The sequence below is a fragment of the Corynebacterium canis genome, from assembly GCF_030408595.1.
Taxonomy (GTDB): domain Bacteria; phylum Actinomycetota; class Actinomycetes; order Mycobacteriales; family Mycobacteriaceae; genus Corynebacterium; species Corynebacterium canis.
In genome coordinates this window covers 1,785,884-1,900,392 of sequence record NZ_CP047080.1, presented here as the reverse complement: position 1 = coordinate 1,900,392, position 114,509 = coordinate 1,785,884, and the positions used below count along the sequence as shown (strand labels likewise).

General features: G+C 60.9%; 106 protein-coding genes and 7 tRNA genes (2 of these 113 running past the window's edge). 66 read left to right on the top strand and 47 right to left on the bottom strand.

The genetic code is table 11. The features are described 5' to 3' along the window. A protein-coding gene (locus tag CCANI_RS08395) for an FtsK/SpoIIIE family DNA translocase (protein WP_146323736.1) crosses the window boundary here: on the top strand, positions 1-652 show its end. The gene continues 2,150 nt to the left of window position 1, outside the view; only the last 652 of its 2,802 coding nucleotides appear in the window; its start codon lies beyond the left edge, outside the window; it ends in the stop codon at positions 650-652. Between the two features lie 173 nt (positions 653-825). Further along, entirely contained in the window at positions 826-1,848 is a 1,023-nt protein-coding gene (locus CCANI_RS08390; RefSeq protein WP_146323735.1) for a TerC family protein, read from the top strand. A 59-nt stretch (positions 1,849-1,907) separates the two neighbouring features. Here CCANI_RS08390 and CCANI_RS08385 read toward each other — a convergent pair whose 3' ends face one another. Next, positions 1,908-2,198, bottom strand: coding sequence for a YciI family protein (locus CCANI_RS08385; RefSeq protein ID WP_146323734.1), 291 nt, complete (start codon positions 2,196-2,198; stop codon positions 1,908-1,910). Between the two features lie 43 nt (positions 2,199-2,241). Here CCANI_RS08385 and pgsA (CCANI_RS08380) point away from each other — a divergent pair, with 43 nt between their 5' ends. The 5 genes from pgsA (CCANI_RS08380) to CCANI_RS08360 all read left to right on the top strand — a co-directional run bounded on the left by pgsA (CCANI_RS08380) (position 2,242) and on the right by CCANI_RS08360 (position 5,445). Further along, positions 2,242-2,796, top strand: a complete 555-nt coding sequence (gene pgsA / locus CCANI_RS08380; protein WP_146323733.1) for a CDP-diacylglycerol--glycerol-3-phosphate 3-phosphatidyltransferase — start codon at positions 2,242-2,244, stop codon at positions 2,794-2,796. Position 2,797: 1 nt separating this feature from the next. After that, positions 2,798-3,358, top strand: coding sequence for a CinA family protein (locus CCANI_RS08375; RefSeq protein WP_146323732.1), 561 nt, complete (start codon positions 2,798-2,800; stop codon positions 3,356-3,358). Positions 3,359-3,366: 8 nt separating this feature from the next. Next, a complete protein-coding gene (locus tag CCANI_RS08370) occupies positions 3,367-3,690 on the top strand; it encodes a helix-turn-helix domain-containing protein (protein ID WP_146323731.1) in 324 nt (107 codons plus the stop codon). An 80-nt stretch (positions 3,691-3,770) separates the two neighbouring features. Further along, positions 3,771-4,604 carry a PspA/IM30 family protein gene (locus tag CCANI_RS08365; RefSeq protein WP_146323730.1) on the top strand — a complete coding sequence of 278 codons (834 nt, stop codon included), beginning with the start codon at positions 3,771-3,773 and terminating at the stop codon, positions 4,602-4,604. A gap of 589 nt (positions 4,605-5,193) precedes the next feature. After that, positions 5,194-5,445: a hypothetical protein gene (locus CCANI_RS08360; RefSeq protein WP_146323729.1), complete on the top strand. Its 252-nt coding sequence runs from the start codon at positions 5,194-5,196 to the stop codon at positions 5,443-5,445. On the opposite strand, the gene CCANI_RS08355 is transcribed toward CCANI_RS08360, so the two are convergent. The 3 genes from CCANI_RS08355 to CCANI_RS08345 are packed head-to-tail and all read right to left on the bottom strand — an operon-like array spanning position 5,442 to position 7,310. Continuing rightward, the gene (locus CCANI_RS08355; RefSeq protein ID WP_146323728.1) at positions 5,442-6,059 is read right to left on the bottom strand and encodes an energy-coupling factor transporter transmembrane component T family protein; all 618 of its coding nucleotides are present in this window, start codon (positions 6,057-6,059) and stop codon (positions 5,442-5,444) included. The genes CCANI_RS08360 and CCANI_RS08355 overlap by 4 nt on opposite strands. Next, positions 6,056-6,736, bottom strand: coding sequence for an energy-coupling factor ABC transporter ATP-binding protein (locus CCANI_RS08350; protein WP_146323727.1), 681 nt, complete (start codon positions 6,734-6,736; stop codon positions 6,056-6,058). Before CCANI_RS08350 ends, CCANI_RS08355 begins: the two co-directional genes overlap by 4 nt. Next, positions 6,729-7,310, bottom strand: coding sequence for a biotin transporter BioY (locus CCANI_RS08345; protein ID WP_146323726.1), 582 nt, complete (start codon positions 7,308-7,310; stop codon positions 6,729-6,731). The genes CCANI_RS08350 and CCANI_RS08345 overlap by 8 nt, the downstream gene beginning before the upstream one ends. 56 nt (positions 7,311-7,366) lie before the next feature. Here CCANI_RS08345 and CCANI_RS08340 point away from each other — a divergent pair, with 56 nt between their 5' ends. The 3 genes from CCANI_RS08340 to recX all read left to right on the top strand — a co-directional run bounded on the left by CCANI_RS08340 (position 7,367) and on the right by recX (position 9,463). Further along, positions 7,367-7,573 carry a DUF3046 domain-containing protein gene (locus CCANI_RS08340; RefSeq protein WP_186750128.1) on the top strand — a complete coding sequence of 69 codons (207 nt, stop codon included), beginning with the start codon at positions 7,367-7,369 and terminating at the stop codon, positions 7,571-7,573. A gap of 175 nt (positions 7,574-7,748) precedes the next feature. Next, entirely contained in the window at positions 7,749-8,867 is a 1,119-nt protein-coding gene (gene recA / locus CCANI_RS08335; protein WP_146323725.1) for a recombinase RecA, read from the top strand. A gap of 8 nt (positions 8,868-8,875) precedes the next feature. Beyond that, positions 8,876-9,463 (top strand): recombination regulator RecX, encoded by a 588-nt coding sequence (gene recX, locus CCANI_RS08330; protein ID WP_146323724.1) that lies wholly within the window; start codon positions 8,876-8,878, stop codon positions 9,461-9,463. On the opposite strand, the gene CCANI_RS08325 is transcribed toward recX, so the two are convergent. From CCANI_RS08325 to gluA, 4 genes are read right to left on the bottom strand one after another with little or no spacing between them, the layout of a single operon-like run. Then, on the bottom strand, positions 9,460-10,395 hold the full coding sequence (locus CCANI_RS08325; RefSeq protein WP_146323723.1) for an amino acid ABC transporter permease: 936 nt from the start codon (positions 10,393-10,395) through the stop codon (positions 9,460-9,462). The genes recX and CCANI_RS08325 overlap by 4 nt on opposite strands. Further along, a complete protein-coding gene (locus CCANI_RS08320) occupies positions 10,392-11,075 on the bottom strand; it encodes an amino acid ABC transporter permease (RefSeq protein WP_146323722.1) in 684 nt (227 codons plus the stop codon). Before CCANI_RS08320 ends, CCANI_RS08325 begins: the two co-directional genes overlap by 4 nt. A gap of 5 nt (positions 11,076-11,080) precedes the next feature. Further along, positions 11,081-11,947, bottom strand: coding sequence for a glutamate ABC transporter substrate-binding protein (locus tag CCANI_RS08315; protein WP_146323721.1), 867 nt, complete (start codon positions 11,945-11,947; stop codon positions 11,081-11,083). Between the two features lie 21 nt (positions 11,948-11,968). Continuing rightward, positions 11,969-12,697 (bottom strand): glutamate ABC transporter ATP-binding protein GluA, encoded by a 729-nt coding sequence (gene gluA, locus CCANI_RS08310; RefSeq protein WP_146323804.1) that lies wholly within the window; start codon positions 12,695-12,697, stop codon positions 11,969-11,971. A gap of 120 nt (positions 12,698-12,817) precedes the next feature. Between gluA and miaB the strand changes: the two genes are divergently transcribed. Beyond that, entirely contained in the window at positions 12,818-14,317 is a 1,500-nt protein-coding gene (gene miaB, locus CCANI_RS08305; protein WP_425457316.1) for a tRNA (N6-isopentenyl adenosine(37)-C2)-methylthiotransferase MiaB, read from the top strand. Positions 14,318-14,424: 107 nt separating this feature from the next. Beyond that, positions 14,425-15,093, top strand: coding sequence for an Rv2732c family membrane protein (locus CCANI_RS08300; protein WP_146323720.1), 669 nt, complete (start codon positions 14,425-14,427; stop codon positions 15,091-15,093). 805 nt (positions 15,094-15,898) lie between these two features. On the opposite strand, the gene CCANI_RS08295 is transcribed toward CCANI_RS08300, so the two are convergent. Further along, entirely contained in the window at positions 15,899-17,209 is a 1,311-nt protein-coding gene (locus tag CCANI_RS08295) for a DUF349 domain-containing protein (protein ID WP_146323719.1), read from the bottom strand. 144 nt (positions 17,210-17,353) lie between these two features. Between CCANI_RS08295 and miaA the strand changes: the two genes are divergently transcribed. Both miaA and dapF read left to right on the top strand, forming a co-directional pair. After that, positions 17,354-18,262 (top strand): tRNA (adenosine(37)-N6)-dimethylallyltransferase MiaA, encoded by a 909-nt coding sequence (miaA, locus tag CCANI_RS08290; RefSeq protein ID WP_146323802.1) that lies wholly within the window; start codon positions 17,354-17,356, stop codon positions 18,260-18,262. Further along, positions 18,259-19,107: a diaminopimelate epimerase gene (gene dapF / locus CCANI_RS08285; protein WP_146323718.1), complete on the top strand. Its 849-nt coding sequence runs from the start codon at positions 18,259-18,261 to the stop codon at positions 19,105-19,107. Before miaA ends, dapF begins: the two co-directional genes overlap by 4 nt. Here dapF and CCANI_RS08280 read toward each other — a convergent pair. After that, positions 19,104-19,601, bottom strand: a complete 498-nt coding sequence (locus CCANI_RS08280; protein ID WP_146323717.1) for a hypothetical protein — start codon at positions 19,599-19,601, stop codon at positions 19,104-19,106. The two genes, dapF and CCANI_RS08280, sit on opposite strands and share 4 nt — an antisense overlap. A gap of 15 nt (positions 19,602-19,616) precedes the next feature. Then, positions 19,617-20,366, bottom strand: a complete 750-nt coding sequence (locus tag CCANI_RS08275) for a hypothetical protein (RefSeq protein ID WP_146323716.1) — start codon at positions 20,364-20,366, stop codon at positions 19,617-19,619. 194 nt (positions 20,367-20,560) lie between these two features. On the opposite strand from CCANI_RS08275, the gene CCANI_RS08270 reads away from it, so the two are divergent. The 5 genes from CCANI_RS08270 to CCANI_RS08250 are packed head-to-tail and all read left to right on the top strand — an operon-like array spanning position 20,561 to position 25,738. Next, positions 20,561-20,791 (top strand): FeoA family protein, encoded by a 231-nt coding sequence (locus CCANI_RS08270; RefSeq protein ID WP_146323715.1) that lies wholly within the window; start codon positions 20,561-20,563, stop codon positions 20,789-20,791. Next, positions 20,792-22,723, top strand: coding sequence for a ferrous iron transport protein B (feoB, locus tag CCANI_RS08265; protein WP_146323714.1), 1,932 nt, complete (start codon positions 20,792-20,794; stop codon positions 22,721-22,723). A 7-nt stretch (positions 22,724-22,730) separates the two neighbouring features. Then, a complete protein-coding gene (locus CCANI_RS08260; protein ID WP_146323713.1) occupies positions 22,731-23,012 on the top strand; it encodes a helix-turn-helix transcriptional regulator in 282 nt (93 codons plus the stop codon). Beyond that, positions 23,005-24,426: a GTPase HflX gene (gene hflX, locus CCANI_RS08255; protein WP_146323712.1), complete on the top strand. Its 1,422-nt coding sequence runs from the start codon at positions 23,005-23,007 to the stop codon at positions 24,424-24,426. The genes CCANI_RS08260 and hflX overlap by 8 nt, the downstream gene beginning before the upstream one ends. Positions 24,427-24,457: 31 nt before the next feature. Beyond that, a complete protein-coding gene (locus tag CCANI_RS08250; protein WP_146323711.1) occupies positions 24,458-25,738 on the top strand; it encodes a uracil-xanthine permease family protein in 1,281 nt (426 codons plus the stop codon). Positions 25,739-26,500: 762 nt separating this feature from the next. Here CCANI_RS08250 and CCANI_RS08245 read toward each other — a convergent pair. The 4 genes from CCANI_RS08245 to CCANI_RS08230 all read right to left on the bottom strand — a co-directional run bounded on the left by CCANI_RS08245 (position 26,501) and on the right by CCANI_RS08230 (position 30,642). Continuing rightward, positions 26,501-26,770 (bottom strand): HPr family phosphocarrier protein, encoded by a 270-nt coding sequence (locus CCANI_RS08245; RefSeq protein ID WP_146323710.1) that lies wholly within the window; start codon positions 26,768-26,770, stop codon positions 26,501-26,503. 90 nt (positions 26,771-26,860) lie between these two features. Continuing rightward, entirely contained in the window at positions 26,861-28,879 is a 2,019-nt protein-coding gene (locus CCANI_RS08240; protein WP_146323709.1) for a PTS fructose transporter subunit IIABC, read from the bottom strand. 12 nt (positions 28,880-28,891) lie between these two features. Continuing rightward, positions 28,892-29,857 carry a 1-phosphofructokinase family hexose kinase gene (locus tag CCANI_RS08235; protein ID WP_146323708.1) on the bottom strand — a complete coding sequence of 322 codons (966 nt, stop codon included), beginning with the start codon at positions 29,855-29,857 and terminating at the stop codon, positions 28,892-28,894. Next, a complete protein-coding gene (locus CCANI_RS08230; protein WP_146323707.1) occupies positions 29,854-30,642 on the bottom strand; it encodes a DeoR/GlpR family DNA-binding transcription regulator in 789 nt (262 codons plus the stop codon). The genes CCANI_RS08235 and CCANI_RS08230 overlap by 4 nt, the downstream gene beginning before the upstream one ends. A gap of 233 nt (positions 30,643-30,875) precedes the next feature. Here CCANI_RS08230 and ptsP point away from each other — a divergent pair, with 233 nt between their 5' ends. Next, positions 30,876-32,567 (top strand): phosphoenolpyruvate--protein phosphotransferase, encoded by a 1,692-nt coding sequence (ptsP, locus tag CCANI_RS08225; protein WP_146323706.1) that lies wholly within the window; start codon positions 30,876-30,878, stop codon positions 32,565-32,567. Between the two features lie 93 nt (positions 32,568-32,660). Here ptsP and CCANI_RS08220 read toward each other — a convergent pair whose 3' ends face one another. The 3 genes from CCANI_RS08220 to lexA form a co-directional block, all read right to left on the bottom strand. After that, entirely contained in the window at positions 32,661-33,605 is a 945-nt protein-coding gene (locus tag CCANI_RS08220) for a PfkB family carbohydrate kinase (protein WP_146323705.1), read from the bottom strand. Further along, positions 33,602-34,381, bottom strand: a complete 780-nt coding sequence (gene sugR / locus CCANI_RS08215; protein ID WP_146323704.1) for a transcriptional regulator SugR — start codon at positions 34,379-34,381, stop codon at positions 33,602-33,604. The genes CCANI_RS08220 and sugR overlap by 4 nt, the downstream gene beginning before the upstream one ends. 153 nt (positions 34,382-34,534) lie before the next feature. Then, on the bottom strand, positions 34,535-35,227 hold the full coding sequence (gene lexA / locus CCANI_RS08210; protein ID WP_146323703.1) for a transcriptional repressor LexA: 693 nt from the start codon (positions 35,225-35,227) through the stop codon (positions 34,535-34,537). A 766-nt stretch (positions 35,228-35,993) separates the two neighbouring features. Here lexA and nrdR point away from each other — a divergent pair. Beyond that, entirely contained in the window at positions 35,994-36,449 is a 456-nt protein-coding gene (nrdR, locus tag CCANI_RS08205) for a transcriptional regulator NrdR (protein ID WP_146323702.1), read from the top strand. A 35-nt stretch (positions 36,450-36,484) separates the two neighbouring features. Here the strand turns inward: nrdR and hrpA are convergent, their stop codons facing one another. After that, positions 36,485-40,429 (bottom strand): ATP-dependent RNA helicase HrpA, encoded by a 3,945-nt coding sequence (gene hrpA, locus CCANI_RS08200; RefSeq protein WP_146323701.1) that lies wholly within the window; start codon positions 40,427-40,429, stop codon positions 36,485-36,487. A 155-nt stretch (positions 40,430-40,584) separates the two neighbouring features. Between hrpA and CCANI_RS08195 the strand changes: the two genes are divergently transcribed. Genes CCANI_RS08195 through CCANI_RS08185 form a run of 3 tightly spaced genes read left to right on the top strand, consistent with a single transcriptional unit; the run spans position 40,585 to position 43,193 of the window. Continuing rightward, positions 40,585-41,262 carry an SIMPL domain-containing protein gene (locus CCANI_RS08195; protein ID WP_146323700.1) on the top strand — a complete coding sequence of 226 codons (678 nt, stop codon included), beginning with the start codon at positions 40,585-40,587 and terminating at the stop codon, positions 41,260-41,262. Between the two features lie 24 nt (positions 41,263-41,286). Further along, the gene (locus CCANI_RS08190) at positions 41,287-42,156 is read left to right on the top strand and encodes a hypothetical protein (RefSeq protein ID WP_146323699.1); all 870 of its coding nucleotides are present in this window, start codon (positions 41,287-41,289) and stop codon (positions 42,154-42,156) included. A 38-nt stretch (positions 42,157-42,194) separates the two neighbouring features. Further along, complete coding sequence (locus CCANI_RS08185) at positions 42,195-43,193, top strand: hypothetical protein (RefSeq protein ID WP_146323698.1); 999 nt, start codon at positions 42,195-42,197, stop codon at positions 43,191-43,193. 772 nt (positions 43,194-43,965) lie between these two features. Here CCANI_RS08185 and CCANI_RS08180 read toward each other — a convergent pair. Next, on the bottom strand, positions 43,966-44,898 hold the full coding sequence (locus CCANI_RS08180) for a hydrogen peroxide-inducible genes activator (protein ID WP_146323697.1): 933 nt from the start codon (positions 44,896-44,898) through the stop codon (positions 43,966-43,968). A 713-nt stretch (positions 44,899-45,611) separates the two neighbouring features. Between CCANI_RS08180 and CCANI_RS08175 the strand changes: the two genes are divergently transcribed. Continuing rightward, the gene (locus tag CCANI_RS08175) at positions 45,612-46,208 is read left to right on the top strand and encodes a peroxiredoxin (RefSeq protein ID WP_146323696.1); all 597 of its coding nucleotides are present in this window, start codon (positions 45,612-45,614) and stop codon (positions 46,206-46,208) included. Further along, positions 46,208-46,732 carry an alkylhydroperoxidase, AhpD family gene (ahpD, locus tag CCANI_RS08170; RefSeq protein ID WP_146323695.1) on the top strand — a complete coding sequence of 175 codons (525 nt, stop codon included), beginning with the start codon at positions 46,208-46,210 and terminating at the stop codon, positions 46,730-46,732. The genes CCANI_RS08175 and ahpD overlap by 1 nt, the downstream gene beginning before the upstream one ends. A 78-nt stretch (positions 46,733-46,810) precedes the next feature. Here the strand turns inward: ahpD and CCANI_RS08165 are convergent, their stop codons facing one another. The 8 genes from CCANI_RS08165 to CCANI_RS08130 form a co-directional block, all read right to left on the bottom strand. After that, a complete protein-coding gene (locus CCANI_RS08165) occupies positions 46,811-47,323 on the bottom strand; it encodes a phosphatase domain-containing protein (RefSeq protein WP_146323694.1) in 513 nt (170 codons plus the stop codon). Beyond that, the gene (locus tag CCANI_RS08160) at positions 47,323-49,863 is read right to left on the bottom strand and encodes a DEAD/DEAH box helicase (protein ID WP_186750123.1); all 2,541 of its coding nucleotides are present in this window, start codon (positions 49,861-49,863) and stop codon (positions 47,323-47,325) included. Before CCANI_RS08160 ends, CCANI_RS08165 begins: the two co-directional genes overlap by 1 nt. Further along, a complete protein-coding gene (locus CCANI_RS08155; RefSeq protein ID WP_146323693.1) occupies positions 49,860-51,617 on the bottom strand; it encodes an ABC transporter permease subunit in 1,758 nt (585 codons plus the stop codon). Before CCANI_RS08155 ends, CCANI_RS08160 begins: the two co-directional genes overlap by 4 nt. An 18-nt stretch (positions 51,618-51,635) precedes the next feature. Beyond that, the gene (locus tag CCANI_RS08150) at positions 51,636-53,141 is read right to left on the bottom strand and encodes an ABC transporter substrate-binding protein (protein WP_146323692.1); all 1,506 of its coding nucleotides are present in this window, start codon (positions 53,139-53,141) and stop codon (positions 51,636-51,638) included. A 31-nt stretch (positions 53,142-53,172) separates the two neighbouring features. Further along, the gene (locus CCANI_RS08145; protein ID WP_146323691.1) at positions 53,173-54,426 is read right to left on the bottom strand and encodes an MFS transporter; all 1,254 of its coding nucleotides are present in this window, start codon (positions 54,424-54,426) and stop codon (positions 53,173-53,175) included. Further along, positions 54,426-55,154 carry an ATP-binding cassette domain-containing protein gene (locus tag CCANI_RS08140; RefSeq protein ID WP_146323690.1) on the bottom strand — a complete coding sequence of 243 codons (729 nt, stop codon included), beginning with the start codon at positions 55,152-55,154 and terminating at the stop codon, positions 54,426-54,428. The genes CCANI_RS08145 and CCANI_RS08140 overlap by 1 nt, the downstream gene beginning before the upstream one ends. Next, positions 55,151-55,816, bottom strand: coding sequence for an ATP-binding cassette domain-containing protein (locus tag CCANI_RS08135; RefSeq protein WP_186750121.1), 666 nt, complete (start codon positions 55,814-55,816; stop codon positions 55,151-55,153). The genes CCANI_RS08140 and CCANI_RS08135 overlap by 4 nt, the downstream gene beginning before the upstream one ends. A gap of 165 nt (positions 55,817-55,981) precedes the next feature. After that, the gene (locus tag CCANI_RS08130) at positions 55,982-56,968 is read right to left on the bottom strand and encodes a PAC2 family protein (protein WP_246118171.1); all 987 of its coding nucleotides are present in this window, start codon (positions 56,966-56,968) and stop codon (positions 55,982-55,984) included. A 328-nt stretch (positions 56,969-57,296) separates the two neighbouring features. On the opposite strand from CCANI_RS08130, the gene CCANI_RS08125 reads away from it, so the two are divergent. Then, positions 57,297-58,406, top strand: a complete 1,110-nt coding sequence (locus CCANI_RS08125) for a DUF4192 domain-containing protein (RefSeq protein WP_146323688.1) — start codon at positions 57,297-57,299, stop codon at positions 58,404-58,406. Positions 58,407-58,439: 33 nt separating this feature from the next. On the opposite strand, the gene CCANI_RS08120 is transcribed toward CCANI_RS08125, so the two are convergent. From CCANI_RS08120 to CCANI_RS08100, 5 genes are all read right to left on the bottom strand, one after another. After that, positions 58,440-59,120: a metal-dependent transcriptional regulator gene (locus CCANI_RS08120; protein WP_146323687.1), complete on the bottom strand. Its 681-nt coding sequence runs from the start codon at positions 59,118-59,120 to the stop codon at positions 58,440-58,442. A 131-nt stretch (positions 59,121-59,251) separates the two neighbouring features. Beyond that, entirely contained in the window at positions 59,252-60,241 is a 990-nt protein-coding gene (locus CCANI_RS08115) for a sigma-70 family RNA polymerase sigma factor (protein ID WP_146323686.1), read from the bottom strand. Positions 60,242-60,350: 109 nt separating this feature from the next. Beyond that, a complete protein-coding gene (gene dtd / locus CCANI_RS08110; RefSeq protein ID WP_146323685.1) occupies positions 60,351-60,785 on the bottom strand; it encodes a D-aminoacyl-tRNA deacylase in 435 nt (144 codons plus the stop codon). After that, positions 60,782-62,308, bottom strand: coding sequence for a DUF7782 domain-containing protein (locus tag CCANI_RS08105; protein ID WP_146323684.1), 1,527 nt, complete (start codon positions 62,306-62,308; stop codon positions 60,782-60,784). Before CCANI_RS08105 ends, dtd begins: the two co-directional genes overlap by 4 nt. A 38-nt stretch (positions 62,309-62,346) precedes the next feature. Beyond that, complete coding sequence (locus CCANI_RS08100; protein ID WP_246118170.1) at positions 62,347-62,826, bottom strand: DUF3099 domain-containing protein; 480 nt, start codon at positions 62,824-62,826, stop codon at positions 62,347-62,349. A 57-nt stretch (positions 62,827-62,883) separates the two neighbouring features. Between CCANI_RS08100 and CCANI_RS08095 the strand changes: the two genes are divergently transcribed. The 8 genes from CCANI_RS08095 (at position 62,884) to CCANI_RS08060 (ending at position 74,446) form a co-directional block, all read left to right on the top strand. Further along, positions 62,884-63,123 carry a DUF3039 domain-containing protein gene (locus CCANI_RS08095; protein WP_146323682.1) on the top strand — a complete coding sequence of 80 codons (240 nt, stop codon included), beginning with the start codon at positions 62,884-62,886 and terminating at the stop codon, positions 63,121-63,123. Beyond that, positions 63,120-64,829 (top strand): DEAD/DEAH box helicase, encoded by a 1,710-nt coding sequence (locus CCANI_RS08090; RefSeq protein ID WP_146323681.1) that lies wholly within the window; start codon positions 63,120-63,122, stop codon positions 64,827-64,829. Before CCANI_RS08095 ends, CCANI_RS08090 begins: the two co-directional genes overlap by 4 nt. 81 nt (positions 64,830-64,910) lie before the next feature. After that, entirely contained in the window at positions 64,911-66,434 is a 1,524-nt protein-coding gene (locus CCANI_RS08085; RefSeq protein ID WP_146323680.1) for a DUF418 domain-containing protein, read from the top strand. Between the two features lie 753 nt (positions 66,435-67,187). After that, on the top strand, positions 67,188-68,783 hold the full coding sequence (gene istA / locus CCANI_RS08080) for an IS21 family transposase (protein ID WP_290210856.1): 1,596 nt from the start codon (positions 67,188-67,190) through the stop codon (positions 68,781-68,783). 356 nt (positions 68,784-69,139) lie between these two features. Continuing rightward, positions 69,140-70,690 carry an IS21 family transposase gene (gene istA / locus CCANI_RS08075; RefSeq protein WP_290210854.1) on the top strand — a complete coding sequence of 517 codons (1,551 nt, stop codon included), beginning with the start codon at positions 69,140-69,142 and terminating at the stop codon, positions 70,688-70,690. Then, entirely contained in the window at positions 70,687-71,433 is a 747-nt protein-coding gene (locus CCANI_RS08070; RefSeq protein WP_290210852.1) for an ATP-binding protein, read from the top strand. Before istA (CCANI_RS08075) ends, CCANI_RS08070 begins: the two co-directional genes overlap by 4 nt. 124 nt (positions 71,434-71,557) lie before the next feature. Further along, positions 71,558-72,226 carry an ATP-binding protein gene (locus tag CCANI_RS08065; protein WP_186750272.1) on the top strand — a complete coding sequence of 223 codons (669 nt, stop codon included), beginning with the start codon at positions 71,558-71,560 and terminating at the stop codon, positions 72,224-72,226. 1,365 nt (positions 72,227-73,591) lie between these two features. Continuing rightward, on the top strand, positions 73,592-74,446 hold the full coding sequence (locus CCANI_RS08060; protein WP_146324580.1) for a phage holin family protein: 855 nt from the start codon (positions 73,592-73,594) through the stop codon (positions 74,444-74,446). A 100-nt stretch (positions 74,447-74,546) separates the two neighbouring features. Here CCANI_RS08060 and CCANI_RS08055 read toward each other — a convergent pair whose 3' ends face one another. After that, positions 74,547-76,310 (bottom strand): RNA polymerase sigma factor, encoded by a 1,764-nt coding sequence (locus CCANI_RS08055; RefSeq protein ID WP_435382759.1) that lies wholly within the window; start codon positions 76,308-76,310, stop codon positions 74,547-74,549. A gap of 197 nt (positions 76,311-76,507) precedes the next feature. Continuing rightward, the gene (gene ppgK / locus CCANI_RS08050) at positions 76,508-77,260 is read right to left on the bottom strand and encodes a polyphosphate--glucose phosphotransferase (RefSeq protein ID WP_146324579.1); all 753 of its coding nucleotides are present in this window, start codon (positions 77,258-77,260) and stop codon (positions 76,508-76,510) included. A gap of 79 nt (positions 77,261-77,339) precedes the next feature. Here ppgK and CCANI_RS08045 point away from each other — a divergent pair, with 79 nt between their 5' ends. After that, positions 77,340-78,164, top strand: a complete 825-nt coding sequence (locus tag CCANI_RS08045) for an inositol monophosphatase family protein (protein ID WP_146324589.1) — start codon at positions 77,340-77,342, stop codon at positions 78,162-78,164. Positions 78,165-78,316: 152 nt separating this feature from the next. Continuing rightward, positions 78,317-78,610: a DUF4193 domain-containing protein gene (locus CCANI_RS08040; protein ID WP_146324578.1), complete on the top strand. Its 294-nt coding sequence runs from the start codon at positions 78,317-78,319 to the stop codon at positions 78,608-78,610. Between the two features lie 176 nt (positions 78,611-78,786). Here the strand turns inward: CCANI_RS08040 and CCANI_RS08035 are convergent, their stop codons facing one another. After that, positions 78,787-79,293, bottom strand: coding sequence for a DUF3093 domain-containing protein (locus CCANI_RS08035; protein WP_146324577.1), 507 nt, complete (start codon positions 79,291-79,293; stop codon positions 78,787-78,789). Between the two features lie 124 nt (positions 79,294-79,417). Here CCANI_RS08035 and dut point away from each other — a divergent pair, with 124 nt between their 5' ends. From dut to dxs, 5 genes are all read left to right on the top strand, one after another. After that, positions 79,418-79,903 carry a dUTP diphosphatase gene (dut, locus tag CCANI_RS08030; protein WP_281284998.1) on the top strand — a complete coding sequence of 162 codons (486 nt, stop codon included), beginning with the start codon at positions 79,418-79,420 and terminating at the stop codon, positions 79,901-79,903. Between the two features lie 83 nt (positions 79,904-79,986). Beyond that, a complete protein-coding gene (locus tag CCANI_RS08025) occupies positions 79,987-80,922 on the top strand; it encodes a DUF3710 domain-containing protein (protein WP_425457341.1) in 936 nt (311 codons plus the stop codon). Between the two features lie 65 nt (positions 80,923-80,987). Then, positions 80,988-81,590: a DUF3159 domain-containing protein gene (locus tag CCANI_RS08020; protein ID WP_146324586.1), complete on the top strand. Its 603-nt coding sequence runs from the start codon at positions 80,988-80,990 to the stop codon at positions 81,588-81,590. Then, a complete protein-coding gene (locus tag CCANI_RS08015; RefSeq protein ID WP_146324576.1) occupies positions 81,587-82,879 on the top strand; it encodes a class I SAM-dependent RNA methyltransferase in 1,293 nt (430 codons plus the stop codon). The genes CCANI_RS08020 and CCANI_RS08015 overlap by 4 nt, the downstream gene beginning before the upstream one ends. Positions 82,880-82,937: 58 nt before the next feature. Then, on the top strand, positions 82,938-84,860 hold the full coding sequence (gene dxs / locus CCANI_RS08010) for a 1-deoxy-D-xylulose-5-phosphate synthase (protein ID WP_146324575.1): 1,923 nt from the start codon (positions 82,938-82,940) through the stop codon (positions 84,858-84,860). Between the two features lie 923 nt (positions 84,861-85,783). On the opposite strand, the gene CCANI_RS08005 is transcribed toward dxs, so the two are convergent. After that, a complete protein-coding gene (locus CCANI_RS08005; protein WP_146324574.1) occupies positions 85,784-87,043 on the bottom strand; it encodes an HRDC domain-containing protein in 1,260 nt (419 codons plus the stop codon). A gap of 198 nt (positions 87,044-87,241) precedes the next feature. Here CCANI_RS08005 and CCANI_RS08000 point away from each other — a divergent pair, with 198 nt between their 5' ends. Genes CCANI_RS08000 through CCANI_RS07985 form a run of 4 tightly spaced genes read left to right on the top strand, consistent with a single transcriptional unit; the run spans position 87,242 to position 90,895 of the window. Next, on the top strand, positions 87,242-88,228 hold the full coding sequence (locus CCANI_RS08000; protein ID WP_146324573.1) for a siderophore ABC transporter substrate-binding protein: 987 nt from the start codon (positions 87,242-87,244) through the stop codon (positions 88,226-88,228). A gap of 6 nt (positions 88,229-88,234) precedes the next feature. Beyond that, the gene (locus CCANI_RS07995; protein ID WP_146324572.1) at positions 88,235-89,170 is read left to right on the top strand and encodes an ABC transporter permease; all 936 of its coding nucleotides are present in this window, start codon (positions 88,235-88,237) and stop codon (positions 89,168-89,170) included. After that, positions 89,163-90,143, top strand: coding sequence for an iron chelate uptake ABC transporter family permease subunit (locus CCANI_RS07990; RefSeq protein ID WP_146324571.1), 981 nt, complete (start codon positions 89,163-89,165; stop codon positions 90,141-90,143). The genes CCANI_RS07995 and CCANI_RS07990 overlap by 8 nt, the downstream gene beginning before the upstream one ends. Next, positions 90,140-90,895 carry an iron ABC transporter ATP-binding protein gene (locus CCANI_RS07985; RefSeq protein WP_146324570.1) on the top strand — a complete coding sequence of 252 codons (756 nt, stop codon included), beginning with the start codon at positions 90,140-90,142 and terminating at the stop codon, positions 90,893-90,895. The genes CCANI_RS07990 and CCANI_RS07985 overlap by 4 nt, the downstream gene beginning before the upstream one ends. A 75-nt stretch (positions 90,896-90,970) precedes the next feature. Here the strand turns inward: CCANI_RS07985 and CCANI_RS07980 are convergent, their stop codons facing one another. Beyond that, entirely contained in the window at positions 90,971-91,567 is a 597-nt protein-coding gene (locus CCANI_RS07980) for a DUF3000 domain-containing protein (RefSeq protein ID WP_146324569.1), read from the bottom strand. A 157-nt stretch (positions 91,568-91,724) separates the two neighbouring features. On the opposite strand from CCANI_RS07980, the gene hemQ reads away from it, so the two are divergent. Beyond that, positions 91,725-92,429 carry a hydrogen peroxide-dependent heme synthase gene (hemQ, locus tag CCANI_RS07975; RefSeq protein WP_146324568.1) on the top strand — a complete coding sequence of 235 codons (705 nt, stop codon included), beginning with the start codon at positions 91,725-91,727 and terminating at the stop codon, positions 92,427-92,429. 1,045 nt (positions 92,430-93,474) lie between these two features. Here the strand turns inward: hemQ and msrB are convergent. The 9 genes from msrB to CCANI_RS07930 all read right to left on the bottom strand — a co-directional run bounded on the left by msrB (position 93,475) and on the right by CCANI_RS07930 (position 96,217). Next, the gene (gene msrB, locus CCANI_RS07970; RefSeq protein WP_146324567.1) at positions 93,475-93,888 is read right to left on the bottom strand and encodes a peptide-methionine (R)-S-oxide reductase MsrB; all 414 of its coding nucleotides are present in this window, start codon (positions 93,886-93,888) and stop codon (positions 93,475-93,477) included. A gap of 130 nt (positions 93,889-94,018) precedes the next feature. Continuing rightward, on the bottom strand, positions 94,019-95,260 hold the full coding sequence (locus tag CCANI_RS07965; protein WP_186750270.1) for a glycosyltransferase family 87 protein: 1,242 nt from the start codon (positions 95,258-95,260) through the stop codon (positions 94,019-94,021). A 92-nt stretch (positions 95,261-95,352) separates the two neighbouring features. Further along, positions 95,353-95,425 (bottom strand) — tRNA-Gly (locus CCANI_RS07960). A gap of 39 nt (positions 95,426-95,464) precedes the next feature. Next, positions 95,465-95,536, bottom strand: a tRNA-Val gene (locus tag CCANI_RS07955). A gap of 46 nt (positions 95,537-95,582) precedes the next feature. Further along, positions 95,583-95,655: transfer RNA gene (locus CCANI_RS07950), tRNA-Gly, on the bottom strand. Positions 95,656-95,694: 39 nt separating this feature from the next. Next, positions 95,695-95,766 (bottom strand) — tRNA-Val (locus tag CCANI_RS07945). Between the two features lie 9 nt (positions 95,767-95,775). Beyond that, positions 95,776-95,846 (bottom strand) — tRNA-Cys (locus CCANI_RS07940). Between the two features lie 36 nt (positions 95,847-95,882). Then, positions 95,883-95,955: transfer RNA gene (locus CCANI_RS07935), tRNA-Gly, on the bottom strand. Between the two features lie 52 nt (positions 95,956-96,007). Further along, positions 96,008-96,217: a hypothetical protein gene (locus CCANI_RS07930; protein WP_146324566.1), complete on the bottom strand. Its 210-nt coding sequence runs from the start codon at positions 96,215-96,217 to the stop codon at positions 96,008-96,010. Here CCANI_RS07930 and CCANI_RS07925 point away from each other — a divergent pair. From CCANI_RS07925 to ruvC, 19 genes are all read left to right on the top strand, one after another. Next, a tRNA-Val gene (locus tag CCANI_RS07925) sits at positions 96,210-96,281 on the top strand. The genes CCANI_RS07930 and CCANI_RS07925 overlap by 8 nt on opposite strands. Before the next feature lie 146 nt (positions 96,282-96,427). Continuing rightward, positions 96,428-97,051 carry a copper resistance CopC family protein gene (locus CCANI_RS07920; protein WP_186750268.1) on the top strand — a complete coding sequence of 208 codons (624 nt, stop codon included), beginning with the start codon at positions 96,428-96,430 and terminating at the stop codon, positions 97,049-97,051. A gap of 8 nt (positions 97,052-97,059) precedes the next feature. Next, positions 97,060-97,698: a copper chaperone PCu(A)C gene (locus tag CCANI_RS07915; protein WP_146324565.1), complete on the top strand. Its 639-nt coding sequence runs from the start codon at positions 97,060-97,062 to the stop codon at positions 97,696-97,698. Between the two features lie 31 nt (positions 97,699-97,729). Continuing rightward, the gene (locus CCANI_RS07910; protein WP_146324564.1) at positions 97,730-98,974 is read left to right on the top strand and encodes a Dyp-type peroxidase; all 1,245 of its coding nucleotides are present in this window, start codon (positions 97,730-97,732) and stop codon (positions 98,972-98,974) included. Between the two features lie 259 nt (positions 98,975-99,233). Further along, positions 99,234-99,680 (top strand): hypothetical protein, encoded by a 447-nt coding sequence (locus tag CCANI_RS07905; RefSeq protein WP_146324563.1) that lies wholly within the window; start codon positions 99,234-99,236, stop codon positions 99,678-99,680. Between the two features lie 1,287 nt (positions 99,681-100,967). Beyond that, entirely contained in the window at positions 100,968-102,953 is a 1,986-nt protein-coding gene (gene thrS / locus CCANI_RS07900; protein WP_246118229.1) for a threonine--tRNA ligase, read from the top strand. Further along, positions 102,925-103,509, top strand: coding sequence for an ATP adenylyltransferase (locus tag CCANI_RS07895; protein WP_425457339.1), 585 nt, complete (start codon positions 102,925-102,927; stop codon positions 103,507-103,509). Before thrS ends, CCANI_RS07895 begins: the two co-directional genes overlap by 29 nt. Before the next feature lie 51 nt (positions 103,510-103,560). Beyond that, positions 103,561-104,211, top strand: coding sequence for a phosphatidylinositol phosphate synthase (gene pgsA, locus CCANI_RS07890; RefSeq protein WP_146324560.1), 651 nt, complete (start codon positions 103,561-103,563; stop codon positions 104,209-104,211). Then, positions 104,208-105,062: a phosphatidylinositol mannoside acyltransferase gene (locus CCANI_RS07885; protein WP_146324559.1), complete on the top strand. Its 855-nt coding sequence runs from the start codon at positions 104,208-104,210 to the stop codon at positions 105,060-105,062. The genes pgsA (CCANI_RS07890) and CCANI_RS07885 overlap by 4 nt, the downstream gene beginning before the upstream one ends. Further along, a complete protein-coding gene (locus tag CCANI_RS07880) occupies positions 105,059-106,144 on the top strand; it encodes a glycosyltransferase family 4 protein (RefSeq protein WP_146324558.1) in 1,086 nt (361 codons plus the stop codon). The genes CCANI_RS07885 and CCANI_RS07880 overlap by 4 nt, the downstream gene beginning before the upstream one ends. Continuing rightward, the gene (locus CCANI_RS07875; RefSeq protein ID WP_146324557.1) at positions 106,120-106,572 is read left to right on the top strand and encodes a hypothetical protein; all 453 of its coding nucleotides are present in this window, start codon (positions 106,120-106,122) and stop codon (positions 106,570-106,572) included. The genes CCANI_RS07880 and CCANI_RS07875 overlap by 25 nt, the downstream gene beginning before the upstream one ends. A gap of 130 nt (positions 106,573-106,702) precedes the next feature. After that, complete coding sequence (gene pdxS, locus CCANI_RS07870) at positions 106,703-107,599, top strand: pyridoxal 5'-phosphate synthase lyase subunit PdxS (protein ID WP_146324556.1); 897 nt, start codon at positions 106,703-106,705, stop codon at positions 107,597-107,599. A 178-nt stretch (positions 107,600-107,777) separates the two neighbouring features. Continuing rightward, positions 107,778-109,289 (top strand): TIGR01777 family oxidoreductase, encoded by a 1,512-nt coding sequence (locus CCANI_RS07865; protein WP_146324555.1) that lies wholly within the window; start codon positions 107,778-107,780, stop codon positions 109,287-109,289. 144 nt (positions 109,290-109,433) lie between these two features. Continuing rightward, positions 109,434-110,285: an acyl-CoA thioesterase gene (locus tag CCANI_RS07860; RefSeq protein ID WP_146324554.1), complete on the top strand. Its 852-nt coding sequence runs from the start codon at positions 109,434-109,436 to the stop codon at positions 110,283-110,285. Between the two features lie 73 nt (positions 110,286-110,358). Next, the gene (pdxT, locus tag CCANI_RS07855; protein ID WP_246118227.1) at positions 110,359-111,009 is read left to right on the top strand and encodes a pyridoxal 5'-phosphate synthase glutaminase subunit PdxT; all 651 of its coding nucleotides are present in this window, start codon (positions 110,359-110,361) and stop codon (positions 111,007-111,009) included. 57 nt (positions 111,010-111,066) lie between these two features. Beyond that, positions 111,067-111,819, top strand: a complete 753-nt coding sequence (locus CCANI_RS07850) for a YebC/PmpR family DNA-binding transcriptional regulator (RefSeq protein ID WP_146324553.1) — start codon at positions 111,067-111,069, stop codon at positions 111,817-111,819. A gap of 330 nt (positions 111,820-112,149) precedes the next feature. Then, the gene (locus CCANI_RS07845; RefSeq protein WP_146324552.1) at positions 112,150-113,127 is read left to right on the top strand and encodes a putative endonuclease domain-containing protein; all 978 of its coding nucleotides are present in this window, start codon (positions 112,150-112,152) and stop codon (positions 113,125-113,127) included. A gap of 673 nt (positions 113,128-113,800) precedes the next feature. Continuing rightward, complete coding sequence (locus tag CCANI_RS07840; protein WP_146324551.1) at positions 113,801-114,094, top strand: pentapeptide repeat-containing protein; 294 nt, start codon at positions 113,801-113,803, stop codon at positions 114,092-114,094. Between the two features lie 115 nt (positions 114,095-114,209). Further along, a protein-coding gene (gene ruvC / locus CCANI_RS07835) for a crossover junction endodeoxyribonuclease RuvC (RefSeq protein ID WP_246118226.1) crosses the window boundary here: on the top strand, positions 114,210-114,509 show its start. Its footprint extends 366 nt past the window's final position; 300 of the gene's 666 nt are visible here — the first part of the coding sequence; it begins with the start codon at positions 114,210-114,212; the stop codon falls past the right edge of the window.

Genomic DNA, 114,509 nt, shown 5'->3' with positions numbered 1-114,509 from the left:
CGCGGCAGGCATCCACCTGGTGCTGGCCACGCAACGTCCCTCGGTGGACGTCGTCACTGGTCTTATTAAGACGAACGTGCCTTCGCGCCTGGCCTTTGCCACGTCCTCGCTCACGGACTCGCGCGTGATCCTCGATCAGGCCGGTGCGGAAAAGCTGATCGGCATGGGCGACGGCCTGTTTATCCCCCAGGGCGCGGGCAAACCCGTGCGCATCCAAGGTGCCTTTGTAACCGATGAGGAGATCCAGGCGGTGGTGGAGGCCGCCAAGGATCAGGCCGAGCCGAGCTACACCGAGGGCGTGACCGAGGACAAGGGCGGGTCAGCCAAAAAAGAGATCGATGATGACATCGGCAATGATATGGAAGACCTCCTGCAGGCGGTCGAACTGGTGGTCACATCGCAATTGGGTTCCACGTCGATGCTGCAACGCAAATTGCGCATCGGCTTCGCTAAGGCGGGGCGGCTCATGGACATCATGGAATCCCGCGGGGTGGTCGGGCCTTCCGAGGGCAGCAAGGCACGACAAGTGCTGGTCAAGCCCGAAGAATTGGATACGATCCTGTGGATGATTCAGGGTGGCAGCCCGGCGGACGCCCCGCAGGACGCGGACGTCAACGTGGTGGAGGCCAATCCCACCGGTGGGGTGTTTTAGCAGATTCCCCTGGATGTGGGTACAGTAGAGCAACGTCTTGGAGGGGAGTACCCCAATAACGACAGAGATCGTCAACACGGCACTGCTACAGTCCCGGTCCTGTCGGCCGCCCCAGCGGCGGGGGAGACCTCCGGTCAATAGCAACACTATAAAGACCGGAGGTCTTGCTACATATGGAAGTAAATGCACTGACTTGGGGCATCACCATCGTCGTGCTCATGGGATTCATTATTTTTGACTTTGTCTCCCATGTCCGCAGCCCCCACGAGCCGACCATTAAAGAAGCCGCCGGCTGGATGCTCTTCTACGTGGCGCTCGCATGCGCATTCGGGGTGTTCCTGTGGTTCACCTGGGGCGGCCCGGTAGGGAAACACGATCATGCGATCGAATTCTTCGCGGGCTATATCACCGAACTGAGCTTGAGCGTAGACAACCTGTTTATCTTCGCCCTGATTATCGGCTCCTTTCAAATTCCGCGCGCCTACCAGCAGAAAGTGCTGTTGATCGGCATCGCGTTGGCGCTGATTTTCCGCGGCATCTTTATCGGCATCGGTGCGGTAGCCATTGCCAAGGCATCCTGGGTGTTTTACATCTTCGGCCTGTTTTTGCTCTACACCGCGATCAAGCTCATCGTCGATGAAATCCGCGGGGCGGAGCACACCGAGGTGGACGATATGCTGGTGGTCCGCATGGCGCGGCGGCTGATCCCCGTCTCCAGCAACTTCGACGGGGATAAATTGCTTACCCGCGAAAACGGGGTCCGTATGGTCACCCCGCTGATGATCGCCCTGGTGTCCATCGGGTTTATCGACCTCATGTTTGCCTTCGACTCCATCCCCGCCATCTTCGGCCTGACCCACGAACCGTACATCGTCTTCACCGCAAACGCGTTCGCCTTGATGGGGTTGCGGCAAATGTACTTCCTGCTCGACGGCCTGCTGGATCGCTTGGTGTACCTGTCCTATGGCCTCGGCGTGATCCTGGCCTTTATCGGCGTGAAGCTGCTGCTGCACGCCCTGCACGAAAACTACCTTGGGTTCATCAATGGCGGCCAACCGGTGCACGTCCCCGAGGTGCCCACCGTGGTATCGCTGCTGGTGATCGTCGGGGTGCTCGCCATTACGTCCATCGCATCTGTGATCAAGAGCATCCGCGACGAGACCTTTGGTGGTGTTGCCCCCCGCAACAAGTACTAGGTTCTGTTTTCAGGGTTTCGGCGGAGGGGTTGTACGCTACCGCCGAAACCTAGTCAGAATCACTGAAACACATTGAGCACGGGGTTCCACGGCCGGAACACGCGTTCGGCCAGCGCGTCGTGGGCGAGGTAGGGGTCCGCCGCCATCAGCGCCTCGGCATCGGCGACGGTCGCGGGCTCGGGCAGGCGAATAATAATCAACGCGCCGCCCTGGTCATCCGTGTACGGTCCGGAGCCTACGAGTTTGCCTTCTTCCTTCAGTTTGCCCAGGAATTCGCGGTGTTTCGGGCGGACCTGTTCCACCAAACTCGGGTCGCTGCAATACGTGTATTCAATGACGAAAACGTTCATGAAAAACATTGTAGGGCGCGGCAGTTCGGTAGTGTGGTGAGGTGTGAGCGCCGAACACAACACTCAGGCTGGAGCGCGCCAGTCAAATTTGAACCTACCGAATGTTTTAACAAGCCTGCGCATTTTGCTTGTCCCAGTTTTTGTGTGGTTGGTATTGACGCACGCCCAGTGGTGGTCCTTCGGCCTTTTCATCGCCCTGATGATCACCGACAAATTAGACGGCGATATTGCGCGCTCACGGGGAATAGTCACCGACTTTGGCAAGATCGCCGACCCAATTGCGGACAAAGCATTGATGATTTCCGCATTGGTCAGCCTGAACTTGGTTGGTGCGCTGGCGTGGTGGGTTACGGTAGTGATTGTGGTGCGCGAGTTAGGCATCACGTTCTGGCGCATGTACCAATTGCGGCGCGGTTTGGTGGTACCGGCAAGCAAGGGCGGCAAGATTAAAACCACGTTGCAGGCCGTTGCGGTGGCGTTGTATTTGATGCCGCTTCCGGATTGGCTGCATGTGCCGCGAATGTTGGTGATGTTCGCAGCCGTTGCTGTGACGGTGGTCACCGGCATACAGTATTTGTTGGATTCCCGAAAGAAGTGACATGGGCGTTTGCGAGGATTTGGTTGCTGCATTGCGCCGCCGTGGGGAGACTGTTGCGGTGTGCGAATCGCTCACGGGCGGCTTAGCTTCCGCCATGCTTGTCGACGTCCCGGGGGCAAGCGCCGTGCTCCGCGGCGGGCTGATCACCTACGCGACGGATTTGAAACATACACTTGCGGGGGTAGACGAAGAGATCTTGGCCACTCACGGTCCGGTCTCGCCCGAATGTGCCACGGCGATGGCCGAGGGCGTCCGGCAGGTGTGCGGATCCGATTGGGCGGTGGCGCTGACTGGTGTTGCCGGCCCGGAACCGCAAGACGGTCACCCGGTTGGCGAGGTGTGGATTGGCTTCGCCGATCCTACCGGTTGGAGCGGCGCGATCCGGGCGTGTCCGCAGCATCATCACCAGTGGGTTTTGCAGCGGGGCTATTCGAAACCAGTTCCGGTTATCGCTGGTAATCGGGCGGAAATCCGCAGCATTGCGGCGCGGTTCGCGTGGCACACCTTGCTTGGGGTGCTCGAGGAACTCTCGCGGGAACAAATTGATGGATTCAACCGTTAAAGGAAGTGATGGTTACCTATACTGCTCTTTTGGATAAGCCGGTAGTTCAGGCTTCTCACACCGAACCTCTGTTGCGTGAGGCGTTGGGGGCTGCGCTGCGTTCTTTTCGCGCGGAACAAGGAATCACACTGCGCGAACTCGCTGAAGCTTCCCGGGTTTCCCCGGGGTATCTTTCCGAACTGGAACGCGGACGCAAAGAAGTCTCCTCCGAGCTCTTGGCCGCCGTGTGCCGCGCGCTCGGATCACCTGTGGCAGACGTACTCATCGAAGCAGCAAGCTCGATGGCCGTGCGCGGTGCTCGACCTGAATTAGCTGCGGTGCCCGCAGTTTAGCGGTACATTTGATTTCTAGCGTGCGCTGATTACTTCCGCGCAACCCATAACACATCACTCTAGGAAGGTTTCTCTCCACAATGGCTAATCCCTTCGTTAAGGCTTGGAAGTACCTGATGGCACTGTTCGATTCTAAGATCGAAGAGAATGCTGATCCGAAGGTCCAAATTCAGCAGGCCATTGAAGATGCTCAGCGCCAGCACCAAGAATTGTCGCAGCAGGCCGCGGCCGTTATTGGTAATCAGCGCCAGCTGGAAATGCAGCTGAATCGCCGCTTGGCGGAGATTGAGAAACTTCAAGGTAATACCCGCCAAGCTCTCCAGCTTGCCGATAAAGCACGTGCCTCCGGTGATGTGGCAAAGGCGACCGAATACGAGAACGCCGCCGAGGCCTTCGCCGCCCAATTGGTTACCGCGGAACAATCCGTGGAAGACACCAAGCAGCTGCACGATCAGGCGCTGCAACAGGCCGCGCAGGCCAAGAAGGCCGTGGAACGCAACTCCATGGCCTTGCAGCAAAAGGTTGCGGAGCGCACCAAGCTGCTGTCCCAATTGGAGCAGGCGAAGATGCAGGAGAAGGTCTCCGAATCGCTGAAGTCCATGAACTCCATTACCGCCAATGGGTCCTCGCCGAACCTGGACCAGGTGCGCGAAAAGATCGAGCGCCGGTACGCCAACGCCCTCGGCCAGGCGGAGCTTGCCCAAAGCTCCGTGCAGGGCCGCATGGCGGAGATCGAGCAGGCCGGTGTGCAGCTGGCAGGCCACTCCCGCCTCGAGCAGATTCGTGCCCAGATGGCTAACGAATTGACCGCTGGCAATGACCGTCAGGCCTTGACCGAAGGTTCGAGCACCAACTCCACAGTCACCGATCCGGCCGTGGCGCAACGCATGCGCGAATTGCGCGGCGAAGCCTAGTTGGTTTCCTGAATTTCCACACCGCTCCCACCATGCACATGGTCGGGGGCGGTTTTTGGTTTCTAGGGCTCGGTGCGTCCCAAGCGCCAACTACTACCGGCCAAGTTCAGGTTGCGAGCCTACAGCAACAAGACTTCGATTATTCAATTGCTTGCCGTTGCCGCACCGGATCTCGGACTGCACAGTTTTCGTACGACAGGGCATTGAGCATGTGTTGGGCCTCATTGTTGTGGTTATTGTGCTGCGGTTGCGGGCCCGCGTAAACCTCGTTCAGGCAGATTCGACACGCCGACCGCCGCGCGGTGATGTTTCCGCAAGACACCGAACCTGCCCCGGGGATACTCTCCCGCCAGCTTCCGCCGATAGGTTGCGCACGAGCGTTGACCTGCGATCGTCCTGAATTTCTTCTTTGGAGCGCTCAACGAAGAATGGAAAGACGAGCTGCGGCGTTTTTGGCCAAGATTCGTCCGGAATTTCTTCGTAAGACCCCCGAAAGAAGAATAGAAAGACCAGCCCAGGTCAGCGGTTGCACACAACCCATCGGCAGCCTAGGCGGTGACACACAACCCACCGCCGCTGAGGTGACTTGGTGGCCGAAATTGGCCAATGGTTTTCCGCGCCCAGGCAGATTCGACATGCCGACCGCCGCGCGGTGGTGTTTCCGCAGGAACGCGAAACGGCCGTGTTAGATGTGCCTGAGGCAGATCCGACCAGGGGTAATGGTGCGATCAGCCTCGAGCTGTGCGCGGGTGATTCGGGGGAGACGATGGCGGGGCCAGCGAATCGCCCGAGGGGTGTGGTATCCGGCGCGGCTGGATTAGCCGCTGGCACGGAGGACTAGTCGCCGACGCCGCGGGCGATGAGCGCGTCTCCGATGGCGCGGGCGCGCCGGATGGAGCGGATCATCACTGGAGTGCCAAATGCGGTGAGGGAAAAATCGGCTCCGCGGGCCTTGCGGGCGTCGAGAACCTCGTAGACCGTGGCGAGTTGCACGGGGATAAGCCGAATCGTCAGGGAGATGGCCAGCGAGATGTTGTCCGCGGGGACGCCGAATCGCTGCAAAGGGCGCAGGGCGCGTTCCAGGGAGTCCATCATTTCCGCCACGGTGGTGGTTAGGGTCATAAGCACGGCGACCATAATGGCGGCGAGGATTACCATTACGATTGTCGCGGCTTTTTGCCAGTGGAATTGCCACCATTGAAAGGCACCTAGGAAAAGCAGGAAGGGGATTGGCGGCCAGATTTGTCCCCAAGCGACCCGCAGCGGGATCCGCGCGATGGCAAACAATACTGCGGCCCCCACCACACAGAGCCCGGCCTGTAATGGGGTGCGCGCCAAGAGCGTGCTCAAGACGGAGAAGGCAAGAACACTGGCGAGCTTGATGGACGAGGGGAGGCGGTGCAGCGGCGAGGTGCCGGGGATATACACCCCTAAGGGGACGGTCTGAATTCTCATGCCATGAGTTCCTGGTAGTAGGAAATAACCTCTTTGGGGGTACCGTCGGCGACCACGCGCTGGTTGTCCAAACACAGCACGCGGTCGAAGTCGGTAAGGAAATCAAGGTCGTGGCTGACCACGATCAGTTGCTGCTCCAAGGCATCGAAGTGGCGCTTTAAGTCCTTGCGGTTCCGCAGGTCCAGCAGGGTGGTCGGCTCGTCGGCGATGATCACGTCGGGTTCCATGACCAATACCGCCGCCAGGGCCAAAAGTTGCTTTTGTCCACCGGAGAGTACGTGGGGGGATTTGTCCGCGTGTTCGGTGAGATGGAAGCGTTCCAGCGCGGCGTTGACACGCCGTTCGCGCTCGGCGCGGGGGAGTTTTAGGCGACGGAGGGAAAACGCGACGTCGTCACGCACGTTGGGCATGACAATCTGCGTTTCCGCGTCTGCAAACACAAAGCCGACGCGGCGGCGGACCTCGCGAGCCTTGGCGGCCACATCAATGCCGTCGACGGTGACGCTGCCGGAAGTGGCTTCGCCGAGGCCATTGATCAGGCGGATAAGGGTGGACTTCCCGCCGCCGTTCGCCCCGATAATGCCGATTCTTTGTTCGGTCAGTTCGAGGTTGATTTGGGTGAGGATGTCGTGGCCGTCGATAGACACGGACACGTCAGACAAACGGATTTTAGGCATTGGCTGGCTGGGGGGTGCGGCGTTGCGGCCGCAGGTCGGGGAAGGCGCTGTGCACGCCGACGGCGATAAAGATACCGGCGATCACTTCGGGCAGGTCCGGCAGGATGAAACCGAGCTGCATCGCGAACGCCGCGGGGAAGCCCATATCAGTGCGGAACCCAAGGCCGATAGCGCCCAAGATGTATTGGATGGCCAGGCCGACTACACTGGCGATGGCAAAGGCAGTAAACATGCCAGCTTTGGTGCGTGGGGCTTTGTAGGCGATTAGGCCGGCGACGAAAGCGGCGATGGGGTACGCGATAAGGTAGCCAACAGTGGCGCCTTGGAGGGAGGGGATCAGGGTGCGGCCACCCGCGAGTACTGGCAGCCCGGCGGAGAGCACAAGGAACAGCAGGGCGGCGAGCAGGCCGCGACGTGGGCCGAGGATGATGGCGCCGATGATCACGGCACCGTTCTGCAGGACGAGGGGTACGGAGGCGAGCGGCGTGGGGATGTTCACCACACCCAATACGCAGTACAGAGCTGCGAAAACGGCGATATAGGCGAGATCGCGGATCGTAGAATTCTGGTTCATGGTTATAGAGGATACATGGTTCGTTGAACATTGTTTTACTCGGTACGATGGCGGGCATGCGGATTGCAAAATTCTTTGACTTGGTGCACTACGAGTTCGGTGAGAGCAATGGAGATTGGTTGGTACGCACGCACGTGATCGGAGGGTTGGGCGCAACCGCGAAGGAATTGATGGAGCAGGGCGTTGACCTGCGGGAAATCTGGTGGGGCCTGTGTCGGGACTTCGATGTTCCGCAAGAGCGCTGGCTCGGCGAAGACCTGTAGCGAACCTACTTTCGAACGTGCTTGCGCGTGCGGTTCCGGTTGTGTTCGGGGTATCCGCTAGTGTCTAGTTTGAAGGTTTAGGGCGCGCACAACTTATTCGCCCACTGTTTTTGATTGCCGTGGCACGCTGGCAGGCGGACCACACTTGACCACACAGATAGAGGATAAAACCAAGATGGCTCCCAAGAAGACCAAGGCGGGCGTGGCGGCGGCGGGTTCGGCGGCGGACCGGCAGAAGGCGCTCGATGCGGCGATGGCCAAGATCGAAAAGGACTTCGGCAAAGGCGCGATCATGCGCTTGGGTGATGATTCCCGCCCACCGATCCAGGTGATTTCCTCCGGCAATACCGCCATCGATATCGCACTGGGCATCGGCGGCTTCCCGCGCGGCCGCATTGTGGAGGTCTTCGGCCCCGAATCCTCCGGTAAAACTACCGTTGCGCTGCACGCCGTCGCTCAAGCCCAGCGCGCCGGCGGTATCGCCGCGTTTATCGACGCCGAGCACGCGCTCGACCCGGACTACGCGCGCAAGCTGGGGGTAGACACCGACGCACTTTTGGTGGCGCAGCCCGACACGGGCGAACAAGCGTTGGAAATCGCGGACATGTTAGTGCGTTCCGGCGCTATCGACGTGATCGTGATTGACTCGGTGGCGGCGCTCACCCCGAAGGCGGAGATTGAGGGCGATATGGGCGATAGTCACGTGGGGCTTCAGGCGCGCCTGATGAGCCAGGCGCTCCGTAAGATGACTGGCGCGCTGCATAATTCCGGTACTACCGCGATCTTTATTAACCAGCTCCGGGAAAAGATCGGCGTCATGTTCGGTTCCCCGGAGACCACCACGGGCGGCAAGGCGCTGAAGTTCTACGCGTCCGTGCGCTGCGATGTGCGCCGCGTGCAAACGCTAAAGGACGGCGCGGATGCGATTGGTAACCGCACCCGCCTAAAGGTGGTAAAAAACAAGGTTTCCCCGCCGTTTAAGGTCGCCGAATTTGACATTATTTATGGTGAGGGAATTTCGCGGGAATCCTCCATTATCGATTTGGGCGTGGAAAACGGATTGGTGAAAAAGTCCGGCTCTTGGTTTACCTATAACGGTGATCAATTGGGCCAGGGCAAGGAAAAAGTGCGGCTGTACCTAAAGGAAAACCCCGCGATCGCCGATGAAATCGAACAAAAAATCTTTGCCAAATTGGGTGTGGGCGGGCATGCGGAGGCGGAGGCCACACCTGCGGAGACGAGCAAGGAGCCCGTGGATGTGGTGCCCAACGTTGACTTTGATGACGAAAGTTAGTTCGCATTATGGCGGATGCTGCGAAGATTGAACGCCTCCAACAGGCGCTGGCGGCCTATGCCGCCGGGGAAACCGAGCCTTTGTTTGATACGCAGGCCGAGCGCGCGCAGGCGAAGGTGCGCAAGCGCGCATTGCGGCTGCTCGATCAGCGGGCGCGTTCCAAATACGAGCTCCAGCAACGCTTATTAGCACTGGAATTCGACGCTCAGGTAGTGGCCGACGTGATCGCCGACCTTGAGCGCGTAGGGCTTATCGACGACGTGACCTTCGCCACCGAATGGGTGCGGCAACGCTCGCAACGACGCGGAAAATCCCGTATGGCGCTGAATCTGGAGCTCAAGGAAAAGGGGATCTCCGGCGACCTGCGGGCCGCCGCCCTGGAACAGATCACCGGCACCGATGAGCGCGCGCTCGCGCAGCGCTTCGCCGCTAAGAAGGCCCGCGGCATCAAGTTCGCGCCGCGGGGCCGTGCGGAATATGATCGCCACCTGCGCCGTATCCTCGGGGTGCTCGCGCGACGCGGCTTTCCGCAAGGAGTTTCGATGCAAGTGGCGCGCGAAGCCCTCGATCAAAGGATCGAGGAGCTCGCGGATTAATCCGTAATATTGCGCAGGTCCCGGTGATGTTCGTCGTGCCAGTCCACGTTCACGCGGTCCTTGGTTTCCAGGCCCTGATCGGGATGTTCGGGGACCTTGGCCAAGATATTGCGCCGCGCCCTGCCGGCCCGCAACTGACGTTCGATTCGCTCCGCGATCGAGGTGAGCGCCATATTGAATAGCACCATGATGATAGCCACCACGGCCAGCGATGCCAGGAAGTTGCGGTTCGCGGAGGCGGATTGAATACCAGAGCGAACCACCTCGACGTAGCCGATCTGGTAGCCCAGCGCCGAGTCCTTCAAGGCGATAACCATCTGCGAGATGATCGCCGGCAGCATCGCGGCCACCGCCTGCGGCAGCAGGATGCGCCACATGGTGTGCCGATGCGACAACCCCAGCGCCTTGGCCGCCTCCACCTGGCCGCGCGGCAGCGAATTGATCCCGGAGCGCAGGATTTCCGCGATCACGGAGCCGTTATACATGGTCAGGCCGAACACCACCGCCGAGAACGCCAGCTGGCGCGACGGCACGATGTTGTATTCGGCGAACATTTGGTACGCAAAGATCATCAGGATCAGCACGGGGATCGCCCGGAAAAACTCCACGATCACCGCGCAGATGCCGTTTAACCAGCGGGCGGGGGACAGCCGCCCCAAACCCAATGCGGTGCCCACCAGCAACGCCAGGAAAATCGAGGCCAGCGCCGCCTTAAGGGTGCCCCACAGGCCGGGCAGGATATAGGTTTTCCAGGTGGCCGCCTGCACGAAGGGTGTCCACTTTTCCGCCTGGAATTGCCCGGTGGAGTACAGCACGCTTGCCGCCCAGCCGAGGATCGCCAGACTCAGCATTACGGCGACCACTGCGACGATTGCGTTTGTGCGTCGGCCGGCGGGGCCCGGGGCGTCGTAAAGCACGGTTGCGGAGGTCATTTCTTCACCGCCAATCGTTGCGAAAGCCGGCCGACGTAGAGGCCCATCGGCAGGGTGAGCACGACGAAGCCCAGCGCGAACACGCCGAACACCACAAAGAGCAGGTCAGCGTGGTTTTCAATCGTCGTTTTCATGAGTAACGACGCCTCGGCCACGCCAATCGCCGAAGCAATCGTCGTATTCTTGGTCAACGCGATCAAGGTGTTGCCCAGCGGCACCGTGGCCGCCCGCACCGCCTGCGGAAAAATCACCGAAGCGAAAATCTGTCCGAAGGAAAGCCCGAGCGAACGGGCCGCCTCCGCCTGCCCGAAGTGCACCGTATTAATGCCGGAGCGTAACGACTCCGCGACAAACGCCGAGGTATACAACACGAACCCGAGCACCGCCAGATTGAAGTTATTCTGCTGGAGGAAATGCGGGCCCTGCGGCGCCAACGTCAAACCTAAGTTCTGGTACAGGCCAACCGAACAAAAGATCACAACGAGGGTGAGCGGGGTGTTCCGCAGCGTGTTGATATACCCCGTGGCAATCATGCGCAGCACGGCCACCGGGGACACTCGCATGGCGGTCAGGATGGTGCCGAGGAGCATCGCACCGATCGCGGAAAAGAAGGTGAGCTTAATGGTCACCCAAAACGCCGGCAACAACGCCCCTTGGAGGTCTTGGACAAGGGACTGCATGATGGTTATTTCTCAAGGAAGGACAGGTCGCCCGGGGTGCCCTTGGTGACCACGGAAGCGTCATCACCAAGGTTGGCCTGCACGAACTTGTCAAAGGAGCCGTCTTCGAACATCTTCTCCAGGGCCTTATTGATGGCGTCGGTGGCCGCCTGAGCATCCTTGGCCACGCCAATGCCGTAGTACTCATTGGTAAACGGCTCGCCATCGTCCTTGGTCATCTCCACGACCTGGAATTCATCGTTGTATTGCGCGGCGTAGCCGTACAGGATCGTCGCATCCGTGGTCATGGCGTCCACCTTGGACTGGTGCAGGGCCTCCACGCAGGAAGAATAGGTGTCATACTCCTGCAATTGCACGCCCGGCAGCGCGTCCTTCACCTTTTGCGCGGGGGTGGAGCCCGTCACCGAGCACAGGATGCGGCCATTGTCTAGGTCCTTGAGGGATTTGACCTCATCATTATCCGCGCGGACCAGCAGCGCCTGGTGCGTAAGCAGGTAGGGGCCACCGAAATTCACCGCATTGGCGCGGCCCTCGTTGATGGAATAGGTGGCCGTGATCATATCCACCTCGCCGTTTTTCAGCAGCGTTTCGCGCTGCGCGGAGGGGGTTTCCCGCCAGGTGATCTCCGGCTCCTTCCAGCCATTGTCCTTGGCGATGGAGTTCACCACATAGGTGGCAACATCCACATCCAGGCCGGACATCGTGCCATCGGTGTTTTGCAAACCCAGGCCGGGCTGATCGTACTTGGTGCCCAGCGTGACCTTGCCGGATTCAATATTGGCCAGCAGATCAGCGCCGCCGGAATCGCCGCACCCGACTAGGGCGGAGGCAGCGACGGCAACGGCCGCAAGGGTAGCGAATGTACGTTTCATTGTGGGGCTCCTTCAGGGGCATTAGTGGGCGAGAATCTTGCCAAGGAAATCGCGGGCACGATCCGTCTTTGGATTGTCAAAGAAATCATCGGGGGTGGTGTCTTCCAGGATCGCCCCGTCGGACATAAACAAAATGCGGTCCGCAACCCGGCGGGCGAAGCCCATTTCGTGGCTGACCACCAACATGGTCATCCCCTCAGCAGCGAGTGCGGCCATGACGTCGAGCACTTCGTTGACCATTTCCGGGTCGAGTGCGGAAGTCGGCTCGTCGAAAAGCATTACCTTGGGTTTCATGGCGAGCGCGCGCGCAATAGCCACGCGTTGTTGCTGGCCGCCGGACAATTGCGCGGGGTACTTATCCGCCTGGTCCGCAATGCCCACGCGCTTCAGCAGCGCCATCGCCTGCTCCTCGGCCTCCGCCTTAGACAATTTGCGCACCTTTATCGGGGCGAGCGTGACATTGTTTCGAATGGTCAAATGCGGAAACAAATTGAACGATTGGAAACACATTCCAACATCCGCGCGTAACGCGGCGAGCGCCTTGCCTTCTTCGGGCAATAGTTTGCCGTCAATATGAATCTCTCCGCTGTCGATGGTTTCCAAACGATTAATCGTTCGGCATAGCGTCGATTTGCCTGAGCCGGAAGGGCCCAAAACAACCACCACCTGCCCGCGCGGAATCTCTAGGTTGATATCCCTGAGCGCGTGATAGGACTCGAAATACTTATTCACCCCGCTCATAAGAACCATGGGTTGCGTTGTGTTTTCGTTCATGGTGAACACTCTAGTGTGAGTTGGCTTACACGGTAAAGGGTTGTGCGAAATGTTGGTATTAGGTGGGGGGTAACCGGACGATTAGAATGCTTGACTGTGCTGCAGGAGAAGAAGACTTATGAGGTTCGTACGTTCGGCTGCCAGATGAACGTTCATGATTCGGAACGGCTCTCTGGACTGCTCGAAGAAGCTGGATACACCCCGGCGACCGAAGGGGTTGCCCCCGACCTCGTGGTGTTTAATACCTGCGCGGTGCGCGAAAACGCCGATATGCGCCTGTACGGCACGCTCGGGCATCTGCGCCGCGCCAAGGAAGAGCGCCCCGGGATGCAAATCGCCGTCGGCGGTTGTTTGGCGCAAAAAGACAAAGACGTGGTGGTGCAGAAGGCGCCGTGGGTGGACGTGGTGTTTGGCACGCACAATATTGGGTCCTTGCCGGCGTTGCTGCAGCGTGCGGCGCACAATAAACGCGCCGAAGTAGAGATTGTCGACGCCCTGGAACAGTTCCCGTCCGTACTCCCGGCGAAGCGCGAGTCCGCCTACGCGGGGTGGGTGAGTGTGAGCGTTGGCTGCAATAACACCTGCACATTTTGCATCGTGCCTTCGTTGCGCGGCAGGGAAGTTGACCGGCGGCCGGGCGATATTCTCGCCGAGGTGCAGGCGCTTGTGGATCAGGGCGTGAGCGAGGTGACCCTGCTGGGGCAGAACGTGAATGCGTACGGGGTGAACTTCGCGGACACCGATATTGAGCGCGACCGTTCCGCGTTTTCGAAGTTGCTGCGGGCGTGTGGCGACATCGAGGGCTTGGAGCGCGTGCGTTTTACCAGCCCGCACCCGGCGGAGTTTACCTCCGACGTGATCGACGCGATGGCGGAAACTCCGAACATTTGTCCGCAATTGCATATGCCGTTGCAGTCTGGTTCGGACAAAGTTTTGAAGGAAATGCGGCGCTCGTACCGGTCCCAGAAATTCCTGCGCATTCTGGACGAGGTGCGGGCGAAGATTCCGCACGCCGCGATTACCACCGACATTATCGTGGGCTTCCCGGGCGAGACCGAGGAGGATTTCCAAGCGACCCTGGACGTGATGGAAAAGGCTCGCTTTACCAGCGCGTTTACCTTCCAGTACAGCCCGCGTCCCGGCACCCCTGCGGCGGGTTTCGACGCCCAGATACCCAAGGAAGTTGTTCAGGAACGCTACGAGCGGCTCATCGCCCTTCAAGAACGGATTTGCGCCGAGGAGAACGCGAAGCTGGTGGGCACCGAGGTGGAGCTTTTGGTGCAGGCCGGCGGTGGCCGCAAGAACAATCGCACCCATCGCCTGTCGGGTCGCGCTCGCGATGGTCGCCTGGTGCACTTCGCCGCCCAGGAGGGGGTGGTGCGTCCGGGCGACGTGGTCACCGTCCGCATTACCGATTCCGCGCCGCACTTCCTGATCGCCGATTCCGGCGTGTTGGCGCACCGCCGCACCCGGGCGGGGGATATGTCGGAGGCGGGTAAGGTCCCCACGACGGCCCCGATCGGGGTGGGGATGCCCAGCTTTGGCAAGCCAAAAGCCAAACCGGTTGCGGCCGGGGGTTGCGGCGGCTGCCCGTAATCCGATGGTGCGGGCCGGAGAGTCAATACAATGGGAACGGCATGTGCGCGCCCCGGAATTCAATGGGGTTCGCGCCGGAGTGTGAACACATAAGGAGATGTGGGATTGTGAGCGAAGAGGATCGCCTCGCCCAATACCGTGACGACCTTGCAGGCGCCGAGCGTAAAGCCTCGCAAACTGTGATTTTAGGCCGCGCGCAAACGTTTATGGCTATCGGCATGGTGGGGTTTTTCGTCTCGCTGTTTCTGCCGCATTCCGGCGAGGTCATCGGCCTTGACGTGTTGTTTTACTCCGATACCGCACAAAAGTTCGTCACCACTATGCCGGAGCGAATTTATGTTTGGTTGGGTGTGATCGGCGTGGTGCTGCTCAATATCGGCACCATCGTTTCCCGGTCCTCGCTGATCGCCCTGATGGCATGGTTTTTTAGCGGCGCAACGCTGTTCTACTCCATCTTTGCGATCTGGATGCGGCAGTCGCGCCCGCCGACAGAGCCCGGCGTGGGGCCTTCGTTTGGCTTGATCCTTGGTGCCATTAGCGTATGCATCGTCGTAATCGCATATTCGTTCGTTGTTTTGCGCCGCAGCACATTCCAAAAAGCACTCGCGGAGGCCCGCGTCGCCGAAAAGAAAGATGACGCCGTGGCCGAGGTTCAAGAAAGCATTCTTGCTGCTGGCCGCCAAACCGAGCTCATCGACGATCGCCGCTCCCGCCGCAAGCGCGCCCGCCGCCCCGATTCCCCGAACGACGAAACCCCGTCGCCGCAAAGCGAATAGCCCTTCGCTCGGCGAGGTGGATGTGTGTGGCCTGTCGGCCGTGCGGTGATTCTCAGGGTGTGCGCAGCTCCGGATAGGTTGTGTGCAGCCGTTGACCTGCGATCGTCCGGAATTTCTTCGTTAAACCCCCGAATGAAGAATAGAAAGACCAGCCCCAGGTCGGCAGTTGCACACAACTCATCGCCCCTCAGATGCAGTGCTGCGCTAGGCCTGGCTAAGCCCCGAGCGGTTGCGCACAACCTATTGTCGCTGGGGTGACTTGGGGGTTGAAGCGGTTGCCGAGCTCCGCGCTCAGGCAGATTCGACACGCGGGCCGCCTCCCAGTGGTGTTTCCGCAGGACGCCGAACCAGCCGTGTCAGATCTGCCTGAGGCAGATGTGGCGGGGCCGATGGTTCGGGAAAATTCAACCCTCATCATCTGGAAAGCTCCGCCGGCTCCTGCCTGCCGGATAGGTTGTGTGCAGCCGTTGACCTGCGATCGTCCTGAATTTCTTCATTAGCGTGCTCAACGAAGAATAAAAAGACGATTTGCAGCGTTTTTGGGCGAGATTCGTCCGGAATTTCTTCGTTAAACCCCCGAATGAAGAATAGAAAGACCAGCCCCAGGTCGGCGGTTGCGCACAACCTATCGGCTACCTACGCGGTTGCACACAACCCATCGGCTACCTAGGTGCTGGCGCACAACCCATCGGCACGCGCCGAGGCGGAGCTGAACCTAAGGCCCAACCCCGCGCCCAGGCGCAGCCGGGCCCGGCATCCCAGGCCAAACCCCGGACCCGAACCCCGAACCCAAAAACCACCCAACCTAGCGGTCGTTGACCGCTTCGAGGGCGGCGTTGGCCCATTCTTGCCATTGGGCGGCCTGGGCGCGGAGTTGCTCGGCCTTTTTGGTGTTGCCGCGTGCTTCGGCGGCGTCCGCGGCGGCGGTGAATTCCTCCACTTTGGCGGTGAATTGGGCGGCGCGGGCTTGGGCTTCGGGGTCGGTCCGCCGCCATTGGGCTTCGGCGGCTTCGGTCACGCGACGCTCCAAGCGGGCGATTTTGTCTTCGAATTCGCGGACGCGCCCACGCGGAACGTAGCCGATCTCCTCCCATTTTTCTTGGAGTTCGCGCAGGTAGTGCCGGGCGCTTTCCAGATCCTTGCCGGGGTTGATTTTGGCGTCGTACTCCTCGATCAGCGCGCTTTTCGCCGCGGCGTTGTCTAGGAATTCGCGGTCGCGTTCTTCGGAGGCTGCGTTGCGGGTGGCAAAGAAGTGGTCCTGTGCGGCTTTGAAGGCGGCCCACAGTTTATCGTCGATATCGCGGGGTGCGCGCCCGGCGGCTTTCCATTCGGCCATCAGGTCGCGGAACGCGCGCGCGGTTTCGTTCCAGTCGGTGGAGTCTTTGAGCTGTTCCGCCCTGGCCACTAGGTCTTCTTTGACTCGGCGCGCTGCCGCCCGGCCGCGATCTAGTTCGGCGAAGTGGCTGCCGCGGCGCCGGTTAAAGGCGTCGCGGGCGCGGGAGTAGCGTTTCCAGAGCGCGTCGTCGGTTTTCCGGTCGATGCCGCGGATGGTTTTCCATTCTTCCAGAATGTCGCGCAGCCGATCCCCGGCCACTTTCCAGTCGGTGGCGCTTTCGCCGATGGTTTCGGCTTCTTCCGCGAGGGCTTCTTTGCGGGCGATTGCTTGGGCGCGTCGTTCGGCGCGGGCGGCGCGGGCTTGTTCGCCTGCGGAAGCCGAGGCGTCGATAATCGCGTGGAGACGCTTATCCAGTCCGTCGAGGTCGCCGATTACGGCGGCGGTAGGTAAGGTTTCGCGCAAAGCTGCGGCGGCTTCGCGGATGGAGTTCGCGTCTTCCGGGTGCGATTGTAGACGAGCCTCCAGCAATTCCACCTCGGTGCTTAAGTCTTCGAAGCGGTTGCCGTAGTGTGCGAGCCCCTCTGCGGGGGTGCCTGCCTGCCAGGATCCGATGAGGCGATCCCCGGCGGCGGTGGTGACGTATACGGACCCATCGTCTTCGACGCGGCCCCATTTTGCGGGATCGTTTTTCTGGTGCACTGGCGTTGCAGGACGTGCACCTGGTCGGGGCCCTGGGCGAGGTCCGGGACGGGGTCCGGGCTTAGGAGTGGGATGCGTCATTGTTTACAGGTCCTTACATGTTTTGCCGCGCGTCACGGCTGCCGGTGCACTCTTTACTAGGAAATGCGGTCGTACAACGATTCACATTACCGTGCTTCCGCGAGTCGCGTTCGTTAGATTGGTGTGGTGCGAGATGATTCTTTCCTGCCGACGCCAATTGCGGTGGTCGGGCCTACCGCGTCGGGCAAGTCGGCGTTGGGGTTGGCGCTGGCCCACGCGTTGGACGGCGAGGTGGTCAACGTCGATTCCATGCAGCTGTACCGGGGTATGGATATCGGTACGGCGAAGTTGAGCGTGCCCGAACGCGAGGGCATTGTGCACCACCAATTGGACGTGTTGGAGGTGACGGAGCCGGCTTCGGTGGCGCGCTATCAGGCGGCGGCGGTGGCGGATGTTGAGGATATTCGGCGCCGCGGCAAGACTCCGATTTTGGTGGGCGGTTCCATGCTGTACGTGCAGTCGCTTGTCGACGATTGGCGCTTCCCACCCACCGACGCGGACGTGCGGCGGCGCCTGGAGGAGCGGCTTGCCCGGATTGGGGTGGAAGCCTTGCATGCGGAATTGGCGGCGGTGGATCCGGAGGCCGCACGTATCATCGAAGATCGCGATCCGCGCCGTACTGTGCGGGCGTTGGAGGTTATCGAACTGACAGGCAAACCATTTGCCGCTAGCCAGCCGCTTATCGACGCCCCGGCCCGCTGGGGCACCGTAATCTTCGGCCTGGCCACGTCCCCGGCGTGGTTGAATCCGCGGATCGATCAGCGTACCGAAAAAATGTTTGCCTCCGGGTTTGTTGCGGAGGTGGAGGGCCTGGTGGAACGGGGTCTGGTGGCGGATTCCACCGCCGGCCGCGCCATCGGCTATGCGCAGGTGTTGGCCGCCTTGGCGGGGGAGCTCACCTGGGATGAGGCCGTTGAACGCACCGTGACGGGGACGCGTCGTTACGTGCGCCGCCAGCGCAGTTGGTTCCGGAGGGATCCGCGGACGATCTGGCTGCCTGCGGATGGTGACCCCTTCGCCGAGGCAATGCGGCGGCTAGAATCGCTGCCATGATTCGCTTTGCTAAAGGCCACGGCACGGAAAATGACTTTGTGATCCTCCCCGACGAGGATGCGAACCTTGATGTGACTCCGGAGTTGGTTGCTTTGCTGTGTGACCGCCGGGCCGGGATCGGCGGCGATGGGGTGCTACGGGTGGCCCGCACGGGGGCATTGGTGGCGCGCGGCGTGATCGAGCCGATCGATGGTGTTTCCGAAAGCGATTGGTTTATGGATTACCGCAATGCCGATGGTTCCATCGCCGAGATGTGCGGTAATGGGGTGCGCGTGTTTGCGCACTGGCTGCGCCGCGAAGGCCTAGTCGACGGAGATTCCTTTACCGTGGGCACGCGCGCCGGTGCGCGCCCCGTGCGGGTGCATCATGCGGATGCGACGCAGGCCCGGGTGAGCGTGGCTATGGGAACCCCGGTGGTCACCGGTGTGTCCACCTGCACCGTGGGCGGACGGTCGATTGCCGGCTTGGCGGTGGATATGGGCAACCCGCACTTGGCGTGCGTGCTCCCCGGTTTGACCCCCGATCAGCTCGCCGAATTGCCTATCGACCAGCCCGTTAGTTTCGATCAGGAGTTCTTCCCAGCCGGCGTCAATGTGGAGGTGCTTACCGAGCTGGAGGGTGGGAAGGTGCATATGCGCGTGCACGAGCGCGGCGCCGGCGAAACTCGATCTTGCGGCACCGGCACCGTGGCCGCCGTGCGTGCGGCGTTGGCGGATCGAGGCCTGGAAGACGGTGAGGTGACGGTGATCGTGCCCGGTGGGGAGGTCACGGTGACCATCGCGGGCGCCGAATCCACCCTGACCGGCCCCTCGCGGATCGTCGCGGTCGGGGAGTGGCTGGGTTAGGGCTTGTAGCGGGCGGCGGCGCGGCGCGCCCTGACCCATGCCTCTTTGAGCTCTAGGGCCCGCCGGTCGGTGACGGCGAGCAGGGCTTCCATTTGGGCCACCGTAAGGTCGGTGGTCAGCCGGGCATCGAGGCGGCGCAGGAAGCTTTGCGCGGTATCGTGCTGGTAGAAAAATGCCTCGATATCCGGGTCCGTGCAATCCGGGTTCGCCAGCGCCGGCCGGTGCAGGGTGCGGTCCGCCAGGTTTTTGGGCTCGCTGCCGTGGAGGAAGCGATCGTAGGCTTCGATCACGTCGCGGATGTCTTCCGCAGAAAGTTTGATCGAGGTGAGCAGCGTGGCGGATTCGCTCTGGTTGGGGCGCATCGAGTTGGCTACGAACATCAATAGGATGATGATGGCGGCCAGCACCACACCCTCGAGGCGGAGCGTGAGCACGAGCGCGGCGCAGCTTATCCAGATGATGAGCTTGTAGTACTTCGGATTGAGGTCAGGCATGGCGTGTGATGTGAGCTATGAATGTCCACTACTACAGCCGCCGCCGCAACTCCCGCAGGAATCGCCGCAGCCGGCTGGCGGCAGGATAGATCCGGTAAGAACAACCGTGCCAGCAACGATGCTACCAGGGGTGGGCAGATCCCCGTCGGGTAGGCACAGATCCAAGAAGTCCGGCGCTACGAGGGTGACGTGGATAAAGCGCTGCCCGGTCAGTTCATTTGTGCGAAATTCGGCTGCCTTGACCACCCCCGTTAGGGCGGCGGAGGCGTCCGGCGCGGCCGCCCCCGAATTCGCGGCTACCAGCATCGCCCCTTGGCTGATCAGCATGGGCTCCGGCGCGCTGCCGTGCGCTTGTTCGAATGCCGCCGCATCCGGGTAAACGGCAACCTGCACGCCAAGCGCGGTGAGCGCCAATTGTTCCCATTGCAGGGTGGGTTCCTCTACCAAAAGGGGCCCCTGCGCCAGGTTGCAGGTCAACGATGCGCGCAGGTCACCGTTGTCGGTGACTACGTCGCAGAGTGCCAGGACGTCGCTAAGCATGGTGATGTGGGTGGGGGTGGCGGTGCTGGATTGAAAGCCGGTCCAGGTCGCGTATGGTTCCACGGCCAGGATATTGACACGCGCCCCAGAGCTGTCGGCGAATTGGATGAGCTGGCCGCCGCGCACCTCACCGGTTACCTCGAGGTTGCCGCTTGCGATGGCGGCTTCTACGGCGTCTTGCCAGCGGGGGAAATCCATGCCCAGGCAGGGGAGATCTTGCGTCATGCCCACCATCGTAATTGGTTTCCGATTACATGTGTTTTTCGGGGCAGGGGTAACTGAAAACACAACCGAAAGGTGTGTAGGTTAGCCGAACTTAGGTGTAGGTTCTTTGTATACACCAAAAACGGTAATTGGCGTGGTTTTCAATAGGGTTTTTATTGTTACGGCGCCGTTGCAAAAAAGAAAGCATCAGAGCAATGGACTTCAAGCTAGATTCTGTTCCCCTTGGTGAAGACGTTATTTTGGCCCCGATTCATCATCCGATGCGGAGACGGCTTGCAGAGTTAGGAATTCGGGAGGGCGTGAAACTTCGTGTCACCCAACGCACCAGCGGTGGTGGTCGTGTGATTGATATCAACCACACGCGCTACGCAATTGATGCTCATACGGCGGCGGAGTTAATCGTTCGCCCGGTCAAGGAGGCGTAAATGACAGCCATTACGGAGTGCTCGTGCCATTCATCCGGCCACGGGCATCGCATTGAAGGAGCGCCGGTCATCGCGCTCGTCGGCGCACCAAACGCCGGCAAGTCAACCTTGTTTAACGGTTTGACCGGCGCAAAGGCACATATGGGTAACTGGCCCGGCACCACGGTGGAGGTGAGCCGCGGCGCGTGGAAGGTCAATGGGACGGTCTATGACGTTATTGATTTCCCGGGCGCGTATTCCCTGGATCCGGTGAGCCCAGACGAGGAGCTCACCCGCGACCTTGTGATTGATGCGGACGAGCGTCCCGACGCCGTGATCGTTGCCGTGGACGCGGCGAGCTTGAGCCGCGGCCTGTATATGGTGTCCCAGCTTGCGGAGGAGAATTTCCGCGTGCTGGTGGTGATCACCAAGGAGGATGTGGCGGCGGATCAGGGCGTGTCCATCGATGCGGCCGCCTTGTCTGAGGCCTTGGACGTGCCGGTGGTGACGGTGGATCCGCGTCGCCGCGCTAATATCGCGGCCGTGGGTGCCGCGATTGAGGCGCTGATGGAAGAGGAGCCGCGGCAGCGGCGCCAGGCGGCTTCGGGTGATGAATTTGAGGTTGCTGATGCTCGCTTTGCGTGGGTAGAAAACGCCGTTTCCAATGCAACGACGACCAAGGAAAGCTCGCGTACCCTCACCGAGCGTATCGACGTCGTGGCACTCCACCCATTGTTCGGCCCGTTGATGTTCCTTGCGGCCATGTGGCTGGTCTTCCAGATCACCACCACCGTTGCCGCCCCCTTCCAGGATGGGCTGGATTCCTTGTTCGCCGGGCCGGTAAGCGATACCGTCCGGGGCTGGCTGGAGCCGTTCCCGCCGCTGTTTACCGGCTTGATCGTGGACGGCCTGATTGGCGGCGTGGGCATGGTGCTCACCTTCGCCCCGCTGATGGCGTTGATGTTCCTGTGCCTGGCCTTCCTGGAGGATTCGGGCTATATGGCGCGGGCGGCCGTGGTGACGGACCGGTTGATGAAGGCCATTGGCCTGCCCGGCAAGGCCTTTATCCCGCTGATCGTCGGTTTCGGTTGCAATGTGCCCGCCATTTCCGCCACCCGCGTCTTGGCAGAGCCGCGGCAACGCCTGCTCACGGCCCTGCTGATCCCGTTTACCTCGTGCTCCGCGCGGTTGACCGTGTACGTGATGCTGGCGGCCACGTTCTTTCCGAATCACGCCGGCACGGTGGTCTTTGTCATGTACCTGATTTCCATCGGCCTGGTGGTGCTGACCGGCCTGTGCCTGCGCCACACCCTGTGGCGTCGCGTGGGCACCGAACCGCTGGTGATCGACCTGCCGGTGTACCAGATCCCCGGCGCCCGGCTCGCGTTCTCGGTCATGTGGGTCCGCCTCAAGGGCTTCCTGCAGACCGCCGGTGGCATTATCGTCGCCACCGTCGTGGTGGTCTTCCTCCTGCAATCCACCCCCACCTCGGGGGACTATGGCTTCGCCGATGAGAACCTGCCCCCGCAGGACAGCGCCTACGGCGTGCTCAGCGAGGCGGTCGCCCCGGTGTTTGCCCCGGCCGGCTTCGGCTCTTGGTCCATCGCCGGCACGCTGGTCACCGGGTTCGTGGCCAAGGAGGCCGTCATTTCCTCCTGGGCCCAGACCTACAGCCTGGACGATCCCAGCCAGGAAGACGCCGAGGAACAAGGCAAATCCGCCCTGGCTAGCGCCATCCGCGAGGACTTTGATACCACCTCCGGCGGGCACGGCATCGCAGCCGTGTGGGCGTTTATGGTGTTCCTGCTGGCCTACACGCCATGCGTGGCAACCCTGGCCGCCCAGCGCAGAGAGATCGGCCTGAAATGGACCATCTACGGCGTCGGCATGCAATTGTTCGCCGCCTGGGCACTGGCCGTGATCGTCTTCCAGGTCCTTCGAATTTGGTGGTGATTTGCACATGAGCAGCCCGTTGACAGCAGTCCGTGATGCCTTTCAGCACGGCGCGCTGACCGTCGCCGAAATAGCGAAGGACACCGGGCTCACCCGCTCCACGGTGAGTGCCGCATTGCAGCACTTGGAACGCATGGGTCACATACAGCGACGTCGAGAAGCAATGTCCTGCAGCGGTAGCTGCGGGGGCTGTAACGAGGATACCTGCGGAACCACCGGGGGCCTTGTAACGCTCACCCTATCCACCCGGCCACCTGCGGGCCGTGCGACAATAGTGGGTAATGACTAAACCGAATTCCCACTTTGTCACCCCCACCACGGGTGAGCTCGACCTCGAGGCACGTACCAGCCTCCGGCGGCTCACCCGCGGTGCCAAAACCCACACCACCGAGCAATCCGACGGCTACGACGTCGAATACCGCAAACTTCGCCTCGAACAAGTGGTGCTCGTCGGCATGTGGACCGAAGGCAGCGCCGCCGAAATCGAAGCCAACCTCGACGAACTCGCCGCCCTGGCCGAAACCGCCGGCGCGGAAGTGGTGGACATGATCTACCAAAAACGCGACCGGCCCGACCCCGGCACCTATATCGGCTCCGGCAAGGTCAAAGAGCTCAAAGAGATCGTGGTGGCCTCCGGCGCCGACACCGTAATCTGCGACGGCGAGCTCAGCCCCGGCCAAATGATCGCATTAGAAAAAGCGCTCGACGTGAAGGTGATCGACCGCACCATGCTGATCCTGGATATCTTCGCCCAACACGCGAAATCCAAGGAAGGCAAGGCGCAGGTCTCGCTCGCCCAAATGGAATACCTGATCACACGCGTGCGCGGCTGGGGCGGCAGCCTATCCCGGCAGGCGGGCGGGCGCGCAGGTTCCAACGGCGGCGTGGGCCTTCGCGGGCCCGGCGAAACGAAAATAGAAGCGGACCGGCGGCGGCTGCGCTCCGATATGGCCAAGATCCGCAAAGACCTCGAGGCAATGAAAACCTCGCGGGAGATCAAACGCTCTCAACGGCGCGCCTCCACCGTGCCGCAGATCGCCATCGCAGGCTACACCAATGCGGGCAAATCCTCCCTGATCAACGCCATGACCGGCGCCGGCGTGCTGGTGGAAGACGCGCTCTTTGCCACCCTGGACCCCACCACCCGGCGTGCCGAGCTTGCCGACGGCCGCGCGGTAGTGTTTACAGACACCGTCGGGTTCGTGCGCCACCTGCCCACCCAGCTGGTGGAGGCCTTCCGCTCCACGCTGGAGGAAGTGGTGGAGGCGGACCTAGTGCTGCACGTGGTGGACGGATCGGATCCGTTCCCCCTGACGCAGATCGAGGCCGTCAACGGCGTGATTACCGAAATTGTGCGCGAATTGCAGGTGCCGGCGCCGCCGGAGCTGATCGTGGTGAACAAGATCGATATCGCCGATCCGCTGACGCTGGCGGAGCTGCGGCACGCCCTCGACGACCCCGTTTTTGTTTCCGCACGCACTGGCGAAGGCATCCCCGAGTTGGAGGCGCGGATCGAGCTCTTCCTCAACTCCTTGGACGCGCACATCCAGCTCCGCGTGCCGTTTACGCGCGGCGATGTGGTCGCACGGGTGCACGAACACGGGACCGTGCTGAGTGAAAGCTACGAGCCGGAAGGCACCGTGATTGATGTGCGGCTGCCGCAATCCCTGGCCGCCGAGCTGAAACAATTCGTGATTTCCTGATTTGGCCGTGCGCGACGGATAATGAAGCTCCGTGAGTACTTCATGGGGCTGGACCGTCCACGGCGACGGCAAAACGATCACCCCCGGTGCCGTCGTTGCACCGGAAGAACGGCTAACCTGGAGCCGCACCATTGGCATAGGAATGCAGCACGTTATCGCCATGTTTGGTGCGACTCTGCTGGTGCCCACGCTTACCGGATTTCCCGTTAACACTACGTTGCTGTTTTCCGGTGTGGGCACCATGCTGTTTCTGCTGGCTACCCGCAACCGCCTGCCTTCCTATTTGGGCAGCTCATTTGCCTTTATTGCACCCCTGGTGGCTACCCAGTCCGATGGTATCCCCGCCCAGCTTGGCGGCATAATTGTTGCCGGCTTGGCGTTGGCGGGCGTGGGTTTGCTGGTGAAACGTACCGGCCGCGCGCTTCTCGACGCCGTGATGCCCCCAGCCGTTACAGGGGCCATTGTTGCACTTATCGGTCTAAATCTCGCCCCGGTGTCGGCCAAGTCCTATGCGGAGCAGCCGCTGGTGGCCACCATCACCATGGTGTCTATCCTGCTGTTTACGGTGGCGGGGAGGGGATTGGTGGCCCGGTTGGGCATCCTCCTTGGCGTGATTGTCGGCTGGGTGTTCGCATCCGTGACCGGCAATCTTACCGACGAGGCAGTTCGCGCCCTCGAGGCGGCCTCCTGGGTGGGGGTACCCCAGTTCCACGCCCCCGAGTTCCGGCTTTCCGTCATCTTGGTGACCCTCCCAGTGGTGATCGTGCTTATCGCCGAAAACGTCGGCCACGTGAAAGCCGTCTCCGCCATGACCGGCCGCGATATGGATGACCTCGCCGGTGATGCCCTGATTGCCGACGGCTTGGCTACCTCCGTGGCCGGTTGTTTCGGCGGTTCCGGCACCACGACCTATGCCGAAAACATTGGCGTAATGGCGGCCACCAAGGTGTATTCCACCGCAGCATATTGGGTCGCGGCCTTGACCGCCGTCGCACTGGCGTTCATTCCGAAGTTCGGCGCGTTGATCTTGACCATCCCGCCGGGCGTGCTCGGCGGCGCAACCATCGTGCTGTACGGGCTGATCGGCATGCTTGGCGTCCGCATTTGGCAGGACGCCAAGGTGGACTTTAACAATCCCGTCAACCTGACCGCCGCCGCCGTCGCCTTGATCGCAGGGATTGGCAACCTCACCCTCACCGTGTTTGGCGTCGAATTGGAGGGCATCGCCTGGGGGTCCGTCGGGATCATCGTCGGCTACCCGATCCTCAAATGGTGCTACGAAACCATCGGCGAAGGCCAGCAGCTTCACTGACCCGGCTGGATCCCGTGGGCCAGTTGGCCCGGCCGCCCTTGGCGGTGTGGCCCCCGTCACACCACGCGGTTGCCCAGTGATGGTCTCGTCGCTCGGCCGCCCTTGTCATACCGCTCGGCGGTCCTTGCCACGGTGCTCGGTGCTGACCTAATGGAATTTACTTTCAATAGCTGCGCCGAGGGTGCTTCTTTTCGGCGCTGGGTCCCGCTGGCGCGCCAACGGAAGGAGTAGGGCATGGCCTTGGAGGGTAAATCGGGGCCAAAATCGGGCCAGAGGGATAGGTTGCGCACCGCACATGAAATTTTTTACACACAAAATCCGATTTCTGTGTAATTTTCATCATCCTGGGCCGCCCCTGAGGCCCGGCCGCGATATTTTTTACACAGATTTCTCGATTTGTGTGTAAAAAATATCAGTAGACAACGTTCAACTCGGGATTTGGGATAGGTTGTAAACAACGAGTTGACCTGCAATAGCGCCATTTTCGATGATTCGGTAAGGGGTAATCAAGGGTATGGGATTTGGGGCCCGCAGCGGGCCTCCTGGGGCGGATTAAATGAATTGTACACCGTCAAAGCAAATGGCGCACAACCGATCTGCATCGGCTTGGCCACCAGCCCCGCCACCCTGACCGCCAGCCCCGCCACCCTGACCACCACCCCCGCCGACTCGGAACGCCAGCCCCACCAACCCCACCAACCCCGAACACCAAAACGCCGCCGGGGAATCAAATCCGCGGCGGCGTTGTGTTCCGGAGGCTGGTTAGGCGTCCAGGTCTTGCTCGATCAGAGCGGCGATTTCCTCAACGGCTTCGGCGTTGTCGGAGGTCACCACAACCTGGTCGCCTTTTTCCGCACCGAGGGCCATGATCATCAGGGAGGAGGCGGCTTCGGTGGGTTCGTCGTCGTCTTCTTCACCTACGAGTGCGAGGAAGACATCGTCGTCGTACTTGGCTGCTGCTTCCGCGATGATTGCTGCGGGGCGGGCGTGCAGGCCGACGGCGGAGCCTACGGTCACGGTTTTGGATGCCATGTGATGGTCCTTTCAAGTGAGGGGGCGATGTGCCCAACTTTACGTAATTCTTGATGCGTTCGCTAGGGATTTCGCGATCAAGATTTTTGGTTATGCCCGAGCGGGCACAGCTTGTTTCCCGGTGAATTGTTTCAGGGCGACTACCGCAAGTGCGGAGACTGCGGTGCCAACCAGGATGGCCGCGATCCATGCCCACGCCGGATCGATGGCGAACAGGACGAACAGGCCGCCGTGGGGCGCGCGGGACCCGACGCCGAAGGCCATGGAGATGGCGCCGGTAGCGGCACCGCCGACCATCATGGCGGGGATCACGCGGAACGGGTCGGCTGCGGCGAATGGGATCGCGCCTTCGGAGATAAAGGACAGGCCGAGCAGCCAGGCGGATTTGCCGTTTTCGCGTTCGGCGTCGGTGAATAGGCGGGGGCGCAGGAAGGTGGCCACGGAGAGGGCGATCGGGGGTACCATGCCGGCGGCCATGACGGCGGCCATGATTTTGAGGGAGGCGTCGTCACCCGTGGATAGCCCGGCGGTGGCGAAGAGGTATGCGGCTTTGTTGACGGGCCCGCCGAGGTCGAAGCACATCATCAGGCCGAGGATGATGCCGAGCAGTACGGCGGAGGATCCGGACATGGAGCTCAGCCAGTTTTGCAGGCCTTCCAGCAGTGCGGATAGCGGGCGGCCGAGGAAGAGGTACATGGAGAGGCCGACGATCAGGGAGCTCAGCAGCGGGATGATTGCCACCGGCATGAGCGAGGCGATGATGCGGTGCACCTTCCAGGAGCCGATCCACATTGCTACCAGGCCGGCGAGGATGCCGGTGACTAGGCCGCCGATAAAGCCGGCGCCGACTGCCAGGGAGATGGCGCCGCCGACGAAGCCGGGGGTGATGCCGGGGCGTCCGGCGAGTGCGTAGGCGATGTACCCGGAGAGCGCGGGGACGATAAAGCCCATGGCGGCTTGCCCGGCTGCGAAGAGGACGGCGCCGAAGTAGAGGAGGAAGCCGCCGCGGTCGAAGGTCATGTCGCCGACTTCGTGCCCGGGCAGGTTGGTCAGCGAGTGGTTGGCCACGATGTCTTCCCAGCCGTTGGCCATGTCGTAGCCGCCGACGAGGAAGCCGAGCGCGAGGAGGAGGCCGCCGGCTGCGACGAAGGGGATCATGTAGGACACGCCGGTCATGACGGCTTGCTGGATGCGCTTGCCCCAGCCGAGTTGCGCCGCCGTTTCTTCCGCATTGTTGCTGCTTGTCGACGCCCCGGTTACCTTGCGCGCGTTGGGGTTCCGCGACGCTGCCACGGCTTCTTCGATCATCTTCTTGGGTTCATTGATCGCGCGTTTTACGCCCGATTCGATGACGGGTTTTCCGGAGAAGCGCTCGCGGTCTTTGACTCCGACGTCGGTGGCAAAGATCACGGCGTCGGCGGCGGCGATGACGTCCGCGGGCAGGGGGGTGACGGAGGAGGATCCTTGGGTTTCTACCTGGAGTTCCACCCCGTCCATTTCTTCCGCGGTTTGCTTGAGGGAGTCGCAGGCCATGTAGGTGTGGGCGATGCCGGTGGGGCAGGCCGTGATGGCTACGATGCGGGTGATGTCGCCTGCGGCTTTGGCGCCGGAGGCTGCGTCCGGTGCGGCCGCGGCATCGGCTTTGGGTTTGCGATCTTTGGCTTTGCTGAGCACGTCCATGACCAGGTCGACGATTTCTTCCTTGGTTTGGGCGGTGCGTAGCGCGGCGATAAAGTCCTTGCGGACCAGGGCGCGGGCGAGGGTGGACAGGATTTTCAGGTGGACCTTGCCGCCGCCTTCGGGGGCGGCGATCAGGAAGACCAGGTCCGCGTCGCCGTCGGGACCGCCGAAATCGACCGGGCGGGACAGGCGGGCGAAGGCGAGGGTGGGTTCGTTGACGGCGGCGGTGCGGCAGTGGGGGATGGCTACGCCGCCGGGCACGCCGGTGGCGGATTTTGCCTCGCGGGCGCAGGCATCCTCGGTAAGGAGGGCGGCGTTGGTGGAACGACCGGCCGCCGCGACCGTTTTGGCCAATTGGCCGATAACGTCTTGTGGCGTGACGCCGAAGTCGGCATCCAGCGTCACAAGCGAGGGTGTGATGGTGCTCATGGTTCGTTGATCCTAAAAGTCTTTGACGGTGGCGCCGTCACGGTTGATGTCGCTGGGAGCGGGGATGACCGTCCCAGGTAAGGAGGCTGCCGCGGCACCATAAGCCACGGCGGTTTTCAGGGCTGAGGCGTGATCCGCACCCGTGGTGCGGGCCATGATGTAGCCGGCTAGGGTGCTGTCACCAGCGCCGACGGTGGAAACGCATTCGATGGGTGGCGGCGTGGCGATCCACGCCTGGGTAGCGGTGACCAGCGCCGCACCCGCGGCACCGAGGGTCACCAAGACTTCGGGGATGCCGCGCTGCACAAGATCCTGTGCGGCGCGGACGATCTCGGAGTAGTCCCCGCGTGCGGCGGCGGCCTCCAAGGCTTCGCCGTCCGTATTCATGAGTTGGCCGAGTTCCACACCGTTCGGCTTGATCAGCGAGGGCGCGATGCCACGGTCCAAGCCGGGGGAAAGCGCGCGCAGGGGGGCGTCGGAACTATCGACGGCAATCATGAGGTCTGGGTTTTTCTTCCGCAGGCTGGCAACCAAGGTCACATACCAATCCTCCGGGGTGCCTTTGGGCAAGGAACCGGCGAGGACGATGGCTTGTGCGGCAGGCGCGGCGTCGATAAGTACCTGCTCAAGTTGGGCAAGCACGGCGGGGGAAAGCTGCGGCCCGGGCCCATTGAGCTTGGTGGTCTCGCCGCCTGGGGAAGTGACGGTGGTATTGGTGCGCACGGTGTCGTTCATCGCCACGGGGTGATGTGGGATATCCAACATTTGCAGCAAGCTGAGGAAGGGATCGTCGGCATCGCATGGGAATACGGCAAGGGTATCCACACCGGCGTAATGGCAGGCGCGGGAAATATTGATGCCCTTACCGCCCGCGACGCTGGAAACTTGCGACACCCGCTGCACCGCGCCGGGCCGCAGCGGTTCCGAAAGTACAAGCGTTTGGTCGATACTTGGGTTTGGTGTCAGTGTGAGTATCACGGTTGAATCACCTCAATGTTGTGTGAGCGTAACAGCGAAAGGAATCGGGGGGAAGCGTTGGTATCAGTAACTACAACATCGATGTCTTCAAGCTGCGCGAATGTGACCAAATAGTCACGATCAAACTTGGAGGAATCGCACAGCACCACGACGGTGTTCGCTTGTTGCACCATCGCACGCTTCACCGCCGCGGCGGTCGGGTCCGGCGTGGACAACCCGTGGCGCTCCGAAATCGCGTTCGTACCGAGGAAGGCGAAATCGGCGCGCAAGGCATCCAGCGTAGACACAGCCTGCTCGCCGACCACCGCGCGGGTATACGTGCGCATCGGGCCGCCCAGCAGGTTAATGCCGGGAACGCCCGCAATGGACAGCGTCATTGCCGCCGGCAAAGAATTGGTGACCACCGTCCAGCGCTGGTCCTGATAACAATTGGCCATTTCCCCGGCGAACGCCGCGGTGGTGGTGCCGGCGTCGAGGAACAAGCTGCCGCTGGGCTCCGGAAGCAGCCGCGCGGCCGCCCGGGCGATGGCCAGTTTTTCGGGGGCGTTGTGCAGCGAAGCCTGGGCGAAATCCGGCTCAGATGCTGCGGGTTTACCATCCTGGACGGGGGCCACCGCACCGCCGTGGACGCGGTGCACTAGGTTGTCCGCTTCCAGGGCTTTCAGGTCACGGCGGATCGTCTCTTGGGTGACCTCAAATTTTGCGGCAAGTTCGGCGACGCTGGAGTGTCCGTGGAGGACCGTAGCGTTGGCGATCTCGGATCGCCGCTGTGCGACTGTGAACATGCTCACCTCCAAGAGTGGCTCGGAATCACGGACAATCGGGCGTTTGGTGTTTGCCTTGGTGTCCGATTTGTTGGGAATGTCTCATTGATATTGCGGTTATGAGGTCTGTCCCTTTCTGTTTACGCCCACTAGTGTGGGTTTGTCAACACCTAAATGTTTGATTGTTTGCGGACATGTTGGGAATTTGATGTTAGGCTGGGGAAGATATCACCAGTGACGAGACAGGGCAGGAAATGACCGAAGTGACACATGACACAGTTTTAAAGGGCACCGCCGTGGTGCCTGGCGTCGCGTACGCCGAAGCCGTATGGATCCGCCCCCGCCCCCAGCTGCCGCGCGCCGGCGCGGTGGTCCCGGAAGCGGAACGTGAAGCCGAGTACCAACGCTTTGTGGAGGCCGCCGATGCGGTGGCCGATCGGTTGAGCACACGTTCGGAAGCAGCCGAGGGCCCGGCGAGCGAGGTGCTTGCCGCCACCGCCGGCATGGTGCGTGACCGCGGGTGGCGCAAGGCCGTGAAGAAGGGCATCACCGGTGGGCACCCCGCCGACTACGCCATTGTGACCGCCACCACCAAGTTCATCACTCAGTTCGAAGCCGCCGGTGGCGTGATGGCCGAACGTGTGACCGATCTCCGCGATATTCGGGACCGCGTGATCGCCGAGCTCCGGGGCGAGGACGAGCCGGGCTTGCCGCAGGTGGAAGGCGAGGTTGTGCTGTTTGCCGATGACCTTTCGCCCGCCGATACCGCGGCGCTGGACACCAAGCACTTCACCGCATTGGTCACGGAGTTGGGCGGGCCCACCAGCCATACTGCGATCATTGCCCGCCAGTTGAACGTGCCGTGTATCGTGGCCGCGGGCAAGAAGATTCACCAGATTCAGTCCGGCCAGCCCGTGCTTGTCGACGGCGCGCTGGGCACCATTACACTCAACGCCGACCCCGAGGTGGCCAAGACCGCCGTATCGGAACACAAATTGGTGGCGGCGCGTGTGGCGCAGTGGCGCGGACCGGGCCGCACCAAGGACGGCCACCTGGTGCAATTGCTGGCCAATGTGCAGGACGGCAACGGTGCCCGCGTGGCACACAACACCCAGGCCGAGGGCATTGGCCTGTTCCGCACCGAGCTGTGCTTCCTGAACGCCACCACGGAGCCGACCGTGGAGGAGCAGGCCGCCGTGTACCGCAAGGTGTTCGAGGCGTTCCCCAATTCCAAGGTGGTGGTGCGCTCGCTGGACGCCGGCTCCGATAAGCCGGTGGCGTTTGCCACCTTGGCCGATGAGGAAAACCCGGCGCTGGGTGTGCGCGGCCTGCGCGTGGCTCGCGCGAATGAGGAGCTATTGACCCGGCAGCTCGACGCCGTGGCCTTGGCCGTCAAGCAAAGCAACCGCGGGGAAAGCGCCCCGACCTGGGTCATGGCACCCATGGTGGCTACCGCCCGGGAGGCGCAATGGTTCGCAAGTTTGTGTGGGGAGCGCGGCTTGATCGCTGGCGCCATGATCGAGGTTCCGGCGGCCGCCCTGATGGCGGATAAGATCATGCCGCACCTGAAGTTCGTGTCTATCGGCACCAATGACCTCACGCAGTACACGATGGCGGCGGACCGCATGTCCCCGCAGCTGGCGTATCTGACCGACCCGTGGCAGCCCGCCGTGCTGCGCCTGATCGAACATACCTGCAAGGAAGGCAAGCGCTTTGATACCGCCGTGGGCGTGTGTGGCGAGGCCGCTGCCGATCCGCTGCTCGCCTGCGTGCTCACCGGGTTGGGTGTGAACTCCCTGTCCTCCGCATCCACCGCCATCGCCGGGGTGGGCGCGCAGCTGGCCGCCGTGGATCTGGAAACCTGCAAGAAGGCCGCCGCGGCGGCCCTGAATGCCGAGGGTGCCACCGAGGCACGCGCCGCCGTGCGTGAGGTGATCCAGCCCTAGTTACGGTCCGTCAGACCAAGGTCAATGCCCCGCGAAACCCGCGGGGCCTCCCGTTTTCGGGGGCATTTCCGCCCGATGTGGGAAGTATCACAATCAGCGGAGTTGGGTGCATTCCACAACGTCGTGCTGGACCAGATCCGGCGTGGGCAGGAAATTATCCCACTGGCTTCCCTGGGCATGCGCATAGGCCAATGCGGAGGCGAGGCGCTGCGCGGGCGGGGCATCATCCTCAGCGGCCATCAGATAGCCGGCCAGCAGGCTTTCCCGCCAGTGGATGCCCTGGCGACCGCCCGGGGCGGGGGTGGTGGCCGACCACGCCTCAGACTCATTGACAAGCACCGCGTGGGAGCGGGAGCACGCCACCAACACCTCCGGAACCCCGGAGGCGACGAGTTCATCGGCGGCGGCGAGGAGCGCGGCGTCGTCAACCTCTTGTAGGTTGCGGCCGGTGACGCTGGCCAAATCGGCCTGGGTGACCACCAGTACGTGAGGATGGGTCACGGCGAGCTGCCGCACCAGCGCGTGCAAAGCATCACCCTCAGTGGCCACGGCGATCCGAACCTTGGGGTGGTACAACGTTAATGCGCGAATCACCTCCACGTACCAAGCGGCAGTAGCAATATTGGGCAAGGGGCCCGCAAGCAGCACCCACGACGCCGTCTCCGCCAGCGTCACGGCCAAATCCCGCAGCATGGCTAGTTGGGTAGGGTCCAAGGGCATCGGCGGGTCCTTGAGCACCGTGGTGGCGCCCGCAGGATCCGTCAACGTGAAATGCATCTGGATGGGGCCCGGCACCGCAACGAATTGGTGCGGGGTGCCGGTCACCGCCATCAGGCGCATATAGTGGCTAATCTCCGGGGCGGGGAACACCGCCAAGGTATCGCGCCCGGCGCGATACAAGGTGTGCGTGACGTTGACGCCCACGCCGCCGGGGACGGTGGAGATATCGCCAAGCTGGCACACCATGTCTGGGCCCAGCTGCTCCCCGGTGGTGGCCGTGCGGTCCAGCGAGGGGACCGGGGTAAGTGTGAGGATCATTCCGCCAACACCACCTGGATCTCGCGGTCCCGCAGCGAATTCACAAAGGACTCGGGGGCGCCCGCGTCCGTGATCACCACGTCCACATCGTCGATGTCGGCGAAACTCACCAGGTAATCGCAGCCCATCTTCGTGGAATCACAAAGCACCACCACCTTATTGGCGTTGGTGATCATCGCGCGCTTGACCGCGGCCTCTTGGGAATCCGCGGTGGACAGGCCGTGATCCAAGGTGAGCGCATTGGTGCCAATAAAGGCGACATCGGCCCGCATCAACGCCAAGGTGCGCAAGGCGGTATCCCCCACTACGGCCTGCGTGATGGCGCGCACGCTGCCCCCCAGCAATTGCACCTCCTCCAGACCGGAGGCGGCCAATTGCATCGCGATGGGCAGGCAATTGGTGACGATGGACCACTGGCGCGCATTCGGGCGGTCCGCGATCAGCTCGGCCAAGGCGGCGAGCGTAGTTCCCGCATCGAGGAACATGCCGCCCTGCGCGTCCGGCAAATAGTCCAGGGCCGCGCGGGCGATGGCCGACTTTGCCGTCGACGCTGACTTGGCGCGGGCGTCGACAGAAAACTCGGTGGTTTGGAAATTCTGGCTGGCAACGGCCCCGCCATGTACGCGGTGGACGGAACCATCGGCATCGAGCACTGCGAGGTCACGGCGGATGGTTTCAGCTGTGACATCGAAGCGCGCGGCCAACTCGGTAACGTTGACCCGCCCTTCCACCGCAGTCAGCGATGCGATCTGGCGTCGGCGTTCCTCGGCATACATGCGAAACCTCAATTCAAAAACACGGCGTGGGTTTTGTGCCCGTTTCTGTGACTAAGTTTTGCATGAAGTGAAGTTCAAGTGGGCATTCGGAGGCGGGTTTCGGTAGAAAATCCACAAATGTGGGGGTGGTTTCACCTCCGAGTGCCTGCTGTTTTAGAATTTTCGGATCAATGACACGACAATTCCAAGGATTTCCGCATCTTCGCCCGGAATGGGGGAGAAGGCGTCGTTATGTGGCAAAAGCCAAATCCCGGTGGCGTCCTTATGGAACTCCTTGACCGTCGCCTCACCCTCAATCATGGCGGCCACGAACTGACCCTGCTCCGCTACCGGCTGCGAGCGCAGCACGACCCAGTCGCCGTCCAAAATGCCGGCGTCCTTCATGGATTCACCAATGACCTGGAGCGCATACAGGTCGCCCTCGCCGACAATGTTCGCCGGCAGCGGGAAATAATCCTCAATATTTTCCTCGGCGAGGATCGGGGCGCCGGCGGCGATGGAGCCGACCACGGGAATAAAATGAGCGTCCGTGCTCTCCGGATCGTAGGGGTTCTCCATATCCTTCGGACGCGGTTTCGGACCGGCCTTCGGCGGCACCGCCCCAGGAAGGTGTCGAACATCCACCGCGCGCGGCTTGTTCGGGTCACGCCGCAAAAAGCCCTTCTTTTCGAGCTCGCGAAGTTGGTAGGCAACGGAAGAAGTGGATTGCAACCCAGCGGCGTCTCCAATCTCGCGAATGCTTGGCGGATAGCCGCGCAGTACTACAGCATCACGAATGACCTCAAGGATACGGCGTTGCCTATCGGACAAGGAGGACATATCAAGCTTTGGTTGCTTGTTGGTCATAAGGATCAACTCCAATTGGGGAAGTAGAAGGTAGGGGAAAATCCCCCGCGGGTAACGAAATGCTGAATGGTGAAACGGCCGACGCGAGGCGCCGACCGAGACGAGCGTTGAGATGAACTCGAACTGCAACCTCTTGCTAACTCAGACTACCTCAAATATTCGCGAGTTTGGTCGCCTGTTCGAAAAATTCAGGAGATTGCTAAACACGCTTATGTTCGTGGGAATATTTCTCGAACAAAGATTCTGATTGGAACAAATCTGCGGATTCGAGAACCGCCGTCACTGCGATGAAATTGAATTGCCCGCTACCGAAAGTAGTGTTGGGTAGTGCGTAATCTTTCTTTTTGCCTGCATGCAGCAAGAATAACCCCTTGGAAGGGGGTAATCAAGGGGAAGAATCTGGCGTTTAGGGGAAGCAAATTTCCGGCCATCTGGCTACAAGTAGAGGCCCTATTCGAACATCATGCTCGCAAAAAAGAACGCTCGTGTACAACTGGCTAAGTGTTTCGCAAGAGCGAAAAGCGGCGGTGCGTAATCTGGTTGTGGGCGGCCTATTTCAAGTCGCAGATATGTTCGGCAGTAGAGGTGCTGCATGGCCCGGAGTTGAAGAATTGTTAGCGTCCAAAGGGCCGTGAGTAGCAGGAGTGCGGGGTAGCCGGCGGGTGGTTTGCATTGGGAACAATTCCATGCGCGGCGAATGCGGAGGGATAGTATGGGATGGTTCCTAGATAAACGTGGTCGACCGAATCCGACGAAGGGGTACGGCATGCATTGTCCGTTTTGCCAACAGCGCGGCTCCCGCGTCATTGATAGCCGCGTCATTGATGGTGGTTCGGCGATTCGCAGGCGGCGTGAATGTGTCGAGTGTAATGGGCGTTTTACCACGGTGGAAAAGGCCGTATTGTTGGTGGTCAAGCGCAATGGCGTGACGGAACCATTCAGCCGCGAAAAGGTCATTATGGGCGTGCGGCGGGCCTGCCAGGGCCGCGATGTTTCGGACGATGCCTTAAAGCGCCTCGCCCAGGAGGTGGAGGAAACTGTGCGCGCCCACGGCAGCTCACAGGTCAACGCCAACGAGATCGGTTTGGCTATCCTCGATCCATTGCGCGAGCTCGACGAGGTCGGTTACCTCCGATTCGCATCTGTGTACAAGTCATTCGAAAGCGCGGATGACTTCGAATCCGAGATCCGATTAATGCGGCGGCGCGCTCGCCAAGAGTAGCGTATAGCGGGTTAGCTGCACCGCCTTCGGAAGCACTATTGCAGCTTGTCCACGGCTTTTTCGATGCGCCGCAGCGATACCGGATGCGCCGTGCCCAACCGTTGCGCAAACAGGCTCACCCGCAGCTCCTCGATCATCCATGTGATGTCCTTGACCGCGCGGGTTTTCTCACGCCCCGTGGGGAGCTTCTTTAACTTTGCTTCTAGGTATTGCGTGGCCTGCGCTATGGAATCTTGTAGGTCCGCGTCACGATCCGGATCGCGTTCCATATCCGCCAGCCGCTGCCGCATCGCGGCGAGGTATCTGGGTAAGTGTTGTAAGCGCCCAGCACCGTGAATGCTCACCGCGCGCGGCGGCAGAAGGAACTCCAATTGACGGCGCATATCGTCAATGGATTCGCCCGTCCACTCGGACAATTCATCCCGCACAGCCAGGTATTCCACCAGCGCAGGGGCCAGCATCACCACGATCTGCCGCACCCGCCGCGGCACTTCGCCCGCCACGGTCTCGCGCAATGCCGCAAACTTTTCCGGATCACGCACAGGCCCGCCGGCGGCGATCATGGCGTCGCGAATAGCGGCCACGCGGGCATCATCAACTAGGCCCGCAACCCCTCCATGGGGGTAGTTTTCTAAGGCTACGCGTTGCCGCAGCGGCAGCCCATTGGCCATGTTTTTCACATTGACGCTGATTTCGCGCATCAGCAAGGTGAGCGTTGCGGTCATCATCGCGGCGTCGGCACTCGCCTTGGTGGGGAACACTTCGATGGCCACACCTTCCGGCGTCGCGGCGAGCGCGGGGTAGGCCACCACCTGTTGGCCATCGACGGTGGTAATAACCTCTTCCGCGACGGTGCCCAGCGTGTCGGGCGTCCACTGGTGCGCGCTGGCCACCTCGTTGTGCTTACTCACGCGGGAAACAGATGAGCGAATATGGCCGGCCTGCCGGGTGCGCAACGCCGCCAGATCCTTGTCCCGATCGATCACCTGTCCGCGTTTATCCACGGCGGCGAAGGTGACGCGGAGATGGTCGGGCAGGGCGTCGAAACGAAAATCGGTAGCGGTGATGCCGGTGCCGCCCAAACCGCGCAGCGCATCGGCCAATTGTTCGGCGAGTGAACCGTGGTATGGGTGCAATTTCGGCAAGGCGCGTTTCGCAAATTCTGGCGCAGGCACCACCGAGCGGCGCAGCGGCTTTGGCAAGGTGCGTAGCAACGCCGTGACCAGCTCGAGGCGCAGGCCCGGCACCAGCCACTCGAAGCCCTCGGGCCGCAACCCCGCCAATAATGGGACGGGCACGCGCACGGTCACGCCGTCATCGACCGCGCCGGGGGCGAAATGGTAGCTGAGCTCATAGTCCAGACTGCCCTGGCGCCACACATCGGGGAAGGCAGCTTCGGTGACCGACTCCGCCTCCTGATTGATTAATGCGTTCGGATCAAAATCCAGCAAATCCGGCCGCCGCTGGCGCTGCTTTTTCCACCATGAATCGAACGTAGCGCCGGTGGTTACATCGGCTGGCAGGCGGTCGTCGTAGAAGGCGAACAGCGTTTCCTCATCCACCACGATGTCGCGCCGGCGGGCCTTGTGCTCCAGCTGCGCGGCTTCTTCCAGCTTGCGCCGGTTTTCATGGAAAAACGCGTGGTGAGTGCGCCAATCTCCTGCCACCAGCGCGTGCCGGATAAACATATCGCGGGCCGCGGCGGGGTCCACGCGGTGATATGGAATGCGGCGATCCACCACGATTGTCACGCCGAACAAGGTGGATTTTTGGTACGCCATCGCCGCCGCGCGTTTCGCAGACCAGTGCGGTTCCGAATACTGATGCTTGAGCAGCGGCGCCGCCAATGACTCCACCCACGCAGGTTCGATCTTTGCGACGTCGCGGGCCCACAGCCGCGAGGTTTCCACCAGCTCCGCGGCCATGACGAACTGGGGTGGTTTCTTCGCTGCCACCGAGCCCGGGAACACCATAAAACGCGCACCGCGGGCGCCTTGAAACTCCTTGGACTCGCCGATTCGCATGCCGATATGGGAGAGCAAACCGGACAGCAGCGCCTGATGGATCGCGTCCGGATTGGGCTCGCCGGCGGTATCCTGGCTGCGTGTCCAGCCGAGTTCGCCGGTGATGCCGCGGAGTTGGCGCACCAGATCCCACCATTCTCTGATTCGCATATAGTGCAGAAACTCTGCCTTCATGCGCTTGCGGAATGCGTTCCCGGAGCCTTCCGAACGTACTTGCTGAATGTAGTTCCAGAGCGAGAGGTAGGACAGGAAGTCGCTCCCGCCTACTTTAAAACGTGCGTGCGATTGGTCGGCCTGCGCTTGGAACTCCAGCGGGCGTTCGCGAACGTCTTGGACGGTCAAGGCCGCCACAATAATGGTCACCGCATCGAGGCAGCCCTGCCGTTCCGCCTCCACCAGCATGCGGGCCATGCGCGGATCCACCGGAATGCGCGCGAGCGTGGTGCCCAGCGGGGTGAGCGTGATCTGCTCGGCGGCGGTATTGGGTTCTAGGGCGCCCAGCTCGTGCAGCAGCAACAGGCCGTCGCGGATCGCGCGGTGGTCCGGCGGCTGCACGAATGGAAACTCCGTGATATCGCCGAGATGCAGGGAAGCCATGCGCAGGATCACGCTGGCCAGGTTCGTGCGCAGCACCTCCGGATCCGTAAATTCCGGGCGGGAGGCGAAATCTTCCTCCGAGTACAGGCGGATCGCCACGCCGTCGGCCACGCGCCCGCAGCGGCCCGAACGCTGATTCGCACTGGCTTGGGAAATAGGTTCGATGGGCAAGCGTTGCACCTTGGTGCGCGCGGAATACCGGGAAATGCGCGCCGTGCCCGTGTCCACCACATAGTGAATGCCCGGCACGGTCAGCGAGGTTTCCGCAATATTGGTTGCCAGCACGATGCGCCGCCGCGAATGGGGCGCGAATACCCGATGCTGTTCCTCATTGGACAAACGTCCGAATAGCGGGGTGACTTCCACGCCTGCCCAGCGTTTCCCGGCGATGATTTCCATGGCGTCTCGGATATCCCGCTCGCCCGGGAAAAAGCACAGAATATCGCCTGGCCCCTCCCGCATAAGCTCTTCGAGCGCCCCGCACACACCATCGATTGGGTCGATATCGCTCAGGCGCCCATTGCGCTCCACCTGCAGCGGCCGATAGCGCACCTCCACAGGGTAGGTGCGGCCGGAGACTTCGATAATAGGTGCGGGGTTTCCGTGGTGGTCCGCAAAGTGTGCGGCGAAGCGTTCTGGGTCGATGGTTGCGGAGGTGATAATCACCTTGAGGTCGGGGCGTTTCGGCAGGATCTGCTTGAGGTAGCCGAGCAGGAAATCAATGTTCAGGCTGCGTTCGTGGGCCTCGTCGATGATGATCGTATCGTAGGCGTAGAGCAGCCGGTCGCGTTGCAATTCCGCGAGCAGGATGCCGTCCGTCATAAGCTTGATCGCCGTGCTTGCCGACACTCGATCATCAAAGCGAATGGCGTAGCCCACCGTGTCCCCGATATCCTGCCCCAATTCCTCGGCAATACGTTCGGCTACGGTGCGGGCGGCGAGGCGACGTGGCTGCGTGTGCCCGATACACCCTCGCACGCCGCGCCCCAATTCCAAACAAATCTTCGGAATCTGCGTTGTTTTGCCGGATCCGGTCTCACCCGCGACGATCACCACCTGATGGTTTTCGATAGCCTGCGCGATATCGTCCTTGCGCGCGCTCACCGGCAGCGCCGCGGGGTAGGTCACCTGCGGGATTATCGACGCCCGCGCCGCCAACGCCACCCGCGCGGCATCGATGTCCGCCGCGATCGCCGTGAACGCTTGTTTGGAACGGGCCTTGGTCAGTCGGCGGCGTAACTTGCGGGCATCGGCCAGCGACACCTGATCCAGCCGTTGATATAACTCCCGTTTGGACGGGGTTGCGCCAGCGGGGCCGTTGTGTTGATCGGGGGAGGTGGGCGTGGCAGAGTGAGGCATAACAGTCTCAGTATTCTACGGTCTTTGGGGCTGCGAGGGAAACAGCGTAAACCTCTCGTTTTCGCTTGATGGCGGTATGAGATTAATTGGCAAAGAAGGTCGCGCTAAAAGAATCTCGTGTTTTCTAGTTTTAGTAGGAGGGCTAAACTTACCCTATGGACGATGTTCGAGTGATTCAGACAGGCCATGTGCCCACGCTGAAGATTAGCGACGCTGCAACATTGGAAATATCAGCCGATCGGGCAATCGTCAAGGTGGAGGTTCGCGTGAATATTCGCGACCAAAAGTCTGCATTGCCGCGCACCACGGTGGTAGATAATGTGCGGGCAGTGCTTGATCGAATTACGCTGCTGCGAAGCAATGGAGAAACTTTGCAGCAATTTATGGATTATAAAGACCGGCAGAAAACCGAATGGAATTTGACATTTGTTGCGGAGCCTGCCGATGATCTCGCGGTGCAGGCCGAGCTGCAGGATGTGATCTCACGCTTGGCGGGAATTGAGCACTGTTTCGTTTCCGGCCCGATCTGGAAGCTGTCCTCCCAAGCGCAAACTCGGGCGGAGGCGCAGGCCCAAACACTGGCGGTGCGAAACGCCCGCCACAAGGCAGGTATTGTCGCCGCCGAATTGGGCTACGAGGTCAGCGGGGTGGCTCAGGTAGATATTGGTTGCACCACGATAGCGCCGGAACGGGGCTTTGCGGCGACCGAATTCGCTGCTGCTCCGCGGAAGTCACGGCCGCCCGCGCCCGTCCTTGATGTCAGCACCGAACCGGCGATGATCAGCGTCGTTGAGGAAGTCGCGGTCGTGTTTACTCTTCGTCCATCCTCGTAACCACACTAGAGCTAGGAGCTCACCATGTCTCAATACCCGCAGTACCCGTATGGCCCGGAGGAAAATCCACCTGGTAACCAAGGCTGGTCCGCCAACCAAAATTGGAATGCGCCCGGCCCCAATATCACTAGGGGCACGGGTGTGCCCATGATCTTCGAGTCGGTGCGTTACGGTTTTGCCGCCGCGTTTGCCAAACCAGCGTTTTGGTTGTTGCTCGGTTTTGCAATGTGCTTCGGGGCGATTGCGCTCGGCGTTATCGTTGGATCGGTGGCCGGGCTTGGCGCTGTCATTTCCGCACCGGACTTGACCGATCCGAGCACGGTTGTACAGCCAAACATATTCCTGAATCTGGTGCTCAACCTGATTTCCTCGATTGTGGGTCTCGTGATTGGCATCTACCTCAGCCACACCGCCTTGCGGAGCTTGAGCGGGCAAGAGGTGAGCGTCTCCGCGATGTTCCAAAACGTGAACTTCCGGCCCGCGTTTCTCGTTGGCCTCGTTCAGGTTGCGATCAGCCTTATTGTGATGACCATCCCGGACGTTTTTAACAATACCTCGACCACGTCCGATCCATACAGCGTGAATGGCCCGTTCCTTATAGCGCAATCGGTGATCGCACTAGCCGCAATCTTGATCACGCCGCTCACCGTGTTCTGGACGTACACAGCCCTAGACGGCAACAACGATGTTGGCGCGTGCATTCGAGAAGGATTCCAGCTGGGCGCGCGCAACTATGTCAAGGTCCTGCTGTTCAATCTCCTTATCGGTCTGATTGCCCTCGTGGCGCTGCTGCCGTGCGGGTTGGGCATGATCGTGTGGATACCAGCCTCGCTGCTGGCTACGGCGCACATGTTCCGCCAGCTCAGCGGTGGCCCGATCATGCAGCTCAACTAAGAGCCGGAACGCTGGAATTTACACGAGGGAGCCCGCACGTGGCCGGTAATACACCAAACCCAGAACAATTAACCGACGGCGGCGACCGCGATGAGCAGCGGCCACCTCACGCATTGTCCCCCGCTGACCATTGGTACAACCAACCGGACGCCCCGCAAGCAGCACCCAGGCCCGTGGCCGCGAACCGTTTTCCGCCGGGGCCGGGGCAATTCCCGCCGGGGCCAGTGCTACAACAGCGGAGTTCCACCTCCAATCCAGCAGTGCTTCCACTTTCCGTGGGCCGCGCCCTAGATTCCCTTTCCGTCGCCCTGGTCAACCCCTTTACCAGCCTGTGGCTTTGGGTCGTTGTGGTTTGCCTCGGGGCCGTCACCTATGCGCTGAATGTGCTTCGGTGGACATATCAAATGGGATATGTCGGGACCGATTCTGCGTTGGCGGGCGTGATTATGAGCCTGACGATATTTGGAAATCTGGTTGCGGTTTCCCTAGCCACCGCCTGCCTTTACGGCATTGCGCACCAGCGCGTAGTGCCCGGAAAGTTACCGCTGGCTAAGGTTTTCACATTGCCGCACTTCGGCACGGCATTGCTATTGGCATTTACGATGAGCATCGTGGATCGGGCAATTTTCTATCTTTTTATGTTAGGCCAAATTCTTTGGCTGGAAGTAACTACAGCCGCTTCGCTAACCGTGTTTCATATTCCCGTTACTATGTACTACGCATTGCCGGGATTCCTGACCACCTTTTTGATGCCATTGATTACAATGTGCGTGTTTCCGGCGTTTGAGGGGCACAAATTTCGTTCCGCAATGTCGCTGGGATTCAAAATCGGCGTCAAGCATTACCCCATATTGTTTATCGTGGGTTTCTCTACCTGGCTTATTACGTATGTGGCCGGTCTGGTGCATGTCTGGGCGGGGTTCGGTTTCGCCAGGGTGGGTATCGGCCAAGTGTTCGGTTTGCTTATGATGCCAATGGTGGTGGTGTTTTTCGCCCACCTGTATCGGCAGGTTACTGGCCAGCCGGTTACAAAATAGGCAACAGCTCTCGGGGTTTGTTCACGGGGCCTAAGCGGGTGAACAAGAATCCCGCCCGCAGCACATTTGCTGCCAACCGTGTGCAGATGTGCCTGAGGCAGATCCTGCGTGGCCGCGTTTCCCCAGGATAATCCGGCCCGAAAGCAAGGCAGATCCTGCGCGGCGAGGCAGATCGCACATGGGCGTTTGGTGCGGACTCCGGCGGCCCAGGCAATTCGCGATAGGTATACAATCAACAGCTTTACAGCCTATTTTTGCTGAGCCGCCGTAGCAGCCCCGCTAAGGCCCTGAAACCCGCTACCCTTAGTGAACCATTGCCGAATTCTGCAATATGACCGGAAGGTTTCCCGATTGGTTGACCGCAACCTTTATCTGCGGCAGAGTTGAACGGTGTCTACCGATATTTTTTACATCAAAATCCCGAAATCTGTGTAAAAAATATCGCGGCGGCGGCCTCAGGCGGCCCAGGATGATGAAAATTACACAGAATCCGCGTTTCGTGTGTAAAAAATTTCATGTGAAGTGTGCGACTTATTTTGCACAGGAAAGCTACCCTTGATTTTGGCCGTCACGGCGCCGAGCCATCGCAGTGAAAGGGTGGCTCGCGCCCGCCAAGACCGGCGGTTCGGCAGTGGCGGCCCGCACCCGCACCCGCCTGCGCCGGAAGGCCGCCGGGACATGGATGGTGCGATAAGCAAAACTCCCGCGTCCGAGCGGCTGAGAGGCTCGGGGCGGGAGAGTAATGAACAATAAGGCGATTGATGGGCAGAGACTACACGCTGGAAGTTTCGTAGGCGCGGCGGACAAGGTTGGCCAGCCGTTGGAACTCTTCGCTGCGAATCGAGGAGGCGCGGAACACCAAGCCGATGCTGCGATGCGCCGACACCGATGGGTCGAAATTGGCGGTGGCCAGGCCAACGCGGTTACATTCGGTGCTCACAGCGCTTTGTGGCACCAAGGTGGCACCCAAGCCGCCGATCACGCACTGGATCACCGTGGGCAGGCTGGAGGTGCGGGTCGCGTTCGAGGTAATGGAGCTGGGGCTCATTTCGGCGGTGCGACACAGATCCATGACTTGGTCGCGCAGGCAGTGGCCGTCGTCCAACAACAATAGTTCGAGTTCCTGCAGGGCGTTAAGGGACAGATCTTTGCGCCCGGCGAAGCGATGCCCCTCGGGGACGACCACAGTAAAAGGTTCATCGTAGGCGTGGATTTCCTGCATGCCGGGGGCGTCGGCGGGTAACGCTATCACCGCGACGTCGATAGCCCCGTCGCGGAGCTGCTCCATGAGTTGGCGCGTTTGGCTTTCCACAATGCGTGGCTCCAATTTCGGCAACTCTTGGGCAGTCAGCCGCAGGAACGCCGGAAGAATATATGGGGCGATCGTGGGGATCATGCCGATGGTCAATGGTCCGGTAAGGCTGCCGCGTGCCCCGCGAGCGCTGGCGAGGAACGAATCCGCAGCGTCGAGGGTGGCCTTAGCCAGCGGAAGGAGCTCCTCGCCGATCTGCGTCACAATGACACGCCGCGTCGAGCGCTCAATCAACTGGATATCGAGGCCATGTTCTAACGCAGCCAACGCCTGGGACAGCGAAGGTTGCGAAATTGTTAGTTTCAAGGCCGCGGTGCCGAAGTGCTTTGTTTCTGCCACGGTGACGAAGGTGCGAAGCTGCGCCAGCGTTGGTCTGTACTCTTTATTGCTCATGCTTCTGCCAACGTAGCACATGGGCACGCGTCAATAATGGCTCCAAGTTACCTCCCTATGCAGGGAATTTGCAGCGCGCTGCGGTTGCGTAAACAAGGTGGACCGATCCAGTGATGGGATACACATTGGGAACGGCAAAATTTCGGTTCCGTTTTTGGGTTGCAAACCTATAAACAGCGAAGATTTTTTGTTTATAGCCAAACTGGGATCGGTTGCGCACTTGTGCTTTTGTCGCTCGAGTGATCCAAATCATTCGCCAAGGGTGTATGACGGGGGTGGCCAAATTGTTGAGCAATTTTTTTCGACGCCGCGGTGTGCGCCCCGTTTTGCGCGCTTTAGCCATCGGTCCCGTATCGGATTTGTAACTTTCCGGGGCTATTCCTAAGCTTTTCCAAGCTTTCTCGCCGCCCTGGTACGGTCCGGGTGGAGCGACGCCGCATGGACGCGCAACGCGATCCCCGGCCAGGCCCGTCCGGACCCGCCGCCGCGACGCCCCACCGCTCCGCCGCCGCGACGCCCCACCGCTCCGCCGCCGCGAGCGATTGATAGATAAAACCTATTTCTATTTCAATCACCCAAAAGTGAAACCTCTTGAAATGTGCTCGAGCTACAGGCATACTCGTGGGTGTCCCAGTCGCACATATGGACTGACATGTGGACTGTTGGTACACCTTCACTTTCGTAACCCTATGGATGTCTTTAGGAGGCACCTTATGGCTCTTTTGACCATCGGCGACAAATTCCCCGAGTTCTCCCTGACTGCGCTCAAGGGCGGCGACCTGCATGACGTGAAGGCCAACCAGCCTGAAGATTACTTTGAAACCGTCACCCATGAGTCTTTCCCCGGCAAGTGGCTGGTGGTGTTCTTCTACCCGAAGGACTTCACTTTTGTGTGCCCCACCGAGATTGCGGCCTTTGGCAAGCTGGATGAGGAGTTCCAGGATCGCGACACCCAGGTCCTCGGCGGTTCCATCGATAATGAGTTCTCCCACTTCAACTGGCGTGCAACCCACCCGGAGCTGAAGACCGTTCCGTTCCCGATGTTCTCCGACATCAAGCATGACCTGATCAAGGCGCTGGGCGTGGAAAACGCCGAGGGTGTGGCCGATCGTGCCACCTTTATCATTGACCCGGACGGCATTATCCAGTTCGTGTCCGTCACTCCGGACGCCGTCGGCCGCAATGTTGATGAGGTGCTCCGCGTGCTCGACGCCCTGCAGTCCGAAGAGGTGTGCGCATGCAACTGGCAGAAGAACGACCCCACCAAGAACATTGATAAGTTTGCTGAGCTGCAGGAAGGCCTGAAGTAGTGTCCATCGATAACTTGAAGGCGGGCTTGCCCGAATACGCGAAAGACCTCAAGCTTAACCTCAGCACCTTGGCCCGCTCCACCGAGCTGAACGAGCAGCAGCTGTGGGGAACGTTCCTGGCCACCGCCGCGGCTACCCGCAGTGAGGCCGTGTTCTCCGAGATTATCGACGAGGCGAAGGAACACCTTTCCGAAGAGGCTATCGACGCCGCGCTTGGCGCCGCCGCCATCATGGGCATGAACAACGTAGCCTACCGTGCCAAGCACTGGCTGGGCGACGACTTCGCGCAGGTGAAGTTCGGCCTCCGCATGAACATCATTTCCAAGCCGGGCGTTGATAAGGCCGATTTCGAGCTGTGGGCCTTGGCCGTGTCCACCATCAATGGCTGTGAGCATTGCTCGATCGCCCACGATAAGACCGTGCGCGCCGAGGGCTTGACCAAGGAGCAGGTGTGGGATGCCGTGCGCATCGCAGCTACCGTCTCCGGTGTCGCTCAGGTTGTCGAAATCGAAGCAGCGCGTTAAAACCAAAAAAACCTGGTTTGCCGCCCACCCTCAAACACGAGGGGAGGGCGGTTTTGCGCGCCGTCGATAACCGGCGGATCAGCGGAGGGTTCGCAGAAGTTTTCGTACGCTCACGCCGCCGTAGTCGAGCTCGCCGTCCGCGCCCACAAGCACGGTTCGGATGCCGACGCCGCGCCAGACCTCCGCAATCTGCGGCCTATCGTCCACGGCAATGATCGGGGTGTAGTCGCGGCAAATCTCGCGCAATAAGTCCTGCTTAACGCGGTGATCGGGGCGGTAATCGCGGAGCCCGCGCATCAGCAATGCGTCGCAGCTCAGGTCGTGTTTCTGCAGCCACAGATTGGTCAGGAAGGAAAAATCTTCGGTGCGGGCGGTGACCACGATCATCGCCAAGCCCGCCTCTTGCAGCCGCCGATACAGCGCAACCACCTGTTCGAATGCGGGGCAGTCGATGGAGGCGCGGTGGAAGGCGTGGAAATTGCGGTGCTTGGGGTTGGCGGTGACCAAATACCGGATGCTGCGCACATCGCACAACGTGCCGTCCATATCGAAAATAGCTGCGTATGGGCGGTGCGGTTTGCGTGGCGCCATCAATTGCTCTCGAACACCAGGCTGGCAAAGCGGACCTCGCTGGCGGCATCGGAGGCGTCGAGATCAATCTCCGCCACAAATGCGAACGCATTATCGCCTTCGGGGTCTTTCAGGATTTGCCGCGCCTGCCACTTGCGCCCGGTTTTCTTGAGCTGGAAGTACTCGCCGCCACGCGCGGCAGGGCCGGTATCCATGTCCGCGTACTCGTCGAAATAAGCGTCCATGCCCGCCCCGAAGTCGCATGGCGCTTCCAGGTAGCCGGTAAGTTCCGCCAATTGCTCCTCCTTTTCATAGGCAAAGAGTTCGACGATGCGGAACATAGCATTGCGCACCATAATGGTGAAGGCGCGCTGGTTTGCGGTGACCGCCGTGGGATCCTCCACCCCGAACGCCAGTTCGCGGGCAAGGTCCTCCTTTGAAATCGGCGCATCCGGATCCGCCATCCGCGCCCACTCGTCCACTAGGGAGGAGTCCACCTGGCGAATCAATTCGCCGAGCCAGATCACCACATCATCCAATTCCTCGGTGATGTATTCGGTTGGTATGGAATGCTGCAGGGTGCGCCACGCGTCGGTAAGGTAGCGCAACACGACACCCTCGGAACGGGCCAGCCCATAGGTGGCGACCACATCCGAAAAGGTCATCGCGTGTTCGATCATGTCGCGCACCACGGACTTGGGGGACAGCTCGAATTCCTTGACCCAGGGGTGCCCCTCGGCGTACATATCGTAGGCCTGTTCGAGCATTTCCTCGAGGGGTTTCGGCCACGTGATCTCCTCGACGATGGCCATGCGTTCGTGGTAGTCCACGCCCTCGGCCTTGAGCGCGGCGATCTCCTCCGAGCGCGCCGCCTTCTGCTGGGCCTGCAGGAGCTGCCGGGGGTCATCGAGAATGGATTCGAATACGCTAATCACGTCCAGCGCGTAGGTTTCCGAATCTTTGTCCAATAATTCCAGCGCCGCCAAGGCGAACGGGCCCAGCGGTTGGTTCAGGGCGAAATCGCGCGGGACTTCCTCCGTGAGGTGGTACACACGGCCCGTGGCATCCGGGCCGTCCGGCACGCGCGCCACGATGCCCGCCGCCAACAGCCCGCGGAACAATTCGAGTGCCACGAGGATGTCCTTGTTTTGCTTGCTGCGGGAATCGTGGTTATCGCGCAGCAAATGGCGCATATGTTCGTAGCCATCGCCGGGCCGGGCAATCACGTTGAGCAGCATGGCGGTGGACACGCGGAACTGGCTTTGCAGCTGTTCGGGCTCCGCATTGGTCAGCCGATCGTAGGTGCTTTCGGACCACGTCACCTCGCCCGGTCGGGCGGACTTTTTCCGCAGCTTCTTCAGTTTCTTTTCGTCCTGGCCGGCGCGCTTGCGCAGCTTAAAGTTTTCGATCTCGTGGGTGGGTGCCTCGATGACCACGGTCCCCACCGTGTCGTAGCCGGCGCGTCCGGCGCGGCCCGCGATCTGGTGGAATTCGCGGGACTTTAACATGCGTTGCTTGACGCCATCGTATTTGGCCAGCCCCGTCATCAGGACGGTGCGAATGGGCACGTTAATGCCCACGCCGAGGGTGTCGGTGCCGCAAATCACCTTGAGCAGCCCGGTTTGGGAGAGCTTTTCCACGAGGCGGCGGTATTTGGGCAGCATGCCCGCATGGTGTACTCCGATGCCGCGGCGCAGCAGGTTGGACAGGATTTTGCCGAAGGCGGTGGTAAAGCGGAAATCGCCGATCTCTTCGACTATGCGTTCCTTTTCCGCCGGGGTAATGATCTTGATGCTGGTCAGGGATTGGGCGCGTTCGATCGCCTCGCGCTGGGAAAAGTGCACCACGTACACCGGTACTTTGCCGGTGGCCAGGAGGTCTTCGATGGTCTCGTGCACCGGGGTGTACACGTAGGAAAATTCCAGCGGTACGGGGCGTTCCGTGCCCGCCACCAGGGTGGTGGTGCGTCCGGTGCGGCGCGAAAGGTCCTTGGATAGCCATTCGGTATCGCCGAGGGTGGCGGACATGAGCAGGAATTGCGCCTTTGGTAATTCCAGCAGGGGGACCTGCCACGCCCAGCCGCGGTCGGGCTCGGAATAGTAGTGGAACTCATCCATAATCACCTGGTCCACGTCCGCAGCCGCGCCATCGCGCAGCGCGATATTGGCCACGATCTCGGCGGTGGCGCAAATAATGGGGGCCTTGCCATTGACCGTGGCGTCACCTGTCATCATGCCCACCGATTCCGGGCCGAAGATATCGCACAAGGCGAAGAATTTTTCGCTCACCAGCGCCTTGATGGGCGCGGTATAAAACGAGCGTTGTCCGCGCGCCATGGCGATAAAATGCGCGGCGATGGCCACCATGGATTTCCCCGATCCGGTAGGGGTGGCCAAAATGACATTATCCCCGGTGAGGATGCCTAACGCGGCTTCCTCCTGGGCGGGGTATAGGGTGATGTTGCGCTCCCGAGTCCACGCCAAAAACGAATCGAAAATCGATTCTTCGAACAGGGACTCGGGGACCTCGGAGAGGTCGGGCAGCATCTGAGTGAGGTTCACTTCTTCGAGCGTAGTGTGAGGTTCGTGTCCGTGGCTAGTGCGGCGGCCACACCCAAGGCGACAAGCAAGAGCGTGGGGCTCAGCATCATCCACGGGGCGCGCTCCGCGTACCGGATCGACTCGGACAAAATCACACCCCAGTCCGGGGAATCGTGCGGCGCGCCCAAACCCAGGAATCCAAGGCCCGCCAAGGCCAAGGCATTGTGGGCCACGCGGCTGGCCGCGTGCCGCACCACGGCGGGAACCACCGTGGGCAGCAGGTGCCACACCACGAGGCGCAGCCGGGATGCGCCCTGCAATTTCGCCCACAGGTAGTAGCCGGTGGTGCGGGATTCGGCGGCCACCGAGGCGGCGTGGGAGGCCAGGGGAATCCACCCGACCAGCATGATGGCGATGGCCGCCGTGGTTTGCGAACCACCAAACACACCGGCGAGGATCACGCCGATCAGCACGGCGGGCAAGGCGTTGAGCACATCACCAAGGCGACCAGCCCAGGAACCCACCAGCCCCAGCAGCAAGCCCACCACGGCACACACCGCAGTGACTAGGACGGAAACGCCGATGGTGTACACCGCGCCGTGCGCGGTGCGGGCGAGCAGATCGCGCCCGAGCTGGTCGGTGCCAAGGGGGTGCGCAAGCGATGGGGCGGCGAGCCGTTGAGTGACGTCGATAGTAGGGGCGTCGAAACCCAACAGCACGCCGATGAGGATCACGAACGGGAGTGCTACAAGCAGGAAGGCGCCGGTGCCATTCGGGCGGGTATTGCGCGCGGAGGCTGAAGGAGCATAGGCGGCATCCGAACCCAAGAGCGGGCGCAGCAGCAGCCATCGCGTGTATTGTGCCAGCGCGCCACACAGCACGCCCACGATGATCGCGGTAAGCACGATCACCTGCAACACCGGAACGTCACGGTCCACCGCAGCAGCCACGGCCGCACGCCCCATACCAGCAATATTAAACGTGGTTTCCACCAGCGCGGTGGATGCCAGCGTGCCGGCGAAAAAGAGCACAATTTGGGGGGCGAGCACCGCCGCGGCACGCACCGATAACGCCCGCAAAATGGTGTTTCGGTGCACGCCATTCAAGCGCCACGTGCGTACCCATTCCTCCTTGGCGATCGTATCGATGGTGATCAGCAACACGCGGCCCAACAGCCCGGCGGCCGGAAGCGCCATGGCAAGCGTGGGCAATATCATATGCTTCGCCGAGGAAAACCCGCCCACCGGCAGCCACCGCAGGCGCACGGCAACCACGACGAGCAGCGCCACGGCCAGCACAAACTCCGGAATGGAACCCAGGATCGCCATGCCCACAATATCGCCGGCGCGCGATGGGCGGCCGGTAACCACGGCGCGAAAGCGCGGCCACGCCAATAACCACGCCAAAAGCACGGCCGTGGTGGTGGATAATCCCGCAAGGGTCACGGAAACCCCCAGACCCGACCACGCCACCGAGGCCGCGGTGCGGGAGGGATCCACCCAGCTCACGCCGAAATCGCCCTGCAGGGCACCGGAAATCCAGGAGGTCACGCCCTCCAGCGGCGTGGCCGGTAGGTTCAATTCCTCGCGGATCGCCTGCAGCACCTGCGGGTCCGGTTCGCGTTCGGCCTCGCGGGCGCGGAATACGGCCATGGCGAGGTCGCGATTCCCCAGGAAGGGCAAGAGCGCAGTGATCACCGCCGCAAGCACGAACAAAATTGCGGGAACGGCCGTGGCTTGCAGCACACGGGGAAACTTTGTGGCAACGGCGGTCATGTACGCTCCTTGATGGATTTAGCGGCTGGTTTCGTGGGTAACCAGGCGGCGTTCAAACGGATCGAAGTACAGCGAGTTGACGTCCTTGTAGGAGAGCAAGGAGTACTCGTGTGCGAGCGGGATCACGGCGTTATCGGCCACGATCTTCGCGCCGATGGCTGCCGCCTCGGCGTAGCGCTTTTCGGGGTCCGCGATGGCGTCCGCTTGCTGGATTTCGGCATCGATCTCAGCGTTGCAGTACAGCGAAAGGTTGTACGAACCTTCGCAGGTGTAGTCAGAGGAGAGGAAGCTCACCGGATCGGCGGCACCGGACTGGTAGTTACGGGAACCGATCACCGCATCGTATTGGCCCTCAAGCAGGGCGGTTTCCATGCTCTTGTAGTCCGAAACGCTCACATTCACCTGGAACCCGGCCTTGCGCAGCTGTTCCGCAACCACGGAGGCGACCTCCGGCAGCTCGGGGCGCTCGTTCCAGGTGGCCAGCGTGATTTCCTTTTCGTTGGGCTTGGCGGCATTGCTGGTGGTATTTGCGGACTTAACGTCCTTGGCCCAGCTGGTGTCCTCGTTGAACAGGCTGCCGTGGGCCTTGCCCGCGTGGCCCTCGTAGATGCTGTCAACGATGGAATCCGGGTCCACCGCGGCGGCAGCGGCGGCGCGCAACCCGGCGTCTGTAAACGCACCCTTCTTGTTGTTCAGGTGCAGGTACACGCCGCGCGGCAATGGGGTGGATTCGGTGGTCAGTTCGCTTACCTCACCGAGCTGCGCCAGGGGGATCGCCTGCGCGAGGTTGACCTCCGCGGTGCGCACGGCGTTGGCGCGGGCCGAGCCGTCCTCGATGAATTGCACCTTGAGGTTTTCCAGCGCGGGCTTTCCGTTCCAATAGTCGGCGAAGGCCTTGCTCGTCGCCTCGGTGTCGGAGCTTTCTTCCAGCTGGAAGGGCCCGGTACCGGTGCCCTTGAGGTTGGGGCTTTCGCCCTCGTAGGCGGCCTCGGACAGGATTACGGAGCCGGGGTCGGCGAAGCGCTGCACCAGGATCGGGTCCGCCTTGGCGGATTTCACGGTGAGGGTGTGCTCATCGGTGGCGGTGAATTCCAGGTCGTTTTTGCCCAGGCCTTTGGGCCGCGAGGCGGAATCGACCGCGTGTTTGAGGGCATTGGCGGCCGCCGCGGCGGTCAGGGCGCTGCCATCGTGGAATTTCACGTCCTTGCGCAGTTTGAATTCCACGGTGTCGTCGCCGACGGTTTCCCAGGATTCCGCCAGCCACGGGGTGGGCTTGCCGTCCTTGTCCAGGGCGATGAGCGTTTCCGCGATGCCCATTCGAGTGTTGTACACCGCGTCATCGGAGTACGGGGACAGGGAGGAGACGGGCTTGAACGGGAGTGCGATTGCCAGGTCGGTGCCGCCGGCGCCTGCGCCCCCTTCCTCGGGGGTGGTGCAGGCCGCGATGCTTACTGAACAGGTCAGCGCGAGGGCTCCGGTGAGGATGCGGCGCCGCCAGGGGGCGCGGGTGGAGGTAACAGACATGGTGATCCTTTCAGTTGTCCTAAATGAAAACTTAGTTCACTACCGGCGTGGGTGCAGCGTGCCGAGACACGCGCGGCAGCAGAACTGTCGACGCCGCGACCAGCAGCACCAGCGTCAGCCACGGCAGCGCCGCACTCGGCTGAGGTTCGTACGCTTGATCGAGCATCGCCCCGAGCAGCAGGGAGCTCAATAGCACGGCGAGGCCGCCGAAGGAATTGAGGAACCCGAAGTAGGTGCCAAGGTTTTTCTCCCCGGCCAGCACGCCCACCAGGTCCCGCGAAATCGGGATCGCGATCATTTGCCCCGAGTGCAGGAGGATAAGCATGAGCACCGATGGGGTGAGCGCCCACCAGCCGGGCAGCGGCGCCAGCGGCGCGGCGAGCGCGATCACGGCAAAGGAGGCCGTCATCAGCCCGAAGCCCACGCCCACCGCGCGCCGCACCCCGAGGCGTTGCGCGTATCGAGTCAGCGGCATTTGGAGGGTGAGCACCAGCACGCTAGAAAATACGAACATCCACCCCAGCGCGTTCTGGTTTCCGGTCGCACGTTCGAGTTCCACGGGGAGCGAGAGGTATTGCTGGTTGTAGCACACCAGGCCGGTGCTATAGCCCACGGCAAAGAGCATAAATGCCTTGTTTTTCAGCACGTCCTTAAAGCCGCTCAGCATCGACCCCCCGGATTGCGTGTGCACGGCGGGCACGATCAGCAGGTGGCTGATAAATAGGAAGCTGAAAATCCCCGCCGCAACGAAACATGTGATCGGGAAGCCCGCGGTGATCAGCGCCGCGCCGAGCAGCGGCCCGGTGAGTGCGCCGATGCGCGAGAAATAGGCATCCATTGCGAAAAGTTCGGAGCGCCGCATAATCCCTTCGCGTTCCACCTCCGCGCCGGACACCGCGAACGAGGCTTCGGCGGCGGGGGAGAACAGGGCCGCCGCGAATCCGATAAGCACCACGGCCACCATGAGCTGCAGCGTTGTGGTTGCCAGCCCCGCGAAAATAAACCCTGCGACGCGGATGGCCACGCCCGTCAAGAGCACGGGCTTGACGCCAAAGCGGTCGGTAAGCGCGCCGCCGACGAAAAACAGCCCCTGTTGCGAAAAGGTGCGCAAGCCCAGCACGAGCCCCACCATCGCGCCCGTCGCGGCGAGGCTTTCGGTCATATATGTGGCCAGGAAGGGCACCACAAGATAGAACCCGACATTAAACAGCAGCTGCGTGACCAGCAATAATCGTACCGCCAGCGGCAGCCGTTGAAAGCGCTGCACATCGCCTAACAGTTTCACTACAAGTCACCGCCGCTTCTCGACGCCGCGGCTGCCGCAGCGTGGCCGCGTTCCAGCAGCGTTTCCGCCGCGATAAAGCTCAATCGAACTTCAGTTGCATCTGATGGGTCCCAAAGCCGTTCAATCGGCAGGTCTTCCACGATGCGCCCGGCGTCCAGCATCAAGAACCTTTGTGCGAATCGTTCGGCGGCGAACAGATCGTGGGTGACCAGCAGCACCGTTAGATCGGGGCGGGCGAACAGCTCCATGACCAATTTGCTGGCGGCGCTATCCAGCGCGCTTAACGCCTCGTCGGCGTAGATCACGGAGGGCTTGGCAATCAGCGCGCGGGCGATCCCCACCCGTTGTCGCTGCCCGCCGGATAGCTCCCGGGGCTTGCGCTGCGCGGTATCGGCGGGCAAACCCAGGCTGTCCAGCAGCTCGGGCAGGGCTTGTTTGGCGGCGGCCACGTCCCCCTTGGCGATCACCACGGGTTCCAGCACGATATCGCTGATGTGCATCGCGGGATTGAGGCTGGCATCGAGGTCCTGCGGGATATAGGCGAATTCGCTGCGCCCGGGCGCGGTAATGCTGCCCGATTCGGGTTGCAGCCAGCCGCAGATGAGCCGCAGCAGGGTGGTTTTGCCCGAGCCGGAGCGGCCGATGATCGCCACTTTTTCTTTCGCCTGAATATTCAATGAGGCGTCTACGATCCCGGGTTTTTTGGACGCATGGTCGAATGTGATCATGCTGCCGCTCCCGGTGCTTCTAGGGCCACGAATCCGGCTTCCTCGCCGTTGGGGTGGAAGCGGATAATGCGTTCGCACAGGGCGTAGGCCACCGCCTCATTGTGGGTAATCAGCAGCAATGAGGTCGCGGTGCCCGGCCCGGTGAGGCGCCGCAGGGTTTTGATCACTTCGGCGCTGGCGATGGGGTCCAATGCGGAGGTGATTTCGTCGGCGATCAGCAGTTCGGGGGAGGTGCCGATGGCCAGCGCGATGGCGGCGCGCTGGCGCTGCCCACCGGAGAGCTGCAGCGGGTACCTGCGGTGCAATTGTTCGCCCAGGCCCACTGCCTCGAGCCGTTCGGCGGCGGCCTTGCGGGAACTTGAGGTCAGCGCGACTTGATCGATAATGCGCATCAGGGGATTGAGCGCTCCAAAGGAATCCTGCGCCACCGCGCCGATGGACGCGGGCCGCGCGATATCGCCGCTGACGGCGGCGTCATTGGCAAGGAAGTCCCCAAGGAGCGCGGCAAAGGAAGATTTGCCGGCGCCGGAAGGGCCAAGCAGGGCCACCCGACAGGGCGAATCGATGCGAAATTGCGGGACGTGCAGGATTTGCGTTCCCTGGTACGCGATGCGGACGCCGTCTAGGGCGCAGCATCCCCGCTGAGATGCTTGTGCTGCCACGTGTATGACACTGCTCCTCACCCGCACAAATGCTATATGTACATAAGTGCGAACATATTATTGATACCAAAAGTCAATTAGTGAATTGGGGAGTCAGTGTAACACACACAGTAACACACCCCGCTGAAAAGCATTGAGCTCTTTTCATACGGGGTGTGCTGGGGGTTAATCGTTGTCCTCTTGGGGATCCTCAACGGGATCTAACGGCGGCTCCGAGCCCGAATCCAAAGCTCGGCTATCCAGCGACTGCAGGAATCGTTCGAACTCCGCTCCGAGTTCATCGCCGGTTGGCATGCTGGACTCAGTGGCCAAGGAGCTTTGCTCAGAACGCGCCACATAACGTTCTAGGTCTTGGTCATATTGCGTTTCCAAAACTTTCAGAACTTTTTGAATCTCCTGCGATTCCTCCGTCTGCTCATTGAGCTGCGCGGCGGTCCGCTCCACGTCCAATTGCAAGGAATCCAACGGCAAATCCAGACCCGCCGTGCGCTCCACCGCGCGCAGCAATTTCAATGTCGCCTCCGGGAATTCAGAGGCGGCCACATAGTGCGGAACGTGGGCGGTAAAACCACCCACCTGGTGGCCCGACTTATGCAGCTGGTACTCCAACATCAGCGCCGCGGAACCCGGGATCCGGATCGTGGCACCCATGGTGAAATGCGGTTGCAACATCGCCGGTGTGTTCCCATGCGCCGTGATCACCAAGGGGCGGGTATGCGGCACCGCCATCGGCGCGGCGTAGAGGCACACCGTCTTTTCCACATTGAACCGATCCACCAAGCTCACCACGGCCTCCGTAAAGGCGTTCCACCGCATGTCCGGCTCCGGCCCGGTCAGCAGCAAAAACGGGGTGCCCGCAGTGTCTTGAATAATGTGCATTTCCAGGCGGATATCCTCCATATCCGCCAGCTGATTCTCCGCGATCGTGGCGATGGGTCGCCGCGACCGGTAATCAATCAATTCGTCGCTATGAAACGACGCGACAGGGCGATGCTCAAGTGCATGCAGCAAATGATTCGCGCTGGACTCCACCGCATGCCCTGCATCGGCATAACCTTGCAGCGCAACGATCAGCGTGGGGCCATGTTCAGGGGTGACGGCGACCTCGGGGGAGGGGTACTCGAGGTCGTACATACGTGTGTGACGATCCATGACAATCCTCCTTCGGTAAACCGGACTATGGCAAAATTACAAAAACGATCAGATGAAAGCTGCGCAAGAATCCTGCGCTAATGGTTTCAACCCAGTTTAGGGGTGATCCTATTCCCACAACCGTTGTCTTCTCAGACTAGAAGAAAACCGCCCCGTGAAGCTAGGTTACGCACAAGGCTAGGGCATTGTACCGGATCAGGTGCCCCCACTGCCAGCGAACCTACAGCGCCCCGCGCGGACCTGTGGACAACCCCGAAAACTATCCACAGGCCAGGTCGACCTGCCCGAAACGCGCGACTTGCAGCGCTCTTGCAGCCATGCTGAACTCATGAGCACAAACACGAAAACGCTATGCACCCCCGCCGACATGTTTGCCAATATCCCCGCGATGTTGGGTTTCTACCCCCAGGAATCATTCGTATTGGGGTTTTTCGCGCCCAATGAACAACGCGGGTATACCCTCGGCCCGATAGCCCGCGTGAGCATCGCCGACGAACAATACTACGACGCCGTCTTCGCAGGAATTAGCGACCGCCCCCAAGGCATGATCGTGTTCGTCTACGCGATCACCGGGGAGCTCGAAAACCAGCAGGTCATCCAGGCATTGCAGGCGCTGATGGGGGCCGCCAATCGGTTCGCAGTGTCCATCGAAGCCGCCTGGTGCGCCAGAATCATCCAAACCGGCGAGCCCTACCGCTTGCTGTGTGGGCCGCGCGCGGACGAACTCACCACCGCCACCACGGGCGTCGATTGTTGGGAAGCCGGCCATATCTCACCCCCATACGCTTCCATCGCTTTTCGACACCTCGCGGCCAGCGGTGAACTCCCCGAGCTCGACCGCGACGCGGCCTACGCATTCTTTTGCGCGGATGCCAGCGAACAGCACCGGCAGTGGGTCAATCGCATCGCCAAACAAGGCGTCCGCCGGGCAGCCGACATGCTCGCTGAAATCACGGCGGATAATGCCCACGGTCGGCGTACCTTTACCGTTGCCATGTCCAGTTTTACGGCGCTGTTGCGGCGGATCGAGCGACAGGGGCGCGGCGTCGAAAAGCTCATACACGATGAGGAATGCATGGAATACGCGGCAGCGTACTGGTCCAATAACCTGTTCCGCGACGCCACCCTCGCCGCCGCGAGCGGGGAACACGCCGCCGCCATGGGCACGCTCGCCTTGGCCGCCGCCCGGAACTTCCGCGGGCAACTCCGCGCCAACGCCCTCTGCGTCTTTGCGGTGACCACGCTGGCCGGAGATGTGTGGGTGCGCGCCCTGCCAGCCGTCCGCGTCGCCCTCGATGAGGTGCCCGAACACCGCTTTGCCGAATTGCTGCACGAGGCGATCCTCACCGGATTCGGCAGGCTGGCGCTGAATTCCTGCGTGCGGGCCGCGAAACACCTCGCCTGGCAATACGGCGAAAAAATCCCCGACGCAGCCTAAACAGGCCCCGGCGGGGAATCGAGGAAACGGCGGCTATACGGGGTCGATGCGGATCGCGTGGCTTAAATCGTCCCCAACCGTGACGGTCACGTCGCCGCGCGTCAGCTCCACCACGCCGCTGCGATTCAGCACCGTCACCTCGCTGCCGACCGTAATGCCTGCATCGTGCAGGGTGTGAAACAGATCCGTATCAAATTGCAAAATCTCATGCAATTGCATGATCTTTGCCTTCACCGGTTCGCCCGATGGCAGATCCGCCGCCCGCATCCCGGGTGGGGGTGTCGCCTCCTTGTCCACGCCCAGCGCGGTGAGGCCGGGGATCGGGTTGCCAAAGGGGGAGCGCTCGTAATTATCCAAAACTTGGACGAGGCGGCGTTCCACCTCGTCGCTCATCACATGCTCCCAGCGGCACGCCTCGGCATGGACCTTGGCAATATCCAGCCCCAGAATCTCGGTGAGTAACAATTCCGCCAACCGGTGCTTGCGCATCACGGCGGTGGCTAACTTGCGGCCCTTTTCGGTCATCTGCAAGCTACGATCGCTCGCGACAACCACGAGACCGTCACGTTCCATCCGGGCAACCGTCTGGCTCACGGTAGGACCCGATTGGTCGAGGCGCTCCGCGATGCGGGCACGCAAAGGCGTCACACCCTCCTCCTCCAGCTCATAAATCGTGCGGAGGTACATCTCGGTGGTGTCGACTAAATCCTTCACGGTTCGGAAACCCTTTCCCTTGAAAACATGTTCGCGCGGCAGCGACCACGAAAATACATTTTACGCAACTTGAGCTTTATCGTTGAGATAACTCTCTATCTGAGGGAATCGAAAATACAAAAGCTATCTCGCTATAAAGCGTACTCGCGAAGCTTGGCTGCGCGCTCGCCATCGCGTAATTTGCTCATCACCTCACGCTCGATCTGGCGCACCCGTTCGCGGGAGAGGCCGAATTTCCTACCGATCTGATCCAATGTCCGCGGCACCCCATCATCAAGGCCGTAACGCAACGCGATCACTTCTTGTTCCCGCACCTCAAGGGAGGCCAACACCGTGCGCACATCGGAATGCCGCAGCGACGCAACCACCGCAGCTTCCGCATCGGCCGCATCCGAATCCTCAATAAAGTCACCCAGGGGGGCTTCCTCGTCCGCGCCCACCGGCATGTCCAAGCTCACCGGGTCGCGCGACTGCCGCAGCAGCATCTCAATCTTGGATTCATCAATGCCGGATTCCTCCGCCAGCTCCTCGTTCGTGGCCTCGCGCCCCAAATGCTGGTACAGTTCGCGCTTAATCCGGGAAAGCTTGTTTACCTGCTCGACCAAATGCACGGGGAGGCGGATCGTGCGGGATTGGTCCGCCATGCCGCGGGTGATAGCTTGCCGGATCCACCACGTGGCATAAGTAGAAAATTTGAAACCTTTCGTATAGTCAAACTTTTCCATGGCGCGGATCAGCCCCAGGTTCCCCTCCTGGATCAGATCCAGCAGCGGCATGCCGCGGCCGGTGTAGCGCTTGGCCAAGGAAACCACCAGGCGAAGATTAGCTTCCAACAGGTGCGACCGGGCCCGCTTGCCCTGCTTGGCCAATACCTTCAGGTCACGCTTCATGGCGCGGGTCAACGGCTGCGGGGAATCCGTTAACAAATACTCGGCGTACAGACCAACCTCGATCTGCTGCGCCAGTTCGACTTCGTCTTCGGCAGTAAGCAGGGCGGTTTTACCAATCCCATTCAGGTAAACTCGCACCAAGTCCGCCGATGGATTGTCGTTTGAATGTCCGCGGCGACTACCGCGGTCCTGCTCTTCGACGTCGTAATCCTGCGCGGGCAAAGTGCTCATGCGTGCCTCCTAGTCGACTGAAGTTCTTAACCACTCAACGGACTAGTTAAGAAAAAAGTTCCCCGCCCTCACCAACAGCCGTAGCCAGCACAAATGCTTTAGGGTTCTATCAGCACTCCACAAGTACAGTAAACGGCCCCTCGTTGACGGAAGCCACCCGCATCATGGCCCCAAACACGCCCGTTTCCACCGTGATGCCGCGCGCCCGCAAACCCGCCGCGATCTTGGCAATCACCGGTTCCGCGACGTCGCCTGGCGCGGCATCCGACCACGACGGCCGCCGTCCCTTTGCCGTCCTCCCGTGGAGCGTGAATTGGCTCACCAAGAGCACGGGTGCCCCCGCTTCGGTTACCGAGGCTTCCCCGGCCAGGATCCGCAACTCCGCGATTTTGCGCACCATCGTCTCCCACGCGTCCGGCGCATCCGCACGCCCCACGCCCACCAGCGCCAGCAGCCCCCCGGTTTCGGGGCAGTCGATGGCGCCGACGATTTTCCCGTCCACCTCCACCGAGGCGCTACTTACCCGCGTGAGCACAGCCTTCATGAGCGTTCCACCGCCACGAGCGACGCCGGCAGCACAACACCGTGACGGAGGAGATCGACGACCGCCCCTACCGCAGCCTCCAGCACCGGCGCGGCGTCGATACCCTGGGCGGCGCAATACAATTCGATCACCTCATTGAGCGGCAAGCCGTGCGGATGCAAACCCGCCACAATGGCGTGCACATGCGTATCCACCTCGTGGCTCCAACGCGGCCCATCGGTGCGCGTGATCCGCAACGCGGCGGGCCGGAACCCCATGCCCTCCTCGATGTCCGCCACCGACACGTTTTCCACGGCCACCCCGGGGCGCACCTGATAACGCTCGGCCGCGATATCCGCTGCGGAACGATCCCGCAGCCACGCGATGCGGCGGAAATACTCCTCGATCTCCGGGCCGAGCGGATCCGTAAAATGCTGCGGCATCTCCTCGCACAGGATGTCCGAGGGGACATCATCGGCAAGCCGCTGGATGGCCACGAAGCCGAAACCGATGCCCGTCACCCCGGCTTGGGCAAAATGATCCAACCACGCCTCGGTGCGGGCCGCCGCCTCGATGGAACGCGGATCCAGGGACTCGTCCCGCAGCCAGGTGCCCACATACAATGCGGGGTCCGCAATATCGCGCTGAATCACCCACGCGGCGACCCCCGTATCCGGCAGCCACGAAGCCACACGCTGCTGCCACGATTGCTCCGCGCCGTGCACCCAGGCCGCCAGCAGCACCGCCGTGCCGCCCGGATTGAGATGCTTGGGCGCCTGCCGGACCACCAATTCGCTGGCGCCGTCCAGGTTCAGCCCGGAGTCGCGGTACACGTGACCCACCTCCGGCAATCCGACCACAAACGGCGGATTCGCCACGATTCGATCGAATGTTCGGCCGGCGACGGGTTCGAACCAGGGCCCGCACAACGCCTCCACCGGCACCCCCGAACCCGCCCACGTGGCCGCCGCAAAATCCAAGGCCCGCGGATGCACATCCGTGGCGGTAATATGCGCCGCGCACCCATGCTGCGCCAACACCTGCACCCCGGAACCCGTGCCCAAATCCAACAAGGTGGGCACCGGTGAGGTCGGCGTCGCCTGCACCAACGATAGGGAAGCCGCCCCCACACCCAATACGTGATCCGGCCCAGGCACGTGCTCCGTCATGGCGGCATCCATATCCGAAAACACCCAATGATCCACCCCACCGAAACGATGCGGGCGGATATCAATGGCCAGCTGCAGCGTATCGGAATCCACATATCGCAACGCCCCGCATTCCACCAAGCCCGCGGCCGTGGCGGCGCCGAACAATTCGGAAAAGGCGGCGGCAGGAGCGGCGTCGTGAAGCAACACTAGGCGAATCAGCTGCTCCAGCGGACCATGCCCGCGGACCGCACAACGCACCGCGGCGGGCTCCCCACGATACAAAGCGGCAACACCGGCCGGGCCCAAACGGTCCGCAATGCCGGATTGCGTAAACGAATGAGTGCGAAACGTTCCGGTCAGCGCCGGGGCAAACGAGGAAAGCGCAGCATGCACGAGGGAAACACTCCAAGGCTGAGCGTGCGCCGAACAACTTAAGAATCGTCGTGATCGATCACACGCGGATGATGTGGCGCATCCAACTCTAGCCTGCCCGCAGAATCCCCCGGCAATAGCTCCGGATGCGCCGGGCCGGAAGCCAATAATTGTTGCTGATACGCCGCCCGCTCCCGCGCCACCTGCGGCTTATACACCTGTTTCCGCCGCGGATCGTGCGGCTCCCCGACCCCGTTTGCAATCACCACCGCAATCCACGGCAGCGGCACCGAAACCACAAAAAGGATCGCCGCCAATATCCAATTGTGTAACCACACATACGCCACCCCCGAGGCGAGCAGGAACGGAATGCGCAAACCCTGCAAAATCGCGTACACGCGCTTACGGTGACGCCAGTTTTCGAGCGGGGACTGCCGGGCGTCAGTAATCAACTCAACGTCGCTGCGACGACGCCCGCGCACGGAGAAACGACGCGCCGTGCTCCCAGCCTGTTTCTCCTTTTCAGAACCCCAACTCATACACATCAGGGTAGACCCTGTGTGCTTGAACTGTAAGTGTGGGGCATGATGGGAGCCGTGACTACGAGAACTCAGACCATTGAACGCCCCGATGTGAGGGAGAAAACCTCAACCGGGAACGACACTCCGAAGTTCTTCCACTACGTGAAGAAAAACCAGATCGTAGAGTCCGCCGTGTCCGGCAATATCGTGGTGGCGCTGTGCGGGGAAACCTTCCCCGTGACCAAGCAAGCCAAGCCAGGCTCCCCAGTATGCCCCGACTGCGAACGGATTTACCGAGGTTTGCGCAAGAAGTGAGCGGAAACCTACGGGCGTGGCAGCGCTCAGCGCTCACCAAATACTTGATGGCCAAACCGCAGGACTTCCTCGCGGTGGCAACCCCCGGCGCAGGCAAAACGACCTTCGCGCTGCGGGTGGCAACAGAATTGAAAACCAACCGCACCGTCGACCGCATCATCGTGGTGGTGCCCACCGAGCACCTGAAGGTACAGTGGTCGCAGGCCGCCGCGCGCGTGGGGTTGGCGCTGGACCCGGCGTTTAGCAATTCCGGCGTGGTCAACCCCGAATACGACGGCGTGGTGGTCACCTATGCGCAGGTGTCCATGCACCCGTACAAACACCACGCCATCGCAACGAATAAACGTTCGCTTGTGATCTTGGATGAGATTCACCACGGCGGCGACGCGAAAAGCTGGGGCGACGGCATCCGGGAAGCGTACAACGGTGCAGTACGACGCCTCGCCCTCACCGGCACCCCATTCCGCTCCGACGACTCCGCAATTCCGTTCGTACGATACGAGGATGACGGGGAAGGATACCTGAAATCCAAAGCCGACCACACGTACGGATACGCGGATGCGTTAAAGGACGGGGTGGTGCGTCCAGTGGTGTTCCTCGCCTATTCGGGTGAGGCTCGCTGGCGCACCAGCGCCGGTGAAGAATACGCCGCACGTTTGGGCGAACCGCTCAATGCCGAACAGACCGCGCGGGCGTGGAAAACCGCCCTCGACCCGAAGGGGGAGTGGATCCCGGCGGTCCTGCAGGCGGCCCACACGCGGCTGCAGCAACTCCGGCAACGCATGCCAGACGCTGGGGGTTTGGTGATAGCCACCGATAAAACCACCGCCCGCGCCTACGCCAAAATCCTGGAGGGCCTGTCGGCGACGCCGGTGGCGGTGATCCTTTCCGACGAGCCGGGCGCCTCCGAGCGAATCGAAGAGTTTTCCAATTCCACCGACGAGTGGATGGTGGCCGTGCGCATGGTCTCCGAGGGTGTCGACGTCCCGCGCCTCGCCGTGGGCGTGTATGCCACCTCCGCGTCCACCCCACTGTTTTTCGCACAGGCGATCGGCCGTTTCGTTCGTTCTCGTATGCCCGGTGAAACCGCATCCGTGTTCCTACCCTCGGTGCCGGTGCTGCTGGACCTAGCCGCCCGCTTGGAAACCTCGCGCGACCACGTGCTGGGCAAGCCCGATCGCACCAAAGAAGGCTGGGACGACGACCTGCTGGCGGAAGCCAACAAGGAAAAAACCGAGCCCGATGGCGAAAAAGGTTACGAATCCCTCGGTGCCGAGGCCGAGCTGGACTCCCTGATCTACGACGGCTCCACCTACGGCACCGGCACCATCGCCGGATCCGAAGAGGAAGCCGAATACCTCGGGCTGCCCGGGCTTTTGGACGCCGATCAGATGCGACAGCTGCTACGTCAGCGGCAGGCCGAGCAAGTGGAAGCGCGGGCCCGGGAGGAGGGGCGTCGAAAAGCGGAAGCGGAAAGCGTCCGGAACTCCGCAGGCAATCGTGCGGCGGCCGAGCGCGTGGCCAGCAATGAAATCCCGCAACTCCGCAAGGAACTCAACGCCCTGGTGTCCATCACCTCTTCGCGCACCGGACGGCCGCACGGGGCAATCCACAACGAAGCGCGGCGTGTCTGCGGCGGGCCGCCCACCGCGCTATGCACCGCCGAACAATTGCGTGACCGCATCGCATATCTGCGCGACTGGTAGCCGCTCGTAGGTGCGGATAATTGCAGGTAGCCGCCTATTCCGGCGCGGGCGGTGAGGTGGAACTTCGGTACCATAGCGAATATGACAATCGAACGCTTCGATAAGAAACCGCCCGCCGTCGCGGCGGGAACTACGCGGCTACTCGCGCCGGACCTAGCGCGCGGATTCACCCTGCTGGGCATAGCGATAGCCAACGCCGCTACCGCATGGCTGCCCGCGCCACTCGGGTCACCCGGGGCGCTATCGGGCGGCATTGTGGACGATAGCGTTTGGGACAAAATCGCCATTGTGTTCGGTGCAATGTTCGTGCATGTGCGGGGCGTATCCATGTTCGCCGTCATGCTGGGCTACGGCATCGGCATGATCACCCTAAGCCTGGCCCGCCGCGGGTACCCCTTCCTGGCGGCGCGAAAAGTGCTGGTACGACGCTACGGCTTCCTGGCACTGTTCGGGTTGGTGCATATGATTGTGCTGTTCTACGGCGACATCATGTTCTTCTATGGGATGGCCGGGATGCTGCTCGCATACCTGATCCGCTTTCGCACAAAATCACTACTGGTTCTCGCCGGAGTGGTGGCGGCGATGTATATCATGCTGATGACCCTAAGCGGGATCAGCATCATGATCATGGGGTACGGACTTTCCGAGCTCCCCGCGACAGGCGCGCAGCACAGCGGTGTGGGAGTGCCGCAAACCTGGGAGGAATACTTCGCCCAGCCGGTGACCGATATTTATGTCGGCTTTGGCGCGCTATTCTTCTCATTCCCGATGCTGATGCCGATGATTATCCTCGGGTTTGTTGCCGCGCGATACCGGATCCTCGACCACCCCGAACAGCACAAAAAGATGCTGACCATCGCGGCGCTGGTTACCGCGGCGGTGCCGCTATTGGTGGGGCTGCCATGGGGACTATCGCAGATTGGGGTGCTGCCGAGGTCGCTGGAATTTGGCTTGTCGCTGGTGAACAATGGGCTCGGGGTGCTCACCGGGCCAGGGATTATTGCGATCATCGCGTTGGCGTCAATTCCGCTGCAGCGGAAATACGGTGGGGATGGGGTTGGTCGCGGTGGTCTTGGTGGGGGTCTTGTTGGTGGGGATCGTGTTGGAGGAGGTCGTGTTGGCGGGGATCGTGTTGGTGCGGGGGAGGGGCGGTTGCCTGTGTTCGTGCAAATGATCCTGGCTTTAGGCAAGCGATCTATGACCGGGTATGTGCTGCAATCCGTAATCTTGCTTCCGTTGTGTGCGCCCTTCCTGCTGGGTTTGTTGCGACCCCAAGGTGCCGCCTATGCCACGATCGTCGGATTTGGGGTGTGGGTTGCCACACTCTTGATCGCATTTGTGCTGGAAAAGCTAGGTCGCCGAGGGCCATTTGAAGCGGCGCACCGCCGACTCTCCTACGGTAAGAACGGCTTGTATCAGCAGTATCCGATGGCGGAGCTTGGTGTTGGTGGAGATGCTGGTGGCGCTGGTGGTGTTGGTGAGGTGCGCGGGGAGATCCGGCGGGCGGAAATCCTCGAAGCCTCGCCGGAAGGTGGGCTTGCAGGGCCGGTGCCGAGCCCGATCAATGAGGACCAATCGTTGCCGCAGCGACCAGAGTCGCAGTAACTGGTTGGTGTGGCGTCTTTGGGGGAGGCGTTTGGGGGATTTCCGAGTCTCGCCGCAGGTTGGGAGGGGCGGCGAGACTCGAACTTATCGGTGGTGGATGGATTCTTCCGGGTTTTGTGCGATGTAATGCCGATCGGGAAGCGGGGGAGCTTGTTTTTGGCTCGCTGGAGGCGTTTGCGGCGTGCGGTTACGCTAGGCGGTTCGCAAATCTCTACGCCTAACTCGATGCCTGCTGTGCCGATTGCACAGACTCGGGTCGGGAGGGTTGTGGCTCAGCCGGTCCGAGCATCAGCCGTCGCGTCCCGAATTTCTCGCGTAAAGTTTGAACTTTTTCGAACCATCAGGCCCTGTCGGATCTGCCTGAGGCAGATGTAACACGGCTGTTTTGCGTTCCTGCGGAAACACCACTGGGCGGCGGTCGGCGTGTCGAATCTGCCTGAGCGCGGAAAACCAATGGCCGATTTCGGCCCCTAAGCCACCTCAGTGACAATAGGTTGTACACCACCGCCTAGGTCACCGATGGGTTGTGCGCAACCGCCGACCTGGGCTGGTCTTTCTATTCTTCATTCGGGGGCCTTACGAAGAAATTCCGGACGAATCTGGTGGAGGAACCAGCTTTTTGGTAAGGGGTTTGGACGTAGTTGGTAAGGCGATTATTCGTTGTTGGTAACCCTGTTTTTCGGGATTCTTGACAGTGGCGGCGGCTAGATTCGATGTCGCCGTGACTGGCTCCTTGATTGTGGGGAGAGTTCATTGTCCGAGAAATTCGGGAAGATCATTGGTTTGATCTTGGACGGGTTTACGGTCGCGGATATTACGTCGTTGGTGTCGTGTTCGAACCGGGACGTTTCTGCTGCTCGTAAGATCATTGCTGCTGAGGGGATTACTAGGGAATCGTTTCGGTCGTTGTCGCAGGATGATATCGATGCGTTACGGCCTGATGGACGTAAGGTTGTTTCGCAGAAGTATGACCAGCCGGATTTTGCTGCGGTTGTGCAGGCTTTGCGGAAGTATCCGCACCATACGGTGGGTCTTGCGTGGGAGAATTATTGTGCTGCACCGCCTGCCCGGGAGGGTTTGGCGAAGTATTCGTACTCGGCGTTTTGCTCGCAGTTTTCCCGTTTTGCTGGGAAATCGTCGTTAGCGGCCGTGTTGTCGCATAAGCCGGGTTATGCGGTTTTTGTCGATTGGGCAGGTGATTATGCGTATCTTGTTGATGCTGTGACCGGGGCAAAGTCCCCGGTTCATTTGTTCGTGGCAACGTTGCCGCATTCCGGGTTGATCCATATTTCGGCGTGGCTGAATGAGAAAATGGATGCGTGGGTCGGCGGGCATATTGCCGCCTTTGAGTATTTCGGGGCGACTCCTAAGTTGTTGATTTCCGATAACGCCCGCACGGCCACCGTGCCACGTCGCGATGGGAACCAGACCATCAGGGCTGTGACCGATAGGTACGCGCGAGTGTGTAAGCATTACGGTTTGGCGGTCTTTCCCACCGATGTGTGGTCACCGACGCAAAAAGGGGCTGTCGAAAATTCCGTGGGGATCTCCTACCGGCGGGTTCTGGGATATCTAGAGCAGGAAATCTTTCATAGCCTCGCCGAACTGCGCGAGGCACTTGCTGAGCGTGTCGAGGCCCTGAACAAGGATTTCACCCATGCCGATGGCACTACCCGGTATGAGATCTTCGTTGAAGATGAGCTGCCGGTTATGACCGCCTTGCCCAAGGAGCCGTATTCCGACGTGGAGTACCTCGAGCGCACTGTCCAACGCAATATCTGCGTTCAAGTCGACAAGCACTTCTATTCTGTGCCGTACAAGCTGGTCGGCAGGAAGGTCATGGTCAAGCTCACCAGGGGCTCGGTCATGGTCATCGACAACAATAACGTCGTAGCAACGCATACGCGTGTCTACTCCCGCCGTCGACGTCACATCATCGATGATGCCCATCGTCCGCCAGCGCATGCCGATGTCAAGAACCTGTGGACAGCCGAGTACTTCTATGCCCAGGCGCGGCGACGTTTTGGCCACAACCTCGAAGAAGTGCTCCGGTTATGGTTTGCTCGCTGCAGCGACGAAGTTGCCGGCCTTTTCGATGCCCGCAACATCATCACCCTTGCCCAAAACAATGCCGATGTCATCGACGACGTCGCCGCCACTGTGATCGCCCAAGGGTTGTTCCCGTCATACACCACCATCAGGGACTTGTGCCGCGCGCGCAAAGCTGCCCGGAAAGCCAATGAAACCGCCACGGCAACGCCATCAACCCCCGACATGGATGCCGAGAACACCTGCCCTGATGACCTTTCGGTACGCGGCGCCGACTACTACGACCAGCAAGGATGGTAAAAACCATGACTGTATCCGACATCTTTGATGACAGCTACCGAGCCAAGTTTCGGCTCCTGCGGCTCACAACATTCATCGGCTACCTTGAAAAACACATCGCCTGTTAGGAACGTGTTTTTTGAAGCGGCGTGGTGACGTTCGTGAAGCGTTAGAGTGAGTATCGTGTAGCGCGTGGTGGGGGTTTGAGTCAGTCTTTCTAGTACCGCATGGCACTGGGTCATGTGGTGTTAGAAAGGAGTCAACGATGGTTGACTACCGTAAGGTGATGCGGCTTGCGTTGGACAAGGTGCCGTATCGTGTCATTTCGGCGCAGACGGGTGCCGTGTCTGGCGACCATTTCTAAAGCTGTGAAGGCTATGGCCTCCCAGGGGATTACCTCGGTGGAGCAGATTCGTGGTTTGTCGGATGAGGATCTTGCCAGGATTGTTGGTGATCGGCGTCGGGCTGTGTCGGATAAGTTTGTGCCGATCGATATGGATGTGGTGATCGCTGCGCGGACCGGTCGGAAGAAAACACCGTTGAATGTGTTGTGGGCTAGCTATGTTGAGCAGCCTGCGCCGATTGGGTTGCGGCACTATTCGTATGAGCGATTTCGTCAGATTGTGGCAGCTGATGTGGCGTCTCGGGGTTTTACCGCGAGGATTGTGCATTCGCCGGGGGCGACGATGCAGGTGGATTGGGCGGGTACCAAGATGCATCTGAAGGATCCTGTGACGGGCAAGCGTACGAGGGTCAGTATTTTTGTTGCGACGCTGCCGTATTCAGGGATGATTTTTGCGACGGGCAGGCTGGATGAGCGTCAGCATAACTGGCATGAGGCTCATCGCTTGGCGTTTGAGTATTTTGGCGGTGTTGCCGAGGTGATTGTGCCGGATAATGCTGCGACCGCGACGAATTCGGTCCATCGTAGCGGGCGCGGACCGCGAAGGATCAATGATGCGTATGAGGAGTTTTTGGCGCATTACGGCACGGCTGCCTATGCCACGCCCGCGGCGTCGCCGACATATAAGGGAAACGTCGAAGCAGGCGTAAAAGTTGTCAGCAGTCGGGTCATCGGAAAACTTAAGAACCGATCGTTTGCTTGGCTGGATGATTTGAATGCGGCGATTGCTGCCCAGGTCGACGCGATCAATGATCATGTGCCGTTTCGGGATCAGCAGGTCTCGCGCCGGCAGATCTTTACCGAATGCGAGGCTTCATTTCTTGGGGCTCTGCCAGCCAGGCCATACGAGCCGGTCCAATGGCGCAAATCAAAGGTGGCGCCCAACTGGCACATCACTTTTGATACCGCCCACTATTCGGTGCCGTATACCCTCATCGGCAGCACCGACGACGTGCGGATTCGCGGTATGGCGGTTGATGTATTTCACGATGGGGCCCTTGTCGCTCAACACGCTAAAGCAACGCGGCGGGGGGCGTATTCCACGGAAGCTGAATTACATGGCCCTCCCGGGCTGGAAGTGCCGGGTAATTTGTGGTCAGCCGACTATTTTCGCTCCCAAGCATCCCGTATCGGGCCCGCAACCCGCCGAGCGATGGATTCATTATTGGCTTCCCGCCCAATCATCGCCCAGGCTTACCAGCCAGCACGGTCAATCTTGTCGCTGGGCAAGGGAGACAATAAAGGCATCCTTGAACTTGCCTGCCAACGCCTGACTGCAGGAGACAAGCCACGAGCCGTGTCGTATACAGCGGTGAAAACGATGATGGCGGCTATTCGTGCAGAGGCCGCCTCACGCCCAGAGGCCAGTACTCGCAGCGCCATGTCAGATCCGCAGCGCGGATCCCAAACAGCGTTGCCGCTGCTTGCAAACAGAAACGGCATGCTTGGCGGCGCCGATCAATTCCGCCTCGGCAATCTCACCACTAATCCAGGCGTCGAACAGCAAGAAGGAACAACGCGATGACCGACCCCACAATTCACCTCGACCACACATGGCTACCCGCATTCACCAAACTGCGCTTAACAGCATTCGGTGAAGCGGCCATCGACATCGCCAACGATCCCGCGTTCGATCACTGGACATTCAGCCAAAAAGTTGCGTACGCGCTGGACAAAGAGGTCGCAGCCCGGCAGGAACGAAAAATCGCCAAACTACTCAAGCAATCCCAGTCGCCAAACCCTGATGCTTGCATAGAAGAGCTCCATTACCGGCCAGACCGCACCCTCAACCGCGAGTCAATAACACGCCTCGCCGCCTGTCAATGGATCACCAACAACACCAACGTTGTAATCCTTGGTAAATCATCGGTCGGTAAAACCTACCTCGCCGAAGCCCTGCTCAACGCAGCATGCCGCCGCGAACACACCGCCCTGTTCTATCGAACCAACGAGCTCGCAGCCCAACTCGCCGTCCTAGACTTCACAGATCCAAAACGCCTCGAACTCACCACGCGGCTTGCCCAAATAGATCTCCTAGTCCTCGACGACTTCCTCACCACCCCAATCCACGGCGACACCGCTCACGCCCTCTTTAACATCCTGGCAACACGAGAACACCGCGGATCCACCATGATCACATCACAATTCGTACCAGAACAATGGTACGAATCCATCCCCGATAAAGTCGTCGCAGAATCACTACTCAACCGCCTCATCGGCGGCGCCGAAATCATCAACCTCGACGGGCCCAACATGCGACTGACCTAACCACACACACCACCAAGCGCCAGAGCCAACATCACCACTACACGATGCCCACTCTGGCGCTTCACGATCACCACCAAAGCACTTCAAAAAACGCGTTCTAAACATCGCCGCCGATGAAGAAGCATTGCTCCCAGTAGAAGAGCTTGTAAAAGCCGCGGTCGATGAACAACTCCAAGAACGACGCATACGCCAAATCAACAAAGCGATCGCCGACTCGCAGATCCCGTATCCCCAGGCCACGATCGCCGAGATTGAATACCCCGCAGGCCGCGGCATCAATGCCAAACGCATGGCACGCTACGCAAACGCCGACTGGCACACCCCAACAACCGTTGTCATCCGTTCTGCAACAGGAGGCGGGAAGACCTACATAGCCTCAGCCATCGGCGTGGCCGCCTGCATCAACGGATACACCGTCCACTACATTCGGTTTTACGACCTTCCCAGAATGCTGGCGGTCACTCGGGCAGATGCATACAAGCACGAAGAAACACTCAGCACACTCATCGACGTCGACCTACTGATCATCGATGACTTCGCCATCGTCGCAATCGACGCATCAACCCAAAGCGACCTACTGGCCATACTAGGAGCACGCGACAACCGACGCTCAACCATCTTCGTCACCCAATCCGGGCCCAGTCACTGGTCCCAAGCAATGCCCGGAATCCTCGCCAGCGACTCCATCATCAACCGAATGACCGCAGCCGCCAAACGCGTCGAACTCGGCGACCTCGACATGCGGACACTCTACGGCCAACGCGCCCGCCAAACCCCCGACTACTGGGAATAAAACCCCACCACCCCAAACCCCGCCCGCCCCTCCGGCAGGCGGGTTACCACAAACAAATAACCGCCTTACCAACCACGTCCAAACCCCTTACCAAAAACCTGGCCGTTCCAATCTGGGCCAAAAACCCCGCAGCTCGTCTTTCCATTCTTCGTTGACCACCCCAAAGAAGAAATTCAGGACGATCGCAGGTCAACGGCTGCACACAACCTATCAGGGCAAGCTGTTGGCGAGGCCGTTCCACACATGCAAGGTCGAATCTTCCCGCACCATGGGCCCCTGTCGGATCTGCCTCAGGCAGATCTAACGCGGTGGGTTCGGCCTCCTGCGGAAACACCGCCGCGCGGCGGTCGGCATGTCGAATCTGTCTGAGCGTGGAAAATCGTCGGCCGATTTCGGCCCCAGGTCACCCCAGCGGCGTTAGGTTATGCGCCACCGCCTAGGCCGCCGATGGGTTGTACACAACCGCTGACCTGGGCTGGTCTTTCTATTCTTCATTCGGGGACCTTACGAAGAAATTCCGGACGAATCTGGCCCAAAAACCCCGCTGCGCGTCTTTCCATTCTTCGTTGACCACCCTAATGAAGAAATTCAGGACGATCGCAGGTCAACGGCTGCACACAATCTATCCGGAGCCGCACACAACCTATCGGCGGAAGCTGCCGAGGGCATTGTCGGGCAATAAGGTTCGAACTTTCTTGAACCAACCTCTTGAGCTGGCACTGCCCCGACCCCTAGGCCTCCGCAACCCGAAACCATGCAAAGAACAGATGCTTTTAGAATCATTGGCCAGTGCCGGATCTGCCTCAGGCACATCTAACACGGGCGTTTTGGCCACCTGCGGAAACACCTCTCCGAGCGCCCCGGCATGTCGAATCTGCCTGACTAAGAGTTCGTGGGCCGGCGACCGCAGCAGAATCACAACGACGAAGCCCAACAAATCCTCAACGCACTGTCGTACTAAAACTGTGCAACCCAGGTGGTTCGCATATATCCACGCCTAGATCGCCGCCTGCAGTATCGATCGCGCAGACTCGGGCCGGGTGGGGCTTCGTCCGCCTAGTGAATGTAGAAGTCTGTTGGTGTGCGGGCTAGTCTAGAAACTCTACTGCTCTCTAGCACGGATGACTGATTGAGGAAAGGCGGCTATCGCAGGTGACCACGCCAAGTGAAAACAATCCACGAGGTAACAACGCCCCGCCATTCACGAGCGTTTCACCTTTCGCGCAGCGAGGCGACGATGAACCGCAGGATTATTCGCCTAGTTTTCACTACGGTGCCCCAACCTGGGAGACCTCGCAGCCGACGTCCGCGCAGCCGCCAGCATCTCCGCAATCGCAGCCGCCGCAGCCAACGCCGTCTCAATCGATGCCCACACAATCGATTCCTCCATTATCGGCGCAGCCGACCGAGGTGACGCCGCGCACCGAACCTCAGCTAAGAGTGCAGCAGCAGGTGGATCCCACCGTCTCGTTGCCAAGGAACTACCAGGAAACAACCCAGCTTCCGCGGAGTTCTGAAAACTCCGAAGAGACCACGGTGATTCCCCGGGTGAGCCCAGCGATGCCGGAAACGCAGGTAGCGCCGAGACAGTTGCCGCAATATCGCGTGCCGGTGGATCCCACGCCGACGCCGGAGCCGGTCCAGCAATATTACGATCCGAGCTACGCCACGCAGCAACAACCAGCGTATGCTCCGCCGGTGATGCAGCAGCAACCGGTCTACCAGCAACCGGCGTATGAGCCCACATATGAACCTCAATATGCGCCTCAAAACATCGAGCCTCCGCAACCCCGGCCGACCTACACCACGAACAAGGCAGCGGGCTGGTCCCTAGGGCTGGGCATTTGGTCGCTGGTGCTGTTTGTCACGGTGATTTTGCTGCCGATTGCCGGCATCCTTGCGTTTTTCGGCTTGATCACGGGCTTGGTCGGCCTGATCCTAGCGGCAGCCGGACCCCGCCCGGGCGGGGTGAAGTCGGTGTTCGGTTTGCTGATTTCCGGCGCTGTGCTCGCCGCTTGGGTTTGGCTTGTTACCTATATCTCACCGATGCTGTCAACGTTTTGGCTGCAGTGGGATCAGTGCTCCGCGCAAGGGGACGGCTACGAATCCTGCCTGCTCAATGCGGTGCTCCAGATGTTCGGCTTCGAGGCCAACTTGCCCACCATCCCGGAATTCCCTGAGGCACCAACCACCATTCCGGAAGTCCCGAGCGCGAACTAGCGCCACCCAAAACCACCCCGATCACTCCGACCACGCCCAAAAAGCCCCGCGCCATCATTGACGTGGGGCTTTTCCAAGCGGATGCCAATCCAAGCGGATGCTAATCCAAGTAGTCGCGCAGCACTTGCGAGCGCGATGGGTGGCGCAGCTTCGACATGGTCTTGGATTCGATCTGGCGGATGCGTTCGCGGGTCACCCCGTACACTTGGCCGATTTCATCGAGGGTGCGGGGCATGCCGTCGGTAAGCCCGAAGCGTAGTTTCACCACGCCGGCTTCGCGTTCGGACAGGGTTTGGAGGACGTCTTGCAGCTGGTCTTGGAGCAGGGTAAAGGATACCGCGTCCACGGCCACGACGGCTTCGGAGTCTTCGATAAAGTCGCCGAGTTGGCTGTCGCCCTCGTCGCCGATGGTTTGGTCCAGCGAGATGGGCTCCCGGGCGTATTGCTGGATTTCCAGCACTTTGTCCTCGGAGATGTCCATTTCCTTGGCCAGTTCCTGCGGCGTGGGTTCGCGGCCGAGGTCTTGGAGCAGTTCGCGCTGGATGCGCCCAAGTTTGTTGATCACTTCCACCATGTGCACGGGGATGCGGATCGTGCGCGCTTGGTCGGCCATGGCGCGGGTGATCGCCTGCCGGATCCACCAGGTGGCGTAGGTGGAGAATTTGTAGCCCTTGGTGTAGTCGAACTTTTCCACGGCGCGGATCAAGCCAAGGTTGCCTTCTTGGATCAGGTCCAAAAATGCCATGCCGCGGCCGGTGTAGCGTTTGGCCAGGGACACCACGAGGCGAAGGTTCGCTTCCAGCAGGTGGTTTTTCGCTTTGCGCCCGTCGCGTGCGATGGCCCGCAGGTCGCGTTTCACGGCGGGGGTGAGCTTGGCTTCTTTATTGCCGGCGGCGTAGGCTTCCTCCATTTGTTCCATGCGGTGCGTGGCGTAGAGCCCGGCTTCGATGCGTTTTGCCAGGGAGACTTCCTGTTCGGCGTTGAGCAGGGCAACCTTGCCGATTTGCTTGAGGTAGGCGCGGACGGAGTCTGCCGACGCCGTGAGCTCGGCGTCCTTGCGCGCCTGACGCAATGCGGCGGATTCGTCCTCGTCCCAGACGGAAGAACCATCGTCTTCTTCGTCATCGTCGCTGCCGCCGCCGGAGGAGCCTTCCTCGTCTTCATCTTCGTCGTCGATGCGCTCGTTGTCTTCGTCTGCGGGGAGCGGATCGTCGTAGTCGTCATCGTCGGAGGAGATCAGCGCGGCGTAATCGTCGTCGCCGGAATCGTCGATGAGGTCATCGTCGAGCTGATTGCCGGGCAGCTGATCGTCATCATCCTGCACCGGGATGGCAACCTTCGGGGCTGCCTTTCTTACGGTCTTCTTGGCGGTCTTTGGTGCCGCTTTCTTCGCGGTGGTTTTCTTGGCGGCGGTCGTCTTTTTGGCCGTGGTCTTCTTGGCGGTTTTCTTGGCTGTCTTTTTGGCCGTTTTCTTCGCGGTCTTCTTCGCGGCCTTTTTTACCGTCTTCTTTGCGGTCCGTTTGGCCGCCGTCTTTTTGGCGGCGGGCGCCTGGGTGCTTTCCGTCGCGGCAGCGTCCGCCCCAGCCGCCCCAACAGCAGCCGCCCCGCTCGCACCCGAATCGGCCCCAGTGGTATCCGCCGCCGAGGCTGCGGCGGCGGGTGCCGCCGCTTTGCGTGCGGTGCGGGGTGCTGCCTTCCGGGCAGTTTTTCGTACGGCTTTCTTTGCTGCCGTTTTCTTCACCGTGGTGGTGGTTCCTTCGGTCTGTGCCGTTTCTGAGGGATCAGTGGCTGCCACGTACGCCCTTTCGCCTTGAGTACTCGAAGTAGTGTGCTGCATAGCCAGCGGAACAGCAAATCCTGTCATGCCGCGCCACCTGACACATGGAGCACACTGAATGAATCAGTCAAGTGCCCCGCGTCGAATTCAACCCAAGTTCGGTGTATATGGTTCTGGCTGGTCGATCCTTACAGGAACCTAGGGTGAATTGTGGTCCACGGATGACTTGTCTCCACAGTCAACACGCAAGTATAGAGCAAATCATTGCAAATGGTTGTGTGCCGTTAAGGTTTCAGCCCCTGTTCCACAGCCATGGCCGCCCCAACGATGCCCGCGGTGTTGCGCAACTGGGCGGGAATCACCGGGGTATTGCACTCCAAGCGCGGTACCCATTTTTCGTGTTTGCGGGAGATTCCGCCACCCACCACGAACAAATCCGGCCAGAACAGGCGTTCGTACTCGCGGAGGACCGCAGTCACCCGCTTCGCCCACTTACCGTACCCTAATTCCTCCCGCTCCTTTACCGCGGAGGAGGCGAAATGCTCGGCCTCAATGCCATCAATAATCAGGTGGCCGATCTCCGTGTTCGGGAACAATGTGCCATTAACCAAAAACGCCGAGCCGATACCCGTGCCAAAGGTAAGGAAAATTACGGCGCCGCTGCGGGATTGCTCATCCCCGAACATAACCTCCGCGATGCCGGCGGCGTCCGCATCATTGATCACGCTGATTTCGCGATCCCCCAAATGCCGGGTGAACAATTCCTGCACGTCCGTATCCACCCAAGTGGGGTCAATATTCGCGGCGGTCAGGGCGCGCTGGCCGTGCACCACCGACGGGATGGTGATGCCAACGGGGCCCTCCCATTCGGCGGCGCGAACGATTTGCAGGATGGTGTCGGCGACGGCGTCCGGGGTGGCTGGTTTCGGCGTGAGGATTTTTATCCGCTCCCCGATAAATTCCCCGGTATCCAAGTCCACTCGGGCACCTTTGACTCCCGAGCCTCCAACATCAATGCCAAATCCGATGCGCGTCATGCCCACATTGTACCCGCGTGGTGCAGATTTCGACGCCCTGTGCGGCACCCGCAACCCCGGTGGAGCACAATGGTGGACTATGGATGAAAAAGAGCTGGAACGCATCGCCGTTTCCATCGCCGTCGACGCCGCGGCCCTGATCCGCGAAACCGCCGCTGAGCTGGGGGATATTGAGGCGGGCGTGCGCTGGAAATCCTCCGATGTGGACCCCGTCACAGTCGTGGATGAGGCGGCCGAACGCTTTATCGCCCAGCGCCTGACCCAATTGCGCCCCCAAGACGGATTCTTCGGTGAGGAAGGCCACACGCGGGATTCGAAAAGCGGCGTGGTCTGGGCCGTGGACCCGATCGATGGAACTGTGAATTTCCTGTATGGGCAGCCGGCATATGCGGTGTCCATGGCCGCGACCGTCGATGGGATCGCCGTGGCGGGCGCGGTGGTGGCGGTGCCTGGGGCGACGGTGTACGCGGCGTCGAAAAGCAACGGTGCGTGGCGGCAATTGCAGGGGCGACGGCCGGAACCGCTGCGGGTGAGCGCGGCCACGGAATTGCACAAGAGTTTGATTGCCACGGGTTTTGGTTATGACCCCGTGCGTAGGCAGCGGCAGGCGGAATTGCTCACCACGGTACTGCCGCGCGTCCGCGATATCCGGCGGCTGGGGAGCGCGGCGCTGGACCTGTGCATGCTCGCAGCGGGGCAGGTAGACGCGTTTTACGAGCACGGACTCAACGCCTGGGACTACGCCGCCGGTGCGCTTATCGCCGCCGAAGCCGGGGCTGAAGTGCACACGCCGCTTCTCGACGCCCCGTCCCACCACGGTGCTCCCGTACGCGCCGCCGCCCCCGGCATCGCCGACGCATTCTTCGAACTGGTCCCGGATATGCCCCTGCCCGCGGGCCGCTGAAGCGCCGTTGAACAGGAAGGACACGCCGGGGTGTGTCATGACGTGACAAAGACATTTTTGTCGCCTAATATGCGCGCAGATACGTTGCACATCTTGGGCCAGCGCATCACTGTGGGCAGCCCAAATTAGTTACGGACAAAGGACCAAATCCCATGGCAACTGATTACGACGCACCGCGTCGCCGCGCAGAAGATGACCTGGAGACGGACTCCCTCGAAGGCCTGAAAGCTGCCGAGAACGTCAACAATGACATGGACGATGACGGCGAAATTGTCGAACCGTTCGATCTGCCCGCCATCGATCTCTCCGGCGAGGAACTCAACGTCACCGTCGTCCCACGGCGCCAAGACGAATTCACGTGTGGCAGCTGTTTTATCGTGCAGCGTAGAAACCGCATCTCACACGTCGAAGACGACGGCACCATCATCTGCCAGGACTGCGCCTAACGGCAGGACAATCCCCGGCTAGGTTGGCCGCGGGCCGCGAACTTCCCACCACACACGGGGACACCAAAACGTGGTGGGACGGGGCGAAAACGGGGGCAGCGCGGGGGTAGGTGGGGGTAGTGTGGGTGGTTGGGTGTGGCTGGCTGGTGCGCGCGTGCGGTTGGTGGGTGTGTGGTTTAGCCTGCGGATTCCGCCGGAAATTTCTCCGGGAGGAAGGCGGCGAGCAGCGCCTCCGGGTTTTTCGAGCCAATGAGCCAATACGGGGTGGGATCTTCAGGATCGTCGAGCACCAGCATCGCCATTTGCGGCACCCAGCCGTGGGACACCACGAACGCCGCCGGGTCGAGCTGCTTGCCCATGGCGTTGCGCTTCGCCGTGGCCGGCACCATTAATGCATTGGACACGACATCGGCGGGGAGTTGGGCGTTGCCGGCGCGGAGCCAGCGCGTGCCCTCAGCGTCTTCTGCGACGGAGACCGTGGTGGCCGAAAGCGACAGCAGCGACCAGATGGCCAAGGCGCCGAACAGGATGGCCGTACCATAAAGCCACGCTGCGGACCGGTTATGCCCGATCTGAGCTGCAAGTAACATCACAATGAACCCGCCGAAGATCCACCAGTGCCACGGCACCCATTGGCGTTCTCGGTAGAGCTCACGGGGAGGTTTCGCTGCGCTTTCAATCACAAGGCCTGAGTTTACTGCACGGGGTAACGGTACCGCAGGAGCGGTCCTGTTCAGGGCTAAGATTCTTGCGGCGTGCGGGTGGTGGGTCCGCACTTTTACTGGTGGAGCACGTACGCTTATCACCGTGACTCAACAAGAACCTGATAATGCAGTGTTGCGGGTGCGGTTGCGGCGCTTAGACCCGGCTATGCCGATTCCGCAGCGCGCACACCGTGGGGATGCTGGGGTTGACCTTGCCAGCACCGAAGACGTGCGCTTGGAACCTGGCGAACGCGCCCTTGTTGGCACCGGCATCGCCATCGCATTGCCGCTGGGTTATGTGGGGTTGATCCACCCGCGTTCCGGCATGGCGGCACGGCACGGGCTCAGTATTGTAAACACTCCCGGTACTGTGGATGCAGACTATCGTGGAGAACTTAAAGTGTGCTTGATTAATCTCGATCCGCGGGAATCGATTGTTATTTCTCGGGGCGATCGTATTGCGCAACTTGTTATTCAGAAGGTCGAATTGTGTGATTTCGTTGAAGTGGATGAACTCGATGCGACCGTCCGCGGCGCGGGAGGTTACGGTTCTACTGGTGTAAACACGTCAGCAAACCGTGTCCAGTGAGTGAATAAGGTGCAGTAGGCTCGACAATAACAGTGGTGCCGTGGCATCATGCTGCACGCAACATATGTCCAGGAAGGAACGACGTGGCAATGTGGCCATTTGCTAAGAAAAAGGACGAGGAAGCGGAGCGAATCCAGCCGGCGCCGGCCGAGCCTGCCCGCAGCGCCGTCCACAGCAACGGTGCGCATCCCGAAATGGATGCGGACATCGATGCCCCGGATCCTATTCATGACGCAGTATCTGGTGCCAGCGGCCCCTTTGATGCGGATTCCGTAAATATTGAGGATTTCGATTTCTCCGATTTCTCTCAAGGAATTCTTAATCTCGGTAGTGTGCAAATTCCATTGCCTTTAGGCTCCGAAGTTCAGGTTGAAATGGGCGCCACTGGGCCGCGAATGCTGCACATTGTGACGCAATATGGGCGCATTACTCCCGTGGCTTTTGCCGCGCCGCGCGGCGGCGGGCAGTGGCGGGAATCCACCAAAAAGATCGCCGAGGATATGCGCGCCGAGGACTATCACGTCCGCGTGGAGCAGGGCCCGTGGGGCCGCGAGGTAGTCGGCCAATCCAAAAACGATGTGACCGTGCGCCTGGTTGGTGTCGACGGTCCGCGCTGGATGCTGCGCATGACGCTGGTCGCGCCGACCCCGCTGGCGGAAAACATGAAGACCCTCGGCCGCGAGGTCACCGCACGCACGTTCGTGAGCCGCGGCGATCAGCCGATGATGGCGGGAACCTCCTTGCCGGTGGCATTGCCCGATGTGCTGGCCAATCACGTGATGGAGGCCATGGAGCAACGCGCCCAGCAGGCGCAACAGGCTCAGCAGGCCGCCGAACAGCCGCAGCCGGAGCAGCCCCAGGAGCAGAATTCCGAACAGTTCCGCGAGCGCCTGAAGGGCGCCCAGGGTTCCGCAGATAAGGCCCCGGGTTCATTGACGCCGCAGCGCCCCGAGTCGCCGACCCCGCCGCGGGGTCCCGCCGCATCCGCGTTCCAGCAAATGAAGGCTGAACCTAGGTGACGGCTACGCAACCGGGGGGCCACGGTGAGGCTCAGGACCAAGCGCAACCTTCCTTGCTAGACCAGATGGGCGGCCTCGGGGGACTGGTTTCCTCCACGCTGCCGATCCTGGTGTTGGTGCCGGTGAATAATATGTATGGGCTGGTGCCCGCGCTGTCGGCCGCCGTGATCGTGGCGTTCGCCGTGTTCGCGTGGCGCATCGTCCGCAAGGAGAACCTGCAGCCCGCGTTTTCCGGTTTGTTTGGCGTGGCCATCGGCGCGGCCATCGCATGGGGTACCGGCTCCGCCAAAGGCTATTTCTTGTACGGCATTTGGATGTCGCTGCTATTTGCACTGGTGTTCGCTATTTCCGTGGTGGTTCGCTGGCCCGCCGTGGGCGTGATTTGGCGCGGCATTAACGGCGAAAGCATGACCTGGCGTGAGGTGCCAGCTGCCCGCAATGCGTATTCGATAGCCACCCTCGGCTGGACGCTGGTGTTTGCCGCGCGCTTCGTGGTGCAGAATTGGCTGTATCAGGATGATGCCACCACGGCATTGGCGGTGGCCCGTATCCTTATGGGCTGGCCGCTGACGGGTCTGGTGCTTTTGCTTTCCGTGTGGGCCGTCCGCAAGGCCCGCCACGCGCTCGAAGAAACGCACGAACCGGCCGCGGGCGGGCAAGCGGAATGAAGGCTGGTGACCTTGTCGAGGTAGCCGTCGAGCGCCCCGCGCATGGCGGGTTTGGCGTTGGCACTACCGCGCAGGATTCGCGCATTTGTTTGGTGCAGGGTGGGATCCCTGGCGATGTGCTTCGCGTGCGCCTTACCCGAGCCAAAAAGACGTTCTATCAGGGGGAGATTGCGGAGGTGCTGCGGCCCGCCGAGGCGCGGGTAGAGCAGCGGTGCGAGGCTGCGAAAAACGGGGCGGGATGCTGCGATTTCGGCACAGTGCACCCGGCCGCCGAGCTCGCGCTCAAGGTTTCGATTGTGCAAGACCAGTTGCGAAGGCTTGCGCGCGATGCGAAACTGCCCGACTCGGGTTGCGAGTCGCACGAACTGCCGCCGCACACCGGTTGGCGCACGCGTTGGCGGCTCGGCGTTGATTCCGAAGGCCGCGCGGGGCTCCGTCAACAAGGGGGTACCAGCGTGGTGTGGGAACACCAGTGCGTGCAGGCGCCAGACGGCTTGCTCGACGGAATCGTCGGCGCGGGGGCCCGGCGTTTTACCCCTGGTTCGGAGGTGCTCGTCGCGCTTGGCAGCGATGGGGTTCGAACGGTTTGTCAGGTCCGGAAAGCGCCCCGCGGACGCCGTTCCGAGCGCGCATACCAACACATTGAAGGCCCCGAACTAGTGTCCGAATCCGTGCTTGGCGTCAGGTACCAGCTACCCGCCGCGGCGTTCTGGCAGGCACATCGCGCCGCGCCCGCAGCGTACGTCACCCTCGCCGCCGAATGGCTCCGCTCCGCCCTCCACGGCGCCTCTGGCAGCGGCGTCGGCTGGGACCTTTACGGGGGCGTCGGGCTCTTCGTCCCGTCGCTTATCGACGCCCTGCGAACCACCACTGCGCCCAACCTCACCGCCGTACATTCGGTGGAAACCTCGCCGACGGCTGCCCGCGATGGTCGGCGCGCGCTGCGCGATCTTCCCGTGCAATTCCATCGCGCGGATGTGGCGCGCCTGGTTAGCTCGCTGCCCGCGCCGCAGGCCGTGGTGTTGGATCCGCCGCGCCAGGGCGCCGGTGCCGGCGTGATCTCGGCGGTCGCGGCGGCGGGCCCGCGGGCCGTATTGCACATTGGGTGTGACCCCGCGACATTCGCACGTGATTTCGGATACTGGTACGAACATGGATACGTATGCACGCGGCTGGCCGTGGTGAACGCCTTTCCGGGTACGCATCACAGTGAAAGCTTCGGTCTTTTCGAGCCGATTCATTTAGGATATGAGGGTCATAAGGCGGCTCTGTCAAGAAACGGCGGGTAAAATGGCCGCCATCACCGTTCATTTTGCTACCTCGTGTAAAGGTCTTTGACTCACTCCCATGGGCATTCTTCACAACATCGCTTCTCCGGCCGATCTCGCGGAGTTATCCTCCCAGCAATTAGAGGATCTAGCCGCGGAGATTCGCCATTTTTTGGTGGAGAAGGTTTCCGCCACCGGCGGTCATTTGGGGCCAAACCTTGGTGTTGTCGAGCTGACGATCGCGCTGCATCGCGTCTTCCAGTCTCCGAAAGACCCGATGATTTTTGATACCAGCCACCAGTCTTATGTGCACAAGATTCTCACCGGTCGGGCGGATGGTTTTGATACCTTGCGGCAAAAAGGCGGGCTTTCCGGCTACACCTGCCGCTCGGAAAGCGAACACGATTGGACAGAATCCAGCCACGCCTCCGCATCGCTGTCCTATGCGGACGGCCTAGCGAAAGCATTTGCGTTAACCAAGCAGACGGATCGCAAGGTAGTCGCCATTGTTGGCGACGGCGCACTGACCGGCGGCATGTGCTGGGAGGCGCTCAACAATATCGCCGCGAATCAAGACCGCAACCTTGTCATCGTGGTCAACGATAACGGCCGCAGCTATTCCCCAACCATCGGTGGCTTAGCCAATAACCTCGCCGAGCTCCGCATGCAGCCCTTCTACGACAAGGTGATGGGCCAGGGCAAAAACACGCTGAACTCCATGGGCTGGGTGGGCAAGCGCACCTTCGAAGTAATGCACGCCCTGAAAGAGGGGGTAAAATACACCGTGATCCCCACCGATTTGTTTCCGGAGCTGGGGATCAAATCTGTCGGACCCGTCGACGGCCACAACCTCAAGCAATTAGAAAACGCGTTCCGGTACGCCCGGGACTACGAGGGCCCCATCATCGTCCATGTGGTCACCGAAAAGGGCCGCGGCTACGCCCCAGCCGAAAACAATGTTGATGATCTTATGCACTCCACCGGCGTGATCAACCCCGAAACGGGCCTGCCGGTAAAGATATCCGAACCCGGTTGGACCGAGGTTTTTACCGCCGAGCTCATCGCCGCGGGGGAGCGCCGTGAGGATATCGTTGCCATTACCGCCGCCATGGCTGGGCCTACCGGTGTGGCACCTTTCGGCGAAAAGTTCCCCAAGCGTATGTTCGATGTCGGCATCGCCGAGCAGCACGCCGTCACCTCCGCCGCCGGATTGGCCCTCGGCGGCCTGCACCCCGTGGTCGCAATCTACTCCACCTTTCTCAACCGTGCGTTCGATCAATTGCTTATGGACGCCGCCCTCCTCAAGCTCCCCATGACCTTGGTACTCGACCGCGCCGGCATCACCGGCAACGACGGCGCCAGCCACAACGGTGTTTGGGATTTCGCCATCACCGGCATCATCCCCGGGATCCGCGTCGCCGCCCCACGCGATGGCGAATGCCTCAAAGAGCAATTCCGCGAAGCGCTCGAAATCACCTCCGGGCCCACCGTGATCCGATTCCCCAAGGGTGCGTTGCCGAGCCCGTTACCTGCCATCGATGCCCTCGATGACGGCGTCGATATCCTCGCTTACCAAGACGCGGACGATGCCGACGACGCTATCGACGTCCTGATCATCAGCGTCGGCGCTTTCGCACACGTGGCCGTGGCTGCGGCCGAACAATTGCGCAATTCCGGCTGCAATGTCACCGTGGTGGATCCCCGCTGGGTAGTCCCAGTGCCGCCCTCGATCCTGGCGCTGGCCGCCGACCACGATCTGGTGGTCACCCTCGAAGACGGCGTGATTCACGGCGGTGTCGGTTCGCTCGTCGGCGAAGCGCTCAACGCCGCCGAGATCGATACACCTTTGCGGCAACTCGCCGTGCCGGAGCAATTCCTAGAACACGCTTCGCGCGGGGAAGTGCTTCACGACCTCGGCCTTGATGTCGCCGGAGTGGTTTCGGCAATCGACGAGTGGGCCGATACGATCGTCGCTTCCCAGGATTCCGCCGAAAGCGTCTGATCTACAACCCGTTTTGCGCGCCAAAGCTTTATGGGAGGCGTCCGGGTGGCCGGTGTGCCTAGTGCGCGTGAGGCTTGAGGGAAAGGTCGCGCACTTCACATGAAGTTTTTTACACCAGAATCGCGATTTCGGTGTAGTTTTCATTGTTTGGGGCCGCCCAGGGCCGCCGGCGCGATATTTTTTACACAGATTTCTGGATTTTGATGTAAAAAATATCGGTAGACACCGTTCAACTCCCTGTGGGGCAATAGGTAGAGCGCAGCCGACCATGTCGGAATGGCGCATTTAGCGCAACTTGGCCATGGTTGAACAAGGGCTGCCGATTTCGGTCGCTTAGCGGGGCTCTCACGGCGTTTTCCTAATAAGATTTTGGGGAGAAAATATATCGGCCTCAACTGGTCTTGCCGAGGGTCGTGTGGTTCGATGGTTTGGCCCATGGGGTCTGCGGCAGGCTTTCGGCGAGGGCGGCACAAATCGGCCCGTCGCTGGGCTGTTGGCTCGCCATGGCGATGGGCTGCTGGCCGTGGGGATGGGTTGTGCGCTGTGCATGAAGTTTTTTACACACGAAACGCGGATTTTGTGTAATTTTCATCATCCGGGGCCGCCCAGGGCCGCCGCCGCGATATTTTTTACACAGATTTCGGGATTTTGATGTAAAAAATATCGGTAGACACCGTTCAACTCCGGCATGCAAGAAAGGCAGCGGGCAACCTATTGGGCCGGATTAACGGCATACGGCTAAGTTCCGATAAGGATAACTCACTCCAGGCCCGCAGAGGGCCTGCTACGGCGGCTCATGAAAAACTCCAAGGCGATTATGGCCCAAGCCACACTTAAGACCGAAGCTCACCAACGTGCGTGTTTTGTAAGAAGCGAAACAAAGGGGTAAGGGATGGGGGTGGCGCGACATGCCACCATGGGGGTTAGCCGCCGGGGTGGGGATCGAAGGGCCGGGGATGGCCACAAAGCACGCCGATAATCAGGTCGATTTGCCAGGGCCGGGCGCTATACGATTCGAGGACGCCAGCGATCACCTCGGCATGGCAGACGCCGTGCACCTCCACGCATTCCCAGGCGATATTGCGCAGGGAGTTCATGGAAATAATGCATTCGAGCGGGACGTTCAATTCCTCGGCGGCGGCTTCAAGGGCGCCACGGGCGGCGGTGAAAAAGGCCATGACCTGCGGATATTCCTCGTTCCAATGCTTTTGGGAGGGGAAGGGAACCGGGTTGTGGGGCGCGGGCTTGGGCCAGGATTTGGCGTCCTGTTGCAAGGCTTTGGCGGCGACGGTGCTCCACCGGGTGGCCTTGGAGTTCCTGGAGGGGATGCCGATCGCGGCCGCGGCGGCGGCGGGAGTGGTGGCCGCAGCTTGGGCCAAGGCGATCAAGTCCTTATTGCGGAGCACGCGGTTTGGCGCGATATCGCGGGCCTGGCAGATTCGGTCCCGGGTGCGCCACAGGGCGCGGGCGATGGCGAGTTGTTGCTGGGAGTGAAGCGTTCCGATGCCTTTGATGTCGCGCCAATGGTTGGTGGGCAGCGGCGTGACTAGGACGTCGCCGGTGCGGTGGTGGCGTCGCGGCGGGAAGGAGGCCAGGATATGGCGGAACTCTTGTTCGGCCCAGTCGAGTTTCTGGGTGTTATCGAGGAGTTCAATAAGCGCCTCGCCGAGCTCCAGCAGCACCTCCACGTCGAGCGCCGCGTAGATCACCCAGTCTTTGGGCAGGGGGGTGGTGGACCAATCCTCGCGGCCGTGGCCTTTGGCCAGCTCAAGGCCCAAAACGTCGCTGACTAGCCGCGCCAGGTTTGGTTGTGGGAATCCGGCGAGCCGGGCGGCTTTTTCGGTGTCTACGAGGCTGGTGGGGTAGAGGCCCAGCGCCAGCAGGGAGGGCATGTCCGACGGGGCGGAATGGATCACCCATTCCAATTTATTCAGTACCGGGCCGAGGTGTTTAGTTAAGGCTTTGCGGTTCCCTTCCGGTGCTAGCAGTAGCGTGCCGACGCCGCGCCGGCGGAGCTGGATGAGGAAGGCGCGGTCGTCGAAACGAAAGGAGCTGGCGCGTTCGGTGTCAACGGCGACGGGGCCGAACCCCTTGCTCAGACGGGTGGCCGCGTGCGCGAATTCTGCGGGAGTGGATAGCACATCGGGCAGGCCATCGGCGGGAAAACGCAAGGGGTTTGGCATGTCTGTTCAGTGTAATAGGTTCGTTTTTGGTGGGGAAGAATCGTAGCTGGGGAGTGTTCAGCATCATCCTTATCGCCGGCTGAATAGATCAAAAGTTTGACAACCCTAGGGCCCGGTCCGGTATGGTTCGTTAGGATTGCCTCCCTTTAACGGCATACACTTGGCGTCCGCACCAGATTCCAGTAAAGGAAACGTCACATGAAACTTGCCATCCGCTGCGCCGCCCTCGTTGCGGCCTCTGCGTTGGTTCTTACCGGTTGCACGAACAGCGAAGAGGATTCGCAAAACAGTGCGTCCTCCGTCGCGAGCTCGGAAAGCGGCGCCACCAGCGCCGCCGCAATGGCCAGCTATCCGCTGACCGTCGAGCACAAGCAAGGCTCCACCGAAATCAAGGCAGAGCCGGAAAAGATCGTTGTGCTCGACTACTCCGCCTTGGACTACGTTGACACCCTCGGCTTCGGCGATAAGGTCGTGGGCGTGCCCACCGCCAAGGCCGCACCGCACGTCGCCGATGATTTCAAAGACGTCAAGCAGGTCGGCTCGCTGAAGGAACCCGATATGGAGGCCATCGCTGGGCTGGACCCCGACCTGATCCTGCTGGGCTCCCGCAACGCGGAGACCTACCCGGAAATGACCAAGATCGCCCCGACGGTAGACCTTTCCTTCGACTACGAAAACCCGGTGGAAGACACCAAGAAGAACGCGCTCACCGTGGGCAAGATCTTCGGTGTTGAGGACAAGGCGCAAAAGGAAGTCGACGCGCTTGACGCCAAGTTCGACGAGGTGAAGAAGAAGGTCACCGACGCGAACGTGAACGCCCTGATCGTTATGACCAACGGCGGCGAACTCTCCGCCTACGGCGAGACCTCCCGTTTCGCACTGATTCACGATCTCGGCTACAAGCCCGCCGCCGAGGTGAAGATGGACGGCCGCCACGGCGAGGCCATCTCCTTCGAATATGTGGCCAAGGCCAACCCCGACTACATTTTCGTGATCGACCGCGACGCCGCGACCGGCTCCGGCGGCAATACCGCCAAGGCGACCCTGGACAACGAGCTGATCAAGGGCACCAATGCCGCCAAGAACGATCACATCGTGTACCTGGATTCCTCGGATTGGTACCTGGTGGGCTCCGGCATCACCACCTTTGGCAATATGATTGATGCGGTCGGTAACGCGCTCTAAGTCTCGATGCGCGCACGTTCGTATTATTGGTTACCGCTGGCATTCGTGGCACTCGCCGCGATGTCGGCGGTAAGCCTGTTTATAGGGGTAGCGGACACCGGTGGGGACGTGGTGCTGATCTCACGCATCCCGCGCACCGTGGCCATTCTGCTATCCGGAGCCACCATCGCCGTGGCCGGCCTACTCATGCAATTATTGGCGCGCAATAGGTTTGTGGAGCCTTCGACCGTGGGCACCACCGAGGCCGCCGCCCTCGGCCTGCTCTTGATCACGCTGTTCTACCCGGATTCCCCGGTGTGGATGAAAATGGTGTGCGCCTCCATCGCGGCATTGTGTGGCACCGCATTGTTCCTTACCGCAGTGCGTGGCGTGCCCAATCCCGGCGGGTTTACCGTCCCGCTGATCGGCATTATGTTCGGCGGCGTGATCGGGGCCGTGGCCACGTTTTTGGCGTACCAATACGATCTGCTGCAATCTCTTGGGGCGTGGCAGCTGGGATCGTATGCGGGCGTGTTGCGCGGGCGCTACGAGCTCTTGTGGCTCATTGGAACCCTCGTGGTGGTGGCGTATATTGCGGCCGACCGGTTTACCATCCTCGGGCTGGGCCGCAGTTACGCCATCAATGCCGGCATTAACGCCAAGGCCGTGGAGAACCTCGGGTTGATTATCGTCGCGGTGGTGTCCGCGGTGGTGGTCACCGTGGTGGGCGCGATCCCATTCCTCGGCCTCGTGGTGCCGAACATAACGTCGATGATCATGGGGGACAATACCCGCCGTTCGCTCCCATGGGTGGCCGTGATCGGGGCCGGTTTGTGCATGTTCTGCGATATCCTCGGCCGGTTGATCCGCTATCCATTCGAAATTCCGGTCGGAACGATGATGGGCGTTGTCGGCGCCGGAATCTTCCTTGTGATGCTGCTAAGGAGGAACGCCCGTGGGTAGCCTCGCGCAAGCCGCGGCCCGCCGCCGCACCCTGATCACCTGGTTCTTGATCGTATTAGCGCTGGCCGCCTCCGCGCTGTTTGTCCTGTACGATCTGCCCAGGGCCTGGCAATTCGTGATCGAGCGCCGCATTATCACCGTCGTCGGGCTGAGCGTGGTGGGCATCGCCATCGGCGCGTCCACCGTGGCGTTTCAGACCATTACGGCCAATAAGATCCTGACGCCTTCGCTGATGGGTTTCGACGCAATGTTCGTGCTCATCCAAACCGTCATCGTCTTTGTGTTCGGCACCGTGCTCTTTAATAGTGCCGATTCCTTGGTGCTGTTCGCCATCAATAGCTGCCTGATGCTGGGCCTATCGTTGCTGCTATTTGGCGTGGTCTTCGCCGGTGGGCGCATGTCTTTGGACTTGCTTTTGCTGGTGGGCATCGTGGTCGGCGTATTGTTCCGTTCGCTTTCCTCACTGCTCGCACGCATGATCGATCCCGGCGAGTACCAGGTGCTGCAAGACCGGTTCTTTGCCACCTTTTCCTTTATCGACGTCCGCCTGCTCATCCTGAGCGCCATCCTGATTATTGCGGTGGTCGCCGCCATCTGGGCGCGCCGCCGCACCCTCGATGTGATCCTGCTCGGCCGCGAGCCCGCGATCAGCCTGGGGGTGAACTACCGCCGCGAGGTGATCCTGATCCTGGTGGCCTGCTCGCTGCTGGTGTCCGCGTCGACGGCCCTGGTTGGCCCGGTCACGTTTTTCGGCTTGATCGTGGCCAACCTCGCCTATGTGCTGGTTCGAACAGACCGTCATGCGTGGACCATTCCGGCGGCCAGCGCCCTGGGCATGCTGTCCCTTGTGGCGGGCCAATGGATTCTCGGCAAAGTGTTCGCATTCAATACCTCGCTATCCGTCATTATCGAATTCCTGGGCGGACTATTGTTCCTCTACCTGCTGCTCAGCAAGAAAGGCATGAGCCGGTGATAAGCATCAAAAACGTGAGCAAGGCCTACGATGGCACCACCGTGGTCAATGACGTCTCGCTCGACATCCCCCGCGGCGGCGTTATCAGCGTCATCGGGCCCAACGGTGCCGGCAAATCCACCCTGCTCAGCATTGTTGCCCGGCTTCTCGACGCCGATTCAGGCACCGTCACCGTCGACGGCCAGGACGTCACCACCACCAAGTCCAAGGATTTGGCGCAGATCATGGCAGTACTGCGCCAAGAAAACCGGATAGCCGTGCGTCTCACCGTGCGCGAACTCGTGGAATTTGGCAGGTTCCCGCACTCCGGCGGCCGGCTCACCCCCGAATGCCAAGAAGCCGTCACGCGGGCGATGCAATACCTCGACCTGGAAAAATACGCCGACCGCGCCCTCGACGAGCTTTCCGGCGGGCAACGCCAACGCGCCTTCGTGGCCATGGTGCTCGCCCAAGAAACGGAGTATGTGCTGCTCGACGAGCCGCTCAATAACCTGGACATCAAGCATTCGCTCGCCATGATGCGATTGCTGCGCCGCGCCGCCGACGAACTCGGCCGCACCGTGGTGATTGTTATCCACGACATCAACTACGCCGCCGCTTTTTCCGACCGCATCGTGGCCATGAAACGCGGCAGCCTGGTACACAGCTGCACCCCCAAAGAATTCATGACCGCCGAAAACCTCGAAGCACTCTACGATGTAGAAATGCGCGTCATGGATGTCGACGGCCGTCCAATGGCGGTTTACTTCTAAGCACCCGCCGTGTGCCCTGCCGCGGCGAGGGTGAAAGGTGGCGTGGGGTACGGGTGGGCGTCGATAAGCGGGCGGCTAACGCCGCAACTCCGTAACGCCCACTGGGGGCAGCCCCGCGGCATTCGCCAGCACTTTCGCAAAGGCCTGGACGTGGGGGGTCAGGTGCTCCTCCGACGCCGTCCACGACGCGCGCAACTCCAACTGGAACGCGCGCGGCGGGCCCCCAATATCGCCGAAACGCACCGAAGCCGTCGACGTCACGGTGCCCGCCATGTTCGTGTAATCCGCACGCGAATACGCCAAACTCTCCTGCAACCAATCCCACACAACCTCCGGCAGCAGCGGGTCATTGGCAACCGAAGCGTCCATATCCGCCTGGATATACGCGACGAGCCGAAACGCCCCCTCCCAGCCGTCCTCGGAACGCGGATCATGCAAGAGAATCAAACGCCCGAACGCATCGCCATCAATCACCTCACTATCAACCTCAAGGCCAATGGCATGGCTCAACGGGGCGAGCCGCTGCGGAGGTCGGATTGTACCCAGCGAAATCTCAGGACGCAGCACCGCAGAATGCATAGACTCGACGGCGTCGCGGAACAACTGAGGCGCATTTTCGGCCGCAATCGAGCTCGTGGATTCGGGACGTAATGTGGCATCTGAGTCGGTCACAAGGACAAAACATACTCGTCAAACTCTACGGGGGTGCGGAGGCGCGCCGGTACCCCTGGCCACAATCCTACGAATCATGGATAGAATAACCCGTAGAAAAGTTGGGATCACGGGTGATACCAGCATGTATGCCATCTGAAGAGAGGTTAAGAGCAACATGACCAAAAAGATCGATTTTGCAAAGCTCAATAGTGTTCAGCAGTACACCCAGTGGGTTGTTTTCCGCATCAACGCAGGAACACTCGGCGACGAACGAGACGAAACCATTGCCGAAGCCCGCGCATTCTTTGCCAAACTCGACGCGGACCCCAATATCACCGTGCGTGGCATCTACGATATCTCCGGCATCAGCTACGATGCCGACTACATGATCTGGTGGCACGCCGAAGAAATCGTAGACCTCCAACGCGTATACAACGAATTCCGCCGCACCACCGTGCTGGGCAAATGCTCCGAAACCTCCTGGAGCGGGACCGCGCTGCACCGGCCGGCCGAGTTCAATAAATCGCACCTGCCGTCCTTTATCATGGGCGAAGAACCCGGCGCCTGGATCACCGTTTACCCATTCGTGCGTTCGTACGACTGGTACCTGATGGACGAAAAAGACCGCCGCCGAATCCTCGCCGAACACGGTCGCGCCGGACGCGACTTCCCGGACGTGCGGGCCAACACGGTGCAAGCGTTTGCCCTTGGCGATTTCGAATGGATCCTAGCGTTCGAAGCGCCCGAATTGCACCGCAACGTCGACCTGATGCACCGGATGCGCCACACGGAAGCGCGCCTGCATGTCCGCGAAGAAATCCCATTCTTTAGCGGCCGGCGCGTTGCTGATATCGCCGAGATTATTGAAGTTCTGCCTTAGGGGGTTGCGGGGGATCGGGGGGTGTTGGGGGAGATTTGGTTCGGGTGGGGCGCGTCTGGGATATGGCTTGGTTGGGGTGCGTTTGGGCCTAGCCTCGGGTAGGTTGTGGGCAACCCATCGGCGGTGTGATTTGGAGGGTTGGAGCGGCTGTTGGGCTTCGCGCTCAGGCAGATTCGACATGCAGGCCGTCGGTTGGTGGTGTTTCCGCAGGACGCCGAACTTGCCGTGTCAGATCTGCCTGAGGCAGATGTGGCGGGGCCGATGGTTCGAGAAAGTTCGAACCTGATCGTCTGGGAAGCTCCGCTGGGTCCTGCCTGCCGATAGGTTGTGTGCAGCCGTTGACCTGCGATCGTCCGGGATTTCTTCATTGGGCGCCTTAACGAAGAATAAAAAGACCATTTGCAGCGTTTTTGGGCCAGATTCGTCCGGAATTTCTTCGTAAGGGCCCCAAATGAAGAACAGAAAGACGGGCCCAGGTCGGCGGTTGCGCACAACCCTTCTGCAACCTTGGTGGTGGCACACAACCTATTGCCGCCGGGGTGGTTGTGCGCAACCTATCGGTGGTGAAGTGACTTGAGGGCCGAAATCGGCCGACGATGCTCCGCGCTCAGGCAGATTCGACATGCCGACCGCTGCGCGGCGGTGTTTCCGCAGGACGCCGAACTCGCCGTGTCAGATCTGCCTGAGGCAGATGTGGCGGGGCCGATGGTGCGGGAAGATTCGACCTTGCATGTGTGGAACGGCCTTGCCAACAGCTTGCCCTGATAGGTTGTGTGCAGCCGTTGACCTGCGATCGTCCGGGATTTCTTCATTAGGGTGGTCAACGAAGAATAAAAAGACGATTTGCAGCGTTTTTGGCCCAGATTCGTCCGGAATTTCTTCGTAAGACCCCCAAATGAAGAATAGAAAGACCAGCCCAGGTCAGCGGTTGCGCACAACCCATCGGCGACCTAGGCTGTTGCGCACAACCTATCAAGCACCCATCAAGCACACCATTGCAGCGCGCTAAGCCTTGGCGAAAACGCCCGCGCAATTAGGTTGCTCGCTAGCTTTCTGAATCTGCGGGTGCAAAGCTGAGGCTGATGGAGTTGATGCAGTACCGGAGGTCGGTAGGCGTGTCGTATCCTTCGCCTGCAAAAACGTGGCCGAGGTGGGATTCGCAATTCGCGCAGATTACTTCGGTGCGCACCATGCCGTGGGATTTGTCCACGCGTTCGATGATTCGATCGCCCGCCAGCGGGGAGAAGAAGGACGGCCACCCGCAGTGTGAGTCGAATTTCTGGTTGGAGCGGAAGAGTTCCGTGTTGCAGGCGCGGCACGAGTAGATTCCCTCGGCCTTGTGGTTGGTGAATTCTCCCTTGAAAGGCGCTTCGGTGCCGGCTTGGCGGAGTACTCGGTATTCTTCGGCGTTGAGGCGTTGCCGCCATTCGGCGTCGGAAATCAACCTGAAATCGGTCATGAAAAACTCCATTGTGAAAACTCGGGTGAAACTCGGGTCTAGGGTTACAAACCTGCGCTTACGGCCAGCGCGCACCGTTCTGGCCTGACAGTCAAACCCAGCGCATCGGCTCAAGGCAGGTTCGTCACTGTTAACCAGTTTTGGGCCGAGTCCATTCCCGGCGCAGCCAGAGGACGGAGAATACGCAGGTGACTATCAGGATTGTTCCCCAGCCGAAGGTGCCGCGGAAGAGGTCGATCCAGCGGCCGTAGATTTGGTAGTCTTCCCAGGCCCAGAGCGCGGGGGAGTAGAAGCAGAATACCGCCAGCCACGATAGCCATGAGTGCATGATGGAGCGCTTGAGTAGCACGGTAAACACCAGTGGGAACAGCAGCATGGAGTAGTACATTTGTCCTAATGAGGACAGGAAGAACACGCCCGTGAGTAGCAAACTCGACGTGGTACACGCCCAGAACAAAGGTTCGGTGTGGCGGTAGCGCAGCAGGATGCACAAGGCCACGATAATGGCGAGCGCGAACAGCACAAACCAAAGGTTTTTCTGCCAGGTGGGCATGCCGAAGTAGACGGCGGCACCGGGCAGCGAGCTATTGGCGTAGTCGCGGACTTCCCTGAGATAGGGCATGGTGCGCGTGACGTAGTCGCCGGCGTGGGGGATAGCCGGCCAGGCGATGGCGTTGACCGCCGCGGGCACGAGCATCCCGATCCCCACCGTGGACCATTGGAAGCGCACGAACGGCAGGAACAGTAGCGGCGCGAACAGGGGTTTGATCAATATGGCCACGCCCAGTATTACCCCGGCGGCGATATTGTGCTGATTCAGCAGCGCCCACAGGAATCCAACCAACGCCAGCAACAGCAGGCCGTTGATATTGGAGAACACCAGGGTGTTTTGCACGGCTTCCGTGGAGAACGCGGCGAGCAGCGAGGCGGGCCACACCAGCGAGCGCAGGCTGTAGCCGAACATGCGGGTGAGCAGCCCGAGCGCCGCAACGATGGCGATCGCGTTGCACAGCACGAAAACTACGCGCGCGGTGGTGAAGTCGGAAATCAATCCGAGGGGGTAAAGCAGCAGCGTGGCACCGGGGTTATATAGGTAGTGGGGGTCCACATAGAAGTAGGTTTCGTTGTATACCGATACCCCTTCGATGGCCCGCCGGATGGCGTAGTAGACGGTGGAGAAATCGTCGGTGACATTGCCGTTTACGGCCCGCACGGCCAGCACGTGGAGCATGGTCAACACGGTGAACGGCCAGAAGATGGAATTCCCAACGCGGTCCCACCTGGTGCGGCGGGGCGGCCCTTGGGGCTCGGGCGCCGCTGGGGGGCTGGATACCCACGCATGGTTAAGCTTGTCAATGAGTTGGGAAGTCACTGCTTCACCCTATCGAACTGATAGCGGGCGTAGGGGACTACACCCCGAAAAATAATAGAAAGCCCCGAGGTTATCAGGGCTTTCTCATGTTGAGCGGATGACGAGACTCGAACTCGCGACCCTCACCTTGGCAAGGTGATGCGCTACCAACTGCGCTACATCCGCATACGCACCATAGTTTTCGGAGCCGGTGCGGAACTCCGGTGCGCGATACTGGGATTGAACCAGTGACCTCTTCCGTGTCAGGGAAGCGCTCTCCCGCTGAGCTAAACGCGCGGGGCGAGGTTTCGCATCGCACCCCAATGGCGCGATAGAAACTTTGAGCGGATGACGAGACTCGAACTCGCGACCCTCACCTTGGCAAGGTGATGCGCTACCAACTGCGCTACATCCGCATACACACCATAGTTTTCAGAGCCGGTGCAGAACTCCAGTGCGCGATACTGGGATTGAACCAGTGACCTCTTCCGTGTCAGGGAAGCGCTCTCCCGCTGAGCTAAACGCGCTAGCAAGCGAGGTGGAAACGGGAATCGAACCCGTGTGCACGGTTTTGCAGACCGTTGCCTCACCACTCGGCCATTCCACCGTGGCGTTACCGCCTCAGGTACGCAAAGTGTACCAGAGCGGATGACGAGACTCGAACTCGCGACCCTCACCTTGGCAAGGTGATGCGCTACCAACTGCGCTACATCCGCTTTCCACAACCCCAGCCGGCAAGGAACCCGCTGTGCTTGTGCGAGAAAAACATTAGCCGCCGCCGGGGAAAATGCCAAATGCCCAGCTCAGCCACGAGTTACCGAATCGACGGCCGCCGTAAGTGGCGCGGACGGTGGGCGCGGACGCTAGCGGGCAGGGCGCGGCGTCGATAAGCGGGGTGGGGGTGAGGGGCGTGACCTGCGGATTGGACCTGGCGGCGCTGCGTGTGTTAACTTCCTTCTCAGCACAAAATGGTCCCATAGCTCAGTGGGAGAGCGTTCCGTTCACACCGGAAAGGTCGCTGGTTCAATCCCAGCTGGGACCACTGTTTATAGCTCACCTTAGGGTGGGCTTTTTTGCTTTTCGACGCCGCGACCATAACCCCCGCGCGCGGCTTCGGCGTGGTACCGGGGCCATCGTTTGGGGAGTAGGCTGGAGTCCGCGCGTCGACGATGTTTTGCCGGGGTGCGTATGGTTTTTCAACCCCGGGAACTTTTTCGCCGTTGTGTACGACTACTCAATGTTGTCGATGTCACCCTGCGTCTTGGGGTGCCAGCGCAGCTGCAGTGGAAAGAGGTTTTTGTGGCGTTAGGAAAAATCGCGGCGTTGTGTGCTGCCGCGCTGATCATGAGTGCGGTGCCCGTAGCTTCGGCCCACGACGTGGTCATTTCCTCCGATCCCGCGGACGGGTCCACGGTGGCCGAATTTCCGCGGCGAATCTCGTTGGAGTTTTCCGGGATTCCGCAGGAAACCTTTAATACCATTGCGGTGAGCGATGCGGATACCTCCGAAATTTTATTGCGCACCGAGCCGGAATTGGATCAACAGTTCGTTTCGGTGGATATTCCGGAGGATATTCAGCCGGGGCCCGGAAACTATATTGTGGGCTTTCAGATTACGTCTTCGGATGGACATGCGACGCGCGGCAAAACCACCTTTAGCGTGGGGGATGCGACAACACAACCGTCAGAAACTACCGACACCGCCGTCGCCCCCGAGGAGCCGGAGCCAAGCATGCTCGGCTGGTACCTCGGTGGGGCGCTATTTGTGATCATCGCCGCCGGTGCGGCCTATGTGTTTTTCCAACGAAAGTGAGTGTATACATGACTTCTCGCCACGTATCCCGTGTAGGTATTACCGTCGTTGCCGCAGCAGCGCTAGCCCTAGCCGGATGCACGAACTCCGCCGAAGACCAGGCCACGAGCGCTTCTTCGGCGATGAGCTCCGCGACCTCCGCAATGGAATCCAGCTCGTCCGCGGCGATGGCCTCGGACGCGCAGGTGGAACTCCGCGACGGCTTTGTCAAGGCCAAGCCCGCGGACAAGCCGATGACCGCGATATTTGGCACCCTGGCAAACAATGGGGACAAGGACATTACCGTGGAATCGTTTAGCTCCTCGTTGTCTGGGGTGGGCAAATACGAAATCCACGAAACCGTGGACGGCACCATGCGCATGAAGGAAGGCGGCATTGTGATCCCGGCGGGCGGCACGTACGAGCTTAAGCCCGGTGGGGATCACCTGATGCTCATGGATATCGCCGATGCGATCGAGGCCGGGGATACCGTGGACCTGATGCTCAAGACCGCCGATGGTGAGGAAGTTACGATCAAGGACCTTCCGGTGCGTACCATTGGTTCTGGGGAAGAGGACTACGGCAGCGACGGTAGCGTGCAGGGCAACAGTGGCATGGACCATATGGAGCATTCCGAGTCGAATTCCCACGACGGTCACAACCATTAGTAACACAGATACGTAAGGACCCCGTGTTCACATGGATCAGCAAGATCTGTCCAAATTCACTGTAAGTCGTCGAGGTTTTCTCACAGGTCTTTCCACCGCCGCGGCGGGGAGCGTATTCGCCGCCGGCCCGGCCGCAGGCTCCGCAGCCCAGCCGGCATCGGAAGACACCCCAGCAGCAAACCTAAGAAACGAAAGACATGAATTCACGGGTGTCCACCAGGCCGGGATCGCCACGCCCGGCCAAGCGCACCTCAACCTCGTGGCATTCACCGTGCGCAACGGCATCGATGCGGCGGGCGTGCAACGCCTATTGCGGTTATGGACCGAAGACGCCGAGCGGCTCACCCAAGGGCAAACCCCGTTGGGCGACCTAGAGCCGGAAATGGTGATCACGCCCGCCAACCTCACCATTACCTGCGGGTTCGGGGCGCGCCTCTTTGACATCATTGGGAAAACCGATAAGCGGCCCGCATGGTTGGGGCCGCTGCCGAAATTCTCCCGCGACGAACTGCAAAACGAGTGGGGCGAGGCGGACATCGTATTACAGCTGTGCTGCGATGACCCACTGACCTTGGCGCACGCCACCCGGCACATGATCCGCTCCGGGATTGACTACGCCGCCACGAAGTGGTTGCAGCAGGGCTTCCTCCACGCCGCCGGCGGGTTGGAAGAAGGGGAGACGCCGCGCAATCTCTTCGGGCTGAAAGACGGCACGATTAACCCGCATTCCGATACGGAATACGACGATATCGTGTGGATCGACGAAGGCCCCAAGTGGTCGCACGGCGGCACCTGCATGGTGGTGCGCAGGATCAGCATGAACATGGATACTTGGGAGATTCTGGATCGCGGCTCCCGGGAGATCGCATTCGGCCGCAAATTGGATAGCGGGGCGCCGCTCTCCGGTGGCGACGAGTTTACCGCCGCCGATTTTGACAAATCTGATGACCTCGGGCTGCCCATGATCGACCCGCTCAGCCATATGGCACGCTCCGCGCCGCCCGAGGACGAGCCGAACCAGAAGCTGCGGCGGCGGGCCTATAACTATGACCTCCCGCCGGACCCCGGTTCGGAAGTAAGTTCGAATTCCGGGTTGGTGTTTATCTGCTTCCAGAAAGACCCGCTCAAGCAATTCGTGCCGATTCAGGAGCGCTTGGACGAGGCCGATCGCCTGAACCAGTGGATCATCCACATCGGATCCGCCGTGTTCTACTGCCCGCCAGGCGTGGGCGAAGGGCGCGATAAATACTGGGGAGCCGGGCTTTTCGAGGCGTAAGCGGTGGCGGGGGTTTTGGTGGGATCCGCGCGGGTGCCGCGAGCCGTGATCGGGGGGTCGGGGTGGGCTGTGAGCCGTGAACGGGGGGCAGGTTGTGGGGTGGGCTGTGAGCCGTGAACGGGCGGGGTCGGGGGCGGGTTTTCGGCGGAACGGTATGTAGGTATGCCTTACCTAGTGTAGTGTTACATTCACAACTGTATTCGACTTGATGCGGTGCCGTGTATCCCGTGCCCGCTAAGGATCAATTGAGGTGAGGCACATGGAATCGCTGCCCGAAAACGCACCGCGCAGGTTCGCGGATGGTGGCCCCGGATGGAATGGTGTTTCCACAGTTCAGCGGTATTTTTCCCGCAAACGCCTCGTGCAGGCAGTCGGTGCAGTGTTGGCGCTCGGGGCTTCCATCGCGATCCTGTTTGTGCCTTCCTATGCTGTAGTGGAGACGAACTCTTACGGAGATCGCGTAGTTACCGCCGCAACCGTGCTGACTGTGGAGGGGTTAGTTACCCTGCTGATCGTCGCCATACCGGTGCTGTTTGCCTCGCTCCCGCTCGCCGCACGTGGGCGTTATTGGCACCCGACCTCAATCCTTGCCGCTATCTTGTTGGTTTCATTTGCCTTGATTTCCTCGTTCACTATCGGCATGTACTACATTCCAGCCGTTGTGGCGTTGCTCGCGGCGGTGTTAATGCGTCCTAGGGCCGCTTGAATGGTGCGGCCTAGCGGGGCCGCTTGAATGGTGCGGCCTAGTGGGGCCGCCGTACAGGTCATGGTCGTGTGAATCAGGACTAGGCGACGGGTTTATTTCGCGAAAGTTCTAGCCTCATCGTCTGGGTGCCTTGTGCCAGGGAAGCTCCGCCAGCCATTGGTTGCCGGTAGGTTGTGTGCAGCTCCGGATAGGTTGCGCGCGAGCGTTGACCTGCGATCGTCCGGAATTTCTTCATTGGGGTGGTCAACGAAGAATGGAAAGACGCGCTGCGGCGTTTTTGGCCCAGATTCGTCCGGAATTTCTTCGTAAGGTCCCCGAATGAAGAATAGAAAGACGAGCCCAGGTCAGCGGTTGCGCGCTACCCATCGGCGACCTAGGTGGTGGTGCACAACCTATTGCCGCTGGGTTGACCTGGGGTCGAAATCGGCCAATGGGTTTCCGCGCTCAGGCAGATTCGACACACCGACCGCCGCGCGGCGGTGTTTCCGCAGGAGGCCGAACCCGCCGCGTTAGATCTGCCTGAGGCAGATGTGGCGGGGCCGATGGTGCGGGAAGATTCGACCTTGCATGTGTGGAACGGCCTTGCCAACAGCTTGCCCTGATAGGTTGTGAACAAGCGTTGACCTGCGATCGTCCGGAATTTCTTCATTGGGGTGGCCAACGAAGAATGGAAAGACGAGCTGCGGCGTACACGGCGTTTTTGGCCCAGATTCGTCCGGAACTTCGTTGGGGCCCCGAATGAAGAATAGAAAGACGAGCCCAGGTCAGCGGTTGCACACAACCCATCGGCGACCTAGGCGGTGGCGCACAACCTTGTCACTGAGGTGGCTTAGGGGCCGAAATCGGCCATTGGTTTTCCACGCTCAGGCAGATTCGACACGCCGGCCGCCGCCCAGTGGTGTTTCCGCAGGAACGCAAAACGGCCGCGTTAGATCTGCCTGAGGCAGATGTGACGCCGCCGAGTTTTCAACACAAAATCTAGGAATTACCCTCCAACTACCACTGATTGCCTCGCCGGTAGCCGCGCCAAGTTTCGGGGAGCCGGAGTGTTCGGGGTGAAACCGTGAGGGGTAGTATGACCGGCAGGCATTTCGGTTGGCTGCCCCTTTTTCATTTTGCGTGGGGTAGCGCAAGGTTTTTATTATCCGGATTGTGTGATCGATTGCGGGGACGGCCAGGTATGTCGCCTCCCGCCTGAGCGCAAAAGGAGCGCGTTACGTGTGTACTTGTGATAATCCCCAGCATGCTGGATTCCGGGTTCCCGCCGGGGTGCCGGTTGGCACCGCGATGCGGGAGTTGGAATTGCCCAACAAGGGCCCAGAGGCGATTGTGTGCGTGCGGGATGCTGAGGGGCAGCTGAAGGACTTGAGCTTTGTGCCCGCTGAGGATGCGGAATTTGTTCCAGTCCCGGCTAATTCGGAGGAGGGGCGTAGCGTTATTCGCCACTCCACTACACACGTGCTTGCGCAGGCGGTGCAGGCTGAGTTTCCCGGCACGAAGTTGGGTATTGGTCCCGCCATTGAGAATGGTTTTTACTATGATTTCGACGTCGCGGAACCGTTCACGCCGGAGGACCTGAAGCGCATTGAAAAGCGCATGAAAAAGATCATCAAGTCGGGTCAAAAGTTTGAGCGCCGCGTGTACGGGTCTTTGGAGGAGGCCCGCGAGGCCCTCGCCGCCGAGCCGTACAAGCTGGAGCTGATCGAGGATAAGGGCAATGTAGATCCGAATTCGGAGGAGGCCACCGAGGTTGGCGCTGGCGAGCTCACCGGGTATTACAACGTGAACCCGCGTTCGGGCGACGTCGAATGGTATGACTTGTGCCGCGGGCCGCACGTGCCCACCACTCGGTATATTCCGGCGTTTGCGCTTACGCGTTCTTCGGCCGCATATTGGCGCGGCGATCAGGCAAATGCCGGGCTGCAGCGCATCTATGGCACGGCGTGGGAGTCGAAGGAAGCGCTTGATGAATATCAGACGATGTTGGCGGAGGCGGAGCGCCGCGATCACCGTCGCCTCGGCGCCGAGCTTGATCTGTTTAGCTTCCCCGATGAGATCGGCTCCGGTTTCCCCGTGTTCCACCCGGACGGTGGCATCGTGCGCCTGGAGATGGAGGAGCATTCTCGGCGCCGCCATATCGCCTCGGGTTATTCCTTTGTGAATACCCCGCACATCACTAAAGGCGATTTGTTTGCAAAGTCCGGCCATTTGGATTTCTATGCGGATGGCATGTTCCCCCCGATGCAATTGGACGGGGAAACGGATGCGGATGGCAATGTGACAAAGCAGGCTCAGGATTATTACGCCAAGCCGATGAATTGCCCGATGCATAACCTGATTTTCGCGTCGCGCGGCCGTTCCTACCGCGAATTGCCGCTGCGGTTGTTTGAATTCGGCACGGTGTACCGCTATGAAAAGTCCGGCGTGATTCACGGCCTGACCCGCGCCCGCGGCTTTACCCAAGACGATGCGCACATTTATTGCACCGAGGACCAGCTGGAACAAGAGCTGTCCACGGTCATCGATTTTATTATTTCCCTGCTGCGCGATTACGGCTTGGACGATTTCTACCTGGAGCTTTCCACCAAGGACCCCAAGAAGTTTGTGGGCTCGGATGAAATCTGGGAAAAGTCCACGGAGATTCTGCAGCGTGTGGCCGATAGGTCCGGCCTTGATCTCGTGCCGGACCCGGGTGGCGCCGCGTTTTACGGCCCGAAGATTTCCGTCCAGGCGCGCGATGCGATCGGCCGCACGTGGCAGATGTCCACGGTGCAATTGGATTTCAACCTGCCGGAGCGTTTCAATTTGGAGTACACGGCTTCGGATGGCACGAAGAAGCGCCCGATCATGATTCACCGCGCCCTGTTCGGCTCGATTGAACGTTTTTTCGGTGTGTTGCTTGAGCATTATGCGGGCGCGTTCCCGGCGTGGCTCGCTCCGCACCAGGTGGTGGGTATTCCGGTGGCGGATGATTTCGTCCCTCATCTCGAAGATGTGTGCGCCAAGCTGCGGGAGCGTGGGATCCGCGCCGAGGTGGATACTTCGGACGATCGCATGCAGAAGAAGATCCGCAATCACACTACGGGCAAGGTTCCGTTTATGCTGTTGGCGGGAGCTCGCGACGTCGCGGCCGGGGCGGTTAGCTTCCGGTTCCTCGACGGCTCGCAGGTCAATGGTGTTCCCGTTGCGGAGGCCGTTGAGCTGATCGAACAGTGGGTTCGCCAGCGCATCAATGACCAACCGAGTGAGGAATCTGTTGCAGCACGACGATAGTTTTGTGGATCAGGGTTTGGGAACCCCGGACCGCCTCGAACGCCTGTGGGCACCGTACCGGATGCACTATATTGCCCAAGGCGCGAATGAGGATGAGGGCAGGTTCCGGGACCCGTTCCTTGAGGTGCCGCGCATGAGCGATGAGGAGGGCCTGATCGTGGCCCGCGGCGAGCTCGTGTACTGTGTGCTGAATTTGTTCCCTTATAATTCCGGCCATATGCTGGTGGTTCCGTTCCGCAAGGTCGCGGAGTTTGAGCATTTGACGCCGCCGGAGATGACGGAGCTGATGTTGTTTGGTCAGACGGCGATCCGCGCGTTGAAGCAGGTGTCGCGTCCACATGCCATTAATCTTGGTTTTAACCTGGGGCGTTCGTCGGGCGGCTCTGTGGGCGATCATTTGCACATGCATGTGGTTCCGCGGTGGAGCGGCGACGCGAATTTCATGACGATTATCGACGGCGTGAAGGTCCTCCCGCAGGTGCTGCGTGAAACGCGCGCACTTCTGGCGCGGGCCTGGTCCGAGCTTGAGGATGCCCCTGGTTCCGTCACGTTGTAGTCCGATAAGATGCGCCAAGGTTTTCGAGCTGCGGCGAGGGAAGGTAGCGCAATGCTGAGTGTGCACGGCCGTCGTCCGGCGGCCGTTGTGGTGGAGCCTGTGGCTAAGGCGCTGCTTGCGTTGGGAGTGGCACCCAATGTGGTTACCGTGGTGTCCGCCGTGATTACGATCGCTTTGGCCGTGTGTTTGATTCCTAGCGGGCACCTTGTGTGGGCCGCTGTATTGTCCGGATTGTTTGCCGCCATGGATATGATCGACGGCACGATGGCACGTATGAGCGGCGGCGGCACCAAGTTCGGCGCGACTCTCGACGCCACGTGTGACCGCATCACCGATGGCGCCCTGTTTTCCGCCATCACGTGGTGGCTGATTTTTCGTTACGACGCCCCGACCGCCACCGTCGTCGCTTCCTTCGTTGTCCTCGTCGCGTCCCAGGTCATTTCATATGTGAAGGCCAGGGGCGAGGCCAGCGGTTTTACCATGGTTGGCGGGCTGATCGAACGCCCCGAACGGTTATTGCTGGGGTTGGGCGGCATCGGATTGACGGGCCTTGGCGTCCCGCTGGCCATTGATATTGCCATTTGGCTGCTGGCGTTTGGTTCCGTGTTCACGGTGGTGCAGCGCTTGATTCAGGCGTCCAAGTCCCCGCACGCCTCGGCGCCTGCCGAGCCGCCAGCGGGTTCGAAAGAGGCGATGCCATGAGGGCCCGTTTGACCCTGCTGGGGTATCGCCTGGGGTGGCGGTTGGTGCGTTTCCTGCCCGAACCGTTGGTAGCAAGCGTGTTCAAATTCGGTGCGGATTTCGCCTCGCGATGGGGGCGCGGCATGCCGCAATTGCGGGCCAATCTCGGCCACGTGGTGGGGCCGGAACGGGTGACCAATCGACTGGTTCGGGACGCGATGCGATCCTATGCCAGGTATTGGTTGGAGACCTTCCGGCTGTCCGCCCTCGTGTCCGATGATCTATTCGCACAATTGCGCGATTCGGTGCGGGGCCGAGAGCATTTGGAACGTTCGGTGGCCAGCGGCCGCGGGGTGATCCTTACGCTCCCGCATTCCGGAAATTGGGAAATGGCGGGCGCGTGGTTGGCGCACGATCACGGCGGTTTCGCCACGGTGGTGGAACGCCTCAAGCCCGAGGAGTTGTTTCGAGAATTTGTGCAATTCCGCGAGTCCCTGGGGTTCCGTGTGATCCCGGATCGGGGCGGCACCGAGCGCCCATTCGACCAGCTGCGCGGGGTGCTGGAGCAGGGCGGCATCGTGGCGCTTATGGGGGATCGCGACCTGAAGGGCAAAGGCGTGCCGGTGGAATTCTTCGGCGCCCCCACCACCATGCCAGCGGGCGCGGCGGCCTTGGCCTTGCAGACCGGCGCCTGCCTGCACGCCGCACATGTCCATTTCACGGAAGCTGGCTGGGGCATGCGTGTCTCCCCGGAAATCCCGGTGGATGAACTCGCGCCAACCGTCCAGCGAATCGCACACGAATTTGAAAAGGGGATCGGGGCGTATCCGCAGGACTGGCACGTGCTGCAGCCGGTATGGAGGGCACCATGAAGATAGGTATGGTGTGCCCTTATGCCTTCGATGAACCCGGCGGGGTGCAAGCCCACGTCCTCGATCTTGCCGAGCATTGCATCGCGGCGGGCCATCAGGTTTCCGTGTTGGGTCCGTGCCGCCTTACCACCCAGGTCCCGGATTTTGTTGTGCGGGGCGGTAATTCCGTCCCCATCCCGTACAACGGTTCGGTGGCGCGCGTTGCGGTGGGCCCGCATATGTTTCGAACGGTCAAGCGGTTTATCGCGGAGGGGGACTTTGATGTATTGCACGTGCACGAGCCGAATTCGCCAAGTTATTCCATGGCCGCATTGCGGGTCGCGGAGGGTCCGATCGTGGCCACCTACCATGCCTCCAGCCAGCGTTCCCGCGCGCTCAAATTGATGAGCGTGGTGCTGCGCCCGTGGCTGGAAAAGATTCGCGGCGGCATTGCGGTTTCCGAGATGGCCCGTCGGTGGCAGGTGGAACAGCTCGGTGGCGATTCGGTGCTGATCCCAAACGGGGTGGACACGGCCCGTTTCGCGGCGGCCCGGCGCGCCCCAGGCGGCACCCCGGAGATCGTGTTTTTGGGTCGCCTCGACGAGCCCCGCAAGGGCCTCGACGTGCTTCTCCGCGCCCTCGATGACCTAGAACACGAGTTCACCTGCACTGTGATCGGGGGCGGCACGCCGCGCCCGCACCCACGGGTGAATTACGTGGGCAAAGTATCCGACGAAGACAAGGCCACCATCCTGGGGCGGGCCGATATCTATGTGGCCCCCAACCTCGGCGGGGAAAGCTTTGGCATCGTGTTGGTGGAAGCCATGGCGGCCGGTTGCGCGGTGGTGGCCAGCGATCTGGAGGCCTTCCACGCCGTGGCGGAAGGCGCGGCACGGTTTTTCCATCGCGGGGACTCCGCCGCATTGGCCCGTGAGCTCGATCGTCTGCTCGCCGACCCTGCGGAGCGCCAGGAGCTGGCCGAACGCGGGATCGAACGCGCCCGGCGTTACGATTGGGACTCCGTGGCCAAAGACGTGCTGCGGGTATACGAAACCGTCGCCGGAGGAAAGGTGCGCCTATGTTCGCGCTTTGGCTCGTCCTAGTCGCACTAGTGACGTTATGCGTGGCGTGGGCCTACCATACCGCCCAGCGGCTCAATAGATTACATATTCGAACGGATAGTGCACGCCAGTCGTTGCAGGCGGCATTGGATCGGCGAGCGGCGGTGGTGGGGGCGCTGTTGCCCGGCGCGGCGTCGATAAGCGGGGCTGCGGAAGCGGTGCCACTGGTGCCGGAACGCTTCGAACAACGTGCCGCCTGCGAGCAGAAAGTGTCCGCACTTATCGCGGGCTGGGAAGGCGAACTGCCCGCGGCGGTGGTCGATGCGGAAGCCCGCGTGCAACTCGCCCACAGGTTCTATAACGACGCCGTCGCGGATACCCGCGCGCTTCGGGTTCGGCCATTTGTTCGGCTCTTCTATTTGGGTGGGACGGCCCGGCTGCCGGAATTTTTCGAATTCGCCGCGCTGTAGTGGGCGGGGCAGCGGCAGAATTCTCAAGCGAATAAAAAGGGGCGTGTGAGCGGACGGGGGCAACCCGGTTTATCATGGTTGGAAGTCGTATAGACGAAGACAGATTTCTACCTAGGAGACCAGAGTTACAGTGAGCAACGACACCCCCACTCTCGGCACCGCACGCGTCAAGCGCGGCCTTGCCGAAATGCTCAAGGGCGGCGTCATCATGGACGTTGTCACCCCCGAGCAGGCGAAAATCGCCGAAGACGCAGGCGCCACCGCGGTCATGGCGTTGGAACGCGTTCCCGCCGACATCCGTGCGCAGGGTGGCGTTTCCCGCATGTCCGACCCCGATATGATCGAAGGCATTATCGAAGCCGTGTCCATCCCCGTGATGGCCAAGGCGCGCATCGGTCACTTCGTGGAAGCTCAGGTCCTGCAATCCCTCGGCGTCGACTTTATTGACGAATCCGAGGTGCTGACCCCCGCCGACTACAAGAACCACATTGATAAATTCGCCTTCAATGTGCCCTTCGTGTGCGGCGCCACCAACCTGGGCGAGGCGCTGCGCCGCATCAATGAAGGCGCCGCCATGATCCGCTCCAAGGGCGAGGCCGGAACCGGCGATGTCTCCAACGCCGTGACGCACATGCGTTCCATTCGCGCGGAGATTAACCGCTTGAAGTCCATGGCCACGGATGAAATCTACGTTGCCGCCAAGGAAATGCAAGCGCCGTACGAACTGGTGCTCGAGGTAGCGACGACCGGCAAGCTCCCCGTGGTGCTCTTTACCGCGGGCGGCATCGCCACGCCTGCCGACGCCGCGATGATGATGCAGCTCGGCGCCGAAGGTGTGTTCGTGGGCTCCGGCATTTTCAAATCCGGAAACCCCGAACAGCGCGCTAAAGCCATCGTGCAAGCGACCCAAAACTTCGACGACCCGGCGACGATCGCCAAGGTCTCCCGCGGGTTGGGCGAGGCCATGGTCGGCATCAACGTCGACGAAATCCCAGTGCCGCACCGCTTGGCCGACCGCGGCTGGTGATAGGGTATCGGGGGTCTCGGGGGCGGGTTCGGGGGATTCGGGTGGGGGTTGGGGTTGCGCCGCCGATGAATTGTGCACGTCCGTTCTAGAGTTGGTTACCCTTGGGCGTATCGGTGGCCGCAGGAACATCACGGCGCGGATCGTGGTGACAAGGACGGGCCAGGTGAGGAGCCAAAAGATGTTGACTTACGATTACGTTGATGAGTTTCCGTGGGCGCGGGAATCCGTTTCGGCCTACTACGAATCCCCCGGAACGATTGTCCGCCTTACCCCCGAATGGTTTGCGTCGGTGGTGCAAGAACCCACGCAGGGATTGCGGGTCGGATCTCGCAGCGAACTCTTGTTGCGGCCGGCGTGGCTTTCGATGCTTTCGGGGCGCACATTGCCGGGGTCGGTGCGGCCTGGGGTGCGGTGGGTCGCCGAGCATATTGAATATGAACAAGGGCGAAGATTTGTCGACCAAATGGCCCAAGGCCCGCTCGCGGATTGGCGGCACGAACACGTGTTCGCAGAGCTAGGCGACGGCGCAAAACTAGGCGAGGGTGCGTCTGGGGCGCGGTGCCGCGTGTCCGACCATGTCGAGTTCGATCTGCCCGACCCCGGCCCACGGCAGTACACGCGTGCGGGCGTGACCTTGACTTCAAGGATTTTCGGCGAACTCGATAGGGTTTTCGCGTACCGCAGTGCTCAGACCCGGGCCGATTTAGAGTTCCAGGCGTGGTTGCGCGCCGTGACGGGCGCAGACGCTGCGGCGGCTGAATCGCCGAAAACCATTGCGATTAGTGGAGCGACCGGTCTGGTAGGCACCGCATTGTCAGCGTTCCTGCGGGCGCTCGGGCACCGAGTGGTTGCGCTTACACGAAACCCACCCGAAGCTGCGGTTCCGGGTGTGGAATTTGTGTCCTGGAATCCGGAGAAACATGAGCTAGATCCCGAGAAACTCATTGGTGTCGATGCGGTGGTAAACCTTGCCGGGGCGTCGATACTCGGGCCGTTTACTCAGCAGCACAAGCGTGCGATTTACCAGTCGCGGCGCGACGCCACGTGGACGCTGGTGGAAGCCATGAAAGCGGTGCGCAAGGACGGCGGCCCGCAGGCGTTGATTTCAGCCTCGGCGAGTGGTTTTTATGGCCACAATGCCGAAGAAGTGAGCGAATCCGGCGCGGGTGGCGATGATTTTCTGGCCACGGTTTGTCAGGAATGGGAAGCCACCGCGCTTCGCGCTCAACAGTTCGATATCCGCGTCGCGCTTGTGCGCACCGGGCTGGTGCTTTCCGCACGCGGCGGGTTGCTGGCCGCGCAATTGCCCCTATACCTCGCGGGGTTGGGCGGTGCGCTCGGCGGCGGGAAAAGTTGGATGCCCTGGATTAGCCTGGAAGACATGATTCGCGTGTACGCTTTCGCGGCGCTAAACCCCCAGGTCAGCGGCCCTATCAATGCGGCGGCTCCGCACCCGGTACAGCAGCGCGAGTTTGCCAAAACCCTCGGCGAGGTAGTGGGACGACCAACGCGTGTGCCAACGCCGGGGTTCGTGCCGTCGCTGGTGTTGGGTAAGCAGGGCGCGCGGGAGTTGGCGCTGAGTTCCGCCCGGCTCATTCCGGAAGCGTTAACCGAACAAGGATTTGAATTTAGATTCCCTCATTTGGAGTCCGCCCTGCGGCATTCGCTGGGTCGTTCCGCGGCGAACTGACCGAACGCACAGGCGAACCAACCATCGAACTGACCGAACGTTTCAACCAGCGAACGGGGGTGCCTTGATATTGATGGCTGTGTAAGCGAGTACCCTGATACGCACTCTGCTCACCCCCGATATTGAGGAACCTGGAACCTAAATATGTCGCAGATTGAGACAATTCTGAGCCTCGAACAGATTGACCTGGATATTTTCCGCGGCGCTACCGTAGAAACGGCGTTGCAACGTACGTTTGGTGGGCAGGTTGCCGCACAAACGCTCGTAGCCGCGACGCGGACCGTGGACGAGGCATACGATGTTCATTCGCTCCACGGTTATTTTGTTGCGCCGGGCAGGTCTGAAAAACCGACGGTATTCCTCGTTGATCGCATCCGCGATGGCCGCAGTTTTTGCGCCCGCCAGGTGAAAGCCGTGCAGGATGGCCGCCCGATTTTCATCATGCAGGCGAGCTTCCATCGTCGCGGTGACGAGGGCGTAACCCACTCCGACGTGATGCGCGAGGTGCCGGACCCAGATTCGATCGTGATGGATATGGAGGAGATGCGTTACACCACGCGGAAGCTGCTCGCGGAGTGGTCCGAGTGGGATATTCGCGTGGTTCCCAGCGATCAGTTCCAGCACAATCCTTATACCCCGAGCCAGCAGGTGGTGTGGTTTCGCTCCAAGGCGAAGCTGCCGGACGATGATACGTTCCATGTCTGCACGCTCGCATATATGTCCGATATGACGTTGCTGCAATCCGCGTTGGTGCCGCACCCAGACGCGCAGGTGCAGGAGGCGTCGCTGGATCACGCGATGTGGTTCCTCCGCCCGTTCCGCGCCGACGAGTGGTTGCTCTATGACCAAGTCTCGCCGTCCGCAGCGAACGGTCGCGCCTTAACCCACGGTCGAATCTTTGATCGCACGGGAAACCTGGTGGCGGTTGTTACGCAGGAGGGTCTAGCGCGTACTCTAAAGCCTGGCACGAAGGCGATCCCCATGACCGGGATTTAGGGTTTCCGCACAATTCGGCGAATCCGCCACGCCGCCGCGCCGTGGTAATAGAACATCATTAAGCAATAGAACAGTGGGTTATATCAGCGTGATCGGTATTTTGGCTGTGCAGGGCGGCGTGCAGGAACATGAGCGCACGCTTGACCGATTGGGGGTTCCGCATCGCCAGGTGCGCCGCATTGAGCACCTCGAAGGTTTGAGCGGCATTATTCTGCCCGGCGGCGAATCCACAACGATGTCGAAATTATTGGAGCTCGGCGGCATGCTGCACCCGCTTTGCGACGCCCTCGCATCCGGCCTGCCTGCCTATGGCACCTGTGCCGGCATGATTTTGCTGGCTTCCGAGATCCTGGATACCCGCCCCGACGCGCATAGCTTGGACGCGATTGATATGACCGTGCGCCGCAACGCGTTTGGCCGCCAAGTGGATTCCTTCGAGGCGGATCTCGACGTCGCGGGCATCCCCGCCCCAGTAACGGCAGTGTTTATCCGCGCGCCGTGGGTTGAACGTGTGGGCGATCAGGTCGAGGTTTTGGCCCGCGTGCCCAGCGGTCCGGCGGCGGGCGCTATTGTCGCGGTCCGCCAGGGCCGCTGCATGGCGACGTCGTTTCATCCGGAGGTCACGGAAAATACATCGGTTCACCAGCTGTTTCTGCAGATGGTGGCGGAGGCGGGATATGTTCATCACTTGCCGGAACAGGAAGTGACAGCTCAGCGCGTATAATCGACCCACTGGAATACGCGACTTTATTTCACTGAGATTATCGACGAAAGGTACGAGATGGCCGGCCACTCTAAATGGGCAACCACCAAGCACAAGAAAGCGGCGAACGACGCTAAGCGTGGCAAAGAGTTTGCCCGGCTTATCAAAAATATTGAGGTGGCGGCGCGCATGGGCGGGGGAGACCCAGCCGCAAATCCGACGTTGGATGACATGATTAAGAAGGCCAAGAAGGCCTCCGTCCCCAACGATAATATTGAGCGCGCCCGCAAGCGCGGTTCCGGTGAGGAAGCCGGAGGCGCCGATTGGGAAACCATTATGTACGAAGGCTACGGCCCGAACGGCGTCGCAGTCCTCATCGAATGCCTGACCGATAACCGGAACCGTGCCGCCACCGAGGTTCGCACTGCCATGACCAAGAATGGCGGAAATATGGCCGAATCCGGCGCCGTGTCCTACCTCTTTACTCGGAAGGGCGTCGTGCTCGTGGCTAAAGGTGATTTAGCGGAGGACGACGTCCTGCTCGCGGTCCTCGACGCTGGGGCTGAGGAAGTCAACGACCTCGGCGATCAGTTCGAAGTGGTGTGCGCTGCCGGTGACATGGTCGCAGTAAAAGAGGCGCTTATCGACGCCGGCATTGAGGTCGACGAGGCCGACTCGGATTTCCGTGCATCGGTGGAAGTCCCCCTGGAAGCGGACGGCGCCAAGAAGATTTTCCGCCTTCTCGACGCCCTCGAAGATTCCGACGACGTCCAGAACGTTTATACGAATATGTCGTTGAGCGATGAGGTCCTCGCCGAAATCGAAGGCTAACTCCTCCTAATCCCCGTCACCCAGTGCCCCGAACCGGTCACTGGGTGTTTTGGTATTCGCCCACGGATCCCCGAGGGATTGGCCACGCACCTTACATGAAGCTTTCGCACCCAATCGCCGTGCTGCGCGAATGATCCACCTGCTTACAACGTGTTTCTCCGCTTTTTTCTGCGGTTGCGGTGGGATTATACCCTTTTGGCGTGCTGGCCGCCACCTTGTTGCTGCTGGAACCCTGTGTGCCTGTGGATTGTTTCAAGTTATCCACAGGTTGGTGGGGTGTGTTTGGGAAACCCCTAGGTTTTGTGCTGTTTTAGGGTTATCACTGGTGCTATGGGTTTGTTTCAGCGTCGCACCAAACTGCTCGACACCTCTTTCATCAACATCACCCGCCGGCTTGCCATGCCGCGTGGGTACTGTCGTGCGAGCCGGGAGGTGGAGTGGGGTTCGCGGTATCACCCGCAGCGCCTGGGGTTTGCCGCCCCGATCATGCTGCGGGCACGGGCGCATTTCACCCAAACCCCGAATGTCATTATCGGCGGCTGGGCCGCCGCAGCCTACGCCGGTTTGAAGTATTGGGTGGATGATGCCCACATCACCGTGCATGTGGCCAGTAATTTCCAACGCAGCCACAGCGTGTTGGACGCCACCCGCCGCAGGCTGCGGCCGGGCACCAGGGTGTGGACACCGGATCAGGAACTACCCGGCATGCAGGTCGTTGCCCCCGAATACGCGTTGGTGGATTGCTTGATTGATCTGCAGCGTGACCGCCATTCCTGGTGGGTCTACCAAGTACCCAACCTTGCTAACTGGGAGGTCCGCGCCATCCAGTTGATTGACGCGCTGCGCGCATGCACCACCTTGAACTTTCAGCTGGTGCGTGACATCGCGCGGAATATTTTCAGCGCCCGCCAGTTGAAAAAACTGCTGAACCTGTCCCGCACGGGTGCGCAGTCGCCCCCAGAGACTGTGTTGCGGTTGATTGCCGAGCAGCTTCGCCAACACCTGGAGGTGCAAATCCCGATCTATGACTCCGGTGCGCTGGCAGACGATGGCACACCCCTGCTGACCGTGCTTGATTCCGGCTGGCCCGATATTCGCGTTGGTTTGTTCTATGACGGTGCCCACCACCTTCAACGCAGCCAACGTGACTACGATGCGAAAGTGTTGATCCGGCTACGCGAACTCGGCTGGGAACCACTGCGTATCACCCACGGGCTGCTGCAAAAACCCCACGAACTGATCACCACCCTACGCCGCGCCATCCACCGCGCCGAAACCAACACACAAACACCAAACACCGAATCCTGACGCCGAACCCTAACGGCCGAATCCGACGGGCCGAATCCTCACGGCGAATCCAAACGGCTGAATCCTGGCGGCTGAATCCTCACGTCGAATCCTCGCAGCGATCGTTCGCTGCACCCCAACACCTGGGCCTAGTCGCCGACCTGCCTTGTTGCTGCGCGCCCATACTTTTCGGTGAAGTCCGAAACCCGGCGCACCCCGGCCCATTGTTGCGCTGCGCCTGCCCCGCCACTTCCGTCTGCCCGCAGCACCCCGCAACTGCCCGTAGCAGAAGCGCCCGCATTCCCCGGCCGCGTCAAATCTGCCTGGCTGCTGTCCGGCTACGTCACATTTGCCTGGCTGTGCCGGATCTGCCTGATTTTTGGGCCGAGTTTTCCTGGGGAAACACAGCCGCGACGAATCTGCCTCAGGCACATCTAACACGGCAGGCACCGCAGGCAGATTCTCACCGCCACGCCAGGTGATGTGGCGCGTTGAAGGCCGGAATTTTCCGCGCTCATGGCCGACCATTTTCCATACTCAGGCAGATTCGACACGCCGGTCGTCATGCGGTGGTGTTTCCGCAGGAACGCGAAACGGCCGTGTTATATCTGCCTCAGGCAGATCTGTCGCGGGTGGAAGGCAGGCAGATTCCGCAGGAGAGTATGCGGCGGGCCCATCCGGGACCGAATCCGACGTGCTCTTCCTCAGCGGTGACGCGGTCGAGCCCAGCGATAATGCAATCCTTAACCAAACGCTTCGCAATATTCGGCGGCACACCACATTGCGGCACACCACGTTGCGGCACACCACGTTGCAGCACACCACGTTGTGGCACACCACGTTGTGGCACACCACGTTGTGGCACACCACGTTGTGGCACACCACGTTGTGGCACACCACGTTGCAGCACACCACATTGCGGCACACCACGTTGCGGCACACCACATTGCGGCACGGCAGTTCCGCTTGCCGCGAGTGGTCCGGCTAGAATTTAGGCCGATGTATTCCCATGCTGCGCCCGCCCCGCGGCCACCGTCGTTGGGAGCTTTCGGCGGGGCGTGTACCACCAATAGCAAACCCTGCGATGAGGATGGAGCAATCGTATGAATCTGGAAGGCTTGCGGGTCATGGGTATTGATCCTGGCCTGACGCGTTGTGGTTTGTCGGTGGTGCAGGCGGGTCGGGGTCGTGCGGTACTGCCGGTGGCTGTGGGGGTGGTGCGCACTCCGAGTGGCGCGGAGCTTACGGAGCGATTGTTGCGTTTGAGCAAGGCGGTTAAGGAGTGGATGCGGGACTATGATCCAGACGTCGTAGCCATCGAGCGTATATTCGAGCGCGGCAATGTGTCTACCGTGATGCATACCGCGCATGCTGTGGGGGTGCTTGCGTTGGCGGCGGCGGAG

What these genes read in the sequence shown, in the direction of transcription:
- CCANI_RS08180 (WP_146323697.1), bottom strand. Translation starts at nt 44,898, where the DNA reads ATGAGCAATAAAGAGTACAGACCAACGCTGGCGCAGCTTCGCACCTTC.
- CCANI_RS08390 (WP_146323735.1), top strand. Translation starts at nt 826, where the DNA reads ATGGAAGTAAATGCACTGACTTGGGGCATCACCATCGTCGTGCTCATG.
- CCANI_RS07880 (WP_146324558.1), top strand. Translation starts at nt 105,059, where the DNA reads ATGAAGATAGGTATGGTGTGCCCTTATGCCTTCGATGAACCCGGCGGG.
- CCANI_RS08345 (WP_146323726.1), bottom strand. Translation starts at nt 7,310, where the DNA reads ATGAACCAGAATTCTACGATCCGCGATCTCGCCTATATCGCCGTTTTC.
- CCANI_RS08140 (WP_146323690.1), bottom strand. Translation starts at nt 55,154, where the DNA reads ATGATCACATTCGACCATGCGTCCAAAAAACCCGGGATCGTAGACGCC.
- CCANI_RS08295 (WP_146323719.1), bottom strand. Translation starts at nt 17,209, where the DNA reads ATGACGCATCCCACTCCTAAGCCCGGACCCCGTCCCGGACCTCGCCCA.
- CCANI_RS08325 (WP_146323723.1), bottom strand. Translation starts at nt 10,395, where the DNA reads ATGACCTCCGCAACCGTGCTTTACGACGCCCCGGGCCCCGCCGGCCGA.
- CCANI_RS08040 (WP_146324578.1), top strand. Translation starts at nt 78,317, where the DNA reads ATGGCAACTGATTACGACGCACCGCGTCGCCGCGCAGAAGATGACCTG.
- ptsP (WP_146323706.1), top strand. Translation starts at nt 30,876, where the DNA reads ATGACCGAAGTGACACATGACACAGTTTTAAAGGGCACCGCCGTGGTG.
- CCANI_RS08055 (WP_435382759.1), bottom strand. Translation starts at nt 76,310, where the DNA reads ATGACAGGATTTGCTGTTCCGCTGGCTATGCAGCACACTACTTCGAGT.
- CCANI_RS08260 (WP_146323713.1), top strand. Translation starts at nt 22,731, where the DNA reads ATGAGCAGCCCGTTGACAGCAGTCCGTGATGCCTTTCAGCACGGCGCG.
- CCANI_RS08015 (WP_146324576.1), top strand. Translation starts at nt 81,587, where the DNA reads ATGAAGGCTGGTGACCTTGTCGAGGTAGCCGTCGAGCGCCCCGCGCAT.
- gluA (WP_146323804.1), bottom strand. Translation starts at nt 12,697, where the DNA reads ATGGTTCTTATGAGCGGGGTGAATAAGTATTTCGAGTCCTATCACGCG.
- msrB (WP_146324567.1), bottom strand. Translation starts at nt 93,888, where the DNA reads ATGACCGATTTCAGGTTGATTTCCGACGCCGAATGGCGGCAACGCCTC.
- CCANI_RS08220 (WP_146323705.1), bottom strand. Translation starts at nt 33,605, where the DNA reads ATGATCCTCACACTTACCCCGGTCCCCTCGCTGGACCGCACGGCCACC.
- CCANI_RS08100 (WP_246118170.1), bottom strand. Translation starts at nt 62,826, where the DNA reads ATGAGTTGGGGTTCTGAAAAGGAGAAACAGGCTGGGAGCACGGCGCGT.
- CCANI_RS08370 (WP_146323731.1), top strand. Translation starts at nt 3,367, where the DNA reads ATGGTTACCTATACTGCTCTTTTGGATAAGCCGGTAGTTCAGGCTTCT.
- CCANI_RS08000 (WP_146324573.1), top strand. Translation starts at nt 87,242, where the DNA reads ATGAAACTTGCCATCCGCTGCGCCGCCCTCGTTGCGGCCTCTGCGTTG.
- CCANI_RS08125 (WP_146323688.1), top strand. Translation starts at nt 57,297, where the DNA reads ATGAGCACAAACACGAAAACGCTATGCACCCCCGCCGACATGTTTGCC.
- CCANI_RS08245 (WP_146323710.1), bottom strand. Translation starts at nt 26,770, where the DNA reads ATGGCATCCAAAACCGTGACCGTAGGCTCCGCCGTCGGCCTGCACGCC.
- CCANI_RS08355 (WP_146323728.1), bottom strand. Translation starts at nt 6,059, where the DNA reads ATGAGAATTCAGACCGTCCCCTTAGGGGTGTATATCCCCGGCACCTCG.
- recX (WP_146323724.1), top strand. Translation starts at nt 8,876, where the DNA reads ATGGCGGATGCTGCGAAGATTGAACGCCTCCAACAGGCGCTGGCGGCC.
- CCANI_RS08175 (WP_146323696.1), top strand. Translation starts at nt 45,612, where the DNA reads ATGGCTCTTTTGACCATCGGCGACAAATTCCCCGAGTTCTCCCTGACT.
- CCANI_RS08115 (WP_146323686.1), bottom strand. Translation starts at nt 60,241, where the DNA reads ATGAGCACTTTGCCCGCGCAGGATTACGACGTCGAAGAGCAGGACCGC.
- CCANI_RS08190 (WP_146323699.1), top strand. Translation starts at nt 41,287, where the DNA reads ATGTCTCAATACCCGCAGTACCCGTATGGCCCGGAGGAAAATCCACCT.
- nrdR (WP_146323702.1), top strand. Translation starts at nt 35,994, where the DNA reads ATGCATTGTCCGTTTTGCCAACAGCGCGGCTCCCGCGTCATTGATAGC.
- CCANI_RS07860 (WP_146324554.1), top strand. Translation starts at nt 109,434, where the DNA reads ATGTCGCAGATTGAGACAATTCTGAGCCTCGAACAGATTGACCTGGAT.
- CCANI_RS08005 (WP_146324574.1), bottom strand. Translation starts at nt 87,043, where the DNA reads ATGCCAAACCCCTTGCGTTTTCCCGCCGATGGCCTGCCCGATGTGCTA.
- CCANI_RS08020 (WP_146324586.1), top strand. Translation starts at nt 80,988, where the DNA reads ATGGGCGGCCTCGGGGGACTGGTTTCCTCCACGCTGCCGATCCTGGTG.
- CCANI_RS08385 (WP_146323734.1), bottom strand. Translation starts at nt 2,198, where the DNA reads ATGAACGTTTTCGTCATTGAATACACGTATTGCAGCGACCCGAGTTTG.
- hrpA (WP_146323701.1), bottom strand. Translation starts at nt 40,429, where the DNA reads ATGCCTCACTCTGCCACGCCCACCTCCCCCGATCAACACAACGGCCCC.
- CCANI_RS08130 (WP_246118171.1), bottom strand. Translation starts at nt 56,968, where the DNA reads ATGGATCGTCACACACGTATGTACGACCTCGAGTACCCCTCCCCCGAG.
- hflX (WP_146323712.1), top strand. Translation starts at nt 23,005, where the DNA reads ATGACTAAACCGAATTCCCACTTTGTCACCCCCACCACGGGTGAGCTC.
- CCANI_RS08085 (WP_146323680.1), top strand. Translation starts at nt 64,911, where the DNA reads ATGACAATCGAACGCTTCGATAAGAAACCGCCCGCCGTCGCGGCGGGA.
- CCANI_RS08320 (WP_146323722.1), bottom strand. Translation starts at nt 11,075, where the DNA reads ATGCAGTCCCTTGTCCAAGACCTCCAAGGGGCGTTGTTGCCGGCGTTT.
- CCANI_RS07850 (WP_146324553.1), top strand. Translation starts at nt 111,067, where the DNA reads ATGGCCGGCCACTCTAAATGGGCAACCACCAAGCACAAGAAAGCGGCG.
- feoB (WP_146323714.1), top strand. Translation starts at nt 20,792, where the DNA reads ATGACAGCCATTACGGAGTGCTCGTGCCATTCATCCGGCCACGGGCAT.
- CCANI_RS07995 (WP_146324572.1), top strand. Translation starts at nt 88,235, where the DNA reads ATGCGCGCACGTTCGTATTATTGGTTACCGCTGGCATTCGTGGCACTC.
- CCANI_RS07865 (WP_146324555.1), top strand. Translation starts at nt 107,778, where the DNA reads ATGTTGACTTACGATTACGTTGATGAGTTTCCGTGGGCGCGGGAATCC.
- CCANI_RS07885 (WP_146324559.1), top strand. Translation starts at nt 104,208, where the DNA reads ATGAGGGCCCGTTTGACCCTGCTGGGGTATCGCCTGGGGTGGCGGTTG.
- CCANI_RS08240 (WP_146323709.1), bottom strand. Translation starts at nt 28,879, where the DNA reads ATGAGCACCATCACACCCTCGCTTGTGACGCTGGATGCCGACTTCGGC.
- CCANI_RS08350 (WP_146323727.1), bottom strand. Translation starts at nt 6,736, where the DNA reads ATGCCTAAAATCCGTTTGTCTGACGTGTCCGTGTCTATCGACGGCCAC.
- CCANI_RS08315 (WP_146323721.1), bottom strand. Translation starts at nt 11,947, where the DNA reads ATGAAACGTACATTCGCTACCCTTGCGGCCGTTGCCGTCGCTGCCTCC.
- recA (WP_146323725.1), top strand. Translation starts at nt 7,749, where the DNA reads ATGGCTCCCAAGAAGACCAAGGCGGGCGTGGCGGCGGCGGGTTCGGCG.
- CCANI_RS08340 (WP_186750128.1), top strand. Translation starts at nt 7,367, where the DNA reads ATGCGGATTGCAAAATTCTTTGACTTGGTGCACTACGAGTTCGGTGAG.
- hemQ (WP_146324568.1), top strand. Translation starts at nt 91,725, where the DNA reads ATGACCAAAAAGATCGATTTTGCAAAGCTCAATAGTGTTCAGCAGTAC.
- CCANI_RS08045 (WP_146324589.1), top strand. Translation starts at nt 77,340, where the DNA reads ATGGATGAAAAAGAGCTGGAACGCATCGCCGTTTCCATCGCCGTCGAC.
- CCANI_RS08195 (WP_146323700.1), top strand. Translation starts at nt 40,585, where the DNA reads ATGGACGATGTTCGAGTGATTCAGACAGGCCATGTGCCCACGCTGAAG.
- ppgK (WP_146324579.1), bottom strand. Translation starts at nt 77,260, where the DNA reads ATGACGCGCATCGGATTTGGCATTGATGTTGGAGGCTCGGGAGTCAAA.
- lexA (WP_146323703.1), bottom strand. Translation starts at nt 35,227, where the DNA reads ATGACCAACAAGCAACCAAAGCTTGATATGTCCTCCTTGTCCGATAGG.
- CCANI_RS07905 (WP_146324563.1), top strand. Translation starts at nt 99,234, where the DNA reads ATGGAATCGCTGCCCGAAAACGCACCGCGCAGGTTCGCGGATGGTGGC.
- CCANI_RS08230 (WP_146323707.1), bottom strand. Translation starts at nt 30,642, where the DNA reads ATGTTCACAGTCGCACAGCGGCGATCCGAGATCGCCAACGCTACGGTC.
- thrS (WP_246118229.1), top strand. Translation starts at nt 100,968, where the DNA reads ATGCGGGAGTTGGAATTGCCCAACAAGGGCCCAGAGGCGATTGTGTGC.
- CCANI_RS08365 (WP_146323730.1), top strand. Translation starts at nt 3,771, where the DNA reads ATGGCTAATCCCTTCGTTAAGGCTTGGAAGTACCTGATGGCACTGTTC.
- CCANI_RS08150 (WP_146323692.1), bottom strand. Translation starts at nt 53,141, where the DNA reads ATGTCTGTTACCTCCACCCGCGCCCCCTGGCGGCGCCGCATCCTCACC.
- dtd (WP_146323685.1), bottom strand. Translation starts at nt 60,785, where the DNA reads ATGAAGGCTGTGCTCACGCGGGTAAGTAGCGCCTCGGTGGAGGTGGAC.
- CCANI_RS08155 (WP_146323693.1), bottom strand. Translation starts at nt 51,617, where the DNA reads ATGACCGCCGTTGCCACAAAGTTTCCCCGTGTGCTGCAAGCCACGGCC.
- CCANI_RS07920 (WP_186750268.1), top strand. Translation starts at nt 96,428, where the DNA reads ATGGTTTTTCAACCCCGGGAACTTTTTCGCCGTTGTGTACGACTACTC.
- CCANI_RS08280 (WP_146323717.1), bottom strand. Translation starts at nt 19,601, where the DNA reads ATGCCTGACCTCAATCCGAAGTACTACAAGCTCATCATCTGGATAAGC.
- dapF (WP_146323718.1), top strand. Translation starts at nt 18,259, where the DNA reads ATGATTCGCTTTGCTAAAGGCCACGGCACGGAAAATGACTTTGTGATC.
- CCANI_RS08375 (WP_146323732.1), top strand. Translation starts at nt 2,798, where the DNA reads ATGGGCGTTTGCGAGGATTTGGTTGCTGCATTGCGCCGCCGTGGGGAG.
- dxs (WP_146324575.1), top strand. Translation starts at nt 82,938, where the DNA reads ATGGGCATTCTTCACAACATCGCTTCTCCGGCCGATCTCGCGGAGTTA.
- CCANI_RS08060 (WP_146324580.1), top strand. Translation starts at nt 73,592, where the DNA reads ATGCCCACACAATCGATTCCTCCATTATCGGCGCAGCCGACCGAGGTG.
- CCANI_RS07875 (WP_146324557.1), top strand. Translation starts at nt 106,120, where the DNA reads ATGTTCGCGCTTTGGCTCGTCCTAGTCGCACTAGTGACGTTATGCGTG.
- sugR (WP_146323704.1), bottom strand. Translation starts at nt 34,381, where the DNA reads ATGTATGCCGAGGAACGCCGACGCCAGATCGCATCGCTGACTGCGGTG.
- CCANI_RS08165 (WP_146323694.1), bottom strand. Translation starts at nt 47,323, where the DNA reads ATGGCGCCACGCAAACCGCACCGCCCATACGCAGCTATTTTCGATATG.
- CCANI_RS08270 (WP_146323715.1), top strand. Translation starts at nt 20,561, where the DNA reads ATGGACTTCAAGCTAGATTCTGTTCCCCTTGGTGAAGACGTTATTTTG.
- CCANI_RS07930 (WP_146324566.1), bottom strand. Translation starts at nt 96,217, where the DNA reads ATGGGACCATTTTGTGCTGAGAAGGAAGTTAACACACGCAGCGCCGCC.
- CCANI_RS07915 (WP_146324565.1), top strand. Translation starts at nt 97,060, where the DNA reads ATGACTTCTCGCCACGTATCCCGTGTAGGTATTACCGTCGTTGCCGCA.
- CCANI_RS07910 (WP_146324564.1), top strand. Translation starts at nt 97,730, where the DNA reads ATGGATCAGCAAGATCTGTCCAAATTCACTGTAAGTCGTCGAGGTTTT.
- CCANI_RS08275 (WP_146323716.1), bottom strand. Translation starts at nt 20,366, where the DNA reads ATGACGCAAGATCTCCCCTGCCTGGGCATGGATTTCCCCCGCTGGCAA.
- CCANI_RS08070 (WP_290210852.1), top strand. Translation starts at nt 70,687, where the DNA reads ATGACCGACCCCACAATTCACCTCGACCACACATGGCTACCCGCATTC.
- istA (WP_290210854.1), top strand. Translation starts at nt 69,140, where the DNA reads ATGGCCTCCCAGGGGATTACCTCGGTGGAGCAGATTCGTGGTTTGTCG.
- CCANI_RS07845 (WP_146324552.1), top strand. Translation starts at nt 112,150, where the DNA reads ATGGGTTTGTTTCAGCGTCGCACCAAACTGCTCGACACCTCTTTCATC.
- pgsA (WP_146324560.1), top strand. Translation starts at nt 103,561, where the DNA reads ATGCTGAGTGTGCACGGCCGTCGTCCGGCGGCCGTTGTGGTGGAGCCT.